This window comes from Mesorhizobium sp. BH1-1-5 (assembly GCF_020165615.1).
Lineage (GTDB): Bacteria > Pseudomonadota > Alphaproteobacteria > Rhizobiales > Rhizobiaceae > Mesorhizobium.
In genome coordinates this window covers 1-112193 of the sequence record NZ_JAIUIM010000020.1, presented here as the reverse complement: position 1 = coordinate 112193, position 112193 = coordinate 1, and the positions used below count along the sequence as shown (strand labels likewise).

Below are 112193 nucleotides of genomic sequence, written 5' to 3'. Positions count from 1 at the left end.
TTCGAAAAGATGCACGGCATTGCCGAAATTGTCGCCGAACACTTGGCACTCGATATGGCGCGGCTTGTCGACGTACTTTTCCACCAGCACACGGTCGTCGCCGAACGCCGCTTTCGCTTCGCGTCGCGCGCCTGACAGCGCTTCGGAGAAATCGTCGGGGTGGTCGACGCGACGCATGCCCTTGCCGCCGCCGCCGGCGCGCGCCTTGATCAGGACGGGGTAGCCGATCTCGCGCGCCTTGGAAGCAAGCAGCACGATCTCCTGCGCCTCGCCATGATAGCCGGGCACAACAGGTACACCGGCCGCTTCCATCAGCCGCTTGGCGGCGTCCTTCAATCCCATGGCGCGGATCGAGGCGGCAGATGGGCCGATGAAGACGAGGCCCGCCGCCGTCACCTGGTCGACGAAATCGGGGTTTTCCGACAGGAAGCCGTAGCCGGGATGGATGGCTTCGGCACCCGTGGCAAGCGCCGCCGCGACGATCCTGTCGCCGCGCAGATAGCTTTCCCCGACGGGCGAGAGGCCGATATGCACTGCCTCGTCTGCCATGTCGACATGCAGGGCGCGGGCATCCGCATCCGAATAGACGGCGACGGTGCGAACGCCGAGCTTGCGGGCTGTGCGGATGACGCGACAGGCGATCTCGCCGCGATTGGCGATCAGGATCTTGCCGAACATGGAGCCTCCCGGTTTTGTCTTGGGCGGCGCCAGTCCTGCAGGCGTCTGCCTATTTCGACGCCGCGATGGCGCAGCCGCCGCTCGCCGTGTTGAGCCGCCACCTCTTCAGGCCGCCCTGGCAGTTGCGCAGCGCGACATCTTCCGCGGCCTTCTGGGACGGCGCGTTGAGCGCCTTGCCGCAGACGACATAGAGGTCCACCACGCGCGTATAGAAAGTCGTAGCATAAGCCGAATGGCCGCTCGCCGCGACGTAGGACCTGTAGGCGCTGGTGCATTGGTCCTTGGGATTCATCGACAAAGGTGGCGGGAAACGTTTGTCGCCCACGCTGCCCGCCAGGGAACCGGCGATGGCCGCGGTCGACGCCGAGAGCATAAGCAACGCCAGAAGTATAGAAGCGGGCGCGCGCCGAGTGTATTTCAGTTCCATTTTTTCCCCATCCCCATTGGATAATGCGGGATGAGAAATAGCGAATGTTCCGGGCTGTCGCCAGCCACGATCTGCAAGTTCGCACTTTCGTGAGAAAATGAAGGATTGCATTCATAAAGTTCAATCCCGACCCAGGGCGGCAATAGTCCGCCGATATAATTCTGCCGTATGCTCGTCGAAGCAGCAGAAAGTAACGACGTCAGGCGCCGTGCTTCTCCGCAGGAAGTCGCTTACAGTGCCGACGGCGATCCCGGTCGCTTCCTCTTTCGGAAAGCGGTAAATACCGGTCGAGATCGCCGGAAAGGCGATCGTGTGGCAATCATGGTCACGCGCGATTTCAAGCGAGCGCCGATAGCAGGAGGCGAGCATCTCGGCCTCGCCCTGGCCGCCGCCTTGCCAGACCGGCCCGACCGTGTGGATGATGTAGCGCGCCGGCAGGCGATAGCCCTTGGTCAGCTTGGCGTCGCCGGTCTTGCAGCCGTTGAGCATGCGGCATTCGGCAACCAGTTCCGGCCCGGCCGCGCGATGGATGGCGCCGTCGACGCCGCCGCCGCCGAGCAGCGAGGAATTGGCGGCGTTCACAATGGCGTCTACCGAAAGCCTGGTGATGTCGCCGGTGTGTATGCGGACCCTGTCGCCGATGCCGCTCATCGTCACATCCTGAACACGCCGAACTTCGTCTCCTCGACGCCGGCATTGAGCGCGGCCGAGAGGCTGAGCGCCAGCACGTCGCGGGTCTTGGCCGGATCGATGATGCCGTCGTCCCAGAGCCTGGCCGAGGAATAGAGCGGGTGGCCCTCATGCTCGTATTTCATCAGGATCGGTTTCCTGAACTTCGCCTCCTCCTCGGCGCTCCACGCACCGCCCTTGCGCTCGATGCCTTCGCGCTTGACCATGGCAAGCACGGTGGCCGCCTGCTCGCCACCCATCACCGAGATGCGCGCGTTGGGCCACATCCACAGGAAGCGGGGCGAATAGGCGCGGCCGCACATGCCGTAATTGCCGGCGCCGAACGAGCCGCCGATGATGATTGTGAGCTTTGGCACTTTTGCGGTGGCGACCGCCATCACCAGCTTGGCGCCGTCCTTGGCGATGCCGCCGGCCTCGTATTTTCGACCGACCATGAAGCCGGTGATGTTCTGCAAAAAGATCAGCGGAATGCCGCGCTGGCAGCAGAGTTCGATGAAGTGGGCGCCTTTGAGCGCGCTTTCGGAAAACAGCACGCCGTTGTTGCCGATGATGCCGACCGGCATGCCGTGCAGATGCGCGAAGCCGGTGACCAAAGTCGTGCCGTAGTTTTGCTTGAACTCGTCGAACTCCGAACCGTCGACGAGGCGCGCGATCACCTCGCGCACGTCATAGGGCTGGCGCAGATCCGTCGGCACGATGCCGTAGAGTTCCTGCGGATCGTAAAGCGGTTGAATCGGCTTCTGCAAATTCAGGCTTACGGCCTTGTTGCGATTCAGGTTCTTGATGATACGCCGGCAAATCGCCAAGGCGTGTTCGTCGTCCATGGCGTAGTGGTCGGCGACGCCGGAAAGCCTTGTGTGCACATCGCCGCCGCCAAGCTCCTCGGCGCTGACATCCTCGCCGGTGGCGGCCTTCACCAGCGGCGGGCCGCCGAGAAAAATGGTCGCCTGGTTGCGCACCATGATCGTTTCGTCCGACATCGCCGGTACATAGGCGCCGCCCGCCGTGCAGGAACCCATCACGCAGGCGATCTGCGGGATGCCGGCCGCCGACATGTTGGCCTGGTTGTAGAAGATGCGACCGAAATGCTCGCGGTCGGGGAAGACCGCGTCCTGGTTGGGCAGGTTGGCGCCGCCTGAGTCGACCAGATAGACGCAAGGCAGGTTGTTCTGCAGCGCGATCTCCTGCGCCCTCAGATGCTTCTTCACCGTCAGCGGATAATAGGTGCCGCCCTTCACCGTCGCGTCATTGACGACGACCATCACTTCCCGGCCTTCGACGCGGCCGACGCCGGTGATGATGCCGGCCGACGGAATGTCCTCGCCATACATCGACCATGCCGCGAACTGGCCGACCTCGAGGAAGGGCGAGCCGGCGTCGAGCAGTTGCGCCAGCCGCTCGCGCGGCAGAAGCTTGCCGCGCGAGACGTGGCGTTCGCGGGCTTCATCGGAGCCGCCGCGCTCGACGCTTGCCGCCTTCTCGGCGATGTCGGCAACGAGCGCGCGCATGCGCTCGGCATTGGCGCGGAAAGTGTCGGAGGAGGGGGAGATCTGGGAGGTCAAGGCAGGCATTGACGAACCTCAAATGATATCATATTTTAGTATCACGCCGGGGCTCTCGCCCTAACCCCAGAGGAGCTGACCACAACGGTATTCTATTGGGGAGGGCGAAAGCCATGAAAGCAGCGCACCGGCTGACACTGGACAAAATATTTGCGAACCCGGTCAGCCCCTCGATTAAGTGGCAAGATGTTGAGGCGTTGCTGATCGAGCTTGGAGCTGAGGTTTCGGAAGGCAGTGGTTCGCGGGTCCGATTCACAATATCCGGCCAAACGCTGTTCCTGCATCGGCCGCATCCGTCGCCCGATACCAAGCGGTGGGCGGTCAGGGATATCAGAGAATTTTTGACGAACGTTGGAATAAGGCCATGAAGCTTTACAAGGGATATGCCGGTTCGATCGAGTTCGACGACGAGGATATGGTCTTCCATGGCCGCATCCTTGGCATTCGCGACATCGTTACCTTTGAGGCCGAGACGGCTGAGGAACTGGTGAAATCGTTCCACGACAGCGTCGACGACTATCTTGCCTTTTGCAAAGAGCGCGGCGTCGATCCGCAAAAACCCTATTCCGGCAAGCTCGCTCTCCGCACCACGCCGGAAATCCATGCCTTGCTTGGCAAAGCAGCGGCCAGCGATGGAAAATCGATCAACCAGTGGGTTTCTGACACGCTCGCCGAGGCGGCGCGCAAGCGGGTCGATGAAAGCTCGACGAAGGTGACGAGCAGAGCTCACTAAACCCCCTCCGCCATGATCTCGCGTCCGATCAGCCAGCGGCGGATCTCGCTGGTGCCGGCGCCGATCTCATAGAGCTTGGCGTCGCGCAGCAGCCGTCCCGTCGGGTAGTCGTTGATATAGCCGTTGCCGCCGAGAAGCTGGATCGCGTCGAGCGCCATCTGCGTCGCTTTCTCCGCCGCGAAGAGCACGCAGCCGGCGGCGTCCTTGCGCGTGGTCTCGCCGCGGTCGCAGGCGGCCGCCACCGCATAGACATAGGCCCGCGCGGCGTTCATGGTCGAGTACATGTCGGCGAGCTTGCCCTGCACCAGCTGGAACGTCCCGATCGGCTGGCCGAACTGCTTGCGCTCGTGCACGTAAGGCACAGCGACGTCGAGGCAGGCCGCCATCAGCCCGATCGGGCCTCCGGAAAGCACGGTGCGTTCATAGTCGAGCCCCGACATCAGCACCTCGACGCCGCGCCCTTCCTCATGCAGCACATTCTCGAACGGCACCTCGACATTTTCGAAGACGAGCTCGCCGGTGTTGGAGCCGCGCATGCCGAGCTTGTCGAGCTTCTGCGCGACTGAAAAGCCGGCCATCGCCTTTTCGACGATGAAAGCGGTGATGCCGCGCGAATGGCGTTCCGGATCGGTCTTGGCATAGACCACCATCGTTCCGGCGTCGGGGCCGTTGGTGATCCACATTTTCGAGCCGTTGAGCACATAGCGGTCGTTGCGCTTTTCGGCGCGCAGCCTGAGCGACACCACGTCCGAGCCGGCGCCTGGTTCCGACATCGCCAGCGCGCCGACCGTTTCGCCCGCGCAAAGGGCAGGCAGGTACTTCTCCTTCTGCGCCGGAGTGGCCCAGCGGTTGATCTGGTTCACGCAGAGGTTCGAGTGCGCGCCGTAGGAGAGGCCGACCGAGGCCGATGCGCGCGAAATCTCCTCCATGGCCACGACATGCGCGAGATAGTTCATGCCGGTTCCGCCGAAATCCGGATCGGCGGTGATGCCGAGCAGGCCGAGCGCGCCGAGTTCGGCCCAGAGATGCGCGGGAAACTCGTTGGAGCGGTCGATCTCCGCCGCGATCGGCGCGATCCTGTCCTGCGCGAAGCGACGCACGGTATCGCGCAGCGCTTCGATGTCGGGATCAAGTCCGAAACTGAGCGTATTCGTGTACATGCCGTTCCTCCCTGCGCACGCCCCAGTCTTCGCGGGGATCATGCCTGTATCAGAGTGCCACGGCGTCCCCGGCGCGCCCGGAAGGACGTGCGGTGCCATGGCTGATTGTCGCGCCGACCAAGCGCATTGTCATCGAAAGATATGATGCCGTGACTTCAGCGATCGACAGCCGCTCGCCCGGCCGGAACCAGACGATGACGCCGGTCATCATCTGGATCAGCGCCATGGCTGTCAGGCCCGTATCGTCGATCTCGAAAGCGTCGGTTTCGGCGCCGTCGCGCAGGATCGCGCGCAGCTCCTTCTCATAGGCCGTGCGCATCTTGAGGACCTGCGTCAGTCTTTCATGCGAGAGGCTTCGCAACTCCATATTGGAGACATGGGTGGCGTGGCGTCGCTCGATATGGAAGGCGATGTGGTTCTCGACATAGGCGGCCAGCCGGGTGACCGGATCAGCTCTCGCCGGTCGCGCCGTTTCCCAAGCCTTGAGCAGACCTTCCATATGCTCTCGCATCAAGGTGAACAGCAGGTCTTCCTTGGTCGGGAAGTAACGGTAGAGCGCGGCCGCCTGCACGCCGACCTCCGCCGCCAGCTGCCGCATCGACATCGCCTCGTAGCCGAGGCGCGCGATCAGGCTGACCGCCGCCTCGCGGACGGCCGCTTCGGTTTTTCCCCCGTCGGAACCTGTGGTGCGCGCCATGTTCGCCTCCAGCAGCATTAATAAAACGAACGTTCAATTAATTTCAAGATGCCACATACGCTCTTTCTGGGTTGCGGAGGCGAGATGAGGCTAGACGATGATCATGAAATCCACCGGCGCGTCGTCGGCCGTTTCCTCGATCTCGACCTTCGAGACGAGCGCGCCTCGCGGTCCCTGCCACAGGCGTTCGATCATCGTGGAGACGGCGATATCGGCGCCGGCAATCAGCGCGGTGACCGAGCCGTCGCGCTCGTTGCGAACCCAACCTGTAAGCCCGAGACGCATGGCTTCGCCACGCGTCCAGACACGGTAGCTCACCCCTTGAACCTTGCCGGAAATGCGCACCCGAACGGCTCTTTGCTCACCCTGCATTCGTCCGCTCCAGAATCGTCTCCATCAATCTGGAGCACGAGGGGTGAAATGCAATCGGTTTGAGGCAGCAGTTCCCTTGATTGGATAATTGACTCAGTCAACCAATGAGGGAATTATCGGATGCAATGTCTCCAAGGAGGTCAGCATGCCGCACGAAGCCCTGGTTCATGAGATTCGTCGCTTCAACCGGTTCTATACCGGCCTGGTTGGGCTGCTCGATGAGACCTTGATGCAGAGTCCTTACACGCTGGTCGAAGCCCGCGTGCTGTTCGAGCTCGGGCGCAAGCCTCGGCGTGTCGGCGCTCGAGCCGGTTTCTGGCGCGCATGTTTCATCTCGATCTCGCGCCAGTGGCGTCGGAGTTGGCCGGCGAACTCAACCTCGCCCCTGCCTATCTCATGAGGGTCCTTCGCAAATGCACCGTCATTGGCCTGGCCGAGATGCGCGATGGCCCGGAGAACGGGCAGCCCGTTCTTGCGCTGACCACGCGGGGCAAGGCCGCGCTGGCTGATCTCGAGGCGGCGACGAACCGCGATCTCGCCCGCCTGATCGTCAAGCTCGAGGACAGGCAAGCCGCGGAGCTGTCCGATGCGCTGAACCGCGCGACACGCCTGCTGGCAGCCGCAGGACTATGAATTGCCCAATCTGTTCCCCAGGGAGCAGACAGATGGGCCAGGGTTTGGTCAGTTCCCCCGCGCCGCCGCAACCGCGCCCGGCAGTTCCTCTGCGAAGATGTCGAGCTCATGGTCGAGGCCGACGCTGACCCTGACGCAGCGGTCGAGCACCGGCACCATCGGCTTGCGGATGAACACGTCGCGCGACAAAAGGTTCTGCATCACTTTCAGCGCGAAGGCGCCGTCGCGGCCGCAGTCGATGGTGACGAAATTCGTTGCCGACGGCAGTGGCTTGAGATCGTTCTGCCTGGCGATGGTTGAAATGCGCTCGCGGCCTGCCGCCACGCGCGCCGTCACCGAACGCAGGTAGTCCTGGTCGGCAAGCGCCTCGAGACCGGCGACCTGCGCCATGCGGCTGACGCCGTAATGGTTGCGGATCTTCTCGAAGTCGCGGATCACCTCCGCCTCCGCCACGGCGTAGCCGCAGCGTATGCCGGCAAGCCCGTAAGCCTTGGAGAAGGTGCGCATGCGGATGACGTTCGGCCGCGCGACGTCGATCGCCGGCAGCGCCGAGGCCGGTCCCAGCTCGCCATAGGCCTCGTCGAGCACCAGCATGGTGGTTTCCGGCAGCGCCTCGATGAAGCGGATGACGTCCGGCGCCTCCCACCAGCTTCCCATCGGATTGTCGGGATTGGAGAGATAGACCAGCGGCGCCTTTTCGCTTGCGACCTTGCTCAGAAGCCCGCCCAGGTCCTCCTTGTCGTCGGCATAGGGCACCGTCACCAGGCGGCCGCCGACGCCGGCGATGTGGAAATTGAAGGTGGGATAGGCGCCGAGCGAGGTGACCACGGCATCGCCAGGGCCGACATACATGCGCGCCACCAGCCCGAGCAGGCCGTCGATGCCTTCGCCCACGACCACGTTTTCGACGGCCACGCCGTGATGCGCGGCGGCCGCCACCTTCAGCTCGTAATTGTCGGGATCGCAATACATCCACTGGTCGCGGGCGACGCTCTCCATACGGGCGATGACGCGCGGCGAAGGCCCGAAACTGCTTTCATTGGCGCCGATGCGGGCGCGGAACGGCCGGCCGCGCTCACGCTCCTGCGCCTCCGGACCCACGAACGGCACCGTGGTGGGGAGCGCACCGATGATTGGCGTGAGGGAGGGGCGCTGGCGCATGGCAATAGCTCGCGTGGAAGGGGCGTACTTGCTAGCGTGATCCCCCGGCCGGTGCAAGCTGGGGTCCGGGACCCCTCGCCCGGGGCACGGTCTCGTCCGGGCTGGATTCCGGCAGCTTCTTTTGCTAGCGAAGCGCCATGAACAACCGTCTGCCACCCGCCTGGGCCAAACATATCAAGTCCGGTGCGGTATCCAAGCCGTCCGCTCCGGCGCCCAGGCCCGGATTGCCGCATGCGAATCCCTCGAGACCGGACGCACGCGCGCAGTCGGACGACCTGCTGCTGAAGCAGGCCTATGACCATCAGCAAGCCAAGCGCCTGAAGCAGGCTCAGGATCTGTGCCTGCAGGTTCTGGCGCGCACGCCAAATCACCCGCGCGCCCTTTACATCATGGGAACCATAAGCCTGGGCTATGACGACGAGACGGCGTTGCAATATTTCGCCCGCGCCGCGGCGGAGGAACCACGGAACGCCTACTATCAACTCAGCCTGGGCGAAGCCTATGCGAGGGTCGGCGAACACTCGCTGGCGATCGAGCAAATGCGACGCGCTCTGGAACTGCAGCCCGATCTAGTCGTGGCTCTCAGTGCCTTGGGAAGCATCTATGTGGACTCCGATAAGCCCGATCTGGCGTTGCCGGTTTACGAGAAGGCCCTGAAAATCGCCCCCGATCATCCCGAGATCAGGGTGGGGCTCGCCAATGCCCTCAGCAGCGTGGGGCGCATGGACGAAGCGGCGGCTTGTCTAAACCAGGCGATAGAGGGGCGCATCAATGTACCGAGCGCCTATTACTACCTGGTGAATACGCGGAAGTTCACTGACGAGCCTCCGGAACTCCGCGCGGTTCTTGGTGAACTTGACAATTCGAAACTCGATCCGGGCGGCTCCCGGCTGCTCCACCATGCCGCGGGCAAGGTGCTCAACGATCTCAAACGCTATGATGAGGCGTTCGATCATTTCCGGAAGGCGAAACAGGTCTCGAAGCCATTCGACATCGATCGGTACCGTCGGTGGGTCGACGCGCTGATCGAACTCTTCACCCCCGGGTTGTTTGCCGCCGGGCACGGCTTTGGCAATCCCTCCGAAGTGCCGGTTTTCGTAGTTGGCATGCCTCGCTCCGGGACGACGCTGACGGAACAGATCCTGGCCAGTCATCCCGATGTCTACGGCGCGGGGGAACTTGCTAGGTTGGGGCGGGTTGCGAATGCCATCGGCCTCAAGCCCTCATTGGCCGGAAAGCTAAACGGGCGTGCCGATTCAATCACGCCGGAACTGTCGAACAAGCTCGCCAGCGAGCATTTGTCTTATCTCGCAGAACGGTCGGCCACGGCGCTGCGTGTCGTCGACAAGATGCCGCACAATTTTGAGCTGATCGGCCTTGTCAGCCTGCTCTTTCCCAAGGCGCGCATCATTCACTGCCGTCGCGACGCCATCGACAATTGTGTTTCCTGCTTCGTTCTGCCCTTCAATAGCTATCACAGCTACAGCAATGACCTGAGAACCCTCGGCTTATACTATCGAGAATATGACCGCCTGATGCGGCATTGGAACGAGGTGCTTCCGGGCCGTATCTTCGAGAATCGCTATGAGACGCTCGTTGACGACCAGGAGGCACAGTCGCGCCGGCTGATCGAATACATCGGCCTGCCGTGGGACGATGCCTGCCTGCGCTTTTTCGACAAGGAGGGTTCCGTGACCACGGCGAGCCGCTGGCAGGTCAGGCAGCCGATCTACAAGACGTCGGTCAAGCGCTGGAAAAACTATGAAAACGAAATTCAACCGCTGATCGAGGCGCTTGGCGATCTCGCGGATACTTGAACGACAGGCTCGCTGCTCACCCAGCTTTGACTGGATTCCATCGGTACTTTATTGGTAGCAGGCATGATGAACAATCGTCTGCCGCCTGCTTGGGCAAAACACCTCAAATCCGCCGCCACGCCGAAACCCGGATGGCCCCAGGCAAGTCCGCCACAGCCAAGTCTGCCGAAAACAAATTCGTTTGCACGCGCACAGGCCGATGACGCGTTGCTGAAGAAGGCCTATGAGCACCAACAAGCGAAACGGCTTGGCGAAGCACAGGACTTATGCCTTGAAGTGCTGGCGCGGACACCAAACCATCCGCTGGCCCTGTACATCATGGGCACGGTTAGCCTGGGCTACGACGACGAGGCGGCTCTGCGCTATTTCGCGCGCGCGGTCGCAGAGGAGCCGAAAAACGCATACTACCATCTCAGCTTCGGCGAGGCCTATGCTAAGCTGAGCGAATTCTCGGCCGCCATCAGATACATCCGGCATGCCTTGGAAATACAGCCCGATCTCGTCGAGGCCTTGTGCGCCTTGGGGCGTGTTTATACCCAGTTCGGCAAGCCCGACTTGGCATTGCCGCTTTACGAGAAGGCGCTGAAAATCAACCGTGACCACCCCAAGGCGCGGATCGGAATGGCCGCTACGCTCACTGGCCTTGGGCGTATGGACGAGGCCGGCGGGTATCTCAAAGAGGCGATTGAACGACGCGTCGACGCAGCGGCTGCTTATTACGAGCTCGTGCAGATCCGGAAGTTTACCGAAGAGCCCCCGGAGCTCCAATCGATCGTTCGCGAACTCGACCGTCCGGGGCTTAAGGCGGAGGGCGTGCAGAGCCTTCACTACGCCGCCGGTAAAGTGCTGAACGACCTCAAGCGCTACGCGGAAGCATTCGACCATTTCAACAAGGCCAAGCAGGCCGCCGGCTACAAGTTCGACATCGATCAGTATCGTCGTTTCGTGGACTCGATGATTGAAATCTTCACGCCCGGCCTGTTTGCCGCCGCGTCTGGCCTTGGCGATCCTTCCGATCTCCCTGTGTTCGTGGTTGGCATGCCCCGTTCCGGAACGACACTGACTGAGCAGATCCTGGCCAGTCATCCCGAAGTTCACGGCGCGGGGGAACTTGCAAAACTAAGGCGTGTGGCAAACGCAATCGACCTCAAATCGTCGGCAGAAGATCTGAGCAAGACCGTCAATTCCCTTACACCGGAACTGACCAGGACGCTGGCCGAAGAGCATCTGTCCTACCTCAGGGAGCGTGCGCCTGCTGCGCTCCGCGTCGTCGACAAGGAGCCGCACAATTTTGAGCTGGTCGGTCTTATCGCCCTTCTGTTCCCCAATGCGCGCATCGTTCACTGCCGCCGCGATGCCATCGACAATTGCGTGTCATGCTATGTCCTGCCCTTCAGCTCGTCACACAGCTACAATGCAGACCTGCGGGCACTCGGCCTGTACTATCGGGAATATGACCGCCTGATGCGTCACTGGAACGAGGTTTCCCCAGGCCGTATCCTTGAAAATCGCTATGAGACGCTTGTCGAGGATCAAGAGGCACAGTCGCGCCGGCTCATCGATCATCTCGGCCTGCCTTGGGATGACGCATGCCTGCGCTTCTTCGATCGGGAAGGGGCCGTCACCACGCCCAGCCGCTGGCAGGTTCGTCAGCCGATCTACAAATCGTCCGTGAAGCGCTGGAAGAATTACGAACGTCAGATACAGCCATTGATTGAAGCGTTGGGCGACCTCGCCGACGTTTGACTTTCGATCACGGGTGCGGCTGCTTCGGGGCGCCGTTTCCCCGGAATTTTAAAGCTTTCCATCGCGGTGCGGCGCAATCAGGTCGAACGCCTAGTGGCACCGCACAGGGATTTTGACCGGTCGGGTCTGTTTGCGTTGGCAAGTGGCATGCGTTGGGGATTTGGCCGAAACGCCCATCGCGATCGTCATCCACGGGTGGAGCAAGGAGCGAAGCGACGCGGCGCAGACCCGAGGATCCACTCCGTAACTTTGATCGTAGGGCGCTGCGGAGCAAAATTCTGCACCGCAGCGACGCTTCCAAGTCGCGGCATGGATTCTATGGTCTGCGCCGCGTCGCTTCGCTCCTTGCTCCGCCATGGAATGACGAGGTTGGGGCGGCTTCAACCAATTCCGGCTCGGTGCTTTGGCCGTAGCCTTCCGTCCGGAATTGCGCAAAAAACAAGGAGATAGAGCGCTTCGCCGTTTCCGTGAAACGGTGAAACGCTCTAACGGCGCCTCGGATATACTGCTGATGCGACACCCGAACCGCGCAGCCGTTTTGGGACATCCATCAAACAGAAAAGAAAAACCCGGCAGTTGCTCGCCGGGTTCTCCTGTCTCCCCAGAAATATCTGGTCTTAGAAGTCGCGCTGGAAGCGGACGATAGCGCCGACGGAGTTCTTCTTCTCGGAGCCGGCCCAAACGTTGCCGCGGTCGAAAGCTTCCGAACCGACGTGCTGGTAGTCAATTTCGGGCGTGACCGTCAGACCGGGAACAACGGTGTAGGCAATGTTGGCTGCGATGCCGTAGTCCTTCCACTGATCACCCGACACCTGAAGGTTGAACGAGGCCTTGTCGCTGAACTTGTAGGTGCCGCCGGCCCAGAAGCCCCAGTTGCCGCCCCACGGCTTGTAGAAGCCGCGACCGTTCGCAAAGGCAGTGTTGGGGTTGGCGTTGAAGTCGTTAAGCTTTCCCTCGCTGGCGTAACCGAACATGCCGAAAATCGACAGTTCGTTGGTCACGTTCACGTCCAGGCGAACCTTGCCGGATACATATTCGTAGTTGCTGTCATAGGCGACGACGCCGACGACATCACCCCAGCCCTGCGTGTACTTCAGGCCGCCGACGACATGCGGAACATAGCTGTCGATCGTCCCGACACCATAACCATAAGTAGCGCCTGGCGCCGCCTGGTCGGCGCCGCCCGAACCTTCTTCGAGAGAGGCCATCGCCGAGAAACCGTTGCCGGCGTCGAAGTAGTACTGAACGACACCGGTCTTGAACCCGCCGTAGGGAACGATGGTGTCGTTGACGACGTTGCCGGCGTAGCCGACGAACGTGTCGAAGGCCGATTCGTCCAAGCCGACCCGCAGGCCGCCGAGCTGAATCCAGGCAAAGTGCATATCGAAGCTGTTATGAGCACTATTGCCAGCCCCGTTGTCGAAGGGCGAATTTTGGAAGTTCATGCGCGTTTCGGTATAGGTCTTCAACGTGCCGAGCTCGGTTTCCTGGCCGGTCCAGGTCTTCAGCGTGAAGCGGGCGTCCTTGTACCAGGTGCCCTGGTTCTTGCCATTGACGACGTCGTCGGCGCGTGCGCCGGTGAACGTGCCGACATCGCCGAAGCCGGCGTCATAGCGGACATAGCCGCCGATGCGCAGGCAGGTTTCGGTGCCCGGGATGTAGAAGTAGCCGGAGCCGTAGACGTCGCAGATCTTGACGTATTCGGCCGGTTCCGGCTCGGCGACGGTCACCGCGTCGGCGGCGCGAGCACCGGAAACTGCGACCAGAGCCGCAGCTGAGCCGAGAAGAAGGCTCTTGATGTTCATTTTCTGACCTCCAGTCAGAATCGGACGGAAGCGATAGGCGCCATCGGTCGAAATCGCCACCAATGCCTTGTTATTGCTTTCTTTTTCGCCTTAGGCGGCCAAGCGGAGGGAATTTGCTCGGGCGGTTGCCCGTCCGGTTGCCGATGTGCGACGGAGTTCGGATGAAGTCGCTGGGGCTTGGCTCAGAAAGGCTGCGCAAGTCCCGATCCGCCGCTCATGATCCGGTGTCATGCCGGTATGGCGCCCGCTGTCGCAGCTGCCGTCCGAAGGATTTTTCGGCGATTATGGCGTCGGCTTGTTGATTGTGCCCGCGCTTTTCTTTATCCAGCGGCGCGACGGAGAGGTGGCCGAGTGGTCGAAGGCGCTCCCCTGCTAAGGGAGTAGAGGTCAAAAGCTTCTCGTGGGTTCGAATCCCATCCTCTCCGCCATCTTCCCCCGCGCCGCGCGCGACAAACCCCTCCCAAGGCGATTCTGCGGCAACAACCCGGCAGGGCGACTCGCCAGGCCGCCGCAATGCAGCCGGCCGATCGCCGGAAATGGGCGGATTCGGCGGCCGCACCGACCTCGATGGTTAACGAGAGCTTTCTGAGTGAGGCCAAATCGTGTCATTTGTGCAACAACGCCCGGCGATAGCGCCCGGACAGCCGTTGCGGCGGTACGATCGTGGTTGAACGGCGCCGGCTCATGGGTAATGTCAGCTTCGAAGGAGCGGCGCGGTGCGCATCTTTTTCGGTAGTGGGGATGGGGCAGGGAACGCTGTCCTTCAGCAAAAAATACCCAGACCCGTTTTTTAACTTTTGACTGGAGGTCAGAAAATGAACATCAAGAGCCTTCTTCTCGGCTCAGCTGCGGCTCTGGTCGCAGTTTCCGGTGCTCGCGCCGCGGACGCGGTGACCGTCGCCGAGCCGGAACCGGCCGAATACGTCAAGATCTGCGACGTGTACGGCGCCGGCTACTTCTACATCCCGGGCACCGAGACCTGCCTGCGCGTTGGCGGCTATCTCCGCTACGACGCCTCGGCTGGTGAGGCTGGCTCGTTCACGGGTCGCGGTACCGCCGACGTCATGAACGGCGACTCGCAGCGTTCCTGGCACAAAAATGCCCGCTTCGCGCTGAAGACCTGGACCGGCCAGGAAACCGAGCTCGGCACCTTGAAGACCTATACCGAGACCCGTTTCGACTTCAACGACGGTGCTACGGACGTCAACTCGCACTTTGCTTGGGTTCAGCTCGGCGGCCTGCGCATCGGCGCTGACGAATCGGCCTTCGACACCTTCCAGGGCTATGCCGGCTCGGTCATCAACGATACCATCGTTCCCTACGGCGGCTTCGACACCAACCTGATCAGCTACACCTTCGACGCTGGCAACGGCTTCTCGGCGATCATCTCCTTCGAAGAAGGCAATGCCTACGGTGGCTATCACTACGCCGACCGCGCCACCTCCCACACCGTTGACGGTGGCCGTTATGATGCGGGCAGCGAGCTTATCGACAGCTACGTGCCGCATATCGTCGGCGGCGTGAAGTGGACCCAGGGTTGGGGCGGCATCAGCGGCGTCGTCGCTTACAACAGCAACTGGGAAGAGTGGGCCGGCAAGGTTCGCTTGGACGTGAACGTCAACGACGCCTTCTCGCTGTTCGTCATCGGCGGCTACGGCACCGACGACAATGCTCCGCGCAACTTCTACAAGCCGTGGGGCGGCAACTGGGCTGTGTGGGGCGGTGGCACCTACAAGTTCAACGAGAAGACCTCGTTCAACCTCCAGGTCTCGTATGACCAGAAGAAGGAATTCGGTCTCGCGGCGAACGTCGCCTACACGATCGTTCCCGGCTTCTCGGTCATCACCGAACTTGACTGGGCTCACAACGACCACGACAAGAACGGCTACAACTGGACCGAAATTCCGGACGGCAAGAAGAACGCCCTCGGAGGCTTCGTCCGCTTCCAGCGCGACTTCTAAGGGCTGGAACCCTACAGGTGAAATCCGGCCCGGGCGTTTCCACGCCGGGGCCGTTTTTGTTTTCGCGACTGCGGCAATTCAAACGAAAGGATGGGGGTGAAACGGTAAGCTGATCGGGTCTGTTGAGCGATCTTGTGGGTTCCGCAACACGCGGATGAGGTCGTCGACAAGATTCGAAAACTCTTGAAAGGACATCTCCGAGCGGTTAGGGCTGGTCCCTTAACCACAGGGGGTGTGGCTAGAAATGTCGAACGAAGCGGTTCAAGAGGCCGAGGCCTCTGGTCATTTTGCGTTTTTCTCTTCTCAGAATTCGAAGTTTAACTACACGTATAACAAGCTCAGAGAAGTAAAATCGTATAGGATCGGGGAGCTTTTTGCAGCTTATCGAGATATACTCTGGGATGACGGGCGGCATAAATACAATGTCAGCTCTTTCATCGGTGAAATAGACGAGATCCTGCTCGGAGAACGTTTCAGCACCTTTGACCAGAACACCCTGGACAATCTTATCGGCACATTGCGCCAGCGCGGCAACAGCAACGCAACCATCAATCGCAAGATGGCTGCCCTCAGCAAATTGCTGCGTAAGGCGCATAAGATGGGAGATATCCACAGCCTGCCCGAATTCCGCCGCCAGAAGGAGCGGGCGGGACGGATTCGTTTCCTCGAAAGGGACGAAGAAGCCAGGCTGTTCGCGGCGATCAAGAGCCGTAGCGAGGACGCTTATAGGCTTTCCGTCTTCTTGGTCGATACCGGCTGCCGTCTCGGCGAGGCGCTCGGCCTGATCTGGAACGACATCCAGGAACACCGGGTCTCTTTCTGGATCACCAAATCCGGCCGCAGCCGCACCATTCCGATGACCGAACGCGTCAAGGAAGTCATCAAGCTGCCGCCAAACACGGAAGGACGCAGGCCGAAAGGCCCGTTCACCAAGCTGACTCAGGCGCAGTACCGCGCGATCTGGAACGAAGCGAAGACGGAAGTCGGTCTCGGCGCCGACGAGCAGGTGGTGCCGCATATCCTGCGACACACTTGTGCTTCACGTCTCGTCCAGGGCGGTATCGACATAAGGCGCGTCCAGATGTGGCTGGGCCACCAGACATTGTCGATGACCATGCGTTACGCGCATCTGGCGACCAACGATCTCGATGGCTGCGTCGTCGTTCTCGAGAAGCCACGCGGCGACGAAGCGTCGTCCCGCTCGGCCGAAGCTTCCGTCTTCGCTTCGCCCCTCACGACGCCGACGTCTGCCCCGCCGGCTCGGAAAGCGAAAGGGCAGGAAGCGGCCAAGGCGCCCCGCAAGCGCTCGAAAGGCGAATAGACCGAGCGGATCGGCCTCGCCGGCTGTTGCAAATCTTTATTTCGATGGTAAGCCCGGGACTGAGATAGTCTCGGGCTTTACTTCATTTATTCGATCCGATCGAGGAACGCGGCGATCTTCCCGGGCAGGTCCCCGGTTTCGAGGAAGGGCGCGTGGCCCTGTCCTTCGACGGTGATCTGTTCCATGCCGGGATGCCGCTCCCGCATCGCTTGAACCGTCGCCGTGGAAAGCAGTTTCGAGTTTGCGCCGCGAAGGGCAAGCAGCGGAATGGCGGCAAGCGCGTCGAACTGCGGCCACAAATCCGGCAGCGGCTTACTGAAGTCGATGCCGGCCAGCGTGTCGACCAGCGCCGGATCGAAATCCGGAACCCAGCCGGCTTCCGTCTCGCGGCAGATTGCCCGGACCATCCGCGCCCAGTCGGCGTCGGTGAGCGCCGGGAAATCGGCGCCATGCACGCGCCGCTGGGCATCCGCCGCTTCGATGAATGTCTTCGGTTTCGGCGCACGGTCGAGATAGGAGCGGATATGGGCGAGGCCCTCCACCTCGATCACCGGGCCGATGTCGTTCAGCACGATGGTTTTCAACACGGCCGGCTTCAATGCGCCGAGCACATGGATGATCAGCCCGCCGCGCGACGTGCCGATGAAGGCGGCCTGTTCGATACCCAGCGCAGACAGCCCTGCAAGCACGTCACCGGCTTCGACCCCGACATTATAATGGCCGATATCGGGATCGCGGTCGGATTGCCCGCGACCGCGGTAGTCGAAGGCGACGACTTTCCGCGGCCTTTCCGCCTTGCTCGAGAGGTGGAGCGCCAGTTCGTGAAAGTCACGGGCGTTGCGGGTCAGGCCGGGCAGGCAGACGACCGGCCAGTCTTCGTTATTTGCTTCGTCATAGATACGGGCATGGAGCTTCAGGCCGTCAGGCGCGGGGTAGAAGAAGTCGGAGAAACCTACGTCGTTCGCCATCGCAATGTCGTTCCTCGCTGAGGTGACCGACAGCTACAGGCGAGGGCAGGGATCGTCAAATGAGCAAGCTTTTCTCCTTCTCCCCTTGTGGGGTCCGAAGGACGGGGCGAGACCCGTGGCTCGCCCCGGGCGGTGGATCGGCGCGATAGCGCCGAGACGGATGAGGGGTGTTCCAGCGAAGTGAGACGTTGGCGTTCCCTGGAGCACCCGTCATCCGTCGCCTTTGGCGACACCTTCTCCCACAAGGGGAGAAGGGGAAGTGCCCTCAGCTCCTCCCGTTCACGAGATCGCCCACGATGTCGTATTTGCCTGAAATACGCATCTTGTAGACCTCGTAATTCTCCATCACGCGTTGCACGTAACTTCTTGTTTCCGTGTAGGGAATCCGCTCGATCCAGTCGACGACAGCATCCACGTCCTTGCCGCGCGGGTCGCCGTATTTCGCTGCCCACTGGGCGGCGCGGTTCGGGCCGGCATTGTAGCCGGCGAAGGTGAGCACATAGGAACCGCCGAAACGGTCGAGCTGCTCGCCGAGAAAGGCCGAGCCCAGCGTCGCGTTGTAGCCGGCGTCTGTCGTCAGCCGTGTCTGCGAGAAACTCATGCCGGCCTTCTTCGCCAATTGCTTGGCCGTGCCCGGCATCAACTGCAGCAGGCCGCGCGCGCCGGCGCTGGAAACGGCGCCGACGTTGAACTCGCTTTCCTGGCGGGCGATGGCATAGGCAAGCGCTTTGCCGGATCCCGAAATATTGGCCGAATCGGGAATGACGCCAAGCGGATGCGACAGCGCGCCGACATCGATGCCGCGCTGGGCGGCGATCTTGCCGACCTTGAGCGCCATGAAATGGTTGCCCTGCTTTTCGGCCAGCACGGCAAGCAGCGCCAGCTCGCCCGGGCTGGTCAGCTGCCCGGCAAGGTCGCGGTAGAGCGTTTCGGCGTAGCGGTCATAACCCGCATCCTGCAGCCGCTTGATCGCGCTCACCGCCTCGCGACCGTCGAAGCTCTGGCGGTCGGCCGCGCTCGGTTTCGGATAGACGATGTTGAGGGTCCTCAAGCCCACGCGCTCGCCGGCGAGCTGGCCATAGAAGGTCGTGCCGTAGCTGGCCGCGCGCGTGAAATAGTCCTTGGCATTGCCTGGGCCGCCGGCTTCCGCCGCGCGGCCGAGCCAGTAATAGGCGCGCGACAGCGACACCGGTCCCTGGGCGAGCTCGGTGATGCGTGTGAAATGCCCGGCGGCGGTCGCCGGGTCGTTGAGACCGCGCAACGCATACCAGCCGGCGTGGAACTCGGCTTCAGCGGCGCTCGGCGGGCTCTCGGCGGCGTGCATGGAGACGATTTTGTAGGCTGTTTTCATGTCGCCCTGGTCGACCAGCTCGCGTGACAGCACACGGCGTTCGACCCACCAGGCATCGGGGTCGACCAAAGAATCGCGATCGGTCGGTGCCTTCATCACGACAGCAGCGGCATCGGCGAATTTCTGCTGCTTGCGCAGATACTCCGCCTCGGCGAAGAAATAGCCGGCCGAGCGCTGCGCCGCGGGCACCGCCTGCAACAGCTTGGCGGCGTTCTTGTCACCCTTGTCGGCGGCCGCCCACGCATCCGCCAGGGGCTGCGCTCCGGCGAGACCTGCGACGCGCAGCGCCGACGACGGCCGGTCGGCATAGAACATACGCTCCATGCGGTAGCGATGGTCGGCCGCCGGGATCAGCGTGCCGAACTCCTTGATGACGGTCGCCTCGTCCTTTGCTTCCAGCTTCTCCGTGCGCCAGAACGGCACCAGCACCGCGCGCGCCGCAGCCTTGTTGCCCAGCGCCACCTGCGAGCGGGCAAGGACGATCACGCCCTCGGGCGTCAGCGGCAGGCTGCGACCGAAGGCCTGCACCACCACTTGCGGCGGCGGATTCTCGCGATAGAGCGCGCGCTCGCTGTTCCTGCGCAGTGCGATCGTGCCGGGCCATCCAGGCAGCATCTTGGCCGCATCGGCAATCTCGCCGCTCGGCACCTTGTCGCCGCCGTAAAGCGCGATTGCCCAGGCAAGGATGTGGCGGTCGAGCGAGGTGGCGGGCAGCGTGTCGCGCGCATTGCGCGCGCCTGCAATATCGTTGGCGGCGAGCGCATCGAGCCCGCTCTTCAGTTGCGCTATGTCGGAGGACGGGGCGGTCGACGTCTGCCCTGGCGCCTGCGGTGCGTCGGGCGCGGGGATGGCAGCCGTCACGCGCACGTCGACGCTACCGCCGATCGCCACCGTAGGCGTCAGCGCGACGATCGCGCCCAAAAGCGCGAAAAGATGGGGCCGCCTCGTCGGCATTGCTTCAATCCTAGCACATCGTCAGCGGGTACGGGGCCTGGAAAGCCTAAACAGACTCTAAACTTGGGTGGTGAAGGGCTCGTAAACAAAAGGTTATCGAGGCCGTTCGAATTACACCCGCTGGCTCTATTGCGATCCTTGCCGCTGAACCATGTCGAGACTATGGTGCGCGGCTTCGCTTTCGGGTAGAAGGCGCGCAACCAACCGATCTAATGAACACCGATGCATGTCGCCCAAAAGTGGGAACCGGTTTTGGGACGACGACATGCATAAAGCCGACAAAGTTCCAAGGAGTTTGGACGACATGCTGAGAGGCTCGCTGACTGCGCTCGTGACACCGTTCGAAAAGAGCGGGCGCTTCGACGAGAAAGCCTTTCGCGCTTTCGTCGAATGGCAGATCGCCGAGGGCACCAAGGGTCTGGTTCCCGTCGGCACCACCGGCGAGTCGCCGACGCTGTCGCATGATGAGCACCGCCAGGTCGTCAAGGTCTGCATCGAGGTGGCCAAGGGCAGGGTACCGGTCGTCGCCGGCGCGGGCTCCAACAACACCGAGGAAGCTGTCGGGCTGGTGCAATATGCCGAAAAGGCCGGCGCCGATGCCGCCCTTGTCGTCACGCCTTACTACAACAGGCCCACGCAGCGCGGCCTCTATGAGCATTTCGCCGCTGTGGCCAAGGCCACCAAGCTGCCGATCATCATCTACAATATCCCGCCGCGTTCGGTGATCGACATGACGCCCGAGACGATGGGCAGGCTGCGCCACGACTTCAAGAACATTGCCGGCGTCAAGGACGCGACCGGCAAGGTCGAGCGCGTCTCCTATCAGCGCATGACCTGCGGCAAGGATTTCATCCAGCTTTCCGGCGAGGATGCCTCCGCGCTCGGCTTCAACGCCCATGGCGGCGTCGGCTGTATTTCGGTGACCTCGAATGTCGCGCCGCGGCTGTGCGCCGAATTCCAGGAAGCGACGCTCGCCGGCGATAGCGCCAAGGCGCTCGACCTGCAGGATCGGCTTCTGCCGCTGCATGAGGCGATCTTCATGGAGCCCGGCGTTTCCGGGTCGAAATATGCTCTGTCGAAGCTGGGCAGGATCGAGAATGTGGTGCGCTCGCCGCTGGTCACGGTCGAGACCTCGACTGCGCAAAAGATCGATGCGGCGCTCAAGCACGCCGGCTTGATTAACTAGGGATGAGGCGCCACCTCTCCGCATTATGAATCAAGTCAAGAAAGCCGACCCCAACAACAAGACCGTTGCTGAAAACCGCAAGGCGCGCTTTTCCTACGAGGTGCTCGACACGATCGAGACCGGCTTGGTGCTGACCGGCACCGAGGTCAAGTCGCTGCGCCAGGGCCAGGCCAACATCCAGGAATCCTATGCCTCCGCCGAGGGCGGCGAGATCTGGCTGATCAATTCCTATCTGCCGGAATATCTGCAGGCCAACCGCTTCAACCACGAGCCGCGCCGGCGCCGCAAATTGCTGGTCTCGAAGCGCGAGATGGCCAAGCTCTCGCAAAGCGTCGAGCGCGAGGGCATGACGCTGGTGCCGCTGAAAATCTATTTCAACGACCGCGGCCGCGCCAAGCTGCTGCTCGCGGTCGCTCGCGGCAAGAAACTGCACGACAAGCGCGAGACCGAAAAGCAGCGCGACTGGTCGCGCGAGAAGGGTCGGCTGCTGAAGGAGCGCGGCTGAGTTCTCGGGCTCGTGGCGTTCGCCGCCTGAAAAAAGCCACCGGTCAGCTTTCTGGTTCGGCCCGAACAGTATTTCCGACGGGGGTGGTCTTGGGGAAGCGGGTCGTTTTCTGGGGCCTTGCCGGCGTGGTTGTCGCCTGTGCCGTCGCGGCGGGCGCCTTCTTCTGGTTCCGTGGCTTTTCACCGAACCGTGCGGAGTTCCCGATCCGGGGCATCGACGTCTCCCACCACCAGGGAAAGATCGACTGGCAACGCGTCGCGGCCGACGATGTCGCCTTCGCCATCATCAAGGCGACCGAAGGCGGCACCCATGTCGACACCTTGTTCACGGCCAATCTGCGCGAAGCGCGGGCCGCGGGCCTTGCGGTCGGCGCCTATCACTTCTTCACCTTCTGCCGCCCTGGCGCCGACCAGGCGAAGAACTTCATTTCGGTGGTGCCGCGCGGCGAGCCGCTTTTGCCGCCGGTGGTCGACATCGAATTCGGCGGCAACTGTCCGCAGCGCCCGTCGCCTGAGCAGTTGAACGCCGAGCTTGCCGCTTTCCTCGGTCCTGTCGAGGCGGCGTTCGGCAAGCAGGCGATTTTCTATCTGACCGACGAGGCGGCCGACGCGTATTCCGGCGAGATCATCGCGCGTCGGCGCTGGCTGCGCTCATTGGCGATCAGGCCGGGCGAGAACGACTGGATCTACTGGCAGTATCACAATATGGGCCGCGTCGACGGCATCGAAGGCGATGTCGATCTGAACGTGCTGAAGGGCGGCCGCGAGACGCTGGCCGCGCTGTTTGCGCCGACGCCGTAAGTGCCCGGCGGCAGTCTCGAATCTGTTTCTGCGGCGTTTTGCGTATATCGCTGAAAAGTCTCACGATCCGCCTGGCGCCGGCGCATTCAGGTTTGCGCCGGCACCACGTCTCCCGATCGCCGAGAAGGCCATTCCCGCTGCCATGATCGCGATGGCCGCGAACTGGATCGCCATCGGCGTTTCGCCGAGCACCGCCATGCCGACAAGCACCGTGGCGATCGGTATGCCGGGCAGGAACAGGGATGCCGCCTGCGGCCCCAGTTGGCGGACGATGTAAGTGTAGAGGAACATGGCCGCGGCGCCGGCCAGAATCCCCTGAATGACGATCTGGCTGACGATCTCCATGGCACTCGCGGCATGGATATGGCTCGGCGCGAAGAGATAGAGAAGCGGCAACGGCAGGCACGACAGGAGCACAACCGCCGCTGTCGCCGTGACCGGATCGGCACGCCACTGCCTCACCAGAACGGCATAGGTCGAAAACATAAGACCGGACCCGATGAAAAGAATATCACCGATGAGGACGCTGCTGGCACCGTCACGCGCTGGCGCGATGAACAGCAAAAGGCCGGCTACAATCACGACGACGCCGATAGTCCGTTGCTGGGAAACGCTGTCATTGAAGAAGACACGCGACAGCAGGGACGAAAAGAAGACGATCGACGCAGGACAGAGCGCGGCCGCGTGGGCGGCAGGCGCATAGGTCAGGCCCCAATTGATGATCAGCGGATAAGGCAAGCCGGCCAGCGCCGCCAATGCCAAAGCCCGTCTCCAGCCCAGCGCCCTCATGTTTGCGAAGCCGCTGCGCCAGACGATCGGCAGAAAGACCGCCCCCGCCCCGCCAAAGCGCAAGGCGGCCAGATCTGTCGCCGTCAGATGCTCCCGGAGGCTGAAGCGGGCGGCGACGAATTGGATAGCGTAGATGCCGATCATGGTGAGGCCCGCGATAATCGCCAGTCTCGTGTTTCCTGCGTTTCCTGCGTCTGCCACGACCTGCCACCCATATGTCGTCGGAGGTGAAGACCGTCTCCACCGCTGCGGCGAAAGCGCAGGCTATTGTTCAGGCTTCCGCGTTGAAATACGCTCTTTTTGGAAAATGGTAGCGGAATTCACATCAAAAAGGCAGTTCCAGAGTGAATCCAGAAGCAAGCGATCTCGACGCGGTCGACCGCAATCTTCTTCGGCTGTTGCAGGAGGATGGGCGCCGCACCACCCTTGATCTGGCGGCGCGTGTCGGCCTGTCGCCGACCGGCACCAGCCTGCGGGTGAAGCGGCTGTTTCGGGAAGGCTACATCACCGCGGTCAGGGCCGTGCTCGATCCCGCCAAGATAGGACGCGGCACGCTCGTCTTCATCGAGGTCCGCCTCGATCATACGGCGCCTCATATTTTCGAACGCTTCGCCGAAGCGGTGACCAAGGCGCCCGAGGTTCTCGAATGCCACATGGTCGTCGGCGGCTTCGACTATCTGGTGAAGGCGCGAATTTCGGAAATGGCTGCCTATCAGGATTTCCTGACGCGGGTCATCCTCGCGCTGCCGGGCGTGAAGGAGACGCACACCTATGCCTCGATCGGCGACGTGAAGCCGCATGCGTTGCTGCCGGTATAGTCGCCGGACCATCGAGGCGTCCTGAATCTAGTTCTTCAGGAACGCCGCAATCTCCTTGAACACGTTGACGAACATCTCCTGGGTCAGCACGCCCGTATTGGTGTTGTAGCGCGAGCAGTGATAGCTGGAAAACAACACGATGCCGCCGGCCTGCTGCCGGCCGCCATGGCGGAACGGCATGGCCGCGACGCGCTCGCCCAGCGCCCGCACCGTCGACTGGTGCGCGATGGAGCCCAGCGTCAGGATGGCGCGCAAATTGGGGAAGCGCGCAATCGTTGGTTTTAGAAAGCTGCGGCAGGTGGCGATCTCGGCGCCCACCGGTTTGTTCTCCGGCGGCACGCAGCGCACCGCATTGGTGATGGCCGTGCCGACGAGCTCGAGCCCGTCATCCGGCCGCGCCTTGAACTCGCCGCGCGCCAGGCCATGCGCGATCATCGTGCCGTAGAGCAGGTCGCCTGCATAGTCGCCGGTGAACGGGCGTCCCGTACGGTTGGCGCCGCGCAAGCCGGGGGCCAGCCCGACGATCAGCAGCCTGACCGAACCTTCGCCCTCGGGCGGCAGGAAGGTCGGTACCGGCGCGTTGAACCAGCTAGGCTCGCGCTTGCGCCAGGCGCCGATGAAATCATGCAGCCGCGGGCAGAGCGGGCAGTCATGGCCGGGTTCGGGGGAGGGCGCGGCGCTCAAGGCCGCCGCTCGTCAATAATCGTCCTCGTCGACTTCGGCGGGTTCCGGCCGGCGCACCGGCCGCTCCGAGGGATCGCGGCCGACCTCGTTCTTCAGCGTCACCAGATCGATGAAATGGTCGGCCTGGCGGCGCAGATCGTCGGAAATCATCGGCGGCTGTGAGGCCATGGTCGAGATGATCGACACCTTGCGGCCACGCCGCTGCAGCGCCTCGACCAGCGTGCGGAAGTCGCCGTCGCCGGAGAAGATGACATAATGGTCGACGACATCGGCGAGTTCCAGCGCATCGACGGTCAGCTCGATGTCCATATTGCCCTTGATCTTGCGGCGGCCGGTCGAGTCGGTGAATTCCTTGGCGGGCTTCGTCACCACCTTGAAGCCGTTATAGTCGAGCCAGTCGATCAGCGGCCGGATCGATGAATATTCCTGATCCTCGACCAGCGCGGTGTAATAGTAAGCGCGCAGCAGGTAGCCGCGCTTCTGGAAGTTCGACAGAAGCTTGCGGTAGTCGATGTCGAAGCCCAGCGCCCGCGAGGTGGCGTAGAGATTGGCGCCGTCGATGAAAAGAGCGATCTTTTCACGGGGATCGAACATTGAAAAACATCCCTTTCGAAAATTTCTGTCGTCTAAAAGCGTTTGACGAATAGGTCCGACAAATTGGGCCTCTGTGCCGTCACATCCGAGATAACGCGCAATTTATGGATATCCAAGGGCAGGCCCCACATTGCAAGCAATTGTGATCGCAACTATGTGAGCGGCATCATGGCGCGGCCCCGATGCTGAGCCGGGCAACGGCCCGCAAGGCTGACGTCGCCGCCATAAAGCTTGTATTTCGCCCGCGCCCGCGTTATGGAGCGCGCCAGCTTTCCATCAAATCCATCGCATGAAAGGGGCAGTCCATGGCCCGCGTAACCGTTGAAGATTGCATCGACAAGGTCGACAACCGTTTTGAGCTCGTGTTGCTCGCCGGTCATCGCGCCCGCCAGATCAGCCAGGGCGCGCAGATCACCGTTCCGCGCGACAATGACAAGAACCCGGTCATCGCGCTGCGCGAGATCGCCGACGAGACGCTGTCGCCCGATGACCTCAAGGAAGATCTGATCCACTCGCTGCAGAAGCATGTCGAGGTCGACGAGCCGGAGGCCGAGGGCGAGACGATCACCGATCAGACCGGCGCGACCGCTGTTGCGGCCGACGCCGACGACGCCGAGGAGAACATCACTTTCGATCGCATGAGCGAGGAAGATCTGCTCGCCGGCATCGAAGGTCTGGTACCGCCGGAAAAGAGCGACGACTACTAAGCTTTACGGGAACTTGCCTGGATCAAGCATCCGGCACTTCCGTCTCGTAAATTTCGTGGCTATCTATGGGATGCGTCGCACGCCAGTGCGGCGCATCAATCATTTCAGCACCGCGAGATCCCGCCCATGATGCGTCAGTATGAGCTTGTCGAGCGCGTCCAGCGCTACAAGCCTGACGTCAACGAGGCGCTGCTCAACAAGGCTTACGTCTACGCCATGCAGAAGCATGGCCACCAGAAGCGCGCCTCGGGCGATCCCTATTTCTCGCATCCCCTCGAAGTCGCCGCCATCCTCACCGACATGCATATGGACGAGGCGACCATCGCCGTTGCCCTGCTGCATGACACGATCGAGGACACGACCGCGACCAGGGCGGAGATCGACGAGCTCTTCGGTCCCGAAATGGGCAAGCTGGTCGAAGGCCTCACCAAGCTGAAGAAGCTCGACCTCGTCTCGAAGAAAGCCGAGCAGGCGGAGAACCTGCGCAAGCTCCTGCTCGCGATCTCCGAGGATATCCGCGTTCTCCTGGTCAAGCTCGCCGACCGCCTGCACAACATGCGCACGCTCGACCATATGCCCGAGTCCAAGCGCCTGCGCATTGCCGAGGAGACGATGGACATCTATGCGCCTTTGGCTGGGCGCATGGGCATGCAAGGCATGCGCGAGGAACTGGAAGAGATTGCCTTCCGCTACATCAATCCAGAGGCTTATCGCGCCGTTACCGCAAGGCTTGCCGAGATTTTCGAGCGCAACAAGGGCGTCTTGCAGGAGATCGAGACAGCGCTGTCGGGCCTGTTCGAGAAACACGCCATCAAGGCGAGTGTTAAGAGCCGGCAGAAGAAGCCGTGGTCGGTGTTCCGTAAGATGGAGGCCAAGGCGCTCTCCTTCGAGCAACTCTCCGACATTTTCGGCTTCCGCGTCGTCGTCGATTCGGTCGACGACTGCTACCGCGCGCTTGGCGCCATCCACACCACCTGGTCGATGGTGCCCGGCCGCTTCAAGGACTACATCTCGACGCCGAAGCAGAACGACTACCGATCGATCCACACCACCATCGTCGGCCCGTCGCGCCAGCGCGTCGAATTGCAGATCCGCACCAGGGAGATGAACAAGATCGCCGAATATGGCGTGGCCGCGCATTCGATCTACAAGGACAGCGGCGGCAAGACGAATGGCGCCGGCCACGCGATCTCCAAGGAGACCAACGCCTATGCCTGGCTGAGGCGCACCATCGAGCAGCTGGCCGAAGGCGACAATCCGGAGGATTTCCTCGAGAACACCAAGCTGGAGCTGTTCCAGGACCAGGTGTTCTGCTTCACGCCCAAGGGCATGCTGATCGCACTGCCGCGCGGCGCTACCCCGATCGATTTCGCCTATGCCGTCCACACCGATGTCGGCGACACCTGCGTCGGCGCCAAGGTCAATGGCCGCATCATGCCGCTGATGACGGAACTGAAGAACGGCGACGAGGTCGAGATCATCCGCTCCAAGGCGCAGGTGCCGCCCGCCGCCTGGGAATCGGTCGTCGTCACCGGCAAGGCGCGCGCCGCCATCCGCCGTGCCACCAAGAATGCGATCCGCAAGCAATATTCCGGCCTCGGCGCCCGCATCCTCGAACGCGCCTTCGAGCGCGCCGGCAAGACCTTCACCAAGGAAAGCCTGAAGCCGGTGCTGCACCGGCTGGCGCGCAAGGACATCGAGGACGTGCTGGCCTCGGTCGGCCGCGGCGAGCTGAGCTCCACCGACGTGATGAAGGCGGTCTTCCCCGACTATAAGGACGAGCGTGTCACCGTCGCTCCGCCCAAGCAGCGCGAGGAGGGCTGGTCGAAGATCCGCAATGCCGCTGGCATGCTGTTCCAGATGCCCGGCACCCGGGCCGCGCGTAAGGACAGCAAGAACCAGCAGCGCGACGGCGCGGTGCCGATCCGCGGCGTGCGCGGCGACCTGCCGGTGCGTTTCGCGCCGGAGGGTGCCGTGCCCGGCGACCGCATCGTCGGCATCATCCAGCCGGGCACCGGCATCACCATCTACCCGATCCAGTCGCCGGCGCTGCAGGCCTTCGACGACCAGCCGGAGCGCTGGATCGACGTGCGCTGGGACATCGACGAGCGCACCAAGGAACGTTTCCCGGCGCGCATCTCGGTCACCGCCATCAATGCGCCCGGTTCGTTGGCCGACATCGCCCAGGTCGTCGCGTCCAACGACGCCAATATCCACACGCTGTCGATGATACGCACGGCCCCCGATTTCACCGAGATGCTGATCGATCTCGAGGTCTGGGACCTGAAGCACCTCAACCGGCTGCTGTCGCAGCTCAAGGACAATTCGAGCGTCAGCGATGCGCGGCGCGTCAATGGATGAATAGTGAATAGTGAATAGTGAATAGTGAATAGTGAATAGTGAATAGAAGGCGCTCTCACTACCATTCACCACTCGCCAAAGGCAAGGAGCAACAATGAACACCGACGAAGTGCTGGACATTTTCCGCGAGGCCGGCGCCGTTCTCGAAGGTCATTTCATCCTGACGTCCGGCCTGCGCAGTCCGGTCTTCCTGCAGAAGGCACGGGTCTTCATGCATGCCGACAAGACCGAGCGCCTGTGCAAGGCCCTGGCTGAAAAGATCCGCAAGGCGGTGCCTAGCAGGATCGATTACGTCGTCGGCCCGGCCATCGGCGGCCTGATCCCGGCCTATGAAACCTCGCGTCATCTCGGCGCGCCGGCGATCTGGGTCGAGCGGGAAGGGGGCGAATTCAGGCTGCGCCGCTTCGAGATCGCCGAGGGCTCGCGCGTCGTCATCGTCGAGGACATCGTCACCACCGGCCTGTCGATCCGCGAGACCATAGACTGCCTGCGCGAGCTTGGCGCCGAGGTGGTGGCGGCCGCCTGTATCATCGACCGCTCGGCCGGCAAGACCGATGTCGGCGTGCCGCTGATCGCGCTTGCCGAATATGAAGTGCCGGCCTATCCCGCCGACCGCCTGCCGCCGGAACTCGCCGCCATTCCCGCCGTTAAGCCAGGAAGCCGCAACATCTGACGTCGTGATGTGCAAAAACAAGCACTTGAGCGGGCCGCTTGAATCTCCTTGCCAGCGGCATGTGTCGAGATCGCGATGATAGCAGGCATCGACCATTTCGTGCTGACGGTCCGCTCGGTGGAAGCGACCTGCGATTTCTATCGGCGGGTGCTCGGCATGCGGCGGCTCGATGAACCGAACCGGCCGACCGCGCTTCTGTTCGGCTCGCAGAAGATCAACCTGCACGAAGTCGGCCGCACTTTCGAACCCAAGGCAACGATGCCGACGCCGGGTTCCGGGGATTTCTGCCTCGTGGCCGCTGTGCCGCTTGCCGAGGTCCAGGCCAGCCTGAAGGCCAATGGCGTGGCGGTCGAAGTCGGTCCGGTCGAGCGCACCGGCGCGCGCGGCCCGATGATGTCGGTCTATTTCCGTGATCCGGACGGCAATCTGGTCGAGGTCAGCGAGTATCGGCTCGACTGAAATCGAGCCGCATTGCGCAGCGCTGGTCCAAAGCCATGCCATGCTCGGCCTCGTCGGCGAGCAGGCTGGCCAGCCGGTCGTCGATCTCGATGCCTTCCAAGATGCGAAATCCGGACTTGCGATAGAAGGGCGCATTCCAGGCAACGGCGCGAAACGTCGTCAGCGTCACCCCTGCCAGTCCGCGCTGCCTTGCGTCGGCGACCGCCCGTTCAAGCAGCGCGCGGCCGATGCCTTGGCCCTGCCGGTCGAGGCGCACGTCCAACTCCCAGATATGCAGCGCATCGCTCTCGATCCCAGCGCTCAGGAATCCGACCGGCCGGCCCCTCCCGTCGGCGGCAACCCAGCATGCGCCAGCGGCGATCAGCGCGCGGTGTCGCTCGACGCTGACATTGTCGCCATCGGCCAGCCACGCCAGTTCCGCGATGGCGCGGAACGCCTCTCCGGCCGATTGCTCGATACCCGGCAATGCTTCGGCGTCCTCGGCCCGCGCCGGTCGAATTGTGATCATCGGCTCCGCATCCGGGTTGTTTTCCTCAGTTTCGCCAGAATGACGGCCTTGTTACAGCCTGCGGCAGACGATCGCGGCGGCGTTTCATTGTTGCGCGGCCTGGCCGTCGCTATATCAAAGTCTTGTTGCCTTTCTGCGCCATCGAAGCGCAAGATATGTTGGCGCGTCTCGGTGGGCAGGGGCAGCGCGTGTTGGACCGGGAACTGGAACAGAGTGCTTTTTCGACGCCGAGAGCCTGATGGCCTCCTGGAGCGGGTGCGTACTTATCTATGGCCGCGCCGCTCGTTCTCACGTTCCGTGCAGTATTTCTCCAAACGCATCCTGCGGCTGAAGGCAACGCCGCATTCCGTCGCCGCCGGCGTCGCGGCGGGCGTTTTTGCGTCCTTCTTCCCGCTTGGCTTCCACTTCATCGTCGCCGCCGTGCTGTGCTGGATCATCGCCGGCAATCTGGTCGCGGCAGCACTCGGCGCCGTGTTCTTCGGCAATCCGCTGACCTTCCCGCTTTTGTGGGGCGCATCCTGGGAAACCGGCAAGCTGCTCCTGCATGAGCACCTGCCGAGGCACGGTCCGCCCGAGCATCTCGGCGAAATGATGCACAAGCTCTCCTTCGCCAAGCTCTGGCACCCCGTTCTGGAGCCGATGCTGATCGGCGCGGTGCCGCTCGGCCTGATCTTCGGGCTCGTGTTCTACGCCATCACGCGCTGGGGCATGACCGTGTTTCGCGAGCAGCGCCGGAAGCGCATGGCCGAGCGCGCCGAAAAGAAGGCGCGGCAGGGCGGACGGGAAGTGCCGGCGGAATGATCATCGGCATCGGCAGCGACCTGATCGACATCAGACGCATCGAGAAATCGCTGGAGCGGCACGGCCAGCGCTTCGTCCAGCGCATCTATACCGAGGTCGAACAGGCCAAGTCGGAAAAGCGTGCCGCGCGCGCCGCCTCCTATGCCAAGCGCTTCGCCGCCAAGGAGGCCTGCGCCAAGGCGTTGGGCACTGGCATGGCCGAGGGCGTGTTCTGGCGCGACATGGGCGTGGTCAACCTGCCGAGCGGCGCGCCAACCATGGCGCTGACCGGCGGCGCCGCGGCCAGGCTGGACAAAATCCTGCCGAAAGGCCACCGCGCGCTGATCCACCTCACCATCACCGACGATTTCCCGCTTGCTCAAGCCTTTGTGATCATCGAGGCAGTCGCTGCCGAACAAGCGCCACATTGATTCCATCTGACCACCATCGGCATGACGTTGCTCAGCGCGCGCCGAGACTCTATACCAACATCGCACAATCGAGGACGACATGAGCGTGGCTGAAAAATCGCAGAAGAAATCCGGCGGACTTGGTGAAACCTTTTCCGTCATCATCCAGGCTCTGCTGCTCGCGCTCGTCATCCGCACGCTGCTCTTCCAGCCGTTCTCCATTCCGTCGGGCTCGATGCGGCCGACGCTGCTCGAAGGCGACTATCTCTTCGTCACCAAATGGGCCTATGGCTATTCGCGTTACTCGCTGCCTTTCGGTCCCGATATCTTCTCGGGCCGCATCTGGGGCTCGGAACCCAAGCGCGGCGACGTGGTGGTGTTCAAGTTCCCGCCGGATCCGTCGGTCGACTACATCAAGCGCGTCGTCGGCCTGCCCGGCGACAAGATCCAGGTGAAGGACGGCCAGCTCTTCATCAACGACGTCGGCGTGCCGCGCGTAAAGACCGGCCAGATCGACAATCCCGATGTCACCGAGGAAAACAGGCCGATCGACGTCTACCGTGAAACGCTACCGAACGGCGTCAGCTACGACACGCTCGACATCAATTCCGATTCGATCGGCGACAACACGCGCGAATTCGTCGTGCCGGCCGGGCACTATTTCATGATGGGCGACAATCGCGACAATTCGTCCGACAGCCGCTTCGCCGTCGGCTATGTGCCGGCCGAGAACCTTGTCGGCCGCGCCAACGTCATCTTCTTCTCGATCGCCGGCAAGGCGAGCCCGCTCGAGATCTGGAAGTGGCCGTCATTGATGCGCGCCGGGCGCCTGTTCCATTTCGTCCACTAGAGCGATGGCGGCCAGCAAGCGTTTGACCGCCGATGCCCTTGCCGAAGCGCTTGTCGAGCGCACCGGCCACGCCTTCGCCGATCGCCAGCGCCTGCAACGGGCGCTGACCCATGCCAGCGCCCGTTCGACCCACGCCGGCGTCGACTACGAGCGTTTCGAATTCCTGGGCGACCGCGTTCTCGGCCTCATCGTCGCCGACATGCTGCTCGCCGCCTTTCCCGATGCCGCCGAGGGCGAGCTTTCGCTGCGTCTCAACGCGCTGGTCAATGCCGAGGCGCTGTCCGAAATCGCCGAGGAGATCGGCCTGCCGGAACTCGTCCGCGCCGGCTCCGACGTGCGTAATCTCGAGGGGCGCAAGCGCACCAATCTGCGCGCCGATGCGCTGGAATCGCTGATTGCCGTGCTTTACCTGGATGGCGGCCTTGAGACGGCCCGCGCCTTCATCCACCGCTACTGGCAGCCGCGCTCGCAGGCGATAGGTGCCGCGCGGCGCGACGCCAAGACCGAATTGCAGGAATGGGCGCACCAGGCCGCAACCGGCGCCGTGCCTGCCTACCGCGTCGACGGCCGCGAGGGACCGGACCACGACCCGCTGTTCACGGTCAGCGTCAAGGTCGGCTCTTTTGCTCCCGCGACCGGCAGCGGCCGCTCAAAACGCGAGGCCGAGCAGGCCGCGGCGGCTACTCTTTTGCTGCGCGAGGGCGTATGGAGCGCGGCATGACCGCAAACCAATCTCCCGAGACCCCCAGCACCCGATCCGGTTTCGTCGCGCTGATCGGCGCGCCCAATGCCGGCAAGTCGACGCTGGTCAACCAGCTGGTCGGCGCCAAGGTGTCGATCGTCACGCATAAGGTGCAGACCACCCGCGCCATCGTGCGCGGCATCGCCACGCATGACAATGCGCAGATCGTCTTCATCGACACGCCCGGCATCTTCAAGCCGAAACGCCGGCTGGACACCGCCATGGTGACCACCGCCTGGGGCGGCGCCAAGGACGCCGATGTCGTGGTGCTGCTGATCGACGCGGAGCGCGGCATCAGGGGCGACGCCGATGCCATCCTCGACCGGCTGAAGGATGTCCGGCAGCCGATGCTGCTCGTCCTCAACAAGGTCGACCGCGTCAAGCCTGAAACGCTTCTCGCCTTGGCCGCGACCGCGAACGAGCGCGTTCCGTTCAAGCGCACCTTCATGGTCTCCGCGCTGACCGGCTCCGGCTGCAAGGACCTGCTCGATTATCTCGCCGAGACGCTTCCCTCAGGCCCCTGGTACTATCCGGAGGACCAGATATCCGATCTGCCGATGCGCCAGCTCGCCGCCGAGATCACCCGCGAAAAGCTTTATCTGAGGCTGCACCAGGAGCTTCCCTATTCCTCGCATATCGAAACCGAGAAATGGGAAGAGAAGAAGGACGGCTCGGTGCGCATCGAGCAGGTGATCTATGTCGAGCGCGACAGCCAGAAGAAGATCGTGCTCGGCCACAAGGGCGAGACGATCCGCGCCATCGGGCAGGCCGCGCGCACCGAGATCGCCGAGATACTCGAGCAGAAGGTGCATCTCTTCCTGTTCGTGAAGGTGCGCGAGAACTGGGGCGACGACCCCGAGCGCTACCGCGAGATGGGGCTGGAATTTCCCCATTGATGCATGTCGCCCAAAGGCGCGAAGCGGTTTTGGGACAACGACATGGATGATCCGCAACCGGCCATCGATACCGATCTGGTGCGGCGGCTGGTCGATGCGCAGTTTCCACAATGGCGGGATTTGCCGGTCAGCCCGATCGCTTCCGGCGGCTGGGACAACCGCACCTTTCATCTCGGCGAAGACATGACGGTCAGGTTGCCGAGTGCGGCCTCCTATTCGCTGCAGGTCGAGAAGGAGCATCGCTGGTTGCCGAAACTCGCGCCGCTGCTGCCGCTGCCAATTCCAACGCCGTTGGCCATGGGTGAGCCGGCCGAGACCTATCCCTGGCACTGGTCCGTCTATCGCTGGATCGAGGGCGACACCGCGAAGGACGGGCATATTGCCGATCTCGGCGCGTTCGCGGTTGCCCTTGCCGATTTCCTTGTCGCGTTGAGAGGCATCGATCCAGCGGGCGGGCCGGGACCCGGCCCGCACAATTTTCATCGCGGCGGGCCGCTGAGCGTCTATGACGGCGAGGCGAGGCAAGCCATCGCCGCGCTGGAAGGCCGGATCGACGCGCATGCAGCCACCGCCGTCTGGGACGCAGCGCTTGCCGCCACCTGGCATGGCTCCCCGGTCTGGTTCCATGGCGACGTCGCCTCGGGCAACCTTCTGGTCGAGGATGGCAGCTTGAGCGCCGTCATCGATTTCGGCACCTCCGGCGTCGGCGACCCGTCTTGCGACCTGGCGATCGCGTGGACGTTCTTCGAAGGCGAAAGCCGAGAAGCCTTCCGCGCTCGCATCGCCGTCGATGACGCCACCTGGGCGCGCGGCCGCGGCTGGGCGTTGTGGAAGGCACTGATCACCGTCGCCGGACATGACGCCAACCAGGCGGAGGCGGTAAGGCAACGCCAAGTGATCGACGAGGTGCTTGGCGATCATCGGACATGGGCGTGATACCGACGAATGTCAGGACGCGTCGGGTCTGGGGTGCCGAAATCTTGATTTCGCCGCGCAACGGGTGAATAGCTCCCGTCCATGGAATGGCGCGACGAGGGAATCGTTCTCGGCACCCGCAGGCATGGCGAAACCAGCGCCATCCTCGAGGTAATGACGCGCGCGCATGGCCGCCATCTCGGCCTGGTGCGGGGAGGGCGCTCGCGCAGGCAGCAGCCGGTGCTGCAGCCCGGCAACCGCGTCGATCTTCTGTGGCGGGCGCGCCTCGACGAGCATCTGGGCATCTTCCAGGCCGAGGCGATCGAGATGAATGCCGCGCGGCTGATGGACAGCGCGGTCGCCGTCTACGGTCTGCAGACCATGGCCGCGCATCTGAGGCTCCTGCCCGAACGCGATGCCCATGGCGGGCTTTACGAGGCGCTCGCCGTGATGATTTCCCATCTGGAGGATGCCGATGCGGCGGGCGAGCTGGTGGCGCGCTTCGAGCTGCTCATCCTCGATGAACTGGGCTTCGGCCTCGACCTCAGCCAATGCGCGGCGACCGGCACCAGGCAGGACCTCGCCTATGTCTCGCCGAAATCCGGCCGCGCCGTCTCGCGCGAAGCTGGCGCTGGCTGGCACGACAAGATGCTGGCGTTGCCGGCCTTCCTGCAGCGCGGCTCCGGCCTGCGCGCCGATGCGGCAGCACTGGAAGACGCCTTCCGGTTGAGCGGCTTCTTCTTCACCCGCCATGTCTATGAGCCGCGCGGCCTCGAGCCGCCCGACGCCCGCGCCGGCTTCCTCGCCGCGCTGCGCCGGCATCATGCGGCGGTGAAGGCGATTGCCGGCTAGGCGGTGACAGCAAGGCAGGCGCCCTATTCGGCGCCGCGCCGCTCCAGGAAATCGTCGAGCATGGCGCGCTGGCCCTTCAGGATCTTGAGCCCGGCTTCGGGCAATGAAAACCAGCCGGCCTTGTCGACTTCGGGGAACTCCTTCATCGCGCCCGATTTCGGGGGCCACTCCATGGTGAACATGTTGCTCTTGACGGCATCCGCGTCGATGTCGGCCTCGACGCTCCACGCGATGACGATCTTGCCGCCCGGCTGCTTGTAGCTGCCGAGCGGCTGGAAATCGCCGTCGATGGCGACGCCGAGCTCCTCTTCGGCTTCCCGTCTGGCGGCTTCGAGCTCGTCCTCATTGTCGCCGGCCAGTCCCTTCGGGATCGACCACGCGCCCTCATCCTTTCTTGCCCAGAACGGCCCGCCCGGGTGGACGAGCAGGAATTCGAACACACCGGCAATCCGTCTGTGGATCAGCAAGCCCGCGCTTTTCTGCGGCATCGGTCACCTCGCGGCATTGTCGTCGCCCGGGCGAGAATAGCACGAGTATTTCGCGGCATGGTCACGCCATCCCGCCTGCAATGCCGGCGGCCTCGGCGGCGCGGCATGGGATAAGCCGGCAAGTTGCTGGCAATCGGCGACGAAACATGCTCGATCTTGTTAGCCGGCGAGCAGCTGATTTGCACAGCCGTCTCATTGCCGCAATTATTGGCCACGACTGGTCTGGTTTTGAGGGAAACCACCATGTTTTTCAGCCTGATCGCCATTGCCGCCGTCATCGCTCTTTTCGTCATCGTTTCACGCCAGCAGAACCGCATCGCGCTGGTCGAGCGCGAGCTCGGCGTCCTGCGCGGCCTGGTGCAGCCGGAGGCTTCGCTGCCCGCGCCCAAGGCGGACGCCGTCGCCGAGGGCGCGCCGAAGGAAGCAGGAGAGGCCTCGGCGATCGACGCCGCGCCCGCGGTTCAGGAGACCGCCCCGTCCGAGCCGATCGCGGCAACGACCGGCACTGCCGAAGCCGAAGTTGTGGCCGGACCCTGGAAGGAAGGCGAGGGGGCGGCGGCAGGTGCCACGGAGGCCGGAAAGGTCGAGCCTGTGCCAGAACTTTCAGCCGAGACCAAGGCGGCGTTCACCCGGTCTGCGGCCACCGAGAAAGCCGCGCGCCAGACTGATGTCGAGACGGCGCTGGGCACGCGCTGGGCGGTCTGGGTCGGCGGCATCGCGCTGGCGCTGGGCGGCCTGTTCCTGATCCGCTACACCATCGAGGCCGGCATTTTCGGCCCCGGCGTGCGCCTCGCCATGGCCGGCATTCTCGGCCTGGCGCTGATTGCCAGCGCCGAGTTCATCCGCCGCACAGGCTTCAAGGTGCCGGTGCAGGGCGCCGCCGGCGCCTTCATCCCATCGATCCTGACCGGGGCGGGCGCCTTCATCCTGTTCGGCACGGTCTATGCGGCGCACGGCATCTATGGCTTCATCGGCCCGGCGACAGCCTTCGCGCTGCTTGGCGTCATCGGCGTCGCGACCATTGGCGCTTCGCTCGTGCATGGCTTGGCGCTGGCCGGCATCGGCCTCATCGGCGCCATGGTCACGCCGGCGCTGATCGCCTCGCAGGCGCCCAATCCCTGGGCCTTGTTCGTCTATCTGGCGATCGTGCTCGCCGCCACGGCGGCAATCGCCCGCATCCGCGACTGGAAGGCGCTCGTGGCCGCCGCATTCGCCGGCACCGGCATCTGGACCATTCTCTACATGGTCGACGCGCCGGATGTGAACCTTGCCGCTGTCCTGTTCATCAGCCTGGCGACGCTCGCCGTGCTGGCTTTCGTTTGGCTCGGCCTTTTGCTGCATATTGGCCGCGACGATGCGGCGCGCGGCTTTGACTGGCCGTCGATCGTGCCCGGCTTCTTCATCGCCTTGAGCGCGCTGGGCCTGTCCGTCGATCCCGCTTTTGCCAGCGCCGGCGATGCCTTGCACGGCGCGGTCCTCCTGGCCGCGCTGGTCGCGGTCGCGCTCTACCGACCGCCTGCGCTCCCGCCCGTCTTCGCCGCCGGTATCGCCACCGTGCTGATCTATCTCGGCATCATCCCACCCGCCACGATCGGCGCCAATGCGCTCGATGTCGGGCTGGACGCCCAGCCTTTGGCGGCGTCCGACACGCTGACTTTCCGCATCGGCATCGCGCTCGGCCTGGTCTTCCTCGCCGCCGGCTTCTGGGCCGCGCGCCGCTTCGCCGTCACCGCTCCGCGGCGCGCGGCCTCCTGGGCGGCCTGGGGCGTCATTGCCCCGCTGGTGGTGCTCCTGGCGCTATGGCTGACGTTCGGCGATATCGACCGCGACCTCGGCTACGCGCTGCCGGCGCTGCTGCTGGTGCTGGCCTTTGCCGTCGGTGGCGAATGGATCGCGCGCACCGAAGAACCGCCACTGACCGGCGGCCCGGCCGTGTCCTTCGCGCTCGGCGGCGCCGGCCTCGCCGGCCTGCTGATGCTGCACATGGCCTTCGGCTCCGGCTGGACGACCGTGCTGCTTGGCACCGCCGCGATCATCCCGGCGCTGGCCACGCGCTGGCGGTCCTACCCCGTGCTAGGCTGGATCGCGGTAGGGGCGGCAGTCGCCGTGCTCGGCCGCGTCGCCTTCGATCCGACCATCGTCGGCGCGGCGTTCCTGTCCAGGACGCCGGTCTTCAACTGGCTGCTGCTTGGCTATGGCATGCCGGCGCTCGCCTTCGGCTTCGCCGCCTGGCAACTCGCCCGCACCACCAGCGGCAGGCCGCGCCTTGCGATGGAGGCAGCCTCGGCGCTCTTCGCGCTGCTCACCATAGCCATGCTGGTGCGCCATGCCATGCATGGCGGCGTCATCGACACCGGCACGGTGACCCTTGCCGAACAGGCGATCTACACGCTGATCGCGCTCGGCGCCGGCGCCATACTGGTCGCCATCGACATGCGCTCGCCGAGCTCGGTTCTGCGCTATGGCTCGATGGCTGCCGGCGTGGTCTCGGCGGGCCTGATCGCCGTTCAGCATTTCGTGGTGCTGAATCCGCTGCTGACGGACGAATCGACCGGCGCGATCCCGGTCTTCAATCTCCTGTTCCTCGCTTATCTGCTGCCGGCGATCGCCGCCGGCGCATTGGCGCTCTACGTCCGCGACAAGCGTCCGCGATGGTATGCGGCGATGCTGGCGCTGGTCGCCGCGCTGCTTGCCTTCGCCTATGCCACGCTTTCGGTGCGCCGCTTGTTCAAGGGCGAGTTCATCGCCTTGTGGAGCGGGCTCGGCCAGCTCGAGACCTACACCTATTCGGCGCTCTGGCTGGTCATCGGCGTGGCGCTGCTCACCGCCGGCGTCTGGCTGAAATCGCAGGTGCTGCGCATCGCCTCCGCGGTGCTGATCGCGGTCGCGGTGGTGAAGGTCTTCCTCTTCGACATGTCGGAGCTCGAAGGCGTGCTGCGCGCGCTCTCTTTCATCGGTCTCGGGGCCGTGCTGATCGGGATAGGTCTGTTCTACCAGCGTCTGCTGACGCGGGCCGCGAGGGAGGCCAAGGAGGTTTCTTGAAAGAATATCCAATATGGGATATCTAGAATATCCATAAAGGGATATTCGCATGCCTCTCTACATACGTGACGATGAAGTGGATGCGCTGGCCGCCAAATTGCAGCGCGAGACAAACGCGCCGAGCAAGACCGAGGCGGTGCGGACAGCCCTTATTCACGAACTCGAACGCAATCGTGCCAAGGTGCCGCTGCGCGATCGGATTGTGAGGCTTCAAGCGGAGGCGAAGAAGATCGGTCTGCCCAATCCCGATTTCGATATGAAGAAATTCACTGACGAGATGTGGGAAGACTGATGTTTGTCGATGCTTCGGCGATCGTCGCCATTCTCAACCAGGAACCCGGCTGGGAGGAATTATCCAAACAACTCTCCGGACCTGTCGACTTCTACGTCTCAGCGATGGTCCGTTTTGAAGCGACACAAGCTTTGGCGCGAGCTGGCGCGGGTCCCCGCAAGCCGACCGCTGAAGCGCTCCTCAAAGCTCGTGATCTGGTGGATCAATTCATTGTGGAAATTGGCGGAGAAAATGTGCCGATCGGCGAGGAGATCGGTTCGCGCGCTATCGATGCCAGCGCTCACTACGGCAAGGCCGTTGGGCATCAAGCTGATCTGAACTTGGGTGACTGTTTTGCTTATGCTTGCGCAAAAGCTCTCGGTATTCCGTTGCTCTACAAAGGCAATGATTTCTTGCTGACCGATTTGAGATAGTCGGCTTTCTCGCTGATTGCGGGAATAAACCGGCCCGCGCCATCGTTATTCGCGTGCTTGGGTAATCGCAGCGGTCGGACCGCTTCGCGCTGACTGCTTGCACCGCGCCTGGAAGGCGCGTTCTATCGGGACGGAAAGCGACCTCGAAACAAGCGGTCATGGACGACAAGAAGGCAGCGATCCTGAGCGAAATACCGCGGTTGCGGCGCTATGCGCGCTCGCTGCTGCGCGACCGCGATTCCGCCGACGATCTCGTCCAGGATTGCCTGGAGCGGGCGCTTGTGCGGCTCGACAACTGGCAGACTGGAGAGAGCCCCCGGAGGTGGCTGTTCACGATCATGCATCACTTGTTCATCGACCAGATGCGCAAGGTCAACCGGCGAGGCGAGGCGGCGATGCTGCCTCTCGAAGCCGGCGAAGCCCAAGCCGCACCCGCCGATCAGGTCGAGACCATCGCCTCGCGCGAGATCATAGATGCCTTGCAGGCGATCAGCCCCGATCGCCGCGCGGCATTGGTCATGGTCGCCATCGAGGGCTTTTCCTATGCCGAGGCCGCCAACATCCTTGGCGTGCCCGCCGGCACGCTGATGTCGCGCATCGCGCGCGGCCGCGAGGAACTGCGAGGATTGCTCGACGACTCATCGCGCCGCCGCTCGATAAGGATTGTTGAGAAATGACCCGCCGTGATTTCTCCGAACGCGATATCCATATGGCTCTCGACGGCGAGCTGCCGGGCGAGGAGCGCATGGCCTATGACGCCTGGCTCGAGGCCGATCCCGAGATGAAAGCGAGGTCGGCGCGCTACATTGCCGACCGTGCCGCCATGCGCGCCGCCTTGGCCGGCGTGATGGACGAGCCGGTGCCGGCAAGGCTGCGGCAGGCGGTATTTGGCGAGGCGCCTGTGAAGGTGTCGGCCTGGCGCTCGCGCTGGTGGCTCTCGGCCGCAGCTGCCGTGGTGCTCGCCGTCGGCGGGTTCGGTGGCTATGTCGCCGGCGTCGACAGCATTGCCCGTGGCGGCGGCGACGACGACCAGCTCGCCGAACAGGCGATCGCGGCCCATGTCATCTACGCCGCCGAGAAGCGCCATGCCGTCGAGGTTCCGGCGAGCGACAAGGATCATCTCCAGACCTGGCTGTCGAACCGCGTCGGGCTGAAGCTTGTTGCACCCGATCTGGGGGCTCAGGGCTTCCAACTGGTCGGCGGCCGGCTGTTGCCCGCCGGTGAGCAAGGCAAGGCTGCAATGTTGCTCTACGAGGACGCCAAAGGCGAGCGCATCTCGCTCTTCGTCACCGCCGAATCGTCCGCAACCTCCAAGGGTACCTATACGGCCGAGGGGGGTGGACCGGAGGCGGTCTACTGGCTCGACAAGGGCTACGCTTGCGCCGTCGTCGGCTCGTTGCCGCCGGAGCGGCTGTCGGACGTCGCAAAGACCGCCTATGGCCAGCTCCTGGCCGGCATATCGAGCTGAACCGGCTGCGTTTTTCGGCGGCCGGCAGTCCGTCGAACGGCAATTCTGTTCAAACGTTTGGCCCTTTGCTACCGTGGCGGAAACTGTCACAATTCGGCCCTAATCAAGGAGCGATAGCGCTTGATGGATACTGGCGGTTCGGCCAGTGTTCGTGACGCATCCACCGGGGCCGTTTTCTTAAACCCAATCGAGGTTCTCCCAAGCCCGCATGCCTGCCGAGATCCGCAAGGCCCGCGCGTCAGACGTCGATGACCTCGCCGCCATCGAGAAGGCCGTGTTTCCGGGCGACAGGCTCTCGCGCCGCTCTTTCCGCCAGTTCATCGAACGCGAAACCGCCGAGATGCTGGTGGCCGAGAACGAGGGCCGCGTCGCCGGCTATGCCGTGGTTCTGTTTCGCAAAGGCAGCGGAGTCGCGCGGCTCTACTCGATCGCCGTCGGCCCGTTTTTCGGCCGCCTCGGCATCGGCCGGCTTCTGCTGGCGGCCGCCGAGGAGGCAGCCTTCGAGCACGACCGGCTGTTGCTGCGCCTTGAAGTGCGCGAGGACAATGATCGCGCCATCCGTGTCTATGAGCAGGCCGGCTATCGCAAGCTGGGCCGCGAGCCCGACTATTATGAGGATGGCGCCACGGCGCTGCGCTACGAAAAGACGCTGCGTGGCGACACGCCCACGGCGACCAAGGTGCCGTTCTACCAGCAGACCTGCGAGTTCACCTGCGGTCCGTGCTGCCTGATGATGGCGATGGCCAATTTCGATAGCGGCTTCGTGCCGGATCCGGTGATGGAAATCCGTCTGTGGCGCGAGGCGACCACGGTCTTCATGATGTCGGGCCCCGGCGGTTGCGAGCCTTTCGGCCTGGCGGTCGCCGGCTATGAAAGCGGGCTTGCCGCCGAGATATCCGTCTCCTTCTACGGCGCGCTGTTCCTGCAGTCGGTGCGAAGCGAGGACAAGCGCCGGGTGATGGAGCTCGCCCAGGTCGATTTCCGCCGCCGCGCCGAACTCTACGGCATTCCCGTCAACTACCGTCCGTTCGGCATCGGCGACATCCGTGACGCTTTGGCAGCGGGCAAGCTGGTGGTGGTGCTGATCAGCGGCTTCCTGATGTTCGGCAAGAAGGTGCCGCATTGGGTGCTGGCCATCGGCGACGATGGCGACCATATCCTGATCCACGACCCCTGGGTCGAGGATGAAAGGCAGGAAACGATCCTTGATGCCGCGAACATTCCGGTGCCCTACGACATTTTCATGAACATGGCGCAGTTCGGCCGCGACGGCTTGCGTGCAGCCATCACTCTGGGAAAACGCTGAGACAATGACCTGGGTTATCCTCACAGGCAGGCAGAACGACATCGATCAGGTGGCCACACCCCACAAGATCATCACCAACCGCGACTATCTCGCGCATCCGGCGCTGTTTCGCGGGCAGCGGCCGAAGGTGATCAACCTGTCGAACAATTACGGTTATCAGAGCCGCGGCTACTACGCCTCGCTGCTCGCCGGCTCGCGCGGCCACAGGGTGATCCCGACCGTCGAGACCATGATCGATCTGTCCGAGCGCAAGCTCTACGAGCACGCGCTGCCGGAACTCGAACTGGCCTTGAACAAGTGCAGGAAGGATCTCGGCGGGACCTTTCCGGCCAAGGTCGCCATCTTCTTCGGCATCGGTCCGTCGAAAGTATGGGACCGTTTCGCCAAGCTGTTGTTCGACTGGTTCCGCGCGCCGGCGCTCGAGGTCCACATCAAGGACAGCGCCGAATGGGCCTCGATCCGCAAGATCGGCTTCCTGCCGCTTGCCCGCATGACCGAGGACGAGGAAGAGTTCTTCCTGCAATGCCTGGACACCTACACCAACCGCGAATGGCGCGACACCAAGGGCCGCACGCCGGCGCGCTATACATTCGCGACGCTGGTCGACCCGCATGAGGAACTGCCGCCGTCGGAGATCTCCTCGCTGCGCTACTGGGCGAGGATCGCCGAGAAGATGGGCGTCGAGGTCGAGCCGATCACCAGGAAGGACCTCGCCAAGCTCGCCAATTATGACGCGCTGTTCATCCGCGAGACCACGTCGATCTCCAACCACACCTACCGCTTCGCGCGCCGAGCCCAGCAGGAAGGCATGCCGGTGATCGACGACCCGCTGTCGATGATCCGCTGCACCAACAAGGTCTATCTCAACGAGCTGATGACCTACAACAAGGTGCCGGTGCCGCCGACAGTGATGATCGCCGGCACGTCCGACTTCGAGGTGGCGGCGCAGACGCTGGGCTTTCCGCTGGTGCTTAAGATCCCGGATTCGTCCTTCTCGCGCGGCGTCAAGAAATGCGAGAACATGGCCGAGCTGACCAAGCTCGCGACCGAATGGCTGGAAGATTCCGACCTTTTGATCGCGCAGAAATTCATCCCGACCGAATATGACTGGCGCGTCGGCGTGCTCGGCGGCCAGCCGCTGTTTGCCGTGCACTATCTGATGGCGAAGAAGCACTGGCAGATCGTCAACCACAAGGCCAGCGGCAAGCCCGACCAGGGCGGGATCAAGACGTTCACGCTGAAGCAGACGCCGCCGCACGTCGTCGAGACGGCGGTCAAGGCGGCAAAATGCATCGGCGACGGCCTCTACGGCGTCGACCTCAAGGAGACCAAGGACGGCGTCTTCGTCATCGAGGTCAATGACAATCCCAATCTCGACCATGGCTGGGAGGATTCGGGCGAGAAGGACGAGCTCTGGGTGCGGCTGACGCAGTGGTTCCTGGAACGCCTCGAGAGGCCGGACAAGTAGCGGCCGGGGCGGAATTGAGGAATTGGGGGAACTGAGGAACTGAGGAACTGAGGAATTGAAGAACAGGAGAATTGAGGAATAGGGCGTCTAGCGGAGCAGCTCATCTCTGCTCCTTTATCTCTCAGCTGCCAAGTTCTTCAGTTCTTCAGTTCTTCAGTTCCTCAGTTCCTCAGTTCCTCAGTTCTTCAATTCCCCATTCCCATCAATCGAACTGAGGGAAAAGAATGCTGTTCTTCGTGATCGAGGATTTCCACGGCTCCGACCGCAAGGAGATTTACCGCCGCTTTCGCGACAAGGGCAGGCTTAAGCCGGATGAGCTTGTCGTGCATCACAGCTGGATCGCGGGCGACATGAGCCGCTGCTTCCTGTTGGTGGAGGCGGATGATGTCACGATCCTGCAGCGTTGGGCCATCGAGTGGAACGATCTGGTCGAGTTCGAGATCGTTCCCGTGGCCAGCAGCAAGGACATGGTCGCCGCGCTGGCCGGCCATCTTTGAAAAAAATCGGCAAGTGGAAGTAAACCGGTGCGCCCGTCACCGTATATCTTTTCGATGATTGGCCGGACTGGCGGGTGTCAATACACCGTCTGGCTCTTTCCGGGTCGGTTCACTGCGGCTACACCAAAGTCAGCTTTCGGGTCTTGGGGCGAAAATTGACAGCTGTCGTTGAACTCCGGCCACAAAACGTCGCGCGTGGTATTTCGCTGATTATCGTGGCGGCCCTTGCAATCTCCATCCAGGACGTCGTTTTCAAGCTCTTCAGCGGCGAGCTAACCCTCTGGCAAATTTTTTGCCTGCGTGGCGTGCTGGTTATCCCGATGCTCTTCGCAGCCCTCTGGGTGCGCAGCGCACAGCGGGGCATCCTGGAAGCCGCCTTGGGTAAGTGGCCGCTTCTGCGGTCTATGTTTATTACGGCCAGCTTGTTGGCTTTCTATGCGGCGCTTCCATTCTTAAGCCTATCGACCGTTGGAGCGGCCAACTACATAGCTCCCATTTTCATAACGCTGCTGTCCGCATATGCGATCAGAGAGCCGGTCGGCCCGCTGGGATGGCTGGGGGTCTGCCTTGGATTCGCGGGTGTCGTGGTTTTGCTGCAGCCGGGGACTGACGCTTTTTCGCCATGGGCACTGCTTCCAATTGTCGGGGCTGCTTCCTACGCTCTGGCGCATATCACGACACGAGCAAGGTGCCAGAACGTCCCCGTTGCAGCTCTATCGCTGTCACAGAATATCGTCATGTTGTTGGCTGGGACAGTTGCCAGTGTGCTGATGCTTTGGCTCCAACCGCAAGGCACATTCGCGGACGCCTATCCCTACATTTTTGGCGCCTGGTCAAAAGTCGGTCTGAACGATTGGCTCGTGCTGGCGCTGCTTGCAGGATTTGCGATTATCAACGGCATGTTGTTGGGAGGGGCCTACCAGACCGCGCCGCCTGCCATCGTTTCGACATTCGAGTACAGCTATTTGGTATTTGTCGCGGTTTGGGACATTTTGTTCTTTGGGATAGCGCCCAGCGTGGCCTCTGTCTCGGGCATGGTCTTGATTGTCGTGGCGGGATTGCTGGTGCTGCGCCGCAAGTCGACGTGAGGACAGAAAACGGTGCTGTCATGTCTGGATGGCCAGAAGTCGGACATCGTCTCATCATCGCCAAGACGCCCTAACTCCAGACGGCCCCGTCAGATGACCGCTATCGCGTCGACCTCTATCAGGTAGCCCGGGGACATGATCGCCACGCCGACAATCACATTCGCCGGTTTGTGATCTCCAAACAGCGAAATCTGCGCTTGTTCGATGATCGGGACGTGTTCGTCGCGATTGTAGTCGACGATGTAGATCGTGATCTTGCAGACTTGGTCCGGCCGGGCACCCGCCGCGTTGAGCGCTCGGCCGAGATTGGCGAATGACAGGCGCGCTTGCGCCGCAAAATCACCATGCCCGACGAGCTTGCCGTGTATGTCTTCAGGCTGCTGGCCCGAGATGAAGACCAGCTTGGATCCAGTCGCGACGACAACCTGTGTGTACATCTCCGGAACCGGCAGATCAGCTGGATTGATGAGTTCGAGCGACATCAAAAATCTCCTGCTATTTCGTTTGACTGAAATGCGAGGCGGGCACGAAGGATTGGTGCTCCGTTGCCGCAGTTCCCTAAACTGCTTCTCAGGGGATTGGCGTGCCGAGCGCCGGTGATTTGACCGCGCACAAGCATTCCCCGATCAGCCACTCCCGGAACGCTGCCACGGCATCGCGCCTCGCGCTGCGTTCGGGGACCGTCAGGCAATAGGGTTGGCGCAGTTCTAGGGATTGCGCGGCGGCCCGCATCAGCTTGCCATCCTCCAGCGCCTGGGCGCAATAGATGCCCTGCGCCAGCGCCACGCCCAGTCCTGAAATGGCGAGATCGAGCGCTGCCCGCGACGAGTTGGCCGAAAGGCCGCGCTGTGTTGGGCGGCCCGGCTCGCTTCCCGCTGCCTCGAACCAGTTGCGCCAGGATGGAAAGGAGGCTCCCGTCGGCCCCCAGTCGGTGTGGATCAGCGGCAGGCCGGCCAGGCCGTCGGATCCGGTCGCGCCGGCCAACGTCGGCGCGCAGACCGGATAGACGGCGTCCCTGACGATCTCCTCGGTCGGATGTTCCCGGTAGTGAGGACCGTAGGACAGGCGGATGTCGATCAGTTCGTGATCGAACGGCACCGGATCGTCATCGCCCCTGAGCGATATGTCGGCGGCGCCATGGCCGGCGACGAAGCCGGCGAGGCGCTCCGATAGCCAGCCCATCGCCATGGACGGCGGCACCGAAACGACGAGCCTCGGCCGGAACGCATCGCCGGCGACATCGCGAGCGACGCTGCCGATTTCCCGGAAGGCCATGCTGAGCCGCGGCAGCATCTCCATCCCGGCCTCGGTCAGCACCGCGCGTCGGTTGATCCGGTGGAACAATTGCCGTCCCATCTGCTCCTCGACGGTGCGGATAAGCTGGCTGACGGCCGCGGCCGAAATCGACAGTTCCTCCGCCGCGGCCGTAAAGCTGCCTGTCCGCGCCGCCGCTTCGAAGGCCTGAAGTCCGCGCAAGGAGGGAAGGGCGACCATGGCAATCCGAAAGATAAGGTAATCTTGTCTATTTCGCAGAAATCCTCATTTTTCGAAAGGTTTCTTTCTGGGTATCGTGGCCCCATGAACGCAATCGACCACGACGCAGTCATCGACCATCGCTCCGTGATAGCCTCGCTGACAAATGAGGAGCGCAGCCGGCTGACCGGCAAATCGGATGGGCCGGGCCTTGTCCAGTTCACGCTCCATCTCGGCGCGATCGTCGTCCTTGGCGTGCTGATCGCGATCAAGGTGCCGTTCTGGCCGGTGCTGATGCTGCCGCAGGGTGTTCTGATCGTCTTCCTGTTCACGCTGCTGCATGAAACGGTGCACAGGACGGCGTTCGAAACGCAGGGGCTGAACGATATGGTCGCGCGCTTCTGCAGCCTGGCGATCGCACTGCCCGCCGACTGGTTCCGCTACTTCCATTTCGCCCATCACCGCTTCACCCAGGATCCAGAAAACGATCCAGAGCTCGCCTTCCCAAAGCCCGAGACACTGCGGCAATACATCGTCCACGTCTCCGGGCTGCCGGTGTGGTGGGGCCATTTCAAGACGCTCTACACCAATGCGACCGGCGGCTGCCGCGACAGCTACGTGCCGCCAAAGGGCTTGCCGAAAGTGAAGGCCGAGGCGCGAGCGACGATCGCCTTCTATGTCGTCCTGCTCGCGCTAGCCGTCTGGTTCAAGGCATCGGTCTTGCTCTATGTCTGGATCGTGCCGGCGCTGCTTGGCCAGCCGTTCCTCAGGCTTTACCTGCTGGCCGAGCACGGCCGCTGTCCCTTCGTCGCCAACATGCTGGAGAACACCAGGACAACGCTGACCAATTGGTTCGTGCGCAAGCTCGCCTGGAACATGCCTTACCATGCCGAGCACCATGCCTATCCCGGCGTGCCGTTCCACCAGCTGCCGCAATTCCACCAACTGATCGAACGGCATCTCAAGGTGGTCGAGCCCGGCTATGTCAGCTTCCACGAGAAATATATCGAGACGCTGCGCTAGCGCGTGACGATACTCAGGTGATGCCGGTCTGACCTGAATCTCAACACGCGCTCGGGAAATCAGCCCGATTGGCGCAGCAGCGCCTGCGAGCGTAGCAGCCGGTTCACCTCGGCGGCCTTGGCCGGCACGCCGATCAGATAGCCTTGCGCCTCGCCGCAGCCGGCTTTGCGAAGCATGTCGAGCTGCGCTTCGGTCTCGACACCTTCGGCAGTAACGGTGATGCCGAGCTCGGCTCCGAGCCCGATTACCGTGCGCACGATCGCCGCCGTGTCGCGCTTGTCGAGATCGCTGGTGAAGGAGCGGTCGATCTTGATCTTGTCGACGGGGAAGCGTCGGAGATAGCCGAGCGAGGAATAGCCGGTGCCGAAATCGTCGAGCGCGATGCGCACGCCGAGACCGCGCAATTGGCTCAGCGTCTTCAGCACCGCGTCGCTCTCGTCCATCATCACCGTTTCGGTGATTTCGAGCTCCAGCCGGTTGGCCGGCAGGCCGGAAAAGGCAAGCGCCGAGATCACGCTGCGGGCGAAACCGCCGCTCTTGATCTGCGCGGCCGAGACATTGACGGCCATGCGCATGTCCGGCGGCCAGTTGGCCGCCACATTGCAGGCTTTGCGCAGCGCCCAGTCGCCCAACTGCACGATCAATCCGGTCTCCTCGGCGACGGCGATGAAGTTCTCCGGCGACACCAGGCCGCGCGACGGCGAGCGCCAGCGCATCAGGGCCTCCGCGCCGACGATCTTGCCGGAACCGATGTTGAGGATCGGCTGGAAATCGAGTTCGAATTCACGCTTGGAGAGCGCTGCCTCGAGATCGACCTCGAGCGCTTGCCGCTCCCGCATCAGGGCATCCATGCCAGGCTGGAAGAAGCGATAGACATTGCGCCCTTCGCTCTTGCCGCGGTAGAGCGCCATGTCGGCGTTGGTGAGCAGCGTGTCGGCATCGTGTCCGTCGCCGGGATAGAGCGCGATGCCAAGGCTTACGCCCACATGCATTTCGCGCCCCTTGTCGCGATAGGGCTTGCCGACGATCTCGACGATGCGCTTGGCGAGCTTTTCGGCGTCGGCGACGCTCTTGATGCCCGGCTGGATGATGGCGAATTCGTCGCCGCCGAAGCGCGCCACCACGTCCTTGCTGCTGCGCACGGCGTGCTGCAGCCGCTTGGCGACGCATTGCAGCAGCCAGTCTCCGGCGGGGTGGCCGAATGTGTCGTTGACGGCCTTGAAGCGGTCGAGGTCGAGCGAGAGGATCGCCAGCGGCCTGGCCATGGCCTCGCCAAGTGCCTGATCCAGCTTTTCGCGAAACATCGAGCGGTTGGGCAGATTGGTGAGAGTGTCGTGATGCGCAAGATGCGTCATGCGCTCTTCGACACGGCGTCGTTCGGTCACGTCCTCGAAGGTGGCCACCCAGCCGCCGCCGGCGAGCGGCCGGCGAGAGACAAACAGCGTGCGGCCGTCGACGAGTTCGCGATAGCTGGAGCGCGACTGGCCCGCTTCCAGAGCCGCCTTCGTCTTTCCCACCTCGATGTCGACTTCAACGGGCACGAAGATGCCGAGACCAACGACCTTCTCCAGCATCTGGCTGTGCGTCATGCCAAGCGCGAAATCCTCAGCCTTCGCGTTGCACAGATCCAGGAAACGCTGGTTGCGGATGATCAGGCGACCCTCGGCGCTGTACATCAGCAAGCCTTGCGACATGTTGGCCAACGCGGCGTCGAAGCGGCGGTGCTGCTCCTTCAACTCCGCCTCGGCGCGTCGCTGCTCCGTCACATCCTCGTAGATCGAGACCCAGCCGCCAACGGCGATCGGCCGGTGCGAAATGACGATGATGCGTCGGTCCGACAGAATTTCCTCGTAGGTCGAAGGCTTGGCGCCGTCGATGTAAGGCTTGCGGATGGCGTAAAGCTCGTTCGCGCTCTGCGAGGCGATGCCGATGTCGACGCTGTGCTGCAGGATATCGAAGAAACGAATGCCGGGCGTCACCACTTTGGCGTCCAGGCTGAAGATGTTGAGGTAGTTGCGGTTGCAGATGATCATCCGCTCATCGGCGTCGAACATGCACAGACCATGCGACATGTTCTCGACAGCCGCCGCGAAACGCTCGTTCTGAGCCCGCAATTCTTCCGCGATCCGCCGTGCCGGACCAATGCCGGGCGTTCTTCGCTTGCCGGCGGTGGAAGCAGTCTTGACATGTGCGCCGGGCATGAGCACGCCTTCGGACCGTGACCGAACGCAATACTGTCCCGGTAGCCGGTTAATTTAGCGTTCTTCTACGTGGTTGAATTCATGGCAAGCGAAGACTGGCGCTTGGCTTCCAGCATCTTGAAACGTTTGAGAAATGCCGTTTGCGCCCAGGTCACGGATTTTGGCGTGAAGTCGAAGCGGTCGGCGGAGAAGCCGCGCGGTCGGCCGAAATACTCGGTCGCCTCCGCGGTCGAGAAGCCGGCCAGCTGCGTCGCCTCGTAATAGGCGGCGATCTGATCGGCGCGCTTGATGTCCTTGCGCAAGGAGGCGGCGAGTTCCGCCGGCAGCGAGAAACGCAGATGAATGGCGCGCTGCAGACGCAGCTCGCAATCCTTGTAGGAACCGCCCATCACCGATTTGAACGGCGAGATCATGTCGCCGATGACATATTCGGGCGCATCGTGCAGCAGCGCCGCAAGCCGCGCCTCGGCCGGAGCGGCGGGTTCCAGTTCGCCATAGAGGGCTTCGACCAGCAGCGAGTGCTGCGCGACGGAGAAAGCATGGTCGCCGCTGGTCTGGCCGTTCCAGCGCGCGACGCGGGCAAGGCCATGCGCGATGTCGGCGATCTCGATGTCGAGCGGCGAGGGGTCGAGCAGGTCGAGTCGCCGGCCAGAAAGCATGCGTTGCCAGGCGCGCGGCGGCGCCCCGGCCCGGTCGGCCGCCATCAGGCCTCCTCCGCGCTGGCCGCGTCCTGCGGGAAGGAGAACTTCGCCCAGGCGGGAATCGCGAGCGTTACCGGAACCTCGCCAGCCATGATTGCCTCGCCGGTATCGACCGCCGCCTTGACGCGGTCGATGCGGGCGACGGCAAGACCGGTCCGGCCGCCGACAGACCCGCGCGCGCCGACCGGACGCCCGGCGACGGTGAGCTCGGTCCCGGCGGCGGGCAGGGGGCTATCGGCCGACGCGATCAGCACACGACGACGCGCGGTGCCGCGATGCTGCATGCGCGAGACCACTTCCTGGCCGATATAGCAGCCTTTCTTGAAGCCGACGCCACCTGTCTCGTCGAGCAGCACGTCATGCGGGAAGGCATCGCCGAGCTGGTAGTCGGAACCGCTCTCCGCCATGCCGTTGCCGATGCGCAGCGCCAGCCAGGCATTCGGATTGCCGCCGTCCTTTGCCTCGCCTCCGTAGCTGCGCCTCACCGCAACATCGCGGAAGCGCGTGTCGGCAAGCGCCTTTGCGTCAACCGCGATTGAATCGAAATCTGAGGCGGTTGAATCATCGCCCCATGCGACCGTGACAAGCACATGATCCTGTTTGGCAATCTCGGCTTTCGCCCTTAGCCGGTAAAGCATCAGCCGGCGCACGAAATCGTCGGCGATGTCGGCCCGGCATTCCAGCTGGAAGCCGTTGTCGCCCGCGCGCGAGACCAGGAAATCGAACAGGATCTTGCCCTGCGGCGAAAGCAGCGCGCCGGGCTTCGCCTGGCCCGGCCCGAGCGTGTCGAGATCGGTGGTGAGGATGTTCTGCAGGAAATGCTCGGCATCGGGGCCTGACACGGAAATGAGCGCGCGGTCTTTGAGTTGGGCAAAGGGCATGAGGGTAAAATCGGCCTGATCTTGCAAAACGTTCGGTCATTACGTAAGCCGGCCACACTCCCCCCGCAAGAGATTGGACCTGCCCATGGCAACCACCTTCGACCTCATCCTGACAGGCGGCACGGTGGTCAACCACGACGGCGAGGGTTTTCGCGACGTTGGCGTCAAGGAGGGCCGCATCGCGGCCATCGGCGATCTTAGCCAGGCCTCGGCCGGCGAAACTATCGATTGCAAGGGCCTGCACATCCTGCCGGGCGTTGTCGACAGCCAGGTGCATTTCCGCGAGCCGGGGCTGGAGCACAAGGAAGATTTGGAGACCGGCTCCCGCGCCGCGGTGCTCGGCGGCGTCACCGCCGTCTTCGAGATGCCCAACACCAATCCGCTGACCACCAGCGAGGCAGCACTTGCCGACAAGGTGCGCCGGGCCACCGGACGCATGCATTGCGACTTCGCCTTCTGGGTCGGCGGCACGCGCGACAATGCCGGCGATGTCGGCGAACTGGAACGGCTGTCGGGCGCGGCCGGCATAAAAGTGTTCATGGGCTCGTCCACTGGCGACCTTCTGGTCGAGGACGACGAAGGCGTCGCTTCGATCCTGCGCAACACCCGCCGCCGTTCCGCCTTCCACTCGGAGGACGAGTTTCGTCTGCGCGAACGGCTTGGCGACCGCGCCGAGGGCGATCCCTCGTCCCATCCGGTCTGGCGCGACGAGGTCGCGGCGCTGCGCTGCACGGAGCGCCTGGTGCGAATTGCCAGGCAGACGCGCGCGCGCATCCATGTGCTGCACATCTCGACGGTCGAGGAGATCGTCTTCCTCGAACGGCACAAGGATGTCGCGACCTGCGAGGCGACGCCGCATCACCTGACGCTGAGCGCTGACGACTATGCCAGGCTTGGCACGCTGATCCAGATGAACCCGCCGGTGCGCGCCGCCCGCCACCGCGATGGCGTCTGGCACGGCATTTCCCAAGGCATCGTCGATGTTCTCGGCTCCGACCACGCGCCGCACACGCTGGCCGAGAAGGCGAAGACCTATCCGGCCTCGCCGTCCGGCATGACCGGCGTGCAGACGCTGGTGCCGATCATGCTCGACCACGTCAATGCCGGCCGGCTCACCTTGCAGCGCTTCGTCGATCTCTCCAGCCATGGCCCGCAGCGCATCTTCGGCATGGCCAGGAAAGGCCGCATCGCCGCCGGCTACGATGCCGATTTCACCATCGTCGACCTGAAGCGGCGCGAGACCATCACCAACGCGCAGGCCGGCTCCAAGGCCGGCTGGACGCCGTATGACGGCAAGCAAGTGACAGGTTGGCCGGTCGGCACCATCGTGCGCGGCACGCGCGTCATGTGGGAAGGAGAGATCGTGACGCCCGGCCAGGGCAGGGCAGTGGAGTTTTCCGAGGCGCTGCCGGCTTAATCCCCGGCGACATTGGATTTGTTAAGCGCTCTGCACTATCTTGAGCATGCTATGACCGCGAATATTGCGACGATCATTCCTGCAGACTTTCCCGAGCTCCAGGCCCTCGCCTGGAACCGCGATGCCGCGCGCCCGATCCCCGCGAAAGAGGCCTTTGCCCTTTACGAGCGCAACTGGCGCTTTGTCGATCAAAAGCGCCTTACGGCACGTGAGAAGCTGCTTATCATGAAGTTGGCTGACAAATTTGGCCACGGTATCCTTCTGACCACGTCGTGATAATCCATCTTTCTGTCCTCAATGCGCGCAGCAGCTGCGCTCGACGGGAATATCGCGGGTAAAGATCATGAAGGCGTTCGGAAAACCGGAACACAGAGTAATTGCCGAAGCCCTCGGGCTGATGGACCGTGACTTTCTGGCGGCAACCCAATGCTGGTTTGGCGGCGGCACAGCCATTGTCATGAAGCTCAGCGAGTATCGTCGGTCACTGGATCTGGATTTCCTTTGCGCCGACGCCACCGGCTACCGCGAACTGCGCACGCGAGCCTCGGAACTCGGCGTTCGAGCTTTTTTCCCTGAACCCGTCGATGCCATCAGGGATTTCCAGATCGACCAGTATGGCCTGCGAACCGTGGTGCGTCTCAAAGAACAGCCGATCCGCTTTGAAGTCGTCCGGGAAGGCCGCATCGATTTGCGCGGTCATTTCGACGAGGATTTGGGGATACCGGCGCTCGTTCCTGCAGACATGTTTGCCGAGAAGCTGCTGGCGAATGCTGATCGATGCCAGGATCGTGCTGTCGCGTATCGAGATGCCTTCGATCTCGGGATGCTGGTCAAGGCGTATGGGCAGATCCCGACTGAGGCCCTCGACAAGGCGCAAAGCGCCTATGGCCCCGACATCGAACGGAAAATCGCCTGGGTGGTGGGCAAACTCCGGGATAAAGGCGAATTGCGCGACGCAGCCGAAGCCTTGCACATGGATCCTGTCATTGGAACCGACGCCATCTCGGCCCTTCGAAACGAAGCGGCTCGGATATGGCCGGAGGCCGACAACCGATAGGTTTCCGGCTTAATCCCCGGCGACGAAGAACAGCCACTGGCCCGTCGGCGTGATGCCGACGCGGTAGAAGATGTAGGCGCCGAACTGCTTCATGTCGTCATAGTCGCTTGCGGTGACCAGCTTGAACAATTCGACGCGCTGCCTGGGATCGAGCTTGTCGAGCGGCAGCGCGAAGAAATACGGCCAGACATAGAGTTCCTGCGGCGTGCCGGTGTCGACATGGACGTAGCCCGCCGAAAGCACCTCTTCCAGGATGGCTAGGATTTCCTGGCCGTCGCCGTCGCCCGAAAGGCTCTTCAGGAAGGTGATCGGGTCGCCGTCGATGTCACCCAGCGACAACTGCGTCATGGAATCGCCCTTGCCGATCAGCGATCTCAGCTTCTCGATGTCGCCGCTTTTGCAGGCCTCGATGATCAGCCCATGCATGCGCTTGACTGGTTCGGGAAGCGTGTTGAGGTCGTAGACGACCGCCGGCGGCGGTTGATCGGGATCGGCGCGCGGGCTGGTGATGCCGCCATTGGCGGGCGGCGTCTCCGGCTTGTCCGTGTCGTCGGCAGGCTGGTCCGAAGGCTTGGAGCCGGGCGCCTCCGGCATCGGCACCGTGGCGCCGGGGGCGGCGTTGTCGCCATTGGCGGGCGGGGTCACCGGGGAAGGCAGGTCCTCGCGCTGGATTTCGCTCAGCGCGTAGGAAGGCGTGCTGGCGAAACACAGGGACAGCGCCAGGCAGGAAGCGGCGATCAGGATGCTGAGGGCCAGCCCGCGCGGCCGGCCTGACATCGAAAATCTCACCGCTTGCCTCTCCATGGTTCCCGGGTTCGGCCCCCGGGCCGGCGCTCTGAGAATCCAGGCGCACAGGCATGATGCCCAAATGGCGTATCGCCGTCAAAAACTCGTGATCAAAAAGTCGCTGTCAAACAGGTGGCTAGTGCTTCAGCCGTTCCGGCTCGAAAGCGCCGGCAATCACCTTTTCCCGCATGCGGTCGAGCAGCGCGAGCGCGGAGGTCTCGCCATTGGCGCGCAACATCTCGCCGAAAGCCGTCTCCAGCGCTGCCTCGGCGATGATTTCCGGTTCGATGCCCGCCGACAGGCCTTCGGCCCAGGCTTCGCTGTGGCTCTCCACGGCGGTCAGCCGCTTTTCTTCCCTGACCAAAGCGTCGATGTCGCTGACACCATGTTCCATTGCGATGTCCACCTTCTGCAAGCGTCGATCCGGCGAGGGATCCGGCTTGGTCTGTCAGTTCGTCCGCAGCCTCATTTAAGTCTTTGTAAATACGACATTTTTACGGTCGAAATCTACATTTCGGACAAGGCTGTACTCAATCGATTTCAAGCTTAGCCGATTAGACCGGCTTGGGGCACCAAAACCTTCAGTTTGAGTTAATTCCACAATCGCACGCTAACGTTTCATTAACGCTGTTGCGCAAGTGCAACACATGATTGCACCAGAGCGGGACAGGAGACAATAAGGCACATCACATTGGCGCCGATTGTCGCAAAAAATCTGCGCAAAACGCGCGGCAGCCGCTGATCCGGCCTCAATTCCCATAGCGGGAAGCGATATCGCGCGACAAGGTCTCGCCTTCCTTCATATAGCGGGCGATGGCCTCGGTCGCCGAGGGCGTGCATTGCGTGTAGATGCCGCTGAAAGAGCGGTAGCCGCGGTTGAAGGAGGCGATGAAACGGGCGCGCCGGTCGGGATCGGGGTTTTCCGATTCGAGCAGCTTTTCCATCTCGGCCCGCCAGTGGTCGCCCTTCTCGCCGCACAGGTTGCGCAGGAAATGCAGCGATCCCAGCACTTCCGCCAGCCGCATCAGCCCTGGCTCGAACGGCGCCTCGGCGGCGGGCACCGGGAATGCCGCTACGGCGAGACCGACAGCGAGGCACGCGGCGAGAAGAGGGGAGGCGCGGGTCATCAAAACCTTGCGATGAAAGGGCAGGGCTTTGTGGCGAAACATTTTGTCGCCTGCAAGGCCATTGTGGATGCTCACCGCGTGGCGCCTTGCGTGGGGCCGAGCAACTCCTCGGCGACAGAGAACACGTCGCCGGCTAGCGGCATCTCGGCCATTTCCGCCAGCGTGTAGAACGCCGCGGTCTCGGCGTCATCGCTGGCCACGGGTTCACCGCCTGCATAGGCGGCGCCAAACACCGTCAGCAGGTAGTCGACCGCGTGGTTTTCGGCACTGCCGTCGATATGGATGTCGCGCAGCGGCCGATAGCCTGTCGCGTCGAGTCCGGTTTCTTCAAGCAATTCGCGCGCCGCGGCTTGCGCCAGCGTTTCGCCCGGCTCGACCTTGCCGCCGGGATAGGCGTAGAGCCCTTGCGACGGCGCCCGCGCACGCTTGACCAGAAGCACCGTCTCGCCACGAACGACGGCGACGGAAACGGCCGGTATGATCTTGCGCTGTTCCATGCGTGCCGATCTTTCTGCAGCCTTTTGTGGACCGATTGGGCGAATCCAGCTTTAGCCGTTGCGGCGTGGCGGTTCCATCGCCACTTTCATTGCACATCAATCGAAGAGCCCAGATCCATGTGCGGACGCTTTGCCCTGACCGCCACGCCGGACCAGACCGCCGCTTTTCTCGGCCTTGCCGAGCTGGAGGAGTTTCCGGCGCGCTACAACATCGCGCCGACGCAGCCAGTGCTGATGGCGCTTGCCGGGCCGCCGCGGGAGCCCGGTTCCAATCTGCCGGACCGCCAGGCGATGCTGGTGCGCTGGGGCCTGATTCCGGCCTGGGTCGAGGACACCAAGGCGTTTCCGCTGCTCATCAACGCGCGCTCCGAAGGCGTGCTGCAAAAGGCTTCGTTCAAGACCGCGATGCGCCACCGCCGGGCTTTGGTGCCGGCGTCGGGCTTTTACGAATGGCAGCAGTCGGGCAGCGGCAAGGGGCAACCTTACTGGATCCGCCCGCGACGCGGCGGCGTGGTCGCCTTCGCCGGCCTGATCGAGACTTTTTCCGAACCGGGCGGCTCGGAGATGGACACCGGCGCGATCCTCACGATTGAGGCCAACGCCGGCATCGCCCATATCCACGACCGCATGCCGGTGGTGATCGAGGAACGCGACTTCAGCCGCTGGCTCGATTGCCGCACGCAGGAGCCGCGCGATGTGCTCGATCTGCTGAAGCCCGCCGAGCCCGATTTCTTTGAGGCTGTCCCGGTTTCGGACCTGGTCAACAAGGTCGCCAACACCGGGCCGGAGATTCAGGAACGCGGCATCGTTTCGCCGCAGGCCGAAAAGCCCAGGCGCCAGAAGCCTGGCGCGGACGAAAACCAGATGAGCTTGTTTTAAAGCAATTCCAGGAAAAGTGTGGAGCGGTTTTCCGTCCGGAATTGCGCTAGCCATTTAAGAAGGCTGCCTGCCTCGAGGGCTGCTTTGGGGCCTTCATCTCCAGGGCACCGTTCGGTGCCCTTATCGCCGGGTCCCCATCGTCGGGGACCGTGCCGGTCGTGCCGTTTCAGGCAGCGCGTGGCGAGACGATCTTCTGCGCCGGCTTCTTCTTCTTCGCGGTGTGAAGGAGAGCCGCGACGATCGCCGCCGGGCCGATCGCACGGTAGTGGCTGGCCAGTGCGGGCTGCGTTTGTCGGTTCTGTTCCTGCTTGTTGCGAGCCATGGTTCTCTTCCCTGGTAACGGTTTCGTGTCCAGCGTTTGGCGGCTGATTCCGACCAAATCGTGACATCTGGCGGTCTAGCCGGCGAATGTTTCATCACTGTGCCGACATGTTTAATAAAATGTTTCGCCCTGTCTTTACCTGTGATCCGGCGACATCTTTCCTAAGTGGAGCGACTTGACGGCAACACCTGCCGGCGCGATAAAGCCGCCCATGAAAACGTCTTTCGCCATTTGTGGCATTTGCATTATTGGCTAGCCTCGCGCTGGTCCGGACGTTTTCGCCTCATCTTTCCCTAGAGTGGACAAACGCCCCGGCCAGCAGGCTGGAGCCCGATTTGTGCCTGCGGCGCAGACAAGGCTCCGACCAGAGCATGATCCCGAAACCAACCGGTTTTCGGACCAGATCATGCTCAACTGAAGTAACGGATCGGAAGGGCACGCATGTCTGACGCATCGAAGGGCCTCAGCCTCTACAACACGCTAACGCGGACGAAGGAGCATTTCGTTCCGATCGATCCGTTGAATGTGCGCATGTATGTCTGCGGCCCGACCGTCTACGACTTTGCCCATATCGGCAATGCGCGTCCGGCGATCGTCTTCGACGTGCTTTTCCGTCTGTTGCGCCAAGTCTACGGCGAGAGCCACGTCACGTATGTGCGCAACATCACGGATGTCGACGACAAGATTAATGCCAGGGCGCTTCGCGATTTCGGCGAGGCGATCGCTGACGGCAAACTCTCGCTCAACGACGCCATCCGCAAGGTCACGGAAAAGACCGCCGACCAGTACCACAAGGATGTCGCGGCCCTCGGCTGCCTGCAGCCGACCTTTGAGCCGCGTGCGACGGAGTTCGTCGCGCCCCGCGCCGACGGCAAGGCCGACATGCTGTCGCTGATTTCGCAACTGATCGAGCGCGGCCACGCCTATGTCGCCGGTGGCGAGGTGCTGTTCGACACCGCCTCGATGCCGGACTATGGCGAATTGTCGAAGCGCAATCTCGACGAGCAGCAGGCGGGCGCGCGCATCGCCGTCGACGCGCACAAGAAGAATCCCGGCGATTTCGTGCTGTGGAAATTGTCGAGCCCGGAAGAGCCGGGCTGGGAAAGCCCATGGGGCAGGGGCCGGCCCGGCTGGCACATCGAATGCTCGGCCATGTCGGCCGCCTATCTCGGCGAGGTCTTCGACATCCATGGCGGGGGCCTGGACCTGATCTTCCCGCACCACGAGAACGAGATCGCCCAGTCGCGCTGCGCCCACGGCACCAAGGTCATGGCCAATGTGTGGATGCACAACGGCTTCCTGCAGGTCGAAGGCCAGAAGATGTCGAAGAGCCTCGGCAACTTTTTCTCCATCCATGAACTGCTGGAGACCAGCACTTTCGGCGGCCGCACCTGGCCGGGCGAGGTGCTCAGGCTGGCGATGCTGATGACGCACTATCGCGAGCCGATCGACTTTTCCGTGCGCAAGCTGGAGGAGGCGGAAAACACGCTGCGCAAATGGAAGCGCGCCGCAGACCTCGCGCCAGCGGCCGCGAAGGACCTGCCGGAAGAGGTGGTGGAAGCGCTGTCGGACGACCTCGCCACCTACACCGCCTTCCAGCGGCTGACGCAGCTCGCCGGCGAGGCGGGTGATGCCGGCGGCGAGAAAGCCGCCGCTTCGCTGAAGGCCGCACTTGCCTTCCTCGGCTTCGACGTCGGCGCGGCCAAGGTGGACGAGGCGGCGGTCGCCAAGGCGATCGCCAAGCGCCTGGAACTGATCGCTGCCAAGAATTGGGCCGAGGCCGACCGTATCCGCGACGAGCTTCTGGCTCAGGGCGTGCAGTTGAAGGACGGCAAGGATGCAGCCACCGGCGAGCGCGTGACGACCTGGGAGATCAAGCGGTGAGGGAGGGCGCTCTCATGGCGGAGAGGTTGGCGCCAGGCCCCCCTCTCTGTCCTGCCGGACATCTTCCCCTCAAGGGGGGAGATTGGATGTCACACAGGCTTTCGCCAATCGCCAACGTTGAAGACTGGACGCCGTCAGCGAAGCTGCTGATCTCCCCCCTCAAGGGGGAGATGCCCGGCAGGGCAGAGAGGGGGGCCTCGCGATGACCCATCATCGGGTATCTCCCGCCAATCGCGGCAATGCGCGCAAGGCGATGACCGATGCCGGGTTGAAGCTTTGGAATGAGGTGCGTGCTGATAGGCTGATGGGAATGGCGTTCAGGCGCCAGATGCCGATAGCTGACTACATCGTTGATTTTGCCTGCCCCAGCAAGAAGCTGATCGTTGAGCTGGATGGCTCTCAGCATTCGTCGCCTGACGTCTCAGCTTCCGACGCCGCGCGAACCACGAAGCTCGAAGCACTAGGCTGGACCATCCTGCGCTTCTGGAACGACGACGTGATCCGCGATATCGACAATGTCTGCCGGCACATCGTCATCGTGGCCGGCCTGGCCGCTGCGCCCGCGCCACCAATGGAGGAGCTCGTCCCGTGATCGATCATCTCGGCATCAATGTATCCGACTTCGAGAAGTCCAAAACCTTCTACGACAAGGCGATGGCGCCGCTCGGCGCTTCGCTGCTCTACATGGTGCCGCAGGAATATACCGACGGCGCCAAGGTCGGGGGCTATGGCCGCGACCGGCCGGTGTTCTGGCTGAGCGACAGCACCGACAAGCCGAGATCCAACCAGCATGTCGCCTTCACCGCGCGCAGCCGCGCCGAGGTCGACGCCTTCCATGTGGCGGCACTTGCCGCCGGCGGCAAGGACAATGGCGGGCCGGGCCTGCGGCCGCACTACCACCCCAATTATTACGGCGCCTTCGTCTTCGATCCCGACGGCAACAATGTCGAAGCGGTCTGCCATGATCCGGAGTGAGCCCCAAAAGCAGCCCATGATCGGGAGCGTGCCATGAGCCTCGACAACCGGCCGGTCTACACCGGCGGCTGCCAGTGCGGCGCCGTGCGCTTCCGCGTCGAGGGCGCGCTTGGCGACGCATCCGTCTGCCATTGCCGCATGTGCCAGAAGGCGAGCGGCAATTTCTACCTGCCGCTGGTCTCTGTGCGTGGCGCCACGCTCGACTGGACGCGCGGTGAGCCGAAACGCTTCCGCTCGTCCAATGCCGCTTGGCGCGGCTTCTGCGCCGAATGCGGCACGCCGCTGACCTTCGAGGCGCCCGACGGTGTGGCACTGGCGATCGCCACTTTCGATGATCCGACCGGCATCGCACCGACCATCCAGTGGGGCGTCGAGGCAAAGCTTTCCTATGTCGACGGCATCGCAAAACTGCCGTCAGAGGAGACGATGGGCGACGTCTCGTCGGCGCCTTACCTCGCCGAGCTCGTCTCCTACCAGCATCCCGATCATGACACCGACCAATGGCCGCCGGAGGAAAGACCATGACCGATCAAGTTCGAACCGGCGGCTGCCAGTGCGGCGCCGTGCGCTTTCGTATCAAGGGCAAGCTCGGACGCCCGTCCATCTGCCATTGCCGCATGTGCCAGAAACAGTTCGGCAATTTCTTCGGCGCGCTGGTGACGGTGCCGAAGGACGGCGTCGAGTGGACCCATGAGGAGCCGAGCTATTTCCAGTCCTCGGTCAACATCGACCGCGGCTTCTGCGCCCGCTGCGGCACACCGCTGACCTATCGCCAGCCGGGCGCGCTGGAGATCGCCATCGGCGCCTTCGACGACCGCTCGGATCTGGCGCCGCAAATCCAGGTCAACTACGCGGTTCGGCTGCCCTGGGTGGAGAAGATCTTCGAGGCGCCGACCCTCGACGATCCCGATTTCTATCGACGGCAGGAGCAGATCATCTCCTTCCAGCATCCCGACCACGAGACGGCCAACTGGCCGCAGCAGGGTTTGAAACTATGACAATCCACAACAGTTCCTTGCGTTCGCTCTATCCCGAGATCGAACCGTTCGATTCCGGCATGCTCGATGTCGGCGACGGCCACACCATCTATTGGGAGCGCTGCGGCACCAGGGGCGCCAAGCCCGCCGTGTTCCTGCATGGCGGCCCGGGCGGCACCATCTCGCCGAAGCATCGGCGCCTGTTCGACCCGAAACTCTACGACGTCATCCTGTTCGACCAGCGCGGCTGCGGCAAGTCGACGCCCAACGCCTCGCTCGAGGCCAACACCACCTGGCACCTCGTCGCCGATATCGAGCGCCTGCGCGAGATGGCGGGCTTCGACAAATGGCTTGTCTTCGGCGGCTCCTGGGGCTCGACGCTGGCGCTCGCCTATGCCGAGATGCATCCCGATCGCGTCAGCGAGTTGGTCGTGCGCGGCATCTACACGCTCACCCGCGCCGAGCTCGAGTGGTACTATCAGTTCGGCGTCTCCGAGATGTTCCCGGACAAGTGGGAACGCTTCCTGGCGCCGATCCCCGAGGCCGAGCGCGGCGACATGATGGCCGCCTACCGCAAGCGGCTGGTCGGCTCTGACCACAAGGCCCAGGTTGAGGCAGCACTTGCCTGGAGCCTGTGGGAAGGCGAGACGATCACGCTGCTGCCCGAGCCCGAGACCAGCGACAAGTTCGGCGAGGACGACTACGCGGTCGCCTTTGCCCGCATCGAGAACCACTATTTCGTCCATGCCGGTTGGCTGGAGGAGGGGCAGCTGCTGCGCGACGCTTGGAAGCTGAAGGACATCCCCGGCACCATCGTCCACGGCCGCTACGACATGCCGTGCCCGGCAAAATATGCCTGGGCGTTGCATAAGGCCTGGCCGAAGGCGGATTTCCGCCTCGTCGAGGGCGCGGGCCATGCCTATTCCGAGCCTGGGATTTTGGATCGGCTGATCCGGGCGACGGATAAGTTCGCTGGGAAATAGTGATGCACGTCCGCGCTCCACGGTGATCGCGGCCTTTCGAGCTACAGCCATGACAAAGCAACGCCTCTATCTCTTCGACACGACGCTGCGCGATGGCCAGCAGACGCCGGGCATCGACTTTTCCGTCGAGGACAAGATTGCCATCGCCAAGCTGCTCGACGCGTTCGGCATCGACTATGTCGAGGGCGGCTATCCGGGCGCCAATCCGACCGACACCGCCTTCTTCCAGAAGAAGCGGACGCAAAGCGCGAAGTTCGTCGCCTTCGGCATGACCAAGCGGGCGGGGGTCTCGGCTTCCAACGATCCGGGGCTGGCGGCGCTCGTGCAGTCGAAGTCCGACGCCATCTGCTTCGTCGCCAAGAGCTGGGACTATCATGTGCGCGTCGCGCTCGGCTGCACCAACGAGGAGAATCTGGAATCGATCAAGACCTCGGTCGAGACGGCGGTCGCTTCGGCCAAGGAAGCGATGGTCGACTGTGAGCATTTCTTCGACGGCTTCAAGGCCAATCCGGACTATGCGCTGGCTTGCGCGAAAGCCGCCTATGAAGCCGGCGCGCGCTGGGTGGTGCTGTGCGACACCAATGGCGGCACGCAGCCTTCGGAAGTGCGCGAAATCGTCGGCAAGGTCATTGCCGGCGGCATTCCCGGCGATCATCTGGGCATCCATGCCCATGACGACACCGGGCAGGCGGTGGCGAATTCTCTTGCCGCGGTCGAGGCCGGCGTGCGCCAGATCCAGGGCACGCTGAACGGCATCGGCGAGCGCTGCGGCAACGCCAATCTCATCTCCATCATCCCGACGCTTTCGCTGAAGCCTGCCTTCGCCGATCGCTTCGAAATCGGCATTTCGGCCGAGGCGCTGACCGGAATATCCAGGCTCTCCCGTGCCTTCGACGAATTGCTCAACCGCGCGCCCGAGGCGCAGGCGCCCTATGTCGGCTCCTCCGCCTTCGCCACCAAGGCTGGCATCCATGCCTCCGCCTTGGCCAAGGAGCCGGCGACCTATGAGCATGTTCCGCCGGAAGCGGTGGGCAACCGCCGTCGCGTCATGGTCTCCGACCAGGGCGGCAAGGCCAATTTCCTCGCCGAGCTGAAACGGCGCGGCATCGACGTGCCGAAGGACGATCACCGGCTCGACGCGCTGATCGCGGTGGTCAAGGAACGCGAGGCCGAAGGCTATGCCTATGAAGGCGCCGACGCTTCCTTCGAGCTGCTCGCGCGAAAAATGCTGCACGGCCTGCCGGAGTTCTTCAACGTCACCTCCTTCCGCTGCATGGTCGAGCGTCGCTTCGATGCCAACGGGCAATTGAAGACGGTCTCGGAAGCGATCGTGAAAGTGCTGGTCGACGGCGAGGAGAAGATGTCGGTGGCCGAGGGCCACGGCCCGGTCAACGCGCTCGACATCGCGCTGCGCAAGGACCTCGGCAAATACCAGGGTGAGATCGTCGACCTCGAGCTCGCCGACTTCAAGGTGCGTATCCTCAACGGCGGCACCGAGGCCATCACCCGCGTCCTGGTCGAATCGCATGATTCCACCGGCGCCCGCTGGTGGACGGTCGGCGTGTCGGAAAACATCATCGACGCCTCCTTCCAGGCGCTGATGGATTCGATCGTCTACAAGCTGATGAAGAACCGCGAGATGGCGGGATTGGTGGCGGCGGAGTGAGCTAAGGCGCCTTTCCTCGCCCCCGCAAAGCGGGGGAGAGGTGGCCCGGCGAAGCCGAGACGGAGCGGGGGGCGACCTACGCGAAGTCAGAGCCGATTCAAGAGAGAGCGCGAGGCCGGTCACAAACCAGCTTTGTCCTTGGCGGCAAATTGTCAGCCGCCGCGCTGACCCTCTCCGACGGGCCACCTCTCCCCACTGCGTGGGCGAGGAGACCGCGCGCAAGCCTTGAACCATCACGAAAAGTCGGTTGATCCATCATAATTTTGTGATGGTCTTGGACGGTCCGCTGGGCCATAGCGTTGAGCCATGGTCACCGCTACAGCCGATCTCGATGAGGATGCCAAGGGTCGCCGCGGGTTCCTTTTGGCGCTTGGGGCCTATTTCCTCTGGGGGCTCTTGCCTTTCTACATGAAGGCGGTGGCGCATCTGCCGCTTGCCGAGGTGATCGCCAACCGCGTCGTCTGGTCGGTGCCGATCGCCGCGGCGGTGCTCATCTGGGCCGGCCGCACAGCCGACTTCAAGGCGGCGATCCGCTCGCCCAAAAGCCTAGCCATGGCCGCGCTGACGGCGATGCTGATCTCGGTCAACTGGGGCATCTATGTCTGGGCGATCGCCGTGGACCGCACCGTCGAGACGGCGCTCGGCTACTACATCAACCCGCTCGTCGTCATCGTCGTCGGGGCGGTGCTGCTCGGCGAGCGGCTCGACCGGCTGCAGATCGTCGCGGTGGCGCTGGCGGCGGTCGCGGTGGCGGTGCTCACCGTCGAGGCCGGCAAGCTTCCCTGGGTGTCTCTGGCGCTTGCCTTCTCGTTCGCCGCCTACGGCTTCTTCCGCAAGACGCTGCCGATCGGCCCGAGCCAGGGTTTCCTGCTCGAAGTGCTGCTGCTGTCGGTGCCGGCGCTTTGCTACATCGTCTACCTGATCGCCACCGGCCAGGATCATCTCATTTCCAGCACCGGTGCCGACACCGCATTGCTGATCGGCTGCGGCCCGGTCACCGCGGTGCCGCTGCTGCTCTTTGCCTTCGGCGCCAGGCTGCTGCGCCTGTCCACCATCGGCATCATGCAATATATCGCGCCGACCATGGTGTTCCTGATCGCCGTGCTGATCTTCGATGAGCCGTTCGGCACGACGCAAGCGATTGCCTTCGCGCTGATCTGGGCCGCGCTCGCCGTCTACAGCTGGTCGATGTTCAGGGGGCGCGAGGTTCGGACGGCCCCTGCGGCAAGATAGGCAAGAGGACGTCCGATGTACGTTCTGCATATCGGCAACAAGAACTATTCGTCTTGGTCGCTGCGGCCATGGCTGCTGATGCGCGCCCTCGACATTCCCTTCGAGGAGCGGCTGACGCCGTTCCCGGCCGGACCGAGTTTCGACCTCTACCGGTCGTTCTCGCCCAATGGCCGCGTGCCCTGCCTTGTCGATGACGGCTGGGCGGTTTGGGATTCGTTCTCGATTACCGAATACCTTGCCGAACGCCATCCGGACGTTTGGCCGTCGCAGGCCAAGGCGCGCGCCTGGGCGCGCTCTGCCGCCGCCGAGATGCATTCGAGCTTCACCGCGCTGCGCAATCTCTGCCCGATGAGCTGTGGCGTGCGGGTCGAGCCATTGCCGATGTCCGGCGCGCTGAGGCATGACATCTTCCGCATGGGAGACTTGTGGAACGATGGCCTTGCGCGTTTCGGCGGGCCGTTCCTGGCCGGCGACCGTTTTGGCGCCGTCGATGCCTTCTTCGCACCCATCGCATTCAGGGCGCAATCCTATGGCCTGACTTTCGAAGGCGAAGCGAGTGCCTATCCGCGGCGGCTGCTCGACCTGCCGGCCATGCGTGAGTGGTACGCGGCCGGGCTTGCCGAGACGTGGCGCGAACCCGGCCACGAAGCCGAAGTCCAGGCCGCCGGCACCGTCGTCGAGGATCTGCGGGCCACCGCGTAGTCCGATTGCTTCAGACGCGCCCCAGCCGCCGCACGATCTTATAAACAATGCCGGCGATGACGACCGAAATCGCCGTCACCACCCAGAAGCCGTGCGGCGTGTCGACCAGCGGCAACCCGCCGACATTCATGCCGAACAGGCCGGAGATGATGGTCATCGGCAGCAGCACCGCTGTCATGACGGAGAGGATGTAGAGCAGTTGGTTCGACTGCTCGGTCAGCTTCGCCATCAGCTCGTCCTGCAACAGCCGCGTGCGCGCCTGCAACTGCTCGCCGTCGTGATGCAGCGTGTGCGCCCGGTGCGAAAGTCGCGTAGCCATGTCGTTGATCGGGTCGGGCAGCTCGTTGCGATGCGAATGGTCGAGGTGGCGGAAGAGGTTGGTGAGCGTCGCCATCTGCCGGTGGATCAGCACCAGCTGCCGGCGCGCGTCGACCAGCGCCTGGCGCTCATTGTGCCATGCATCGCACACGATGCGATCCTCAATGCCGTCGAGCGTGTCGCCCATCTTGTCGAGCTCGGCCGCCATGCCGTCGAGCGACTGGCCCATCACCGCCTCGATCAGCTCGGACGGCGTGCGGAATTTTCGCGTGCCGCCCTCCACCAGCTTGCGGATCTTGTCGACCGATTCCAGCGGCTGCTTGCGGGCGCCGATCAGCATCCTGTCGTTGAAGGCGAAGCGGAAATGCGTGAGCCCGCGCGCCTCGGCGAAGTCGTGCCTGAGGTCGGGCAGGTCGCCATAGAGGAAGTCGTCCTCGAAATCGATCTGGCAGCCATGGCTGGGCGACAGGAAGGCATCGCGCACCGGCATCGGCAAGGCCAGCTCGGCGCCGATCTCCTTGCGGGCGCGCATGTCGGTGATCTGGTAGCTGCGCCAGGTCCAGTGCGCCTCGGCGGGGTCCTTGGTGGGGGAACCGTCTTCCTTGAAATAGTAGATGAAGAACAGCCCGTGCTCGTCCGGCAGGTAGGGCGACAGGTCTGTGCCTTCGGCGGGCAGGGCGATGTTCATGGCGGCGTCGCCGGCTCTTGATGCGGTCGGGGTCGCGGGGGCGGCCATGCAGTTTCTAGCATGCGCCACCCGGTTGGGTGTGACAGTTCGATGACGGCCGGCGCCAGGCGGCCTCAGCCCCGATTTAACGCATCCCCAAAAAATTCTTCCGCGCCCCGGGAATAAAGCCCGGGCCTTCCGGGTCTTGCTGTGTAGCGAGGCCATCCTCCCAAGGCACGCATCAACCAACCCGGAGGACTACGCATATGAACAGAACCGTCTTCGCCGCTCTCGCCATCCTCGTTGCCACCGGCAGCGCCTTTGCCGGCAGCGATCGCTTCCCCTGGACGAATGGCGGCGAGCAGGCCGTCGCCATCGACACCACCACCACCGCTTCCATCGCGAAGCCGGACATGGACCGCCACGACATGAAGCCGGCGGCCAGGATCGCTGCGGAAGAGCCTGGCCAGGGCATTTGGGGTCGCTGAGCCGGCGGGACCGAAGGTCCTGATCCTGTGCGAGGAAGGCACGCCTCGCCCGGGCTCAACGACCAGACGACCCGATCTCCCCGGCGCCGGCCGGTCTTCAGTCGGACCGGCCGGCTCCGGTTTCCGCAGCCGGCGGAGGGTCGCACCGGGCCCTCCGCCATTCCCTGCACGTCGCCCAAAAGTGCGCAGCGGTTTTGGGACAACGACATGCGGCAAGCCATTGGACTACCGCCTGGAACCTGAAGCAAATTTGAAGCCACAAGAGGAGATTACTGATGTTCAACATGACACGCCGCATGATGCTCGGATCCGCCGCCGCCGCTGCCGCCTTCGGCATTGCCGGGAAGCTGGAATTCGCCCCCGCGGCTCACGCCGAAACCCCGGTCGAACCGCTGGTCGGCTTCTACAAATACAAGGTCGGCGCGCTCGAGGTCACCGCCGTCTATGACGGCATCTGGCGCAAGCCCCACGACCCGGCCTTCATCAAGGACGTGTCGGTCGACGACACCAAGGCCGCGCTCGCCAAGGCCGGGCAGACCACCGAGTTCATGCCGATCCCGCTCACCGTCGTGGTGCTCCAGATGAACGGCCGCACCATCATGATGGACGCCGGCTCCGGCGTCGGCCAGTGGCAGGCCAACGCCACACATCTGCCTGCCAACATGAAGGCCGCCGGCATCGACTACAAGGCGATCGACACCATCATGATCTCGCATTTCCATCCGGACCATGTCTGGGGCCTGATGGAGAAGGGCACCAACAATCCGGTGTTCCCGAATGCCGAGCTTGTCGTCAACGCCACCGAGTATAATTGGTGGACCGATCCGAGCCGCCTCGCCAAGCTGCCCGAGGGCCGCAAGCCAGCGGGCAAGCGCATCGCCGAGAACTTCCCGAAGTGGAAGAACTGGAAGCTGGTCGACGACGGTGCGGAAGTGGTGCCCGGCATCCGCCTCATGGCGGCGCCCGGCCACACGCCTGGCCATTCCGTCTACCATGTCGATGCCGGCTCCGAGCAGTTCCTCGTCTCGGCCGACACCATGTATGTGCCGGCACTGCTCGCCCCGCATCCCGAATGGCAGGGTAGCTACGACCAGGACGGGCCGATGGCGATCGCCACGCGCCACCGGATTATCGACCAGGTGATCGCCGACAATGTCCGCATCTGCGGCTCGCACTTCCCGTTCCCCGGCACAGGCAGCTTCGTCAAGGACGGCAACGCCTACGCCTTCACCCCAATGCAGATCTGATCTCAAATCGGATCCTGAGCAGAAAGCGACAACTCCCATGAAACACGCACTTTTCGCGGTGCTCGGCGCCATCGCCGTGCTGACCGCGGCCCCCATCGCCATCGCCGTCCCGGCCTATGCGGTGGACGACACCGAAGGCGCCGACGCGCCGGACCTGACGGCGGTGAAGGCCAAGATCGAGGCCAAGGACTACAAGGGCGCGCTGGCAGACTTGCGCGACCTGGCGCAGGACACCCAGCAGGCCGACGTCTACAACCTGCTTGGCTTCACGCTGCGCAAGACCGGCGACTACCAGACCTCGCTGACCTACTACACCAAGGCGCTGGAGCTTCAGCCGGACCACAAGGCCGCGCATGAATATCTGGGCGAGCTCTATGTCGAGACCGGCGACATGGCCAAGGCCAACGAACAGCTCGCCTCGCTGCAGAAGCTCTGCCCGGCTGGCTGCGAGGAGCTTTCCGACCTCAAGCAGGCCATCGACACCAAGGTGACGAAATAACACCGCCTGTTTCCTCGCCCCCCAAAGTGGGGAGAGGTGGTCGCGAAGCGGCCGGAGAGGGGGCTTGGCACTGACCTTGCCCCCCATGGGTACCGACTTTTGGGCGCCACGGCGGTAGCGCCCGAAAACCGGAGCCGGCGTTCCTCTCCCTCGCGCCGGCTCCGACCTTTCAACCTCGAGCGCGCGGGCGCGCACCCATGCGGACGCGTGGCGCCCCCGCTCATTTCCAAGATGCCTGTTTCCACAGATTGGAGCCCGACGATGACACCGATCGAACTTGCCGAGAAACTTCACGCCAGGGACGTCGTCCTGCTTGCCGGCCGGCTGTTGCTGTCCCTGATCTTCGTGCATGAGGGTCTGCAGCTGGCGACCCATTTCGAAGGGGCTCAGAAGGCGATGGCCGCGCTCGGCGTCGGCACGCCGCTGCTTCTCGCCACCATCGCGCTGCAGCTTGGCGCGGGCTTGTCGGTGGCGCTTGGCATCCTGGCGCGGCTCGGCGCGCTCGGCCTCGGCCTGTTCTGCCTGATGACGGCTGGCCTCTTCCACACCAACTTCGCCAGCCAGAACGAATTGCTGCATTTCGAAAAGGACCTTGCGACCGCCGGCGGCATGTTCATCCTGGCGCTGGCCGGTTCCGGCAGGCTGTCGGTGGACAGGGTGCTGGCCGGTCTCGTCAAGGACACCAAGATCGATCCGCCCATCGAGCAGCATCTGTCGGTGGGAGAGACGAAGCCTGCCGGTTTGAGGCGGCACGGAAACCTCTTTGGATTGCTGGCGCCGGATGCTATTTGCTCGGGTCCCAAACCGAAGACGTCGCCTTGAACACGACAAGCCTACTGCGCCACATCAACGCCAGGCGTTGCCTGAGACTGCTGCAAAACGGCCGGCAGCTCTCGCGTGCCGACATGGCCCGGCAACTGGGCCTGACGAGAGCGACGACCGGCAACGCCATGCGCGTGCTGCTCGATGCCGGCCTGGTCGTCGAGAGCGCCGAAATGTCCCCCGAATCGCGCAAAGGCCGTCCGGGCGTGGGCGTGTCGCTCAACCCTTCGGGCGCGTATTTTGTCGGGGTGGATGTCGGCACGCGTTCCTTGACCGGAGTGCTGCTCGACCTGCAGATGAACGTCGTCAGCCGGATTGTCGAGCCGACCGGCCCGCGCTACCGCGACGCCGGGCATATAGCGGCAAGGCTGCTCTCCCTGATTGAAAGGCTGCTGAACGAAAATCCCGCTCTGCAGGAGAAGGTGGAAGGCATCGGCATTTCGGTGCCAGGCTTGGTCGGCCGCGACGGCAGCGTGGTGCATGCGCCGTTCCTGGAATGGCGCAACTATCCGCTGCAGTCGGAACTGACGGCCAGGTCGCCGGCCGACTGGTCGGTCATGGTCTGCAACGACGCCTTCGCCTTCGCCAATGCCGAGCTCGCTGCCTCCGCCACGGCCAAGGCCGGCAGCATGCTGGTCGTTCTCCTGGCCGAGGGCATCGGCGGCGCCATCATCGATGACGGCCGCGTCGTGATGGGCGGGCACGGCTACTCCGGCGAAATCGGCCACACCATCGTTTCCGCCGCCGGGCGCGTCGATACGTTCGAGATGCTCGCCGGCGCGAAGCTCTTCACGCGGCTGTTCGAAGAGGGCCAGCCGGTGGCCGACGGCGTCCAGATGCTGCTTGCCAATGTCGGCGACAAGGCAGTAGACGCCGTGCTCGACGCCTGGGTCAGCGGCCTTTCAGCCGGCCTCGTCAACGCCATTCATCTGCTCGATCCCGGCCGCATCGTGCTTGGCGGCCCGCTGGCCGGCCTCTATCCCAAGCTCAGCCGGCGCATCCAGGCCGACATCAAGCGGCGGCTTCTGGCGGGCTTCGCGATGCCCGAGATCAGGGTGGCGCAGTTCGGCGCCGATGGCGCCGCGATCGGCGCGGCCGCCACCATCCGCGACACGCTTTTCGCTCTCCCGGACCTCGAAACCAACACGCTGTAGTTCCGCAGCACCCGGTCTGCGATGTCCGCGTTGGTAGGTGGCATGCCTGGAGATTGGCCGAAACGCCCGCGGAGTCGTCATCCACGGGCAGAGCAAGGAGCGAAGCGACGCGCGCAGATCCGAGGATCCATTCCGTTACCTGTGAGCGCTGCTGCGGTGCAGAATTCTGCTCCGCTGCGTATTCGATCAAGGTCATGGAATGGATTCCAGGGTCTCCGCGACGCCGCTTCGCGGCTGCTCCGCCCGGGAATGACGAAGATTGGAAGCTTCAGCCAATCCCCAGCGTTTGCGCCAATTCACCAAAATAAGGTGAGCAATCGCCGAAATTTCCCATGAACCATATTGACGCGCAGCGGTTTGTGATATTTGTTTTTGTATAAGACAAAAACAAATATCAGGGAGCGAGCCTGTGTCCGTCAAGAAAGACGCCCGTTGTCTGCGTATCGGTATCCTCGGCTGCGGGCCGATATCCCAGTTCGCGCATCTGGAATCGGCGCAAAAGGGCAGGAACGTCGTCCTGCAGGCCGTGTGCGACGCCGATGCCGATCTGGCGCGGCGGTTCGGCTCCTTCTACGACGCGATCAGCATCTACGATGATTATGACCGCATGCTCGCAGATCCGGAGATCGAGGCGATCGTCATCGGCATCTCCGATGCCTTCCACGTTCCGGCGGCGATCAAGGCGCTTTCGGCCGGCAAGCACGTTCTCTGCGAAAAGCCGATCGCCATGTCGGTCGAGGAGGCGGAGGAACTGAAGACCCATGTCGAGCGCACCGGCCTGGTGCTGCAGATCGGCCATATGCTGCGCTTCGATCCGGGCATCCAGGCCGCGCATGAGTTCGCCACCGGCGAGATGGGCTCTCTGCTGGCACTGAAGGCCTGGTACTGCGATTCCACCCATCGCTACACCATGACCGACGCGGTGCAGCCGGTGCCAAGGACCGGCGCCCATGCCTTGAAGCCGGCCGGGGACCAGAAGGCCGACCGCCAGCGCTATTTCATGCTGGCGCATGGCAGCCATCTCGTCGATCTCGCGCGCTATCTGGCCGGGCCGATCAAGTCGGTCCAGGCGCGCCTGCTCGAACGCTTCGGTGCCCATTGCTGGTTCGTCGACACCGAGTTCGAGAGCGGCGCGCTCGGCCATCTCGATCTGACGCTGCCGATCCGGATGGACTGGCACGAAGGCTTCCAGCTCTACGGCGAGAACGGCAGCGCCATCGGCAAGATCTTCAATCCCTGGTACTACAAGTCGAGCGAGGTCGACATTTTTCGCGAGAGCAGCGCCTCCTCGGAGCGGGTGCTTGGCGCCGACGGCCATTTCTACCGCCGCCAGCTCGAAGGCTTTGCCGACGTCGTGCTCACCGGCGTGCCGATGAATGGCGCCTCGATCGAGGACGGCGTCGCCTCAATCCGCGCCATGGTGGCGATCGGCCAGTCGGTCCGCAGCGGCAAGCCCGTCGATCTGTCGGACGCCTCGGGACCGGTCTGATGTATCCCGCGATCTTTGCCCGGACCTATCCGCTCGGCCCTGCCAACGAGCTGCTCTCGGCGATCGGGCAGGACGGCTATGAGGGCATGCAGTTCAACCTGTCATGCCTCGGACTGGCCAGCCTTCCGGACAGCGTTCCTGCCGACGAACTGACGGCCTTTGCCGAAGCCGCTCGCAGCCGAGGCCTGGCAATTGCCGGCCTTTCCGGCACCTACAACATGGCCCATCCGGATTCTGCGGTGCGCCGTACGGCCCGTGCACGCTTCGCCAATGTGGTCGCCGCCGCGCCGCTGCTCGGCGCGCCGATCGTGACGCTGTGCACCGGCTCGCGCAACGCCGACGACATGTGGGCAGCCCACCCCGACAACGCCTCGCCGGCCGCCTGGGCCGACATGCGCGCCGAGCTCGACGTCGCGCTCGAGCTTGCCGAGAGGCACGACGTGCGGCTCGGCATCGAGCCCGAGCCCGGCAATGTCGTCGCCGATGCCATTCTCGCGCGTCGGATCCTCGACGAGGTCGGGAATCCGCGCCTCGGCATCATCCTCGACGCCGCCAATCTCGTCGGCGACAGGCTGAGCGACCAGGCCCGCGTCATGGAAGAGGCCGTCGACCTGCTCGGCGAGCACATCATCCTGGCGCATGCCAAGGACATCGACCGGGCCGGCACGGTGGTCGCCACCGGGGCTGGCGACGTCGACCTCCACCGTTTCCTGCGGCTCTTGCGCTCGTGCGGCTACGACCAGGCGGTCGTCGCGCACGGCTTCGAGCACAAGGATGCGGCCGGGTCGGGCGCGGCCTTGCGCGCGCTTCTCGAGGATGTGTCGTGACCGCCGGCACCTTCACCACGGCCGACGGCTGCGCGCTCACCTTCGATGTCGCGGGCAGGGGGCAGCCGGTGCTGTGGCAGCACGGGCTCGGCGCGCCTCTCGACCAGCCGCTCGAAGTATTCCCGCAAGACACTGGTCTGCAACGCGTCACGGTGATGTGCCGGGGGCATGGCGGCTCCGCGCTTGGCGATCCCTCGCGCCTGTCGATCGCGCAATTCGCCGAGGATGCCCTGGCGCTGCTCGACCATCTCGGCGTCGAACAGGCGACGGTCGGCGGCATCTCATTGGGCGCGGCGATCGCGCTGAGGCTGGCAAGCTTCAACGCCCCACGCGTGGCAAAGCTGGTGCTGGCGCGGCCGGCATGGGTGGATGGCCCCTCCATCGAGCGCCAGCATGGCTATCATGTCGCGGCGCAATATCTCGAACAATACGGCGCCGAAGAAGGCGCGGAGCGTTTTCGCGCCTCGCCGGAATTCCTCGAGGTCCTTGCGGCCTCGCCCGACAACGCGGCCTCGCTCATCGGTTTCTTCAAGCGCCCGCGGCCCGACACCACCATCGCGCTTCTGTTGCGCATTCCGCTCGATTGGCCCGGCGTGAGCCGCGCCCAGATCACGACGTTCCGACAGCCGGCGCTCGTCATCGGCAACGACCAGGATTACGTCCACCCGCTGGCCTATGCGCGCGAGCTGGCAAGCCTCATCCCGGGCAGCCGGCTGGCCGAGATCACGTCGAAGACGATCGACCGCGCCGCCTATGTCGCCGAGTTCCGCGACGCCCTGGCAGGCTTCCTTTCGGACAGGGGAGGCGACCGATGACACGCGCCTCGATCCGCTCGATCCTGGTCGTCGATGTCGGCGGCACCTCGGTCAAATGCGGCATGGTCGTGGATCGTGTCCCGCAGGCCGGCGAGCGGCTCTTCCCGTCCTCCTTGCTGCGCAACGCCGATCCCGTCGGCAGCTTCGCCAAGCTCGTCAAGGAGTTCTGCGCCGAGGCCGGTCTCACCCCCGACCTGATGGTCTCGACGGTTCCAGGCTTCATCGATACCGACGGCGACCGCGTGCTCTTCGCCGGCAATGTGCCCGAGCTCAACGGCCACCATCTGGCGAGCGAACTCGGCGCGCTGCTTGGCTTCCCCGTCATCATCGAACGCGACTCCGTATTGGTGCTGGCGGGCGAGGTGATCGCCGGCGCTGCGAAAGGCGCAGACAGCGTGCTCGGCCTGTTCTTCGGCACCGGCGTCGGCGGCGCCTTCCTGCAGGGCGGCGAGGCTTTTCGCGGCGGCGGCTGGGCGCTGGAAATCGGCCATATGCCTTTCGGCAATGAGGGCAGGACGCTCGAAGGACTGCGCACCGACTGCCTGGAAACCTACGTCTCCGGCCGCGCCCTGGAAGTGATCGCCGCCCGGCACGGCGTTCCCGTCACCGAGATATTTGTTCAGTCCCGGCGCATCCCCGAGCTTCGCGCGGACGTCGACCGCTTCGTGCGCGATCAGGCGCTCGCTATCGGCACGGCGGTGGCTCTGTTTTCCCCGGCCACGATCGTGCTCGGGGGAGGGGTCTGCGCGATCGACGCATTTCCGCGCCGGCAGCTGGAGGAACTGGTGGCGCTGCGGGCGCCCTTCGCCGAGACGGGCCGCCCGATGGATTTGCGCTGGGCCGGGCTCGGCTGGCGCGCCGTCCTCTATGGCGGCCTCAAGGCCGCCGACGACTACGCCGCGGCTCGATCGATGCCTGCATCCAAAGCGAAGCAAGAACGGGAGTCCCTACCATGAGCCTGTTGGAGCTGAAGAACATCTCGCGCCAGTTCGGCGCCATCCACGCCGTCGAGGAGGTGTCGTTCAAGATCGAGCCCGGCGAGATCGTCGGCCTGATGGGCGACAACGGCGCCGGCAAGTCGACGCTGGTCAAGATGATCGCCGGCAACTTCCCGGCCTCATCCGGCAAGATGATCTTCGACGGCAAGGAGGTGCAGTTCAGCCAGCCGTCCGATGCCCGCCGCGCCGGCATCGAGATCGTCTACCAGGACCTGGCGCTCTGCGACAATCTGAGCGCGGCCGCCAACGTCTTCCTCGGCCGCGAGATCATGCGCTCGGTCGGCCCGTTCAAATTCCTCGACCATCGCAAGATGCGCGAGCGCGCCGCCGAGCTGTTCCGCGAGCTGCAGTCGGAGACGCGGCCGCGCGACGTGGTCAAGCGCATGTCGGGCGGCCAGCGCCAGGCGGTCGCGATTGCCCGCACCCGCCTGGCCGACGCCAAGCTGGTGCTGATGGACGAGCCGACCGCCGCGATCTCGGTGCGCCAGGTCGCCGAGGTGCTGGCGCTGATCAAGCGCCTCAAGGAGCGCGGCGTCGCCGTCATCCTGATCTCGCACCGCATGCCCGACGTGTTCGGCGTGTGCGAGCGCATCATGGTGCTGCGGCGCGGCCATCTGGTCGCCAACAAGCTCGCTTCGACCAGCTCGCCCGAGGAAATCACCGCCTTGATCGTCGGCGCCAAGGCCGCGGCTTGAGGCAACAGGGGAGGATGAGATGAACAAGTCTCCGGACGCCAGCAATTTGGATTCGGTCTTCAACCTGTCGGAACGCAGCAAGCTCGGCGAGCTGCTGCGCAGCCAGGAATTCTGGATCGTCGTCGCGGTGCTGATCATCGGCGCCGTGGTGGGCATGATCGCCCCGCGCTTCCTCACCGGCGCCAACATGGCCAACATCCTGCAGAACTTCTGCTTCACGGCGCTGATGGCGATCGGCATGACGCCGGTGATCATGACCGGCGGCATCGACATCTCGGTCGGTTCCACGCTCGGCCTGACCGGCGTGCTGCTCGGCCTGTTCTGCGCCAGCGGCTATCCCTTCGCCGTCGTCGTGCTGTTCGTGCTTCTCGTCGGCGCGTTCGTCGGCATCGTCAACGGCGCGCTGGTCTCGTACCTGAAGCTACCGCCCTTCATCGTCACGCTCGGCATGATGAGCCTGGTGCGCTCGCAGACGCTGGTCGTCACCAACAACCAGGTGGTCTACGATTTCGGCCGGGCCGGCGACACGCTGCTGGCGCTGGGCAGCGGATCCTTCCTCGGCGTGCCGAACGTGCTGTGGGCGGTGATCGTCTCGGCCGTCGTCATGCAGTGGCTGCTGTCGATGACCAAATGGGGCCGCTACGTGCGCGCCATCGGCGGCAATGAAAACGCCGCGCGCCTCTCTGGCATCCCGGTCGATCGCGTCAAGGTTTCGGCCTATGCGCTGCTCGGCGCCATGACCGGCATGACCGCCATCTTCCTCGTCGGCTGGATGGGCGCCGCTACCAACGCGCTCGGCCAGGGCCAGGAGCTGCAGGTCATCGCCGCCACCGTCATCGGCGGCGCCAACCTGCTTGGCGGCTTCGGCACGTCCTTCGGCGCCGTCATCGGCTCGGTGCTGATCGAAGTGATCCGCAACGCCCTGCTGCTCGCCGGCGTGAACCCCTTCTGGCAGGGCACCTTCGTCGGCCTCTTCATCCTGTTCGCGGTACTGCTTGAACGGTTCCGCTCCACCCGCGCCTAGCACCGCCCCGGACAGACCAGGCCCATGCGCCTGGTCCGCAGACCATGTCCGGGAAGGATCGCGCAATTCGTGCAGACAAGACATCAAAAGAGAGGAGAAAACATCATGACAGGCATCATCAACAGACTGACGTTGCGGTTGGCCGCGACTGCAATCGCGGCAGCGCTTGCCGCCGGCACGACGGCCGCTCCGGCTTCGGCCGAGACCTATGCGGTGATCGTCAAGACGGTGAACGACGTCTTCAGCGCCCCGGTCAAGGAGGGCTGCGAGAAGGCCGCCAAGGACCTCGGCGTCGAGTGCTACTATATCGGTCCGTCGGAGGTGAACGAGGCCCAGCAGCTTCAGGTCATCAACGACGTGCTGACCAAGGGCGTCGACGGCATCGCGGTCTCCGCGACCAATCCGAAGTCCGTGGCTCGGCTGCTGGAGAAGGCCAAGGCCGCCGGCATCCCGATCGTGACCTTCGACGGCGATCTGCTGCAGGAAGACGCCGGCCTGCGCTCGACCTTCATCGGCACCGACAACTACAATTTCGGCGTCGAGCTGGCGAAGAAGGTCGTCGAATACAAGCCGAAGGGCGGCACGGTCTGCATCCAGACCGGCACGGCCGGCTCGCTCAACCTCGACCTGCGCGTCCAGGGCATTCGCGACACGCTGGCCAACGTCTCGAAGGACAAGCCGGTGAAGCGTCTTGCCGGCGAGAACGGCTGGACCGAAGTCGACGGCTGCCCGATCTACAACAATGACAACATCAGCCTCGCCGCCCAGCAGATGAACGACGTGCTGGTCGCCAATCCCAAGCTCGACGCCTTCGTCGCCGTCGGCGGCTGGGCGCAGTACGCGCCGTCGGCTTACCGGCAGGCGGTCGGGCGCGTGAAGGACCGCGTCGATTCCAAGGACCTCGTCATCTCCTTCGGCGACGCCTTCGCGCCGCAGCTGCCGCTGCTCAAGGATGGGCTTGCCCACTACCTCGTCGGCCAGAGCCCGTACAATATGGGGTACAAGTCGATCGAGGCTCTGCACGACCTGAAGCAGGGCAAGACGGTGCCGCCCTATATCGACACCGGCTTCGTCAAGTGCACGCCCGACATGGCCGACACCTGCGGCAAGAACTGATCCGCAAAGAACAGACAGGCCGGCGGGAATTCCCGCCGGCCCTTTTTCAGGGATAGCGCAGTGAAGAAGCTCAGGCTTGCCGTCCTTGGCACCGGAATGATCGTGCGGCGCGCCCATCTTCCCGCCTTGCTCGGCGATGCCAGGGTCGAAGTGGCGGCGATCTACGGCCGTAACAGAGAGACCGCCGGTAAGTTGGCCGCCGAGTTCGGGATTCCGGCGGTTGCCGAGACCATCGAAGGCGCGGTGAACGTCGATGGCCTCGATGCCGTGGCCGTCGCCTTGCCGAATTTCCTGCATCGCCAGGCGGCCGAAGCCGCGATCAAGGCGCGGCTGCACATCCTGATGGAAAAGCCGCTCGCGACCTCGCTCGAGGATGCCCGGGCCATGGTGGATGGCGCCTCGGCTGCCGGCATCGGCTTCGCCATCAACCTGCCACAGCGCCACCGGCCGTCCATGCGGTTCATCAAGGAGACCATCGAGGCCGGCCGCATCGGCAATGTCCAGACGGTCGAGGTGCGCATGCTGCGCCGAGCCGGCATCCCCGGTTTCGGAACCTGGTTCACGCGCAAGCAGACGGCGGGGGGCGGCGTGCTGGCGGACCTTGGTCCGCATGTCATCGACCTGGCATTGTGGCTGTCCGGGAGCGCCAACGCGGCCGTGGCCGATTCGCGGATCTGGCGCAGCTTCGGTCCCCTTGGCAAAGGACTTGGCGACTGGAGCCCGCATCAGCCGGTCGAGGCGCCTGCAACGCAGTTCGACGTCGAGGATCGGGCGAGCCTTTCCCTGCGCTCGGACAAGGGTGTCGAGATCAGATGCGATGTGGCCTGGGCCTATGCCGGCCCCGACGAAAACCGCGTGCGCGTCGTCGGTGACCAAGGAGGGCTGGATTACTGGCCCGAAGCCAATGGCGACCAGGCACCCTTACGCTATTTCGACGCCGATCTGGATTCTCGACCCATGGCGGTGGCCGGCGACCATGCCGACCTGACGCCCGCGTGGAAGCAATGCGTCTCGTCCTTCATCGACGACATCGCTTCCGGGCGTCCACTGCCGCGCGGCGCCAGCGCTTTGGCCGTGCATGAAATCATCGACCAGGTCTACCAGCGGTCCCGCGCGGACTAACCCTTGCCTTTCAGCCCTGGCCGGCGAGCGCCGAGAGGCTGCCCAAGAGCTTCGTCCGGTCCTTGCCGATCATCAGCACGCTGCTGTCGGGCGCGAGCAACGCCGAGAAGGGCAGCATCGCAGCGCCGATCGGCGAGGCCTCCGGGCCGAACTGTCCGGGCACGATTTCCGGCGCGACGATGCCGATGGCGCTGACCCGGTTGAACTGGTTCTGCACCTTCGCCAGCAATTCGAGATGGATCGAGCGCGGCAGGATCGAGTCCAGCACGATCGCCTCGATGTCGATGACCGAGGTGATGGCGATGATCGCCTCGACCAACGCGTTGGCGCAATCCTCGACCCATTCGAACAGCGGCTCGCGCGCGCCGGGCGGCATCGGGTCGAGCTCGCGCACACGGACGATCTCGATGCCGCGCGATTTGAGATGATTGACCAGCACATAGATCGAGGCGCGGTGCAGCAGGCTCTGGTAGCGCGCGGGCTTGGCCGCGACCGAATCGAGGCTTGACGGCGAGACCGGCAGCGGGCCGAGCGCGGCGCTGTTACCATGCGGGCCGGTATGCACCTTGCCGCTCTGCACCAGGCCGCCGCCGACGAAGGTGTCGATCGAGATATGCATGAAATCGTGGAAGCGCGCGCCGGCGCCTTGCACGAGCTCGGCCAACGCCGCCGAGGTGGCGTCGTTCTCGATGAACACCGGAACCTTCGGCGGCGTTGCGAAGAAGGTCATGAGGTCGATCGCTTCCCAACGATCGCCGAGATCGTCCGGAAAACCCAGCTCCTCGCTCCAGCCGCCGAGGAAATAGGGCGAGGCGATGCCGACGCCGACGATCGAGGCATCGTCGAGGCCGTCGACCAGCGCCTCGAAATTGGCAAGCGAAGTGTTGCCGGCCCGGCGTACCAGATCCGGGTCCGGATAGCGGTACTCGTGCGATGCGCGCGCCCGCACCTCGCCGGCGAAGTCGACCAGCACGGCTTCCAGCGCGCGCCGGCCGATCTTGATGCCGACGCTGTAGATGCGCTCCGGCGCCAGACGGTAGAGGATCGAGGGCGATCCACGCTGCCCGAACCTTTTTCCCACTTGCTTTACGAAACCGACGGACTCCAGCCCGTCGACGATGTCGGCGACGGCGGCGGGGGTGAGGTGGGCGGCGCGCGCCAGATCGGACTTGGACGCCTCCTTCAGGCGGCGGATGGCATCGAGCACGAAACGTTCGTTGTAATGCCGAACCTTGACCGAATTGCTACCTTTTCCGGACAAAACGCCATCTCCCAGGTCTTGCCGCAAGCACGGCCGGCTCCATCTGCAATCACGGCCGCAACGATGCCGAACCACGGGTGAGCACGGCGCGACACTGCGCGTTGCGCATAAGGAAGTCAATTTTCAGGTTGCGGGTTTGACGTATTTAATATAGCAAACTGAAAAAATAACTACGACCGGGGAGGAACCGTGCTGCAGCAGGGCACGCATGGCGAAGCCGTCGCGACGATGGCAGGAGCAGTTGCTCCAGTGGCGCTGGTCGGCGCCACCAAGGCCTTTGGCGGCACCATCGCGCTGAAGGACGTTTCCTTCGACCTGCGCTCGGGCGAGGTGCTGGCGCTGCTCGGCGAGAACGGCGCCGGCAAAAGCACTTGCGTGAAGCTGCTGGCCGGCGTGCATGCGCCGACGGACGGCCATGTCGAGGTCGACGGCAAGGCAGCCAGCTTCCGCTCGCCGCATGATGCCCAGGCCGCCGGCATTGCGGTCATGCATCAGCATCCCGGCTTGTTTCCCGACCTGTCGGTCGCGGAGAATATCTATCTCGGTCACATGCCGCGCGACCGTTTCGGCGGCATCGATAACGCCGCCATGCTCGTCGGCGCGCGGAAAGTGCTGGCGACCGTCGGCCTTGCCGTGCCGGCCGACACTAGGCTCGGCGCCTTGCGCACCTCCGAGCAGCAGCTGGTCGAGATCGCCCGCGCGCTCTCGCTCGATGCGCGCGTGCTGATCATGGACGAACCGACGGCCGCGCTCTCGCAGCGTGAGGTGGAGCGGCTTTTCGCCGTCGTCGCCGATCTCAAGTCGCACGGCGTGGCGATGATGTTCGTCGGCCATCGCATGGACGAGATCTTCCGCATCGCCGACCGCATCGCGGTGCTGCGCGACGGCCGCCTTGTCGGCGTCAAGCCGAAGGCCGAGCTTGGTCGCGCCGCGGCGATCTCCATGATGGTCGGCCGCGAGGTCAGCGATCTCTATCCGGACCGCCGCGAAAAACCCGGCGCGCTGGTGCTGGAGGCAAGCGGGCTGTCGCGCGCCGGCGCCTTCGCCAATTTCGACCTCAAGCTCCATGCCGGCGAAGTGGTCGGCCTCGGCGGCCTCGTAGGCAGCGGCCGCACCGAGATCGCGCGCGTGCTGTTCGGCATCGACCCGCCGGACGCCGGCCAGATCCTCATCGACGGCAAGCCGGTGCGCTTTGTTTCCGCGCGCGACGCCATGGACGCGCGCATCGCCTATGTCTCGGAAGACCGCATGGGCCAGAGCCTGGTGATGGATTTCGGCGTACTCGACAACGCCGTGCTGCCGGTGCTGGACAAGGCATCTCGCTTCGGCCTCTACGGCACCGACCGTGCCATCGGTCTCGTCGCCGATTGGCTGAAGCGCATGAAGCTGCGCTTCGCCGGCTACGGCCAGCCGGTCAAGGAACTGTCCGGCGGCAACCAGCAGAAGGTGGTGCTGGCCAAATGGCTGCGCACCGAGCCGCGCGTCCTGATCCTCGACGAGCCGACGCAGGGCATCGACGTCGGCACCAAGGCCGAGGTGCATGCCATGATCGCCGACCTTGCCGCGCAGGGCATGGCGATCCTTTTGATCTCTTCCGAAATGCCCGAGCTCATCGGCATGTGCGACCGCATCGTCGTGCTGCGCGAGGGCCATCGCACGGCCGAATTCGCGAGCGGCGAAGCGACCCAGGAAAAGGTGCTCGAGGCGGCGACCCGCACCGTCGAGCAGGCCGGCGCGCCGACAGAGGCCGCGCAAGCCGCGCTCGATGAGGCAAGCAAAGGCCCGGCAAATATCCTCAAGCGCCGCGAGTTCGGCCTGCTTGCCGCGATGCTCGTGGTGGCCATTCCCGTCACCATCATCAACCCGCGCATGGTCAGCGCCGCGAACCTGACCGCGGTCTCGATGGACGCGGCGCTGCTGGTGGTTGCGGCCCTGGCCCAGATGCTGGTGCTGATCACCCGCAACATCGATCTCTCCATCGCCTCCGTGATCGGCCTGTCGGCCTATATGGCGGCCAGCATGGTGCAGGCCTATCCCGGCCTCGACATCGCCATTGGCCTCGCGACCGCCTGCGCTGTCGGCACGGTCTGCGGGCTCATCAACGGCCTCGTCGTCACCCGGGGAAAGATCCCGGCGATCGTCGTCACGCTCGCCTCGATGTCGATCTTCCGCGGCTTCAATTCGATCTGGGCCGCCGGCGACCAGGTCAGCGCCGACGAGGTGACGCAGAGATGGCTCGACATGACCGGGCTGAAGCTCGCTGGCGTGCCGCTGATCGTCGCCATAGCTATTGTTATCCTCGGCGCCGGCTATGTGCTGCTCTACCGCACGGCGATCGGGCGCGAGCTGTTCGCCACCGGCTCGAATCCCGACGGCGCGCGTCTCATCGGCATTCCTGTCGACCGGCGCATCCTGATGGCCTTCGGGCTGGCTGGGCTGCTCGGCGGCCTGTGCGGCGCGCTGTGGGCCTCGCGCTACGCCACCATCGACGCCCGCGTCGCGCTCGGCTTCGAGCTGACTGTCATCGCCTCCGCCGTGGTCGGCGGCGTCGCCATCCGCGGCGGCTCCGGCACGCTTCTCGGCATCGTGCTTGGGTCGCTTACGCTGCTGGTCATCAAGAACGGGCTGACCCTGGTTCGCGTCGATCCGCTGTGGCTGCAGGGCGTCTACGGCCTGGTGATCCTCGTCGCCATCGGCATCGACACCTTCATCGTGCGGCGCGCCGAGCAGGCAAGACAGGCGAGGATGAGATGACGAAGTTCCTCCGCTCGATCGACTTCTGGGATCTGTTGCTGGCAGCCGCCTGTCTCGCCGTCTTCCTCTACGCCGCGATCTTCGTGCCGAACTTCGTCTCCGGCTTCAACCTCTCGCAGCTTGCCGCCAGCGCGTCGGAAAAGGCGCTGCTGATCCTGCCGATGACGCTGCTCATCATCTGCCGCGAGATCGACCTTTCGATCGCTTCGTTGCTGGCCCTGACCTCGGTGATCTTCGGCCTGGCTGTCCAGGCCGGCACGCCCACCTTCGCCGCGATCCCGCTGACGCTCCTCTTCGGCGCATTGCTCGGCGCCTTCAACGGCTTTCTGGTGTCGGCGCTCGGCCTGCAGTCGTTGGTGGTGACACTGGGCACGATGGCGCTCTATCGCGGCATCGGCTACATCCTGCTCGGCACCGGCTCGGTCAACATCCTGCCGTCCGAGATCGTCGATTTCGGCATAAACAATCTGCCGGGAACGCAGATCCCCTGGACCATCGTGCCCTTCGTGCTGCTGGCGCCGGTCTTCGCGATCGTCCTGCAGAAGACCGCGACCGGCAAGCGGCTTTACGCGCTGGGCGGCAGCCCCGAAGTCGCGCGCTACTCCGGCATCAACACGCGCCGCATGGTGTTTTCGCTCTTCGTCGTCTCGGGCGTCGTCGCAGCCATTGCCGGCATCGTCTACACGGCCCGCCTTGCCAATGCGCGCGCCAACAACGCGCTCGGCATGGAGCTCGACGTCATCACCATCGTGCTGCTCGGCGGCGTCAGCGTCTTCGGCGGCAAGGGCAAGCTGACCGGCGTCATGCTGGCGCTGGTGCTGATCGCCATCATCCGCAACGTGCTCGCGCTCAACCAGATCGGCGGCGACGCGCAAGGGATGATCATCGGCCTGCTTCTGATCGGCTCGCTGCTGGTCGGCAATTACTGGCGCTCTTTGGAGGAGCGTCTCTCAAGATCGCGCGCCTTGCGCGAGACCAAGGGGTGATCTCGGGCCCCTTTTCGAAGCCCGGAGTCTGATGGAGGAGTAACAATGAAAGCGTTTCGACTAGCTCTGCTCGCAACCTCGGTTCTGCTTGCCCCTGCTTCGCTGGCCTATGCCGACGAATGCGCCAAGGAACCGGTGACCGTCGGCTTCCTGCCCAAGCTTGATACCGATCCCTATTTCAAGGTCGCCCAGCAGGGCGCGGAGGAGGCCGCCAAGGAGATCGGCGGCAAGGCGATCCAGGTCGCGCCGTCGCAGGCGACTGCCGAGGCCCAGATCGATTTCATCAACAGCCTCGTCACGCAGAAGGTCGGCGTCATCGCCATCTCGGCCAATGACGCCAACGCCGTCGCGCCGGCGCTGAAGCGCGCGGCGCAGCAGGGCGTGAAGGTCGTGTCCTACGATTCCGATGTCGCCGGCGATGCCCGCGCGATCTTCGTCAACCAGGCCAAGGGCGACAGCCTGGCCGAGATGATGCTGGAAAGCGCCTACAATCTGATGGGCGGCGAGGGCGACTTCGCCATCCTGTCGTCGACGCCGACGGCCACCAACCAGAACGCCTGGATCGACTTCATGAAGAAGAAGATGGCGGCCGAGCCGAAATTTTCGAAGATGAAGCTGGTGCAGGTCGCCTATGGCGAGGAAAGCGAGCAGGTCAACCAGCAGCAGGCGCTGGCGCTGGTCCAGGCCTTCCCCGATCTGAAGGCGATCATCGTTCCCGCCGGCATCGGCCTGCCGGCCGCGGCGCGCGCGCTGGAGGAAGCCGGCCTGATGGGCAAGGTGAAGCTGACGGGCCTGGCGCCGGCGACGCTGATCTCGAAATACATCAAGGACGGCTCGGCCCAGGACATCTGGTGGAACGTCTCCGATCTCGGCTACCTGACCTACCAGACCGCCCAGGCGCTGGCGCAGTGCAAGATCACCGGCAAGGAAGGCGAGAAGTTCAAGGCCGGCCGTCTAGGCGAGTACACGATCGGCGCCGGCGGCGAGCTGGTGCTCGGCCCAGCCAAGATCGTGACACCGGAAAATCTGGCCGAGTTCAAGTTCTGATCCCCTAAACCCGGCGGGCGCCGCGGCGCCCGCCGCATTCTCTCGATCGACAGCACGGGTGCGCAATGAAGATCCTGCTTGCGGGCGAAACCTTTTCGGCCACGACATCGGTGGCTTCCGGCGCCGAGGTGCTGACCAGCGCCGCCTATGTCAACGGCGCCACCGCCTTCAACGCGGCCCTGGCCGCCGAAGGCATTTCGGTCACCCAGATCGGCGGCGAGCGCTGCCCGGCCGAATTCCCTTACGACCTCGAAGCGCTGGCCCCCTACAAGGCGGTGGTGATCTCCGATGTCGGCGCGCTGAGCCTGTTGGTGACGCCCGAGGCGCGCGCCGGCCGCGTCGGCGTCAATCGCCTCGACGTTCTGAAAGCCTATGTCGAGGGCGGCGGCGGGCTGATGCTGGCCGGCGGCTATATGGGCTTCCAGGGCATGTTCGGCACCGCGCGCTTCCACGACACGCCGGTGGAGGATGTGTTGCCGGTGCGCTGCCTGCCTTTCAGCGACGGGCTGGAAGTGCCGCAAGGGCTGCAGCCCTCCATCCTTCAGGCATCGCATCCGATCCTTGCCGGTATCGAGGGGCCGCTGCCGCCGGTCCTCGGCATGAACAAGACCGATTTCCGCCGCGACGGATCCTCGCGGCTGCTCGCCTCCTGCCATTATCGCGGCGCGGACTGGCCGCTGCTTTCGGTGCGCGAGCTTGGCAAGGGCCGCACCGCCGCCTGGACGACCGACATCGGTCCGCACTGGCTGTCGCAGGATTTCCTGGCATGGCCGCTCTATGGCCGTCTGATGGGCAACATCATCCGCTGGATTGCGGGCGCCTGACCGTCACCGCTTTGACCAGTGCCGCCGCCCGACACTCCCTGCGGGCGCAGCGCCGAGTTGACCGCCTTGGCGAGGCGGCGCTGGTCAAACCCTTTTCATCATCGCAACCGGCCAAGGCCCAAGGACCGACCATGAGCGACTGGAACGATCTCGTCTCGCGCATCCTTGCGACCGATTCTGGCGGCGTGCGCACCATGATCGCCATCGCCGGGCCGCCCGCCGCCGGCAAATCGTCCATCTCGGATCGGCTGCAGGCGGAGCTCGCCGCCGAGGGCGCCGAAATCCTGCCGATGGACGGCTTCCACTATGACAATGCGGTGCTCGACCAACTCGGCCTGCGCCAGCGCAAGGGCGCGCCGCAAACCTTCGACTTCGACAATTTCGAGCTGACCTTGCGGCGCGTGCGCGACAGCACGCAAAGTGTCGCCGTGCCGACCTTCGACCGCCCGCTCGACCTGTCGCGCGCCGGCGCAAGGCTGATCGCGCCAACGACCCGCTATGTCATCGTCGAAGGAAACTACCTCTTGCTCGACCGCGCGCCCTGGTCCGGCCTTGCCCGCCTGTTCGACCTGACTGTCTTCCTCACCGCGCCGCGCGCCGAGCTCGAGCGAAGGCTGCTGAAGCGCTGGACGGACCTGAGCTACCCGGATGAATACGCAGTCGCCAAGGTTCGCGGCAACGACCTGCCTAATGTCGAACTCGTGCTGGATCACAGCGCGCCGGCGGACGTGACGTGGGTGTCGAGGTGAGGGCTGTGGGACTGGTCAAGACCCAAGAAGTACTGGGAATGCCGGACGCTTCGCTCGACGCCGGTCGCCGTACCAGATCAATTGCTATTCTTGGCTAGCGGTTTCGGGCCGCTCCACCTGACTTAAAGCATCTGGCACAGTTGCTTGAGTGGGGACCGCATCGTCGGCGACTAGGATATTCGCGTCCCGGACGTCCAGTGTCCGTTGTTGCTCATATGGTGGAGGAGCTTGCTCGTCTAGACTCTCCCGCAATGCCCTACCAAAGCTCTCCAACAAGTCGATATCTGACATAATTTGCTCCGGCCCGCTGAACTGCCCGGAGTTCAGAGCATGAGCAATATCATTTCGACGTTCGAAGAAATCCTCCAAGGCAGCCACAAACTTGCCGTGTGCCTTCCCTTGGTCCGTCTCTCCTAGCCTTTCAAGTAGGGGTTGCTTCCCACAAGAAAGCCGGCAGACGTCGCTGAGCCCACTCACTTTAAAAAGCTCGTTTAGTTGAGAGGGCCTCATATTGTTCTCGTTGTGGATAAGATCTTTATAGATTTCCTTGGTTAGATCGCCCTTGCAAAACTCATATATGGCAGAAAAGCGAGCGTTGGCCGCGCCAAAGATGTCGTAGCTCTGCTGAGGGCCGTCGAATTTGATTTTTCCCAGACCGTCCATGGTCCTTTTCCACGCCGTACTCGCCAGCTTTTTTGGAAGACCGTCGAACGAACGTGCACCTGCAACGACCGCGCGAGCATACTCACGCGCCATCTCGCGAACGAACTCTTCGAATGTGGCAGCCACAAGAAGAGTCGCCGAATTCGCTGCCGCGACACGCATTCTCGGTGGCTGCTTTTTGTCGGAGAAACCGTTTACGAGCGACCGAATTGCGTCTAGGTCACTGACAAAATCCTCGCAGACAATCTCAAAGGCCGTAGCCAAATAAGTTACTCCGGTCGAAAAATACTCTTCATTAAAGTGATTCGATCTCTTACGGCCTGCGCCGTATTTCCTTGGCCGGTGAGAACGGGTAGGGTGGCAGCGTCAGACAATGTCTGAGTCAGTCTATCTTTAACTCCGGCGGTGTCCCGTAGTATCTGGTCGCGAAATTCCCACAGTTGATCAATGGCAACCATCGATGCATCATAGAGTGCGGCCGAAACTCGTTCTCTGCCCTTCTCGTCTGGAGGAAGCAGGAAAGGCTTTCCGGAAAAAAGATGATAGAGGAAGCTAAATCTAGAAATATACTCCCGTTTTAAATCATCGGACTGATCCTTGGTCGCGTTAAATTCCATAGCGCGATCAAGCATAGACCTCATCGACCCACGTATATTCTTGTCGTCCTTGAGCGCAAAATATCGCAGAACAAGCTGACAGTCGCCCATGCTGGAATAGAGAGTATTCTTCTGTCTCTGGGGGTTCTCATAGTAATCGCTTGGGTCAGCCTCGACATACGCGGGTATATCAAAAACAGTCGTAAAAAGACCGTTTCTTGTCAGATCAACAATGGCTGAGTTAAAGGGCCCTGGATTGAGTGCGTTTCGGATTTCCTGAGGGTTTAGCTTAGTGCCACCTGTGTTGAGGCGATCAAATATGAATCGCCGGATATCAGTCATCGATAGGCGATTTTGAACATTCTCTGAATCGCTCTCCAGCAAAAGGACGATGGCCGATATACTAGCTCGGTCCAATGCTCTCTTGATTCTAGGTGGGCAGCGGGAATAGCGTATTCCATTTAGAGGTTTTAGAACCGTCAAGGAAGTCAGTGCGAAGTCACCAGCTATAAATTCTTTAACTGCGTTTAGTCGTTGCTGACCATCCATAACCTCATATCTGGCGGCATCACTTTCATACAGAAAGACAGGAGGTACTGGAATGTTTAATAGTAATGATTCAACTAATTTTGATTTTTGGGTCACCGTCCATCTTAATCTTCTCTGATATTCCGGACGAAGATTGAGAACTTCCCCTTTTTCAATCAGGTCTCTGATCTGAGGTAGAAAGAAATTGTTAGTTTGATATATTATCCGAAACGCGTTTTTTGCAAAAAAATCGTCAGGATCAACAGATTGCTGTTCAGTTGCGGCAACGTCGTCAGCTTCTTCGTCGCCAAGCAGCACTTCGACATCCATGGACAGCCCCTTATCTCGCTTAGGTCGTCTTAGAACTCAAGTCGTAACACTGCAAGCCGGAAACGCTCGTGATTATTGGAAACGCTGGCGAGTATTGATGCCGACTGCCGCTAGCTGCTGTGGGCTTTGGACGCCATCACAACACGCTGGTAATGCCGCCATCCACCAGCAGCGTCTGCCCCGTTACGAAGCTCGCGGCGTCTGACGCCAGGAACACCGCGGCGCCCGCCAATTCCTCGACATCGCCCCAGCGCCGCATCGGCGTGCGGCCGGTGAGCCAGCTGGAGAATTTCTCGTCGGCGACCAGAGCGGCGTTCAACTCGGTCTTGAAGTAGCCGGGCGCGATGGCGTTGACGCGTATGCCATGCTGGCCCCATTCGCCGGCCATCGACTTGGTCAGCATGGTGATCGCCCCCTTGCTCGCCGCGTAGGGCGCGATCGAGGGGCGGGCGAGCGCGCTCTGCACCGAGGAGACGTTGATGATCACGCCCTTACGACGCGCGATCATGCCCTTCACCGCGGCGCGGCTCACCTTGAACACGCCGTCGAGATTGGTCGCCATCAGCGCGTCCCAGTCGGCATCGGAAAAAGTCTCGAGCGGCGCGCGGCGCTGGATGCCGGCATTGTTGATCAGGATGTCGATCGGCGCGGTGCCGGCTTCGCTCGCCGCGATCGCCGCGTCGACCGACTGCGTGTCGGTGACGTCGATCACCGCTTCCGCCACCGTGTAGCCCTCGGCGCGCAGCCGGTCGGCGGCGGCCTTGAGCTCGTCGGCCTTGCGGCCGCCTATGGTGACGCGCGCGCCGGCGGCGGCCAGCGCCTCCGCGAAGGCGAGGCCCAGCCCGCGGCTGGCGCCGGTGACGAAGGCATGCCTGCCTTCGAGGCCGAAGAGACGGCCGAGATAATCAGTCGAACGCAATTTGCACCTTCATCGATTGCGATTTGTCGCTGGCCAGCTCGAAGGCTTTTCGCGCTTCGGCCAACGGCAAAGTGTTGCTGAGCAGCGGCGCGACGTCGATCCGGCCGGAGCCGATCAGGTCGACCGCGAGGACGAATTCCGTGTCGAAACGGAAGCTGCCCTTCACCTGGATTTCCTTGGTGACGATCATCGAAATCGAAAGCTCCGCCGTCGCGCCCTGACCGACGGTCACCAAGGTGCCGCGCGGCTTAAGGAACTGCAATGCGCTGGCCACCGTGGCGCCCTGGCCGGCGGCCTCGAAGACGACGTCGAAATATCCCTTGTTGGCGGCATAGAAGTCCATCGCCTCGGCATTCGTAGCGACATTGACGGTGCGGTCGGCGCCGACCTTGGCGGCATATTGCAGCGGCTTGTCCTGCACGTCGGTGACGACGATTTCGCGCGCGCCGGCAAAGCGCGCCGCGAGCACCAGGAGCGTTCCGATCGGCCCGGCGCCCATGATCAGCACCCGGCTGCCATAGACCGGGGCCTGGGCGACGGCATGCAGCGTCACGGCAAGAGGCTCGGCAAAGGCGCCGGCGGTAGGGTCGGAGCCCTTCGGCAGCGGCACGGCGTTTTCGGCGCGGCAGACGAGATGCTCGGCAAAGCCGCCCTGCACATGCGGCGTGCGCATCGCCGACCCTAGGAAGCGCATGTCGAGGCAATGGATCGGCTGTCCGGTCCTGCAGAAGTCGCAGGCGCCGCAGGGGTTGGCTGGATTGACGGCGACTGCCGTGCCCACCGCTGGCCCGGAAACGCCCGCGCCGAGCGCCTCGACGCGGCCGGCGATCTCGTGGCCGAGGATCATCGGTTCCTTCATGCGGACAGTGCCGAAGCCGCCATGGCGGAAATAGTGCAGGTCAGAGCCGCAGATGCCGCCGCGCGCAATGCGCACCAGTACCTCGCCGGGGCCGGGCGAGGGGGCGGACCGCTCCTCCACATGGAGGTCGAGCGGCTGGCGCAGCACCACCGCGCGCATGGAGGATGTTGGCGACAAACCGGCTCTCCGAGATTTCGTTCCCCACAGCTAGCAGGAAAGCCCGGCTTGTTTCAACTCGATTCATCTGATAAATCAGATTAAGCAGATGAGACGGACAATCGCTGCTTGGGAGGAAGGACAATGATTTCGAAGAAATGGGCGCTGCTCGGCGCCTCAATGCTCTTTGCCGCGCCGGCTTTGGCCGACGACAGCTTCACCATGGGCTATTCGGCCGGCTATCTCACCGACCCGTTCCAGAGCATCGAGGTCAACATGACGATCGATGCGGCGAAGAAAGCCGGACTGAAGACGCTGCCCGTCGCCAACGCCAACGGCGATGCCGGCCGCCAGGTCACCGACATCCACAATCTGATCGCCGCCGGCGCCAAGGGCATCATCGTCGTGCCGACCGACAGCAAGGCGGTCGAGCCCGCCGTCGCCTTCGCGGCCGGCAAGAAAGTGCCGGTCGTGTCGATCGACAACGGCGTCGCCGGCGGCAAGGTGTTCATGGTGGTGCGCTCCAACAGCGTCCAGATGGGCAAGGCCGCCTGCGAGGCGATCGGCAAGGCGCTGGGCGGCAAGGGCGTGGTGCTGGAACTGCAGGGCGATCTCGCCACCACCGCGGGACGCGAGCGCACCAAAGGTTTCGAAGACTGCATGAAGTCGCAGTTCAAGGGCATCAAGGTCAATGCCCAGCCGACCAACTGGAAGACGGAGAAGGCGGTCGCCGCCGCGCAGACCATCGTATCGTCGACGCCCGATCTCGGCGCCATCTACATGCAGAGCGACTCCGTCATGCTGGCCGGCGTGCTGAGCGTCTTGAAGAGCGCCAACAAGATGACCAAGGTCGGCGAGGACAAGCACATCTTCCTCGTCACCATCGACGGCACGCCGGGCGCGCTGAAGCAGGTGCGCGACGGCTATGTCGACACCGTCATCTCGCAGCCTGTCGACCTCTATGTCAAATACGGCCTCTACTACCTGCAGGCCGCCGTTGCCGGTAAGAAGTTCAAGGTCGGCCCGACCGACCACGACAGCGAGATCGTCAAGCAGGACGGCAGCCTCCAGGACCTGCTGCCCGCGCCCGTCGTGACCGCCGCCAATGCGAGCGATCCCGCGCTCTGGGGCAACGCCGCCAAATAGGCATTCTCCGCAGCCTACGGAGCGCTATCCTCATCCCTGGTGGTAACGCTCCGGTCTTTTTATCGGGTCGACCATGCAGCCAGCAGCCGTCGAAGTGAGGCATGTGAACAAGCTCTTCGGGGCGGTTCAGGTGCTGCACGACATTTCGCTGAAAATTCCGCAAGGCGTCGCGCGTGGCCTCGTCGGCCGCAACGGCGCCGGCAAGTCGACGCTGGTGAGCATTCTCACCGGACTCGCCGAACCGAGCAGCGGCAGCGTGCTGCTTGGCGATGTCGCAGCACCCGCAAGGCGCACCAGCGAGGAGTGGCGCAACAAGGTCGCCTGCGTCTACCAGCGCTCGACGCTGGTGCCGACCATGACGGTGGCGGAAAACCTGTTCGCCAACGCCTATCCGGGCTCCTCGCGCTGGGTGAACTGGTCGAAGCTGCGCAACGAAGCGCGCCGCATCTGCGAGGAATGGGAGCTCGGCATCGATGTCGACGCACGTGCCTCCGATCTGCGCGTCGAGCAGCGCCAGGTGGTCGAGATCGCGCGGGCGCTCGCCAAGGGCTCGCGCTTCATCATCTTCGACGAGCCGACCGCAGCACTTGAATCGAAGGAGGTGGCGCGGCTCTTCGAGCGCATCCGCCGCCTGAAGCGCGACGGCGTCACGCTGCTCTACATCTCGCATCATCTGCAGGAGATCTACGAGATCTGCGACAGCGTCACCGTGCTGCGCGACGGCCGCGTCATCGTGCCGGACGCCGCCGTCGCCGACCTGCCGAAGCCGAAAATCGTCGAAGCGATGGTCGGCGCCGAGATCGCGCGCGCCGCGCGTCCGGCGCCGGTGCTGGACAAGGCGGCGACGCCGGCGCTGACCGTCGAAGGCCTGAACCTGCCCGGCGTCTTCGGGGACATTTCGTTCACCGTCGCGGCCGGCGAGCAGGTCGGCCTTGCCGGTCTTGGCGGCTCCGGCAAGGAACAAGTCGCCGAAGCGATCGTCGGCCTCGTCAAACCGAAATCCGGCGAGGTCCATGTCGCCGGCAAGCCGCTCGGCTTCGGCAATGTGCCGGCTGCGCAAAGGCTCGGCGTCAGCTATGTGCCGCGCGACCGGCGCGGCCGTGGGATCCTGCCGCAGCTTTCTGTGGCGGAAAACCTGACGCTGACGGTCCAGGGAACGCTCGGCCGCTTCGGCTGGATCGCGCCGGGCAGGATGAACGCGGCGGCGCGCCGGCTCTACGACGCGCTTTCGGTGGTGGCGAGCTCGCCGCGCCAGCCTGTGGTCGAGCTCAGCGGCGGCAACCAGCAGAAGGTGGTGATGGGCCGCGCGCTCGCCTCCAGCCCGCGCGCGCTGGTGCTGGTCTACCCGACGCAAGGCGTCGACGTCGCCGCCAAGGAAGCGATCTTCGACATCGTGGCGAAAGCGCAGGCAGGCGGCACCGCGGCGCTGGTCGTCTCCGACGAGGTCGACGAGCTGCGCAACTGCCAGCGCGTCCTGGTCGTCTTCAAGGGCCGCATCGTGCGCGAATTCGCCGCCGGCTGGAACGAGCGCGAATTGATCGCGGCAATCGAGGGAGTAGAAGCGTGAGCGCAGTGGCCGTCAACCAGCAGAATTTCAGGACGCGCCTTGCCGGCCTTGGCCTGCGCGAGCTGACGCTGATCCCGGCGCTGATCCTGATCGGCTTCGTCGGCTGGCTGAACAACCCGGCCTTCCTCACCGCCGACAACATCGTGAACATCCTGCAGCAGTCGTCCGAGCTGTCGATCCTGGTCATCGCCGAGACGCTGATCCTGCTTCTGGCCAAGATCGACCTGTCGCTGGAATCGATCGTCGGCTTCGCGCCGATGCTCGGCGCCTGGCTGATCGCCACCGACCCGTCGCTTGGCGGTTCCGGCATCGGCCTCAACCCGGCGCTGGCGATCGCGCTGGTTTTCGTCACGGGGGCCGCGGTCGGCGCGATCAACGGCTTCCTGGTGGTGACGATGCGGCTGTCGCCCTTCATCGTCACGCTGTCGATACTGATCCTGCTGCGCGGCATGACGCTCGGCCTCACCAACGGCACGACCTTGTTCGACCTGCCGGATTCCTTCCTTTATCTCGGCAACGCCAAATGGGCCGGCGTGCCGGCCTCGATCTGGATCGCGGCGCTGCTCTATCTCGTCTTCGGCATCGTGCTGCGCTACCACCGCCTCGGCCGAGCGCTCTACGCCATCGGCGGCAACCCGGAAGCGGCCCGCGTCGCCGGCATCCAGGTCGACCGCATCGTCTGGGGCACCTACATCGTCGCTGGCCTGCTCGCCGCGCTCGCTGGGCTGATGCTTTCCGGCCGCATCGCCTCTGTCGTGTCGAGCCAGGGCCAGAACATGATCTTCTACGTCTTTGCCGCTTCGGTGATCGGCGGCGTCAACCTGAATGGCGGGCGAGGGCGGCTGATCGGCGCGCTGACCGGCGTGCTTTTGCTTGGCGTCTTGCAGAATGTGCTGACGCTGTCGCAGGTGCCGAGCTTCTGGATCGACGCCGTCTACGGCGCCATCATCCTGCTGGCGCTGATCTTCGCGCGGCTGACCGGCGACCGCAGCGCCGATAATTAGTCGGTGCGGTATCGATCCGCACGTGTAACACTGCGTGAAGACTCAAACGGGCGGGACCATGGCAGGTACTCAGACCTCGTCGGTAACAGATGAGATAACCAACATCCTCGGCCGCGAGATTCTTGGCGGGTTGTTTCCCCCCGGCGCGACTTTGCTCGGCGAGGAGGAGATATGCGCCCGCTTCGGCGCCAGCCGCAGTGCCGCCCGCGAAGCGGTGAAGATCCTGTCGGCCAAGGGCCTGCTGCTGACCCGCCCGCGGCGCGGCTCGCGCATCCGCCCGCTGAAGGACTGGAACTTCCTCGACCCGTCGGTGCTGGGATGGCTGCGCGAGAGCGCGACGCCACGCCATTTCATCACCGAGCTTCTGGAGGTGCGTCTGGCCTTCGAATGCGAGGCGGCAGCGCTTGCCGCGGGCCGCAACAATCCCGAGGATATCGCCGCCATCCGCGAGGCCTTCGAGGCGATGCGCGCCGCATCCTCCGGCCAGGGCGATCCGGTGTCGTCGGATGCAGCCTTCCATGAAGCCGTGCTTGCCGCCACCGGCAACCGGTTCTTCCTGCCGCTCTCGGCGCTGATCCACACCGCGTTGCAATACAGTGTGCCGACCACCAACGCGCTGTTCGGTCACCCGGTCGGCGACCTCGAGGCGCATGGCAAGGTGCTGAAGGCGATCGAGGCCGGCGACGCCGCCAGGGCGCGCAAGGCCATGCACGATATGCTGAGCGAGGTGCTCGCCCGCGTGCGGACAGCCGTCGAGTTGACCGGGGCTAGCTGAACCTGCCTTAAGCCGCGAGCCACACGTCGGTGAAGTCTAATTCGTAGGTCGGATGCGCGTGGCGGTTCATCACCTGCTTGGCCGAGTGGCAATAGAGCTTCATCCAGTAAGGCTGGATGATCACGCCGGACTGCTGCAGGATCGTCTCGACATCCTTCATCACCGCTTTGCGTTTCTCGACATCGGCGGTCTTCAGCGCCTCGTCGAGCTTGGCGTCGAATTCCTTCGAGGCGAAGCCGCTCTCGTTCCACGCCTCGCCCGAGCGGTAGGCGAGCGCCAGCACCTGGACGCCCAGCGGCCGCATCGCCCAGTTGGTGGTCGAATAGGGAAACTTCGCCCAGCCGTTCCAATAGGTCGAGGCCGGCAGCACGGTTCGCTTCACCTTGAAGCCGGCTTCGCGCAGCTGCGAGGCGATCGCGTCGGCGGTGTTCTTGCGGTAGTCGTCATCGATCGAGAACAACTCGTGCTCGTAGTCCATCTGCCCGGCCTCGCTCATCAGGCGCTTGGCCTCGTCGAGGTCGCGCTTGATCGGCGGCAGTTCGGCATAGTCGGGATGGATGCGGCAGACATGGTGGTTTTCCGCCACCTCGCCGGCGCCGGCGAGGCCGAGCTTCAGCACCACCGAATTGTCGACGGCAAGCTGCAATGCGCGCCGCACGCGCTCGTCCGTATAGGGCGCGGTCGTCGCATTGGCGCGGGCGACCACGGTCGAGGCCGACAGGATCTCGCTTTTGGTCAGGCCCATGCCGTCGAACACCGCGATGAAGTCACCATTGCTGTCGAGATTGGTGTGGACCTCGCCGGCCTCGAAAGCGCTGACCAGCGCGTTCGGATCGACGCCGTAGTCGATCATCTCGATGCCGTCGAGCAGCGCTTCGCCGCCCCACCATTTGCCGTTGGCGCGGCGCTTGAACACGGCCCGCTGGCCGACATCGAGCGACACCAATTCGAAGGCGCCGGTGCCGATCGGATGCTTGGCGAGATCGCCGCCGCCGGCGTCGAAATCGCGATGCACGAGGAGCGCCGGATAGTCGGCGAGATTGGGGATCACGGTGACGTCCGGCGCCGAAAGGTTGAGCACGACCGTATGGTCGTCGACCTTCTCGATCGCGCCGGCGCGCAGCTTGCCGCTGTCGCCCTCGGTGAGGCCGGCGAAGCGCCGCGCCATCGAGTTGCCGGCGGCCGCTGTATCGCACCAGCGGGTGAAGTTGAAGATCACGTCGTCGGCGCCGAAGGCATCGCCATTGTTCCAGGTTGCGTCCTTGCGCAGATGCAGCGTGTAGCGGGTGGCGTCGTCATTCACCTCCCAGCGCTCGGCAAGCATCGGCTTGAAGGTGAAGGTTTCGGTGTAGCGCACCAGCGGCTCGAGGAACTGCCGGCCGATATTGCCGAGATCGGAGGAATCGAACGTGCGCGGGTCCTTCAGCCCCGGCACCAGCATGGCCACTTTCAGCACGCCGCCGCGCTTCGGCTCGTCGGCTCGCGCCTCGGTCGGCGCGGCAAGGCCGGCGATGGCGTAAGCCACAGCGGTGGAGGCGCCGAGCGCGCTCGCCACGGCAAGGAACTCGCGACGATCGACCCTGCCTCGCCTCACGGCCGCCTCCCATCCGCCGAGGATGGAAGGCAGCTTGCGCATGTCTGTGCTCATTGTTCGTCCCCCTTGTTGGTTGATCAGGATCAGGCGGCCGCCGGTCGCCTTGGCTTTCGCAGGTTCTTCACGCCGGCCATCTCGACGAAATTGGTCGCCGACTCCCAGAGATAGTCGCCATAGAGGAAGGGCGCGAAGTCGCCGGCGTCCTTGATCGGCAGCGGCGCGATCTCGGCGTCGACGCGCGGCTCGTAGAAGAAGGGGATGGAATAGCGCGCCGTCTTCGGCGCGATCACGCGGTGGCGCGTCGCCTGCACCGCGCCGCCCGTCCAGCGCTCCAGCAACTGCCCGAAATTCACCGCCAGCGTGCCGTCGGCGGGCGGCACGTCGATCCATTCGCCGGCATGGTTCTTGGCCTGCAGGCCTTCGACCCCGTCCTGCGCCAATAGCGTCACGAAGCCGGAATCGGCGTGCTCGCGGCCGATGACCAGCCGCCGCTCGCCCTTGTGCATGACCGAATATTCAGGCTTCGACAGGTCGACCGCGCCATCATCGGTGCGCAGCGGATAGCGGATCAGCCTGAGCGTCGAGATGCCGCCCTGGAAATGGCCGTCGAAAATGTCGTCCTCGAGCCCGAGGCTGCGCGCGATCGAGGCCATCAGCGCCGCGCCGACCTTTTCCATCGAGCGGTAGTAATGCGCTGCCGCCGCCTTCCATCCCGGAACGTCGCCCTCGGCCGGCAGTGGCGTGCGTTCGAGCAGCGGATCGTCGGCCGCGAATTCGGCATCGGCATGGGCGATGTCCGGCCCCATGTCGATGCCTTCCTTGTAGGACACGGCAGTCGGTTGCAACGGGAACCAGCCACGATAGTAGTTCGATTTCGACGGATCGAAATTCCAGCGCAGCAGCTTCTGCTTTTCCGCATCCGGCAGCTCGAAAATCTTCAGGAGTTCGCCGCGCCGCTCGCGCGTCAGAAGCTCGGCGCCAGGAAAGCCGCGCGCGGTCATGAAGCCTATGCCGGAGGCAGCAGTGAAGATCTGGCGGTCGGCCTCGTCGCGGGCGAGCGAGGGCGGGCCGAACAGCGGCGCGATGTCGATGGCGGGGATGGTCTCACTCATCTTGCGATCCTTGCGATGCTTGGGAACCGGCATGCCGCAATCGAATTCGCCGACACGCACGCGTACGCCATCAGGCGCTGGCCTTGCTCGATGTCGGTAGGGATTTCTGGATTGCCTGGCATCGCGGGTCCGTTTCGTTCCGACGCCTTGCCGGTCGGAGAAAGCGGCTCGAACCCGGTGCCATGGTGAGAAGAAACGTCAAACAGGCAGGCGGCTTTGTCAAGCGCCGGCAGGCGGTTGACAGATGGCGCAGGCTCAACGACAGTCGCGCCACCCCATGGCACAGGGCTTTCAAGAAACGAGCCGCAATTCGACCGGTCGCGGCGCGACCAGCGGAGAAGCGAGATGCTCGACGAAAGCCGGACTCATCCAAGCTGCAGTGACTATTGCGGACGCCCACTGGCCCGTGCTCGTTTCACCACGAGCCGACGGTAGGCGAGGCGACCCATGTCCATCTCCGGCAAAACCGACATCGACTGGCAGGCCTTCGCCAAGGCGCTTGACGGCATCGAGACCTTCGACACCCCCTCGATCGTCAAAAAGCGTTCGCGCGATTTCTTCTGGTACAGCCCGATCCTCAGCCGCGAGCTGTCGTCCTGTTTCGGCGATCTCGTCGCGGCACCCGCAACGGTGGACGAGCTGGCGCGCTGCCTTTCAGTGGCGGCGGAGTGGCATGTGCCGGTCGTCATCCGTGGCGGCGGCACCGGCAATTACGGCCAGGCCGTGCCGATGGATGGCGGGCTGATCGTCGACATGACCGGCATCTCGCGTGTGCTGGAGATCGGCCCCGGCACTGTGCGCGCCGAAGCCGGCGCCCGCATTGGCGACATCAACGCAGCACTCGCGCGCCACGGTCGCGAATTGCCGATCGTGCCCTCGACCGAAGCCATCGCCACAATAGGCGGCTTCATCGCCGGCGGCTCCGGCGGCATCGGCTCGATCCGCCACGGCATGCTGCGCGATGGCAGGAACATCCAGGCGATCGCGGTGCTGTCGATGGAGAAAGAGCCGAAACGCCACGTCTTCACCGGCCCCGAAATCCTCGCCATCCATCATGCCTGGGGGCTGAACGGCGTCATCACAGAAGTGACGCTCGGCACTGTCGCGTCGGCGCGCTGGCGCAACATCATCGCTTCGTTCGACACTTATCGGCAGGCTTTCGAGGCCGGCATGGCGCTCGGCAACGCGCGCGCGCTGAACCTCAAGCTGCTGACCACGGTCGACGGCCGCATCGCGGCCTCGATCGCCAAGCTGGGAGAAATTGCGCGGCGAGGGCGCGACCTCGCCATCGTCATCGTCGCCGAGCCGGATGCGGCAGCGGTTCGCGATGCGCTGCGCGACCATGGCGGCACCGTCGAGATCGACCTCGATGCGGAAGGTATCGCGGCTTCCGGCCTGCCGGCGCTGTCCGAGTTCTCCTACAACCACACCACGCTGCAGGCGCTGAAACAGGACCGCACCGTCACCAACCTGCAGGTGACGTACCCCGCGCCGCTCGACAGCGCCCTGATCGACCCGCTGCAAGAAACCTTTGGCGACGAAGTGCTGATGCATCACGAATTCGCGTTGCTCGACGGCAGGCTGGTCGCCTTCGACCTGCCGATCCTGCGCTACACCACCGACATGCGCCTGGCGGAAATCACGGCCGTCTACGAGGCGCATGGCCTGGGCACCTCAAGCCCGCATGTGCCTTATGTCGAGGGCGGCAGCATGAAGCCGGATTTCAAGCATCTGGCGTGGAAGAAACGGCTCGATCCGGATGGCCTGCTCAACTCGGCGAAATCGCGCTTCTGGAACAAGGTGAAGGACTTGTCCGCCGAAGAGATCGAAGCCCTGCCGAGCCGGCGGAAGAAGGACGGCAAGTAGATTGCGCCTTCGCCTTCCGCGCCCGCCCGGACGTGGGTGGGATGCTGCTAGAGCAATTCCAGGAAAAGTGTAGGCGGTTTTCCGTCCGGAGTTGCGTAAAAACAAAGGAATAGAGCGTTTCGCCGTTTCCGTGAAACGGTGAAACGCTCTAGTGCAGGTAGCCAAGCAGCCAGAGAATGATGATGATGGGCAACGGAATCCCGATAAGCCAAAGCAATCCGCCTCGCAGCATGACGATCTCCAAATTGTCGTTATGTGAGGCAACGCTAACGCGCGGGCTTGGTTCCAAAGCCACATCTCTTGCGCTGCGCGGTTGGCGGACTTCACACCTTCGCGAGAATCCCTCCGGCAATCCTGAGGTGATTGCGGGCCAGGTCCGGCGCGGGAGCGTGCCGCTTTCGGCCACCCCCGGTCTCGCCTCTTAAGGCCGTGTGGCCATTTGTCTAAAAGCGATGGACGGCATTGTCCGCCGCCTCCGATTTTCGTCCCGAAATCGCGTCTTTTCTCGGGAATTGAAGGCTATTTTTTGGTCCTAACCCATTCAATTTCTTACAGGAATTTAATGTGCGTCGGAATTGCGCGGCAAAATCCGCGAGCCTATGCTTCGGGCAAGATCGCGCCCCTATGACCTGCCTCGAGCATGTTGACGGCGCGATCGGCGACGGTTCGGCGGGCGGCTCCGCGCGGCGAACCTCCCTGATGCGGCTTGACGAGTAGGTGACAGAAGTGGACGACGAAGTCGTCAGCCGGCGCAAGCGCCGCAGCGAGCCAATGCCGCTCAGCGAGCCTCTGGTCCGCGGCGAGCCCGTGCTCCCCGACAGAGACGCGACCGAGGTCCAGCCGGTGGTCGCGCGCCGCTCGCGGCGCGGCTGGATCGTCGCGCTGCTTCTCGTCCTGGCGGCGGCAGGCGCCGCGTTCTGGCTGCATCCCGTTCAGGTTCAGCAGCAAGGTGGCCACCGCGGCGGCGGCCGTTTCCGCGGTGGCGATCTGGCGCAGCCGGTCGCCGTGGCGCCGGTGACGCAGGCCGATATCCCGATCGTGCTCGAGGCGCTGGGCACGGTGACGCCGCTCTCGACGGTTACGGTGCGCGCGCAGGTCAGCGGCCAGATCACCCAGATCGGCTTCACCGAAGGCCAGAATGTAAAGAAGGGCGACTTCCTCGCCCAGATCGACGACCGCACGCTGAACGCCTCGCTGCATCAGTGGCAGGGCCAATTGGAGCATGACCAGGCGCTGCTTGCCGATGCCAAGCTCGACCTCGACCGCGATTTGAAGCTCACCTCCAACGCCATCACGCAGCAGGCCGTCGACCTGCAGCGCGCCACCGTCCAGTCTGACGAGGGCACCGTCGTGTCCGACCAGGCGCAGATCGAGGCCGTGCAGGTCAACATCGCCAACAGCCATATCACGGCGCCCGCCGACGGCCGCATCGGCCTGCGCCTTATTGACCAGGGCAACTACGTCACGCCGGGCGACGCCACCGGCATTGCGGTGATTGCCGAGATGCAGCCGATCTCGGTGCTGTTCTCGCTGCCCGAGGACAGCCTGGCGCAAGTGCTGGAACAGACGCATGGCAATGCCGGGCTCAAGGCCGTTCTGTTCGACCGCAACGATACCAAACAGATCGCCGAAGGCACGCTGCAGACGATCGACAACCAGATCGATCCGACCACCGGCACGGTGAAGCTGCGCGCCGTCTTCCCCAACAGCGATGGCGTGCTCTACCCCAACCAGTTCGTCAACGTGCATCTGCTTGTGCGCACCTTGACCGGGGTCAGCGTGCTGCCCAACGCCGCTATCCAGCACGGCGCGCCAGGCACCTTCGTCTATCAGCTCAACGACGACAGCACCGTCTCGGTGAAGACCGTTGCGCTCGGCCCGGGCAACGCCACCGTCACGCAGTTGCTCTCCGGTCTGGCGCCTGGCGCCAAGGTCGTGGTCGACGGGGTCGATAGGCTGAAGGACGGCGCCAAGGTCACCGTGCCCGACAATAGCGCCGCGCCAGCTTCGGGGACAGCGCCGGCCGCCGGCGCCGCGCCCGCGCAGCCGCAAGCGGTTGGGACAGGCAGCCCGGCTGCCGGCACGCCGCCGGCCAACTCCGGCAACACGCACGCTGCCAGTTCGGGCAACGCTTCCGCAGCCTCCAATGGCCAGGGCGGCCAGGCGGGCGAGGGCACGGACGCATCGGGCGATGCTGCCGGCCGCAAGCATCACCGCCACCATCGCCGCGACGGCGGCGGCAATGCCGGCGGTGGCGACAATGGCGGCGACAGCGGCGCAAGCCAATGAACACGCCGAGCGGCCTGGTTTCCGGCTGGCTGAATCCGTCGCGGCCGTTCATCCTGCGGCCGGTGGCGACCACGCTGATCATGGCCACCATCCTGATCGTCGGTATGATCGCCTATCTGTTCCTGCCGCTCTCGGCTTTGCCTGAGGTCGACTACCCGACGATCCAGGTGCAGACCTTCTATCCCGGCGCCAGCCCGGAGGTGATGACCACTTCGGTGACCGCGCCGCTCGAGCGGCAGTTCGGCCAGATGCCGGGACTGGAGCAGATGTCGTCGGGCTCCTCCGCCGGCGCCTCGGTGATCACGCTGCGTTTCAGCCTCGACCTCAGCCTCGACATCGCCGAGCAGGAGGTGCAGGCGGCGATCAACGCATCGGGCAATCTTTTGCCTGCCGACCTGCCGGCGCCGCCGATCTACGCCAAGGTCAACCCGGCCGACGCACCGATCCTGACCTTGGCGATCACCTCCAAGACGCTGCCACTGACGCAGGTCGAGAACTATGCCGAGACGCGGCTGGCGCAGAAGATCTCGCAGCTTCCGGGCGTCGGCCTGGTCTCGATCTCCGGCGGCGAGCGGCCGGCCGTGCGCGTGCAGGTCAAGCTCAAGGCGCTGGCCGGCATGGGCCTCAACATCGACGACCTGCGCACCACCATAGGCACCCTCAACGTTAACACGCCCAAGGGCAGCTTCGACGGGCCGGCGCGCTCCTACACCATCAACGCCAACGACCAGGTCGCCGACCCAAAAACCTATGCCGACATGGTGATCGCCTATCGCAACGGCGCGCCGGTGCGGCTGGGCGAGGTGGCCGACATCATCGAAGGGCCCGAGAACTCCAGGCTCGGGGCCTGGGAAAACCGCACGCCGGCGATCATCCTCAACATCCAGCGCCAGCCGGGCGCCAACGTCATCCGCGTCGTAGATGGTGTGAAGGCGCTGCTGCCGCAGTTGCGCGCCGGCCTGCCGGCGGCACTCTCCGTCGAGCCGCTGACCGACCGCACCACCACCATCCGCGCCTCGGTCGACGACGTCGAGTTCGAGCTGGCGATGGCCGCGCTGCTGGTCGTGCTCGTCACCTTCCTGTTCCTGCGCAACATCCCGGCGACGATCATCCCGAGCCTCTCGGTGCCGCTGTCCCTGGTCGGCACTTTCGCGGTCATGTATCTGTGGGGCTTCAGCCTCGACAATCTGTCGCTGATGGCGCTGACGATCGCTTCCGGCTTCGTCATCGACGACGCCATCGTCATGATCGAGAACATCTCGCGCTTCATCGAGCATGGCGACGACCCGGTGACCGCCGCGCTCGAAGGCTCGGCCCAGATCGGCTTCACCATCATCTCGCTCACCGTCTCGCTGATCGCGGTGCTGATCCCGCTTCTGTTCATGGGCGACGTCGTCGGCCGCCTGTTCCACGAATTCGCCATCACCTTGGCCATTGCCATCGTCATCTCGGCCATCGTCTCGCTGACCCTGGTGCCGATGATGTGCGCAAGGCTGTTGAAGCCACCGGCCGAGCGCCGGCCGGGCGCGCTGGCGCGCTGGAGCGAAGGCGCCTTCGATGCGATCGCCAATGGTTACGCCGCCGCGCTGCGCTGGGTGCTCGACCGCCAGGCGCTGACCATGCTGGTGGCGGTCGCGACGCTCGCGCTAACCGTCTATCTCTACATCGCCATCCCGAAAGGCTTCTTCCCGGTGCAGGATACCGGCGCCATCTCGGCGATTACCGAAGCGGCGGGCTCGGCCTCCTATGCCGACATGGCGGCGCATCAGCAGGCGCTGGCCGACGCGATCCTGAAGGATCCGGACGTGGCGAGCCTGTCGTCCTTCATCGGCGTCGACGGCCAGAACATGACCGCCAACAGCGGCCATATGCTGATCAATCTGAAGCCGCGCGACGAGCGCCAGGCCGACGCCAGCGCCATCATCAGGCGGCTGACGCAGGAGACCGCCCAAGTCACCGGGATCTCGCTGCACATGCAGCCGGTGCAGGACCTGACGGTCGATTCCACCATCAGCGCTTCGCAATACCAGTATGTGCTGCAGGATTCCGATCCGGTCGAGCTCGCGGCATGGACGACCAGGCTCACCGACAGGCTCTCGGCGCTGCCCGAGCTTGCCGATGTCGCGAGCGACAGCCAGCAGAGCGGGCTTGCCGTCGACGTCACCATCGACCGCGCTACCGCCGCGCGCTTCGGCATCACGCCGGCGACCGTCGACAACGCGCTCTACGACGCCTTCGGCCAGCGCATCATCTCGACCATCTTCACCCAGTCGAACGAATACCGCGTCATCCTGGAAGCCGATCCTTCGGTCGGCCAGACGCCAGCCTCACTGGGCTCGATCTATCTGCCGTCCTCGGGCTCCGGCCAGGTGCCGCTGTCGGCGATCGCCAGCATCAATGTCCGCCAGGCGCCGTTGCTGGTGAACCACCTTGCGCAGTTCCCGGCCGCGACCATCTCCTTCAACCTTGCCCCCGGCGTCTCGCTCGGCGACGCCACGGCGGCGATCACCTCCGCCGAAAAGGACATGCAGCCGCCGGCCGGCCTGACGACCGGTTTCCAGGGCGCGGCCCTTGCGCTGCAGAGCTCGCTATCCAATGAATTGCTTCTGGTGCTGGCCGCCGTCGCCACCGTCTATGTCGTGCTTGGCGTGCTCTACGAAAGCTTCATCCATCCGCTGACCATCCTGTCGACGCTGCCGTCGGCCACCGTCGGCGCGCTGGTCGCGCTGATGCTCGCCGGCCATGACCTCGACGTCATCGGCATCATCGGCATCGTGCTGCTCGTCGGCATCGTCAAGAAGAACGCCATCATGATGATCGACTTTGCCTTGCAGGCCGAGCGGCTGCAGGGGCTCGATCCGCGCGAGGCGATCTACGAGGCGTGCCTGCTGAGGCTCCGCCCGATCCTGATGACGACCTTTGCAGCGTTGTTCGGCGCGCTGCCGCTGCTGGTCGGCGGCCTGGCCGGCTCCGAGCTGCACCAGCCGCTCGGCATCACCATCGTCGGCGGGCTGATCGTCAGCCAGGTGCTGACGCTGTTCACCACGCCGGTCATCTACCTTGCCTTCGACCGGCTGACGCGGCGCGGCGCCGGCGTCGCCGAAGCGTCTGCCGGCGGGTCCGTGCCGTGAACCTCTCGGCGCCGTTCATCGCGCGGCCGGTCGCCACCACGCTGCTCGCGATCGGCCTCGCCGCCGCCGGCCTGATCGCCTATTTCAATTTGCCTGTGGCACCTCTGCCCAAGGTCGACTTCCCCACCATCTCGGTGCAGGCCTCGATGGCGGGCGCGAGCCCCGACACGATGGCGACCGATGTCGCCGCTCCGCTCGAGCGCCATCTCGGCCAGATCGCCGGCGTGTCCGAGATGACCTCGCGCTCGGGCACCGGCTCGACCAATGTCGTGCTGCAATTCGACCTCGATCGCGACATCAACGGCGCCGCGCGGGATGTCCAGGCCGCGATCAACGCCGCCCGAGCCGACCTGCCGTCGGACCTGCGCAGCAACCCGACCTATCGCAAATACAACCCCGCCGACTCCCCGGTGATGATCCTGGCGCTGACCTCGCGCACGCTCACCCCCGGCCAGCTCTACGATGCCGCCGCGACCGTGCTGCAGCAGCGCCTGTCGCAGGTCGAGGGCATCGGCAATGTCGACCTCGGCGGCTCATCGCTGCCGGCGGTGCGCGTCGAGCTCAATCCCGGCGCGCTGTTCCACTACGGCATCGGCCTGGAGGATGTACGGGCCGCCCTTGCCTCTGCCAATGCGCGCAGCCCCAAGGGTTTCGAGGAAGACGGCGCGCTGCGCTACCAGCTCTACACCAACGACCAGGCGAGCCACGCCGCCGATTTCCGCGACTTGGTGATTGCCTGGCGCAACAATGCGGCGGTCAGGCTGCGCGACATCGCCGATGTCGAGGATTCCGTCGAGGACGTGCGCAATCTCGGCCTCGCCAATGGCGAGCCGGCGGTGCTTCTGGTGCTCTACCGCGAGCCCAACGCCAACATCATCGAGACCGTCGACCGCGTCCGTGGGCTGATCCCGACACTGCAGGCCTCGGTGCCGGCCGATGCGCGGCTCAGCATTGCGACCGACGGCTCGACCACCATTCGCGGCTCGCTGCACGACACCGAGCTGACGCTGGTGCTGGCGGTGCTTCTGGTGATCCTCGTCGTGTTCTGCTTCCTGCGCGACTGGCGCGCGGCGCTGATCCCGAGCGTCGCGCTGGTCGTCTCGATCCTCGGCACCTTCGGCGCGATGTATCTGCTCGGCTTCACGCTCGACAATCTGTCGCTGATGGCCCTCACCATCGCCACCGGCTTCGTCGTCGACGACGCCATCGTGGTGCTCGAAAACATCACGCGCCACATCGAGGACGGCACGCCGCGCGGCAGGGCGGCGTTGGTCGGCGCCAAGGAAGTCGGCTTCACGGTGCTGTCGATGAGCGCCTCGCTGGTCGCCGTCTTCCTGCCGATCCTGTTGATGGGCGGCATACTCGGCCGCCTGTTCCAGGAATTCGCACTGACGCTCTCGCTGTCGATCGCCATTTCGCTGGTGCTGTCGCTGACCGTGACGCCGATGATGTGCGCGCATTTCCTGCACCCGGCCGCGAGCCCATCGGCCAGACGCTCGGTCCTTGCCCGCTTCGGCGAAGGCGTCTTCGAACGCGTCCGCGCCTTCTACGGCCGCTCGCTCGCCTGGTCGCTCGACAATGCCGAAATCATGCTGGTGGTGCTTTTCGCGGCGATCGTCTTCAACGTCTATCTCTATACGGTGGTGCCGAAAGGCTTCTTCCCGCAGCAGGACACCGGCGAGCTGATGGGCGGCTTGCGCGCCGACCAGGCCATCTCCTTCCAGCTGATGCGGCAGAAATTCGAGCAGCTGGAGCAGATCCTGAAGAGCGACCCGGCGGTCGAGAACGTGGTCGGCTTTATCGGCGGGCGGCAGACCAATTCCGGCTTCGTTCAGGTCGCCCTGAAGCCGAAGGGCGAGCGGGCGCCACTGCAGGTGGTTCTGACCCGGCTGCGCGCGCAACTCGGGCAGTTACCCGGCGCGCAGCTCTTCCTCAATCCGCGCCAGGAGATCAGGGTCGGCGGCCGCCAGAGCCTTGCGACCTACCAGTACACGCTGCAGGCCGACACCACCGCCGATCTCGACCAATGGACGCCGAAGCTGGTCGATCTCCTGAAGCAGGCGCCCGAGCTCACCGACGTCAATTCCGACCGCGACGAGGCCGGGCCCGAAACCAACATCACGGTCGACCGCGAGAGCGCGGCCAGGCTCGGCCTGACGCCGGCCAGCATCGACGCCACGCTTTACGACGCTTTCGGCCAGCGCCAGGTGTCGACCATCTTCAACGCCCGCAACCAGTACCATGTCGTCATGGAGGTGGCGCCGCGCTACCTGCAGGACCCGAGCGCCTTGAACGGCATCTATGTCAGCACCTCGGGTGCCGCGGCCAGCGGCACGCAGCAGACCAACGCGTTGGCCGGCAGCCTGACGGGCTCGCTGCAGAACCAGGCGACCAACGCCATTGCCGTCACCGGTCATGGCAGCGCGTCGAGCGGTGCGGCGGTCAGCACCTCGGCCGAGAAGATGGTGCCCTTGGCCGCCTTCAGCACCTATGGACCGGCGACGATGCCGCTCTCGGTCAACCACCAGGGCCATTTCGTAGCCACGACCATCTCGTTCAACCTCGCCGATGGCGCGACGCTCGGCGACGCCTCGGCCGCGATCGACCGCGCCATGGCCGAGCTCAAGATGCCGGTCACGATCCACGGCTCCTTGGCCGGCACCGCACTCGCCTTCCGCGCCAATCTGCTCAACGAGTTGCTTTTGATCGCAGCCGCGCTTGCCACGATCTATGTCGTGCTCGGCGTGCTCTATGAGAGCTATGTGCACCCGATCACCATCCTGTCGACGCTGCCTTCGGCGGGCATCGGCGCGCTGCTCGCGCTCATCGTCACCGGCATGGAGTTCGACGTGATCTCGCTGATCGGCATCATCCTGTTGATCGGCATCGTCAAGAAGAACGCCATCATGATGATCGACATGGCGCTGCAGGCCGAACGCCAGGAAGGGCTCTCGTCCCGCGCGGCCATCCACAAGGCGAGCGTCCAGCGCTTCCGGCCGATCATGATGACGACCTTCGCGGCGCTGCTCGGCGCGTTGCCGCTGGCGATCGAGACCGGCACCGGCGCGGAATTGCGCCAGCCGCTCGGCGCGGCGATCGTCGGCGGCCTCATCGTCTCGCAACTGCTGACGCTCTACACCACGCCGGTCGTCTATCTTTATCTCGATCGGCTCAGCGCGCGCAGACCCTTGCCGAGGCTCGCTCCAGCGGAGTAATCCCGATCACGCGCCGGTAATGCGCTGGTGCACGCGGCCGAGGATCTCGGCAAAAGCCTCGAACGTGCCGTGTTCCGTCAACTCGCGCAGAACCTGTTCGTTGATGCCGCCGCGCGTCGCATACTCCCGCGAAAGATGCATGAAGTCTTCGTCCGGCGCCGTATCCGGAGCGTTGGCCAGCGCCTTGTAGATGCTGGTGATATAAGCGCGGCTCTTGTCTCCAGCCACACCCTGGCTACGCACCCAGGTGTGGATCGTGTCGAGATATCTGAAATAGCTGGCGTAGTTCGCGGTGACGACGCTGAGCGCGTCGAACTCGGCCTGGTCCTCGACCTCGGTCACACCGCTCAGCCTGCCGAAGAACGCCGCCATGATCGGGTCCGGTGGGCAGATGATCGTCGCCCCTTGCAGACGCGCGATCATCGGCATCGGCAGCGCCTTGCCGACATGCGCCGCCGGCGCCACGAGGCCCGCGATCTCCTCGCGCGATATCGTGGCGATCAGGCTGACGACGTGATGGTCCTGCCGGAACCGCAGTTCCTTCAGCACCTCGCGCGCGATCTGCGGCCGCACCGCCAGCATGACGGTGTCGCACTGGTCGAGCACGGCTTGGTTGTCGGCGGCGATGCGCACGTCCGGGTGGCGCGCGGCAAGCTCGGCGGCGATCGTCTCGTTGCGCGGCGAGACCACCACCGGCGTCGTCTCGCCCGGCAGCGACTTCAACCCGGTGACGATGGCCGAGCTCAATGTGCCCGTGCCGACAAAGCCAAGTCTCATGGAAGTTTTCGCCCCTGTTTCGATGGCCGCCGACAATAGCGCCGGTTCCGTTGTCGGCAAGGGGAGGGCGGTCTCTGGCTCCGGCCTGCGGCTCGAAGACCGGCCACGCCGTTACGCGCAATTAAGGTCGAACCGGTACGTTACGCACCGTCCGATGAGGGAATATGGCCATGGGCCAGCGCGCGTTCATTACCCTGATCATCCTGCTGGCGGTGCTTGTGGCGCTGTCGGCGACACCTTTCCCGGGCGCGATGATCGGCTTCCTGTTCGGCATCGCCATCGCCTTCTTCGTCGCCGGGCCGGTCATGCTGATCGGCAAGGTGCTTGAGAATAACGGCATGGCGATATCCGGTCAGACGGCTCTGTGGATGCTGGGCGGATTCTATGCCCTGTTCGTCCTCTTTGCGGTGCTCCAGATCTGGCGGCGTCTCCAAAGCGGCGAGGCCGATCAGGCACGATCCGTAGGGCTGCGGCTGGCGCTGCTTGTGGCGCTGCCTTCGATGGCCTGGCTGTCGCTGAACGCGATGCAGGACGCCTGGCCGTGAGCCAGCGCGCTTTTATCGCTTCTCTCATCTTTCTGGCGGTGCTTGTCGCGCTGTCGGCGACGCCGTTTCCGGGCGTCCTGATCGCCTTTGCCGCCTGGCTGGTGGCAGGTCTCGCCGCTGCGGTGCCGATGATCCTGATTGGCGGCGTGCTGAAGCTGGCAGGCGTTCCAGCGACCGATACGGCTCTCTATTGGATACTGGGCGCCGTCTATATGCTGCTTGTCCCTGCCGCGGGATTTCGGGTGTGGCGACAGGTGCAACGGCAAAATGCCGGCAAGGCCAGAAGTGCCGGACTGGACTTGGCGCTGCTGGTCGCCGTCCCGTTGATCGTATGGATTTCGATGCAGCAACGCTGGCCGCTGTGAGGCTGCCGCGGGCACGACAGCCCGATCATCCGACGTTCAGCGCTTCGGCCCAAAACCCGGATAGGGGTTGAGTGGCACGATCGCCGCGATATCCATCATGCCGGCTTCGATCAGCGGCAGCGTGGCAAGGTGGCCGCGCACCTCGGCGTCGTCGACCGCCTCGAACATCATGCCGGTGCCGGGAATGTCGCCGCGGTTCCAGATCTGGCGCACGGCGCCTTGCGCGTAGAGCGTCTTGCGCTGTTCGGATTCGGGCGGCAGCAGCGGCGCGAAATCGGCGTCGCTGAATTTTTGAGTGTTGCGGGTGAGCAGGGCAAAGAACTGCATGGCGGTCTCCTTTGTGGCCGGTTGATGCCGGGAGATATCGCGTTGGGTGGCCAGACTGTCCAAGACTGATTAGGCTATAGTTGAGACTGGAAAGGTCTTGGTTGTTGGAGGCGGAAAATGCTCGACCTGCGCCAGGTAAGATATTTCGTCGCCGTCGCCGAGGCTGGCAATGTCGGCCGCGCCGCCGAGCAATTGCACATCTCGCAGTCGCCCCTGAGCCGGCAGATCATCCAGCTCGAGGAGCAACTCGGCGTCGCGTTGTTCGAGCGGGCGAAGCAGCGCGTCCACCTCAATGCCGAGGGCAGGGCATTCCTTGCCGAGGCCCGCGCCTTGCTTGCCAATGCGGCGCGACTGGAAGAGCTCGGCCGCAACCTCGCCAGCGGCGCCGCCGGCAGCCTCGCCATCGGCTATGTCGAGGGCGCGGTGCATTCCGGGCTGGTCGCCGACATGCTCAAGGATTTCCGCCGCGCGCGGCCGGATTTCCATCTGCAACTGCGCAGCCGGCGGACGGCCGCGCAGTTCGAGGATCTGCGGCAGCGCATCCTCGACCTTAGTTTCGTCTATTCGCCCGCACCGGAAGGCGACTCCGATCTTGAAAGCATGCTGGTGCGGCGCGAGCCGCTGGTTCTGGCAATGCCGCAGGGCGATCCGCTGGCTGGTGTCGCCGACATCCAACCCGGTCAGCTCGACGGTCGCGTCTGGATCACCGTCGTGCGCCAGCCCGGCGACACCAATCGCGCGCAGTTCCTGGCGGCCTGCGCCGAATCCGGCTTCATGCCCGACATCGCCTATGAGACCGCCGATCCGTTGACCTCGCTCGGCCTGGTCAGCGCCGGTCTCGGTCTGGCGACGGTTCAGGAAAGCTTGCGAAGCGCCGCTCCCGCGGGCGTTGTCTTCCGCGACCTGCCTTGGTTCAAACGCAGCGTGTCGGTCCACCTCGCCTGGCGGCGGAATGACCGGCGGGCGGTGGTTGGGGATTTGAGGAGGGCAGTAGGCAGTAGGCAGTAGGCAGTAGGCAGTAGGCAGTAGGGCTGTCTTGTGGACTGCACCCCTGTTGTGAGACAGGGAATAGGTGACAGCGTTAGCGTTAGGCCGCACGGGGCTGCTGCGCAGCAG

Annotated in this window: 111 protein-coding genes, 1 tRNA gene and 1 pseudogene (1 of these 113 running past the window's edge); 77 read left to right on the top strand and 36 right to left on the bottom strand. The window is 64.0% G+C overall.

The genetic code is table 11. From position 1 onward, the window contains the following. From LB572_RS24610 to LB572_RS24595, 4 genes are all read right to left on the bottom strand, one after another. Positions 1–678 carry the 5' portion of an acetyl/propionyl/methylcrotonyl-CoA carboxylase subunit alpha gene (locus LB572_RS24610; RefSeq protein WP_224669548.1) on the bottom strand. It extends 1287 nt beyond the left edge of the window, so only the first 678 of its 1965 coding nucleotides appear in the window; the start codon lies at positions 676–678; its stop codon lies beyond the left edge, outside the window. A 49-nt stretch (positions 679–727) separates the two neighbouring features. After that, complete coding sequence (locus LB572_RS24605) at positions 728–1105, bottom strand: hypothetical protein (RefSeq protein ID WP_140807569.1); 378 nt, start codon at positions 1103–1105, stop codon at positions 728–730. 120 nt (positions 1106–1225) lie between these two features. Further along, on the bottom strand, positions 1226–1756 hold the full coding sequence (locus tag LB572_RS24600) for an O-acetyl-ADP-ribose deacetylase (protein ID WP_224669547.1): 531 nt from the start codon (positions 1754–1756) through the stop codon (positions 1226–1228). A 2-nt stretch (positions 1757–1758) separates the two neighbouring features. Further along, positions 1759–3366: a carboxyl transferase domain-containing protein gene (locus LB572_RS24595; protein WP_224669546.1), complete on the bottom strand. Its 1608-nt coding sequence runs from the start codon at positions 3364–3366 to the stop codon at positions 1759–1761. Positions 3367–3470: 104 nt separating this feature from the next. Between LB572_RS24595 and LB572_RS24590 the strand changes: the two genes are divergently transcribed. Together LB572_RS24590 and LB572_RS24585 are read left to right on the top strand one after the other, a co-directional pair. Further along, complete coding sequence (locus tag LB572_RS24590) at positions 3471–3725, top strand: type II toxin-antitoxin system HicA family toxin (RefSeq protein WP_224669545.1); 255 nt, start codon at positions 3471–3473, stop codon at positions 3723–3725. Then, on the top strand, positions 3671–4090 hold the full coding sequence (locus tag LB572_RS24585; protein WP_318014062.1) for a type II toxin-antitoxin system HicB family antitoxin: 420 nt from the start codon (positions 3671–3673) through the stop codon (positions 4088–4090). Before LB572_RS24590 ends, LB572_RS24585 begins: the two co-directional genes overlap by 55 nt. Here the strand turns inward: LB572_RS24585 and LB572_RS24580 are convergent. From LB572_RS24580 to LB572_RS24570, 3 genes are all read right to left on the bottom strand, one after another. After that, the gene (locus LB572_RS24580) at positions 4087–5250 is read right to left on the bottom strand and encodes an isovaleryl-CoA dehydrogenase (protein WP_140807564.1); all 1164 of its coding nucleotides are present in this window, start codon (positions 5248–5250) and stop codon (positions 4087–4089) included. The genes LB572_RS24585 and LB572_RS24580 overlap by 4 nt on opposite strands. Before the next feature lie 49 nt (positions 5251–5299). Then, entirely contained in the window at positions 5300–5947 is a 648-nt protein-coding gene (locus LB572_RS24575) for a TetR/AcrR family transcriptional regulator (protein ID WP_224669544.1), read from the bottom strand. Positions 5948–6037: 90 nt separating this feature from the next. Next, the gene (locus LB572_RS24570) at positions 6038–6319 is read right to left on the bottom strand and encodes an acylphosphatase (RefSeq protein WP_224669543.1); all 282 of its coding nucleotides are present in this window, start codon (positions 6317–6319) and stop codon (positions 6038–6040) included. Positions 6320–6464: 145 nt separating this feature from the next. Between LB572_RS24570 and LB572_RS24565 the strand changes: the two genes are divergently transcribed. Both LB572_RS24565 and LB572_RS24560 read left to right on the top strand, forming a co-directional pair. Then, positions 6465–6719: a hypothetical protein gene (locus tag LB572_RS24565; protein ID WP_224669542.1), complete on the top strand. Its 255-nt coding sequence runs from the start codon at positions 6465–6467 to the stop codon at positions 6717–6719. Beyond that, on the top strand, positions 6680–6952 hold the full coding sequence (locus LB572_RS24560) for a hypothetical protein (RefSeq protein WP_224669541.1): 273 nt from the start codon (positions 6680–6682) through the stop codon (positions 6950–6952). Before LB572_RS24565 ends, LB572_RS24560 begins: the two co-directional genes overlap by 40 nt. Before the next feature lie 48 nt (positions 6953–7000). On the opposite strand, the gene LB572_RS24555 is transcribed toward LB572_RS24560, so the two are convergent. Next, positions 7001–8113, bottom strand: a complete 1113-nt coding sequence (locus tag LB572_RS24555) for a pyridoxal phosphate-dependent aminotransferase (protein WP_224669540.1) — start codon at positions 8111–8113, stop codon at positions 7001–7003. A gap of 137 nt (positions 8114–8250) precedes the next feature. Here LB572_RS24555 and LB572_RS24550 point away from each other — a divergent pair, with 137 nt between their 5' ends. Further along, positions 8251–9930 carry a tetratricopeptide repeat-containing sulfotransferase family protein gene (locus tag LB572_RS24550; protein WP_224669539.1) on the top strand — a complete coding sequence of 560 codons (1680 nt, stop codon included), beginning with the start codon at positions 8251–8253 and terminating at the stop codon, positions 9928–9930. Positions 9931–9996: 66 nt separating this feature from the next. Then, positions 9997–11676 (top strand): tetratricopeptide repeat-containing sulfotransferase family protein, encoded by a 1680-nt coding sequence (locus LB572_RS24545; RefSeq protein WP_224669538.1) that lies wholly within the window; start codon positions 9997–9999, stop codon positions 11674–11676. 617 nt (positions 11677–12293) lie between these two features. Here LB572_RS24545 and LB572_RS24540 read toward each other — a convergent pair. Further along, positions 12294–13481 carry a porin gene (locus tag LB572_RS24540; RefSeq protein ID WP_224669537.1) on the bottom strand — a complete coding sequence of 396 codons (1188 nt, stop codon included), beginning with the start codon at positions 13479–13481 and terminating at the stop codon, positions 12294–12296. A 229-nt stretch (positions 13482–13710) separates the two neighbouring features. On the opposite strand from LB572_RS24540, the gene LB572_RS24535 reads away from it, so the two are divergent. From LB572_RS24535 to LB572_RS24520, 4 genes are all read left to right on the top strand, one after another. Next, positions 13711–13857: a hypothetical protein gene (locus LB572_RS24535; RefSeq protein ID WP_181179952.1), complete on the top strand. Its 147-nt coding sequence runs from the start codon at positions 13711–13713 to the stop codon at positions 13855–13857. After that, positions 13819–13909: transfer RNA gene (locus LB572_RS24530), tRNA-Ser, on the top strand. Before LB572_RS24535 ends, LB572_RS24530 begins: the two co-directional genes overlap by 39 nt. 387 nt (positions 13910–14296) lie before the next feature. Further along, on the top strand, positions 14297–15442 hold the full coding sequence (locus tag LB572_RS24525) for a porin (RefSeq protein WP_224669536.1): 1146 nt from the start codon (positions 14297–14299) through the stop codon (positions 15440–15442). 244 nt (positions 15443–15686) lie between these two features. Then, positions 15687–16763, top strand: a complete 1077-nt coding sequence (locus LB572_RS24520; protein ID WP_140811371.1) for a tyrosine-type recombinase/integrase — start codon at positions 15687–15689, stop codon at positions 16761–16763. 86 nt (positions 16764–16849) lie between these two features. Here LB572_RS24520 and LB572_RS24515 read toward each other — a convergent pair whose 3' ends face one another. Both LB572_RS24515 and LB572_RS24510 read right to left on the bottom strand, forming a co-directional pair. After that, on the bottom strand, positions 16850–17731 hold the full coding sequence (locus LB572_RS24515) for an alpha/beta fold hydrolase (RefSeq protein ID WP_224669535.1): 882 nt from the start codon (positions 17729–17731) through the stop codon (positions 16850–16852). Positions 17732–17996: 265 nt separating this feature from the next. Then, on the bottom strand, positions 17997–20036 hold the full coding sequence (locus tag LB572_RS24510; RefSeq protein ID WP_224669534.1) for a lytic transglycosylase domain-containing protein: 2040 nt from the start codon (positions 20034–20036) through the stop codon (positions 17997–17999). A gap of 304 nt (positions 20037–20340) precedes the next feature. Between LB572_RS24510 and dapA the strand changes: the two genes are divergently transcribed. The 3 genes from dapA (at position 20341) to LB572_RS24495 (ending at position 22527) form a co-directional block, all read left to right on the top strand. Beyond that, positions 20341–21222: a 4-hydroxy-tetrahydrodipicolinate synthase gene (gene dapA, locus LB572_RS24505; protein ID WP_224669533.1), complete on the top strand. Its 882-nt coding sequence runs from the start codon at positions 20341–20343 to the stop codon at positions 21220–21222. Between the two features lie 25 nt (positions 21223–21247). Next, positions 21248–21727: an SsrA-binding protein SmpB gene (smpB, locus tag LB572_RS24500; protein WP_112095724.1), complete on the top strand. Its 480-nt coding sequence runs from the start codon at positions 21248–21250 to the stop codon at positions 21725–21727. 89 nt (positions 21728–21816) lie between these two features. Then, positions 21817–22527, top strand: coding sequence for a GH25 family lysozyme (locus LB572_RS24495; protein WP_224669532.1), 711 nt, complete (start codon positions 21817–21819; stop codon positions 22525–22527). 60 nt (positions 22528–22587) lie between these two features. Here LB572_RS24495 and LB572_RS24490 read toward each other — a convergent pair whose 3' ends face one another. Further along, positions 22588–23517 (bottom strand): DMT family transporter, encoded by a 930-nt coding sequence (locus tag LB572_RS24490; protein WP_224669531.1) that lies wholly within the window; start codon positions 23515–23517, stop codon positions 22588–22590. Between the two features lie 143 nt (positions 23518–23660). Between LB572_RS24490 and LB572_RS24485 the strand changes: the two genes are divergently transcribed. Beyond that, positions 23661–24134, top strand: a complete 474-nt coding sequence (locus tag LB572_RS24485) for an Lrp/AsnC ligand binding domain-containing protein (RefSeq protein ID WP_140807589.1) — start codon at positions 23661–23663, stop codon at positions 24132–24134. Positions 24135–24161: 27 nt separating this feature from the next. Here LB572_RS24485 and LB572_RS24480 read toward each other — a convergent pair whose 3' ends face one another. Both LB572_RS24480 and LB572_RS24475 read right to left on the bottom strand, forming a co-directional pair. Beyond that, positions 24162–24818: a uracil-DNA glycosylase gene (locus tag LB572_RS24480; protein ID WP_224669530.1), complete on the bottom strand. Its 657-nt coding sequence runs from the start codon at positions 24816–24818 to the stop codon at positions 24162–24164. Positions 24819–24830: 12 nt separating this feature from the next. Then, positions 24831–25412, bottom strand: coding sequence for an NYN domain-containing protein (locus LB572_RS24475; protein WP_140807591.1), 582 nt, complete (start codon positions 25410–25412; stop codon positions 24831–24833). A gap of 305 nt (positions 25413–25717) precedes the next feature. On the opposite strand from LB572_RS24475, the gene rpoZ reads away from it, so the two are divergent. The 4 genes from rpoZ to LB572_RS24455 all read left to right on the top strand — a co-directional run bounded on the left by rpoZ (position 25718) and on the right by LB572_RS24455 (position 29612). Next, a complete protein-coding gene (gene rpoZ, locus LB572_RS24470; RefSeq protein ID WP_140807592.1) occupies positions 25718–26119 on the top strand; it encodes a DNA-directed RNA polymerase subunit omega in 402 nt (133 codons plus the stop codon). Positions 26120–26245: 126 nt separating this feature from the next. Then, positions 26246–28480, top strand: a complete 2235-nt coding sequence (locus LB572_RS24465; protein WP_140807593.1) for a RelA/SpoT family protein — start codon at positions 26246–26248, stop codon at positions 28478–28480. Between the two features lie 94 nt (positions 28481–28574). Beyond that, positions 28575–29153, top strand: coding sequence for an orotate phosphoribosyltransferase (gene pyrE, locus LB572_RS24460; RefSeq protein WP_224669529.1), 579 nt, complete (start codon positions 28575–28577; stop codon positions 29151–29153). Between the two features lie 75 nt (positions 29154–29228). After that, the gene (locus LB572_RS24455) at positions 29229–29612 is read left to right on the top strand and encodes a VOC family protein (protein ID WP_224669528.1); all 384 of its coding nucleotides are present in this window, start codon (positions 29229–29231) and stop codon (positions 29610–29612) included. Here LB572_RS24455 and LB572_RS24450 read toward each other — a convergent pair. Next, positions 29590–30120 (bottom strand): GNAT family N-acetyltransferase, encoded by a 531-nt coding sequence (locus LB572_RS24450; RefSeq protein WP_140807596.1) that lies wholly within the window; start codon positions 30118–30120, stop codon positions 29590–29592. The genes LB572_RS24455 and LB572_RS24450 overlap by 23 nt on opposite strands. A 213-nt stretch (positions 30121–30333) precedes the next feature. Here LB572_RS24450 and LB572_RS24445 point away from each other — a divergent pair, with 213 nt between their 5' ends. The 7 genes from LB572_RS24445 to recO all read left to right on the top strand — a co-directional run bounded on the left by LB572_RS24445 (position 30334) and on the right by recO (position 35565). Continuing rightward, positions 30334–30921, top strand: coding sequence for a DUF2062 domain-containing protein (locus LB572_RS24445; RefSeq protein ID WP_224669527.1), 588 nt, complete (start codon positions 30334–30336; stop codon positions 30919–30921). Beyond that, on the top strand, positions 30918–31331 hold the full coding sequence (acpS, locus tag LB572_RS24440; RefSeq protein WP_224669526.1) for a holo-ACP synthase: 414 nt from the start codon (positions 30918–30920) through the stop codon (positions 31329–31331). Before LB572_RS24445 ends, acpS begins: the two co-directional genes overlap by 4 nt. Before the next feature lie 79 nt (positions 31332–31410). Next, the gene (gene lepB, locus LB572_RS24435; RefSeq protein WP_140807599.1) at positions 31411–32160 is read left to right on the top strand and encodes a signal peptidase I; all 750 of its coding nucleotides are present in this window, start codon (positions 31411–31413) and stop codon (positions 32158–32160) included. Next, positions 32147–32881 (top strand): ribonuclease III, encoded by a 735-nt coding sequence (gene rnc / locus LB572_RS24430; RefSeq protein ID WP_412033588.1) that lies wholly within the window; start codon positions 32147–32149, stop codon positions 32879–32881. Before lepB ends, rnc begins: the two co-directional genes overlap by 14 nt. Then, positions 32866–33798 (top strand): GTPase Era, encoded by a 933-nt coding sequence (era, locus tag LB572_RS24425; protein ID WP_224669524.1) that lies wholly within the window; start codon positions 32866–32868, stop codon positions 33796–33798. The genes rnc and era overlap by 16 nt, the downstream gene beginning before the upstream one ends. A gap of 42 nt (positions 33799–33840) precedes the next feature. After that, complete coding sequence (locus tag LB572_RS24420) at positions 33841–34734, top strand: aminoglycoside phosphotransferase family protein (RefSeq protein ID WP_224669523.1); 894 nt, start codon at positions 33841–33843, stop codon at positions 34732–34734. A gap of 81 nt (positions 34735–34815) precedes the next feature. After that, on the top strand, positions 34816–35565 hold the full coding sequence (recO, locus tag LB572_RS24415) for a DNA repair protein RecO (RefSeq protein WP_140807603.1): 750 nt from the start codon (positions 34816–34818) through the stop codon (positions 35563–35565). Between the two features lie 23 nt (positions 35566–35588). Here the strand turns inward: recO and LB572_RS24410 are convergent, their stop codons facing one another. After that, complete coding sequence (locus LB572_RS24410; protein WP_224669522.1) at positions 35589–36053, bottom strand: NUDIX domain-containing protein; 465 nt, start codon at positions 36051–36053, stop codon at positions 35589–35591. A gap of 243 nt (positions 36054–36296) precedes the next feature. On the opposite strand from LB572_RS24410, the gene LB572_RS24405 reads away from it, so the two are divergent. The 9 genes from LB572_RS24405 (at position 36297) to LB572_RS24365 (ending at position 45627) form a co-directional block, all read left to right on the top strand. Continuing rightward, positions 36297–39095: a DUF2339 domain-containing protein gene (locus tag LB572_RS24405; RefSeq protein WP_224669521.1), complete on the top strand. Its 2799-nt coding sequence runs from the start codon at positions 36297–36299 to the stop codon at positions 39093–39095. 49 nt (positions 39096–39144) lie between these two features. After that, on the top strand, positions 39145–39387 hold the full coding sequence (locus LB572_RS24400) for a type II toxin-antitoxin system VapB family antitoxin (RefSeq protein ID WP_042637859.1): 243 nt from the start codon (positions 39145–39147) through the stop codon (positions 39385–39387). Further along, the gene (locus LB572_RS24395; RefSeq protein ID WP_224669520.1) at positions 39387–39800 is read left to right on the top strand and encodes a type II toxin-antitoxin system VapC family toxin; all 414 of its coding nucleotides are present in this window, start codon (positions 39387–39389) and stop codon (positions 39798–39800) included. The genes LB572_RS24400 and LB572_RS24395 overlap by 1 nt, the downstream gene beginning before the upstream one ends. 158 nt (positions 39801–39958) lie before the next feature. Further along, positions 39959–40477, top strand: coding sequence for an RNA polymerase sigma factor (locus LB572_RS24390; protein WP_140807607.1), 519 nt, complete (start codon positions 39959–39961; stop codon positions 40475–40477). Then, entirely contained in the window at positions 40474–41268 is a 795-nt protein-coding gene (locus LB572_RS24385) for an anti-sigma factor family protein (RefSeq protein WP_140807608.1), read from the top strand. Before LB572_RS24390 ends, LB572_RS24385 begins: the two co-directional genes overlap by 4 nt. Before the next feature lie 208 nt (positions 41269–41476). Next, on the top strand, positions 41477–42574 hold the full coding sequence (locus LB572_RS24380) for a peptidase C39 family protein (protein WP_224669519.1): 1098 nt from the start codon (positions 41477–41479) through the stop codon (positions 42572–42574). Positions 42575–42578: 4 nt separating this feature from the next. Further along, positions 42579–44042 carry a RimK family protein gene (locus tag LB572_RS24375; protein WP_224669518.1) on the top strand — a complete coding sequence of 488 codons (1464 nt, stop codon included), beginning with the start codon at positions 42579–42581 and terminating at the stop codon, positions 44040–44042. Positions 44043–44266: 224 nt separating this feature from the next. Next, entirely contained in the window at positions 44267–44539 is a 273-nt protein-coding gene (locus LB572_RS24370) for a DUF3303 domain-containing protein (protein ID WP_140807612.1), read from the top strand. Between the two features lie 155 nt (positions 44540–44694). Then, a complete protein-coding gene (locus LB572_RS24365; protein WP_224669517.1) occupies positions 44695–45627 on the top strand; it encodes a DMT family transporter in 933 nt (310 codons plus the stop codon). 89 nt (positions 45628–45716) lie between these two features. On the opposite strand, the gene LB572_RS24360 is transcribed toward LB572_RS24365, so the two are convergent. After that, a complete protein-coding gene (locus LB572_RS24360; protein WP_140807614.1) occupies positions 45717–46109 on the bottom strand; it encodes a RidA family protein in 393 nt (130 codons plus the stop codon). Between the two features lie 88 nt (positions 46110–46197). Next, positions 46198–47121: a LysR substrate-binding domain-containing protein gene (locus LB572_RS24355; protein WP_224669516.1), complete on the bottom strand. Its 924-nt coding sequence runs from the start codon at positions 47119–47121 to the stop codon at positions 46198–46200. 111 nt (positions 47122–47232) lie between these two features. Between LB572_RS24355 and LB572_RS24350 the strand changes: the two genes are divergently transcribed. Next, positions 47233–48123: a fatty acid desaturase family protein gene (locus LB572_RS24350; protein WP_318014064.1), complete on the top strand. Its 891-nt coding sequence runs from the start codon at positions 47233–47235 to the stop codon at positions 48121–48123. 59 nt (positions 48124–48182) lie between these two features. Here the strand turns inward: LB572_RS24350 and LB572_RS24345 are convergent, their stop codons facing one another. The 3 genes from LB572_RS24345 to LB572_RS24335 all read right to left on the bottom strand — a co-directional run bounded on the left by LB572_RS24345 (position 48183) and on the right by LB572_RS24335 (position 51906). Beyond that, on the bottom strand, positions 48183–50324 hold the full coding sequence (locus tag LB572_RS24345) for a putative bifunctional diguanylate cyclase/phosphodiesterase (protein ID WP_224669514.1): 2142 nt from the start codon (positions 50322–50324) through the stop codon (positions 48183–48185). Positions 50325–50389: 65 nt separating this feature from the next. Continuing rightward, positions 50390–51028 carry a YfbR-like 5'-deoxynucleotidase gene (locus LB572_RS24340; RefSeq protein ID WP_140808927.1) on the bottom strand — a complete coding sequence of 213 codons (639 nt, stop codon included), beginning with the start codon at positions 51026–51028 and terminating at the stop codon, positions 50390–50392. Next, positions 51028–51906 carry a YgfZ/GcvT domain-containing protein gene (locus tag LB572_RS24335; protein ID WP_224669513.1) on the bottom strand — a complete coding sequence of 293 codons (879 nt, stop codon included), beginning with the start codon at positions 51904–51906 and terminating at the stop codon, positions 51028–51030. The genes LB572_RS24340 and LB572_RS24335 overlap by 1 nt, the downstream gene beginning before the upstream one ends. A gap of 85 nt (positions 51907–51991) precedes the next feature. Here LB572_RS24335 and LB572_RS24330 point away from each other — a divergent pair, with 85 nt between their 5' ends. From LB572_RS24330 to LB572_RS24320, 3 genes are all read left to right on the top strand, one after another. Further along, the gene (locus LB572_RS24330; RefSeq protein WP_224669512.1) at positions 51992–53323 is read left to right on the top strand and encodes a dihydroorotase; all 1332 of its coding nucleotides are present in this window, start codon (positions 51992–51994) and stop codon (positions 53321–53323) included. 51 nt (positions 53324–53374) lie between these two features. Beyond that, positions 53375–53599 carry a hypothetical protein gene (locus tag LB572_RS24325; protein ID WP_140808921.1) on the top strand — a complete coding sequence of 75 codons (225 nt, stop codon included), beginning with the start codon at positions 53375–53377 and terminating at the stop codon, positions 53597–53599. 67 nt (positions 53600–53666) lie between these two features. Further along, a complete protein-coding gene (locus tag LB572_RS24320; RefSeq protein ID WP_224669511.1) occupies positions 53667–54380 on the top strand; it encodes a nucleotidyl transferase AbiEii/AbiGii toxin family protein in 714 nt (237 codons plus the stop codon). A gap of 9 nt (positions 54381–54389) precedes the next feature. On the opposite strand, the gene LB572_RS24315 is transcribed toward LB572_RS24320, so the two are convergent. The 4 genes from LB572_RS24315 to LB572_RS24300 form a co-directional block, all read right to left on the bottom strand. Continuing rightward, positions 54390–55169, bottom strand: coding sequence for an alanine and proline-rich secreted protein Apa (locus LB572_RS24315; RefSeq protein ID WP_224669510.1), 780 nt, complete (start codon positions 55167–55169; stop codon positions 54390–54392). Positions 55170–55302: 133 nt separating this feature from the next. Beyond that, on the bottom strand, positions 55303–55560 hold the full coding sequence (locus tag LB572_RS24310) for a hypothetical protein (protein ID WP_040984202.1): 258 nt from the start codon (positions 55558–55560) through the stop codon (positions 55303–55305). A gap of 355 nt (positions 55561–55915) precedes the next feature. Beyond that, the gene (locus LB572_RS24305) at positions 55916–56293 is read right to left on the bottom strand and encodes a TIGR02301 family protein (RefSeq protein ID WP_224669509.1); all 378 of its coding nucleotides are present in this window, start codon (positions 56291–56293) and stop codon (positions 55916–55918) included. Positions 56294–56364: 71 nt separating this feature from the next. Beyond that, on the bottom strand, positions 56365–56790 hold the full coding sequence (locus LB572_RS24300; protein WP_224669508.1) for an NUDIX hydrolase: 426 nt from the start codon (positions 56788–56790) through the stop codon (positions 56365–56367). 117 nt (positions 56791–56907) lie between these two features. Here LB572_RS24300 and LB572_RS24295 point away from each other — a divergent pair, with 117 nt between their 5' ends. Beyond that, the gene (locus LB572_RS24295) at positions 56908–57669 is read left to right on the top strand and encodes an SOS response-associated peptidase (RefSeq protein WP_224669507.1); all 762 of its coding nucleotides are present in this window, start codon (positions 56908–56910) and stop codon (positions 57667–57669) included. Positions 57670–57835: 166 nt separating this feature from the next. Here the strand turns inward: LB572_RS24295 and LB572_RS24290 are convergent, their stop codons facing one another. Next, entirely contained in the window at positions 57836–57991 is a 156-nt protein-coding gene (locus tag LB572_RS24290; RefSeq protein ID WP_112095803.1) for a hypothetical protein, read from the bottom strand. A gap of 441 nt (positions 57992–58432) precedes the next feature. On the opposite strand from LB572_RS24290, the gene cysS reads away from it, so the two are divergent. From cysS to LB572_RS24245, 9 genes are all read left to right on the top strand, one after another. Further along, a complete protein-coding gene (gene cysS / locus LB572_RS24285) occupies positions 58433–59875 on the top strand; it encodes a cysteine--tRNA ligase (RefSeq protein ID WP_224669506.1) in 1443 nt (480 codons plus the stop codon). Positions 59876–60077: 202 nt separating this feature from the next. Further along, positions 60078–60467, top strand: coding sequence for an endonuclease domain-containing protein (locus LB572_RS24280; RefSeq protein WP_224669505.1), 390 nt, complete (start codon positions 60078–60080; stop codon positions 60465–60467). Beyond that, complete coding sequence (locus LB572_RS24275) at positions 60464–60850, top strand: VOC family protein (RefSeq protein WP_224669504.1); 387 nt, start codon at positions 60464–60466, stop codon at positions 60848–60850. Before LB572_RS24280 ends, LB572_RS24275 begins: the two co-directional genes overlap by 4 nt. 33 nt (positions 60851–60883) lie before the next feature. Continuing rightward, positions 60884–61375 carry a GFA family protein gene (locus tag LB572_RS24270; protein ID WP_140808903.1) on the top strand — a complete coding sequence of 164 codons (492 nt, stop codon included), beginning with the start codon at positions 60884–60886 and terminating at the stop codon, positions 61373–61375. Then, positions 61372–61848 (top strand): GFA family protein, encoded by a 477-nt coding sequence (locus LB572_RS24265; RefSeq protein WP_224669503.1) that lies wholly within the window; start codon positions 61372–61374, stop codon positions 61846–61848. The genes LB572_RS24270 and LB572_RS24265 overlap by 4 nt, the downstream gene beginning before the upstream one ends. Further along, the gene (gene pip / locus LB572_RS24260) at positions 61845–62810 is read left to right on the top strand and encodes a prolyl aminopeptidase (RefSeq protein WP_224669502.1); all 966 of its coding nucleotides are present in this window, start codon (positions 61845–61847) and stop codon (positions 62808–62810) included. The genes LB572_RS24265 and pip overlap by 4 nt, the downstream gene beginning before the upstream one ends. Positions 62811–62859: 49 nt before the next feature. After that, positions 62860–64476 carry a citramalate synthase gene (gene cimA / locus LB572_RS24255; RefSeq protein WP_140808898.1) on the top strand — a complete coding sequence of 539 codons (1617 nt, stop codon included), beginning with the start codon at positions 62860–62862 and terminating at the stop codon, positions 64474–64476. 306 nt (positions 64477–64782) lie between these two features. Then, positions 64783–65709, top strand: coding sequence for an EamA family transporter RarD (rarD, locus tag LB572_RS24250; protein WP_140805563.1), 927 nt, complete (start codon positions 64783–64785; stop codon positions 65707–65709). A gap of 15 nt (positions 65710–65724) precedes the next feature. Then, on the top strand, positions 65725–66411 hold the full coding sequence (locus tag LB572_RS24245) for a glutathione S-transferase family protein (protein WP_224669501.1): 687 nt from the start codon (positions 65725–65727) through the stop codon (positions 66409–66411). Positions 66412–66421: 10 nt separating this feature from the next. On the opposite strand, the gene LB572_RS24240 is transcribed toward LB572_RS24245, so the two are convergent. Next, complete coding sequence (locus tag LB572_RS24240; RefSeq protein WP_224669500.1) at positions 66422–67417, bottom strand: transporter; 996 nt, start codon at positions 67415–67417, stop codon at positions 66422–66424. A gap of 245 nt (positions 67418–67662) precedes the next feature. On the opposite strand from LB572_RS24240, the gene LB572_RS24235 reads away from it, so the two are divergent. From LB572_RS24235 to LB572_RS34625, 13 genes and pseudogenes are all read left to right on the top strand, one after another. Beyond that, positions 67663–67884, top strand: a complete 222-nt coding sequence (locus tag LB572_RS24235) for a DUF680 domain-containing protein (RefSeq protein WP_224669499.1) — start codon at positions 67663–67665, stop codon at positions 67882–67884. A gap of 275 nt (positions 67885–68159) precedes the next feature. Further along, positions 68160–69131: an MBL fold metallo-hydrolase gene (locus tag LB572_RS24230; protein WP_224669498.1), complete on the top strand. Its 972-nt coding sequence runs from the start codon at positions 68160–68162 to the stop codon at positions 69129–69131. A 37-nt stretch (positions 69132–69168) separates the two neighbouring features. Continuing rightward, the gene (locus tag LB572_RS24225) at positions 69169–69630 is read left to right on the top strand and encodes a tetratricopeptide repeat protein (protein WP_224669497.1); all 462 of its coding nucleotides are present in this window, start codon (positions 69169–69171) and stop codon (positions 69628–69630) included. A gap of 261 nt (positions 69631–69891) precedes the next feature. Continuing rightward, positions 69892–70293 (top strand): annotated as a pseudogene (locus LB572_RS24220) (DoxX family protein); the annotation flags it as partial. Between the two features lie 155 nt (positions 70294–70448). Then, complete coding sequence (locus LB572_RS24215) at positions 70449–71606, top strand: ROK family transcriptional regulator (protein ID WP_140805576.1); 1158 nt, start codon at positions 70449–70451, stop codon at positions 71604–71606. Between the two features lie 409 nt (positions 71607–72015). Then, positions 72016–73095 (top strand): Gfo/Idh/MocA family protein, encoded by a 1080-nt coding sequence (locus LB572_RS24210; RefSeq protein WP_224669496.1) that lies wholly within the window; start codon positions 72016–72018, stop codon positions 73093–73095. Beyond that, complete coding sequence (locus tag LB572_RS24205; protein ID WP_224669495.1) at positions 73095–73922, top strand: sugar phosphate isomerase/epimerase family protein; 828 nt, start codon at positions 73095–73097, stop codon at positions 73920–73922. The genes LB572_RS24210 and LB572_RS24205 overlap by 1 nt, the downstream gene beginning before the upstream one ends. Continuing rightward, positions 73919–74737 (top strand): alpha/beta fold hydrolase, encoded by an 819-nt coding sequence (locus LB572_RS24200; RefSeq protein ID WP_224669494.1) that lies wholly within the window; start codon positions 73919–73921, stop codon positions 74735–74737. Before LB572_RS24205 ends, LB572_RS24200 begins: the two co-directional genes overlap by 4 nt. Next, entirely contained in the window at positions 74734–75693 is a 960-nt protein-coding gene (locus LB572_RS24195; RefSeq protein ID WP_224669493.1) for an ROK family protein, read from the top strand. The genes LB572_RS24200 and LB572_RS24195 overlap by 4 nt, the downstream gene beginning before the upstream one ends. After that, positions 75690–76430, top strand: coding sequence for an ATP-binding cassette domain-containing protein (locus LB572_RS24190; protein WP_140805586.1), 741 nt, complete (start codon positions 75690–75692; stop codon positions 76428–76430). Before LB572_RS24195 ends, LB572_RS24190 begins: the two co-directional genes overlap by 4 nt. A 19-nt stretch (positions 76431–76449) precedes the next feature. Continuing rightward, positions 76450–77454 (top strand): ABC transporter permease, encoded by a 1005-nt coding sequence (locus tag LB572_RS24185; protein WP_224669492.1) that lies wholly within the window; start codon positions 76450–76452, stop codon positions 77452–77454. A gap of 105 nt (positions 77455–77559) precedes the next feature. Next, positions 77560–78570: a sugar-binding protein gene (locus LB572_RS24180; RefSeq protein WP_052467913.1), complete on the top strand. Its 1011-nt coding sequence runs from the start codon at positions 77560–77562 to the stop codon at positions 78568–78570. 60 nt (positions 78571–78630) lie between these two features. Beyond that, positions 78631–79692, top strand: coding sequence for a Gfo/Idh/MocA family protein (locus LB572_RS34625; RefSeq protein WP_224669491.1), 1062 nt, complete (start codon positions 78631–78633; stop codon positions 79690–79692). Positions 79693–79702: 10 nt separating this feature from the next. Here the strand turns inward: LB572_RS34625 and LB572_RS24170 are convergent, their stop codons facing one another. Beyond that, positions 79703–80953 (bottom strand): ROK family transcriptional regulator, encoded by a 1251-nt coding sequence (locus LB572_RS24170; protein WP_224669490.1) that lies wholly within the window; start codon positions 80951–80953, stop codon positions 79703–79705. A gap of 189 nt (positions 80954–81142) precedes the next feature. Here LB572_RS24170 and LB572_RS24165 point away from each other — a divergent pair, with 189 nt between their 5' ends. The 5 genes from LB572_RS24165 to LB572_RS24145 all read left to right on the top strand — a co-directional run bounded on the left by LB572_RS24165 (position 81143) and on the right by LB572_RS24145 (position 87313). Continuing rightward, positions 81143–83707, top strand: coding sequence for an ATP-binding cassette domain-containing protein (locus tag LB572_RS24165; protein WP_224669489.1), 2565 nt, complete (start codon positions 81143–81145; stop codon positions 83705–83707). Beyond that, entirely contained in the window at positions 83704–84693 is a 990-nt protein-coding gene (locus tag LB572_RS24160; RefSeq protein ID WP_224669488.1) for an ABC transporter permease, read from the top strand. Before LB572_RS24165 ends, LB572_RS24160 begins: the two co-directional genes overlap by 4 nt. Positions 84694–84738: 45 nt before the next feature. After that, complete coding sequence (locus tag LB572_RS24155; protein WP_140805598.1) at positions 84739–85740, top strand: rhamnose ABC transporter substrate-binding protein; 1002 nt, start codon at positions 84739–84741, stop codon at positions 85738–85740. A 65-nt stretch (positions 85741–85805) separates the two neighbouring features. Next, the gene (locus LB572_RS24150; protein ID WP_224669487.1) at positions 85806–86564 is read left to right on the top strand and encodes a glutamine amidotransferase; all 759 of its coding nucleotides are present in this window, start codon (positions 85806–85808) and stop codon (positions 86562–86564) included. 131 nt (positions 86565–86695) lie between these two features. Next, the gene (locus LB572_RS24145) at positions 86696–87313 is read left to right on the top strand and encodes a nucleoside triphosphate hydrolase (RefSeq protein WP_224669486.1); all 618 of its coding nucleotides are present in this window, start codon (positions 86696–86698) and stop codon (positions 87311–87313) included. Between the two features lie 84 nt (positions 87314–87397). Here LB572_RS24145 and LB572_RS24140 read toward each other — a convergent pair whose 3' ends face one another. The 4 genes from LB572_RS24140 to LB572_RS24125 all read right to left on the bottom strand — a co-directional run bounded on the left by LB572_RS24140 (position 87398) and on the right by LB572_RS24125 (position 91367). Then, positions 87398–88240, bottom strand: a complete 843-nt coding sequence (locus LB572_RS24140) for a HEPN domain-containing protein (RefSeq protein ID WP_224669485.1) — start codon at positions 88238–88240, stop codon at positions 87398–87400. A gap of 5 nt (positions 88241–88245) precedes the next feature. Beyond that, positions 88246–89430: a DUF262 domain-containing protein gene (locus LB572_RS24135; protein ID WP_224669484.1), complete on the bottom strand. Its 1185-nt coding sequence runs from the start codon at positions 89428–89430 to the stop codon at positions 88246–88248. A 136-nt stretch (positions 89431–89566) separates the two neighbouring features. Then, positions 89567–90349 carry a glucose 1-dehydrogenase gene (locus LB572_RS24130; RefSeq protein ID WP_224669483.1) on the bottom strand — a complete coding sequence of 261 codons (783 nt, stop codon included), beginning with the start codon at positions 90347–90349 and terminating at the stop codon, positions 89567–89569. Further along, a complete protein-coding gene (locus LB572_RS24125; protein WP_224669558.1) occupies positions 90336–91367 on the bottom strand; it encodes an L-idonate 5-dehydrogenase in 1032 nt (343 codons plus the stop codon). The genes LB572_RS24130 and LB572_RS24125 overlap by 14 nt, the downstream gene beginning before the upstream one ends. Positions 91368–91508: 141 nt before the next feature. Here LB572_RS24125 and LB572_RS24120 point away from each other — a divergent pair, with 141 nt between their 5' ends. The 4 genes from LB572_RS24120 (at position 91509) to LB572_RS24105 (ending at position 95856) form a co-directional block, all read left to right on the top strand. Next, entirely contained in the window at positions 91509–92510 is a 1002-nt protein-coding gene (locus LB572_RS24120; RefSeq protein WP_224669482.1) for a sugar ABC transporter substrate-binding protein, read from the top strand. 73 nt (positions 92511–92583) lie between these two features. Next, entirely contained in the window at positions 92584–94077 is a 1494-nt protein-coding gene (locus LB572_RS24115; protein WP_224669481.1) for a sugar ABC transporter ATP-binding protein, read from the top strand. Beyond that, positions 94074–95081 carry an ABC transporter permease gene (locus LB572_RS24110; protein ID WP_140805610.1) on the top strand — a complete coding sequence of 336 codons (1008 nt, stop codon included), beginning with the start codon at positions 94074–94076 and terminating at the stop codon, positions 95079–95081. The genes LB572_RS24115 and LB572_RS24110 overlap by 4 nt, the downstream gene beginning before the upstream one ends. A gap of 58 nt (positions 95082–95139) precedes the next feature. After that, positions 95140–95856, top strand: coding sequence for a FadR/GntR family transcriptional regulator (locus LB572_RS24105; RefSeq protein WP_140805612.1), 717 nt, complete (start codon positions 95140–95142; stop codon positions 95854–95856). 7 nt (positions 95857–95863) lie between these two features. On the opposite strand, the gene LB572_RS24100 is transcribed toward LB572_RS24105, so the two are convergent. Together LB572_RS24100 and LB572_RS24095 are read right to left on the bottom strand one after the other, a co-directional pair. Next, a complete protein-coding gene (locus LB572_RS24100; protein ID WP_140805614.1) occupies positions 95864–97504 on the bottom strand; it encodes an ABC transporter substrate-binding protein in 1641 nt (546 codons plus the stop codon). Positions 97505–97533: 29 nt separating this feature from the next. Next, a complete protein-coding gene (locus LB572_RS24095) occupies positions 97534–98562 on the bottom strand; it encodes an isopenicillin N synthase family dioxygenase (RefSeq protein ID WP_224669480.1) in 1029 nt (342 codons plus the stop codon). Between the two features lie 447 nt (positions 98563–99009). Between LB572_RS24095 and LB572_RS24090 the strand changes: the two genes are divergently transcribed. From LB572_RS24090 to LB572_RS24075, 4 genes are all read left to right on the top strand, one after another. Further along, positions 99010–100428: an FAD-binding oxidoreductase gene (locus tag LB572_RS24090; protein WP_224669479.1), complete on the top strand. Its 1419-nt coding sequence runs from the start codon at positions 99010–99012 to the stop codon at positions 100426–100428. Between the two features lie 726 nt (positions 100429–101154). After that, the gene (locus LB572_RS24085) at positions 101155–102717 is read left to right on the top strand and encodes an efflux RND transporter periplasmic adaptor subunit (protein WP_224669478.1); all 1563 of its coding nucleotides are present in this window, start codon (positions 101155–101157) and stop codon (positions 102715–102717) included. Positions 102718–102746: 29 nt separating this feature from the next. Then, positions 102747–105848, top strand: coding sequence for a multidrug efflux RND transporter permease subunit (locus LB572_RS24080; protein ID WP_318014063.1), 3102 nt, complete (start codon positions 102747–102749; stop codon positions 105846–105848). Then, positions 105845–109063 (top strand): efflux RND transporter permease subunit, encoded by a 3219-nt coding sequence (locus LB572_RS24075; RefSeq protein ID WP_224669476.1) that lies wholly within the window; start codon positions 105845–105847, stop codon positions 109061–109063. The genes LB572_RS24080 and LB572_RS24075 overlap by 4 nt, the downstream gene beginning before the upstream one ends. Positions 109064–109069: 6 nt before the next feature. On the opposite strand, the gene LB572_RS24070 is transcribed toward LB572_RS24075, so the two are convergent. Continuing rightward, positions 109070–109840 carry a pyrroline-5-carboxylate reductase gene (locus LB572_RS24070; RefSeq protein ID WP_224669475.1) on the bottom strand — a complete coding sequence of 257 codons (771 nt, stop codon included), beginning with the start codon at positions 109838–109840 and terminating at the stop codon, positions 109070–109072. A gap of 170 nt (positions 109841–110010) precedes the next feature. Here LB572_RS24070 and LB572_RS24065 point away from each other — a divergent pair, with 170 nt between their 5' ends. Both LB572_RS24065 and LB572_RS24060 read left to right on the top strand, forming a co-directional pair. Beyond that, a complete protein-coding gene (locus LB572_RS24065; RefSeq protein ID WP_140805625.1) occupies positions 110011–110385 on the top strand; it encodes a hypothetical protein in 375 nt (124 codons plus the stop codon). Continuing rightward, entirely contained in the window at positions 110382–110750 is a 369-nt protein-coding gene (locus LB572_RS24060) for a hypothetical protein (protein WP_224669474.1), read from the top strand. Before LB572_RS24065 ends, LB572_RS24060 begins: the two co-directional genes overlap by 4 nt. 36 nt (positions 110751–110786) lie before the next feature. On the opposite strand, the gene LB572_RS24055 is transcribed toward LB572_RS24060, so the two are convergent. Beyond that, positions 110787–111077, bottom strand: coding sequence for a muconolactone Delta-isomerase family protein (locus tag LB572_RS24055; protein WP_224669473.1), 291 nt, complete (start codon positions 111075–111077; stop codon positions 110787–110789). A 117-nt stretch (positions 111078–111194) separates the two neighbouring features. Between LB572_RS24055 and LB572_RS24050 the strand changes: the two genes are divergently transcribed. After that, the gene (locus LB572_RS24050; RefSeq protein ID WP_224669472.1) at positions 111195–112085 is read left to right on the top strand and encodes a LysR family transcriptional regulator; all 891 of its coding nucleotides are present in this window, start codon (positions 111195–111197) and stop codon (positions 112083–112085) included. The last annotated feature ends 108 nt before the right edge of the window (positions 112086–112193 follow it).

Excerpts from the sequence above, each read along its gene's own strand:
- LB572_RS24605 (WP_140807569.1), bottom strand. The coding sequence starts at position 1,105 with ATGGAACTGAAATACACTCGGCGCGCGCCCGCTTCTATACTTCTGGCG.
- LB572_RS24600 (WP_224669547.1), bottom strand. The coding sequence starts at position 1,756 with ATGAGCGGCATCGGCGACAGGGTCCGCATACACACCGGCGACATCACC.
- LB572_RS24595 (WP_224669546.1), bottom strand. The coding sequence starts at position 3,366 with ATGCCTGCCTTGACCTCCCAGATCTCCCCCTCCTCCGACACTTTCCGC.
- LB572_RS24590 (WP_224669545.1), top strand. The coding sequence starts at position 3,471 with ATGAAAGCAGCGCACCGGCTGACACTGGACAAAATATTTGCGAACCCG.
- LB572_RS24580 (WP_140807564.1), bottom strand. The coding sequence starts at position 5,250 with ATGTACACGAATACGCTCAGTTTCGGACTTGATCCCGACATCGAAGCG.
- LB572_RS24575 (WP_224669544.1), bottom strand. The coding sequence starts at position 5,947 with ATGGCGCGCACCACAGGTTCCGACGGGGGAAAAACCGAAGCGGCCGTC.
- LB572_RS24570 (WP_224669543.1), bottom strand. The coding sequence starts at position 6,319 with ATGCAGGGTGAGCAAAGAGCCGTTCGGGTGCGCATTTCCGGCAAGGTT.
- LB572_RS24565 (WP_224669542.1), top strand. The coding sequence starts at position 6,465 with ATGCCGCACGAAGCCCTGGTTCATGAGATTCGTCGCTTCAACCGGTTC.
- LB572_RS24555 (WP_224669540.1), bottom strand. The coding sequence starts at position 8,113 with ATGCGCCAGCGCCCCTCCCTCACGCCAATCATCGGTGCGCTCCCCACC.
- LB572_RS24550 (WP_224669539.1), top strand. The coding sequence starts at position 8,251 with ATGAACAACCGTCTGCCACCCGCCTGGGCCAAACATATCAAGTCCGGT.
- LB572_RS24545 (WP_224669538.1), top strand. The coding sequence starts at position 9,997 with ATGAACAATCGTCTGCCGCCTGCTTGGGCAAAACACCTCAAATCCGCC.
- LB572_RS24540 (WP_224669537.1), bottom strand. The coding sequence starts at position 13,481 with ATGAACATCAAGAGCCTTCTTCTCGGCTCAGCTGCGGCTCTGGTCGCA.
- LB572_RS24535 (WP_181179952.1), top strand. The coding sequence starts at position 13,711 with ATGCCGGTATGGCGCCCGCTGTCGCAGCTGCCGTCCGAAGGATTTTTC.
- LB572_RS24525 (WP_224669536.1), top strand. The coding sequence starts at position 14,297 with ATGAACATCAAGAGCCTTCTTCTCGGCTCAGCTGCGGCTCTGGTCGCA.
- LB572_RS24520 (WP_140811371.1), top strand. The coding sequence starts at position 15,687 with ATGTCGAACGAAGCGGTTCAAGAGGCCGAGGCCTCTGGTCATTTTGCG.
- LB572_RS24515 (WP_224669535.1), bottom strand. The coding sequence starts at position 17,731 with ATGGCGAACGACGTAGGTTTCTCCGACTTCTTCTACCCCGCGCCTGAC.
- LB572_RS24510 (WP_224669534.1), bottom strand. The coding sequence starts at position 20,036 with ATGCCGACGAGGCGGCCCCATCTTTTCGCGCTTTTGGGCGCGATCGTC.
- dapA (WP_224669533.1), top strand. The coding sequence starts at position 20,341 with ATGCTGAGAGGCTCGCTGACTGCGCTCGTGACACCGTTCGAAAAGAGC.
- smpB (WP_112095724.1), top strand. The coding sequence starts at position 21,248 with ATGAATCAAGTCAAGAAAGCCGACCCCAACAACAAGACCGTTGCTGAA.
- LB572_RS24475 (WP_140807591.1), bottom strand. The coding sequence starts at position 25,412 with ATGTTCGATCCCCGTGAAAAGATCGCTCTTTTCATCGACGGCGCCAAT.
- rpoZ (WP_140807592.1), top strand. The coding sequence starts at position 25,718 with ATGGCCCGCGTAACCGTTGAAGATTGCATCGACAAGGTCGACAACCGT.
- LB572_RS24465 (WP_140807593.1), top strand. The coding sequence starts at position 26,246 with ATGATGCGTCAGTATGAGCTTGTCGAGCGCGTCCAGCGCTACAAGCCT.
- pyrE (WP_224669529.1), top strand. The coding sequence starts at position 28,575 with ATGAACACCGACGAAGTGCTGGACATTTTCCGCGAGGCCGGCGCCGTT.
- LB572_RS24455 (WP_224669528.1), top strand. The coding sequence starts at position 29,229 with ATGATAGCAGGCATCGACCATTTCGTGCTGACGGTCCGCTCGGTGGAA.
- LB572_RS24450 (WP_140807596.1), bottom strand. The coding sequence starts at position 30,120 with ATGATCACAATTCGACCGGCGCGGGCCGAGGACGCCGAAGCATTGCCG.
- acpS (WP_224669526.1), top strand. The coding sequence starts at position 30,918 with ATGATCATCGGCATCGGCAGCGACCTGATCGACATCAGACGCATCGAG.
- lepB (WP_140807599.1), top strand. The coding sequence starts at position 31,411 with ATGAGCGTGGCTGAAAAATCGCAGAAGAAATCCGGCGGACTTGGTGAA.
- era (WP_224669524.1), top strand. The coding sequence starts at position 32,866 with ATGGAGCGCGGCATGACCGCAAACCAATCTCCCGAGACCCCCAGCACC.
- LB572_RS24420 (WP_224669523.1), top strand. The coding sequence starts at position 33,841 with ATGGATGATCCGCAACCGGCCATCGATACCGATCTGGTGCGGCGGCTG.
- recO (WP_140807603.1), top strand. The coding sequence starts at position 34,816 with ATGGAATGGCGCGACGAGGGAATCGTTCTCGGCACCCGCAGGCATGGC.
- LB572_RS24410 (WP_224669522.1), bottom strand. The coding sequence starts at position 36,053 with ATGCCGCAGAAAAGCGCGGGCTTGCTGATCCACAGACGGATTGCCGGT.
- LB572_RS24405 (WP_224669521.1), top strand. The coding sequence starts at position 36,297 with ATGTTTTTCAGCCTGATCGCCATTGCCGCCGTCATCGCTCTTTTCGTC.
- LB572_RS24400 (WP_042637859.1), top strand. The coding sequence starts at position 39,145 with ATGCCTCTCTACATACGTGACGATGAAGTGGATGCGCTGGCCGCCAAA.
- LB572_RS24395 (WP_224669520.1), top strand. The coding sequence starts at position 39,387 with ATGTTTGTCGATGCTTCGGCGATCGTCGCCATTCTCAACCAGGAACCC.
- LB572_RS24390 (WP_140807607.1), top strand. The coding sequence starts at position 39,959 with ATGGACGACAAGAAGGCAGCGATCCTGAGCGAAATACCGCGGTTGCGG.
- LB572_RS24385 (WP_140807608.1), top strand. The coding sequence starts at position 40,474 with ATGACCCGCCGTGATTTCTCCGAACGCGATATCCATATGGCTCTCGAC.
- LB572_RS24380 (WP_224669519.1), top strand. The coding sequence starts at position 41,477 with ATGCCTGCCGAGATCCGCAAGGCCCGCGCGTCAGACGTCGATGACCTC.
- LB572_RS24375 (WP_224669518.1), top strand. The coding sequence starts at position 42,579 with ATGACCTGGGTTATCCTCACAGGCAGGCAGAACGACATCGATCAGGTG.
- LB572_RS24370 (WP_140807612.1), top strand. The coding sequence starts at position 44,267 with ATGCTGTTCTTCGTGATCGAGGATTTCCACGGCTCCGACCGCAAGGAG.
- LB572_RS24360 (WP_140807614.1), bottom strand. The coding sequence starts at position 46,109 with ATGTCGCTCGAACTCATCAATCCAGCTGATCTGCCGGTTCCGGAGATG.
- LB572_RS24355 (WP_224669516.1), bottom strand. The coding sequence starts at position 47,121 with ATGGTCGCCCTTCCCTCCTTGCGCGGACTTCAGGCCTTCGAAGCGGCG.
- LB572_RS24345 (WP_224669514.1), bottom strand. The coding sequence starts at position 50,324 with ATGCCCGGCGCACATGTCAAGACTGCTTCCACCGCCGGCAAGCGAAGA.
- LB572_RS24340 (WP_140808927.1), bottom strand. The coding sequence starts at position 51,028 with ATGGCGGCCGACCGGGCCGGGGCGCCGCCGCGCGCCTGGCAACGCATG.
- LB572_RS24335 (WP_224669513.1), bottom strand. The coding sequence starts at position 51,906 with ATGCCCTTTGCCCAACTCAAAGACCGCGCGCTCATTTCCGTGTCAGGC.
- LB572_RS24330 (WP_224669512.1), top strand. The coding sequence starts at position 51,992 with ATGGCAACCACCTTCGACCTCATCCTGACAGGCGGCACGGTGGTCAAC.
- LB572_RS24325 (WP_140808921.1), top strand. The coding sequence starts at position 53,375 with ATGACCGCGAATATTGCGACGATCATTCCTGCAGACTTTCCCGAGCTC.
- LB572_RS24320 (WP_224669511.1), top strand. The coding sequence starts at position 53,667 with ATGAAGGCGTTCGGAAAACCGGAACACAGAGTAATTGCCGAAGCCCTC.
- LB572_RS24310 (WP_040984202.1), bottom strand. The coding sequence starts at position 55,560 with ATGGAACATGGTGTCAGCGACATCGACGCTTTGGTCAGGGAAGAAAAG.
- LB572_RS24305 (WP_224669509.1), bottom strand. The coding sequence starts at position 56,293 with ATGACCCGCGCCTCCCCTCTTCTCGCCGCGTGCCTCGCTGTCGGTCTC.
- LB572_RS24300 (WP_224669508.1), bottom strand. The coding sequence starts at position 56,790 with ATGGAACAGCGCAAGATCATACCGGCCGTTTCCGTCGCCGTCGTTCGT.
- LB572_RS24295 (WP_224669507.1), top strand. The coding sequence starts at position 56,908 with ATGTGCGGACGCTTTGCCCTGACCGCCACGCCGGACCAGACCGCCGCT.
- LB572_RS24290 (WP_112095803.1), bottom strand. The coding sequence starts at position 57,991 with ATGGCTCGCAACAAGCAGGAACAGAACCGACAAACGCAGCCCGCACTG.
- cysS (WP_224669506.1), top strand. The coding sequence starts at position 58,433 with ATGTCTGACGCATCGAAGGGCCTCAGCCTCTACAACACGCTAACGCGG.
- LB572_RS24280 (WP_224669505.1), top strand. The coding sequence starts at position 60,078 with ATGACCCATCATCGGGTATCTCCCGCCAATCGCGGCAATGCGCGCAAG.
- LB572_RS24270 (WP_140808903.1), top strand. The coding sequence starts at position 60,884 with ATGAGCCTCGACAACCGGCCGGTCTACACCGGCGGCTGCCAGTGCGGC.
- LB572_RS24265 (WP_224669503.1), top strand. The coding sequence starts at position 61,372 with ATGACCGATCAAGTTCGAACCGGCGGCTGCCAGTGCGGCGCCGTGCGC.
- pip (WP_224669502.1), top strand. The coding sequence starts at position 61,845 with ATGACAATCCACAACAGTTCCTTGCGTTCGCTCTATCCCGAGATCGAA.
- cimA (WP_140808898.1), top strand. The coding sequence starts at position 62,860 with ATGACAAAGCAACGCCTCTATCTCTTCGACACGACGCTGCGCGATGGC.
- rarD (WP_140805563.1), top strand. The coding sequence starts at position 64,783 with ATGGTCACCGCTACAGCCGATCTCGATGAGGATGCCAAGGGTCGCCGC.
- LB572_RS24245 (WP_224669501.1), top strand. The coding sequence starts at position 65,725 with ATGTACGTTCTGCATATCGGCAACAAGAACTATTCGTCTTGGTCGCTG.
- LB572_RS24240 (WP_224669500.1), bottom strand. The coding sequence starts at position 67,417 with ATGAACATCGCCCTGCCCGCCGAAGGCACAGACCTGTCGCCCTACCTG.
- LB572_RS24235 (WP_224669499.1), top strand. The coding sequence starts at position 67,663 with ATGAACAGAACCGTCTTCGCCGCTCTCGCCATCCTCGTTGCCACCGGC.
- LB572_RS24230 (WP_224669498.1), top strand. The coding sequence starts at position 68,160 with ATGTTCAACATGACACGCCGCATGATGCTCGGATCCGCCGCCGCCGCT.
- LB572_RS24225 (WP_224669497.1), top strand. The coding sequence starts at position 69,169 with ATGAAACACGCACTTTTCGCGGTGCTCGGCGCCATCGCCGTGCTGACC.
- LB572_RS24205 (WP_224669495.1), top strand. The coding sequence starts at position 73,095 with ATGTATCCCGCGATCTTTGCCCGGACCTATCCGCTCGGCCCTGCCAAC.
- LB572_RS24195 (WP_224669493.1), top strand. The coding sequence starts at position 74,734 with ATGACACGCGCCTCGATCCGCTCGATCCTGGTCGTCGATGTCGGCGGC.
- LB572_RS24190 (WP_140805586.1), top strand. The coding sequence starts at position 75,690 with ATGAGCCTGTTGGAGCTGAAGAACATCTCGCGCCAGTTCGGCGCCATC.
- LB572_RS24185 (WP_224669492.1), top strand. The coding sequence starts at position 76,450 with ATGAACAAGTCTCCGGACGCCAGCAATTTGGATTCGGTCTTCAACCTG.
- LB572_RS24180 (WP_052467913.1), top strand. The coding sequence starts at position 77,560 with ATGACAGGCATCATCAACAGACTGACGTTGCGGTTGGCCGCGACTGCA.
- LB572_RS24160 (WP_224669488.1), top strand. The coding sequence starts at position 83,704 with ATGACGAAGTTCCTCCGCTCGATCGACTTCTGGGATCTGTTGCTGGCA.
- LB572_RS24155 (WP_140805598.1), top strand. The coding sequence starts at position 84,739 with ATGAAAGCGTTTCGACTAGCTCTGCTCGCAACCTCGGTTCTGCTTGCC.
- LB572_RS24150 (WP_224669487.1), top strand. The coding sequence starts at position 85,806 with ATGAAGATCCTGCTTGCGGGCGAAACCTTTTCGGCCACGACATCGGTG.
- LB572_RS24145 (WP_224669486.1), top strand. The coding sequence starts at position 86,696 with ATGAGCGACTGGAACGATCTCGTCTCGCGCATCCTTGCGACCGATTCT.
- LB572_RS24135 (WP_224669484.1), bottom strand. The coding sequence starts at position 89,430 with ATGGATGTCGAAGTGCTGCTTGGCGACGAAGAAGCTGACGACGTTGCC.
- LB572_RS24125 (WP_224669558.1), bottom strand. The coding sequence starts at position 91,367 with ATGCGCGCGGTGGTGCTGCGCCAGCCGCTCGACCTCCATGTGGAGGAG.
- LB572_RS24120 (WP_224669482.1), top strand. The coding sequence starts at position 91,509 with ATGATTTCGAAGAAATGGGCGCTGCTCGGCGCCTCAATGCTCTTTGCC.
- LB572_RS24115 (WP_224669481.1), top strand. The coding sequence starts at position 92,584 with ATGCAGCCAGCAGCCGTCGAAGTGAGGCATGTGAACAAGCTCTTCGGG.
- LB572_RS24105 (WP_140805612.1), top strand. The coding sequence starts at position 95,140 with ATGGCAGGTACTCAGACCTCGTCGGTAACAGATGAGATAACCAACATC.
- LB572_RS24100 (WP_140805614.1), bottom strand. The coding sequence starts at position 97,504 with ATGAGCACAGACATGCGCAAGCTGCCTTCCATCCTCGGCGGATGGGAG.
- LB572_RS24095 (WP_224669480.1), bottom strand. The coding sequence starts at position 98,562 with ATGAGTGAGACCATCCCCGCCATCGACATCGCGCCGCTGTTCGGCCCG.
- LB572_RS24090 (WP_224669479.1), top strand. The coding sequence starts at position 99,010 with ATGTCCATCTCCGGCAAAACCGACATCGACTGGCAGGCCTTCGCCAAG.
- LB572_RS24070 (WP_224669475.1), bottom strand. The coding sequence starts at position 109,840 with ATGAGACTTGGCTTTGTCGGCACGGGCACATTGAGCTCGGCCATCGTC.
- LB572_RS24065 (WP_140805625.1), top strand. The coding sequence starts at position 110,011 with ATGGGCCAGCGCGCGTTCATTACCCTGATCATCCTGCTGGCGGTGCTT.
- LB572_RS24055 (WP_224669473.1), bottom strand. The coding sequence starts at position 111,077 with ATGCAGTTCTTTGCCCTGCTCACCCGCAACACTCAAAAATTCAGCGAC.
- LB572_RS24050 (WP_224669472.1), top strand. The coding sequence starts at position 111,195 with ATGCTCGACCTGCGCCAGGTAAGATATTTCGTCGCCGTCGCCGAGGCT.